Genomic DNA, 115343 nt, shown 5'->3' on the forward strand with positions numbered 1-115343 from the left:
GCTGGTCGCCGCAGCCGAGGTCGAGCACCACGGGCTCGCGCCCGCCGACCCGCACCCGGTCCCACACGGCGTGCACCCCGGCGAGCCTCCCGATCACCTCGCGCACCCGGGCCAGGTCGGCGCCGTCGTCGACGTCGCCGGTGAGGTGGACGACGCCGCCGTCGGCCTCGCCCTTCACCTCGATGCCCCGCAGGCGGTCGTCGTGGGTGAAGAGGTCCCCCACCGCCGCGGTGAGGTCCTCGTCGCAGAGCGCGCTGCGGCGCGCCGACATCGGCGCGGCCCCGATCCGCACGGCGGTCTCCCTTCGTCGGTCCCGAACCCGGCCCGTACCCGGCGATCGGGAGGAGAAACCGCTACTGAACGTAGTAGTGGTGACGGTGAGTAGTAGTAGCGGTGATCGTGTTTAGGTACGGGTGCTCCGGTGACCTCTCCACGGTGAGCATCAGCGCAGACCGCCCGGCCGTCCCGGCCGCCGTGCTGTTCGACCGGGACGGCACGCTCGTCGTGGACGTCCCCTACAACGGCGACCCCTCCCGGGTCCGCCCCGTGCCCTCCGCCGCTCCCGCCGTCGCCCTCCTGCGTGCCGCGGGGATACCCGTCGGCGTCGTCACCAACCAGTCCGGCATCGCCCGCGGGATCCTCACCGCCGCGCAGGCCGACGCCGTCAACCGGCGGGTCGACGACCTGCTCGGCCCGTTCGACGTGTGGGAGGTCTGCCCGCACGGCCCGGACGACGGCTGCGGGTGCCGCAAGCCCGCCCCCGGCATGGTCCTGTCGGCCGCGTCCCGCCTCGGCGTCGCGCCGGAGCGGGTGGCCGTGATCGGTGACATCGGCGCGGACGTGGGCGCCGCGGAGGCGGCCGGCGCCGTCGGCGTGCTGGTGCCGACGCCCGTGACGCGCCCCGAGGAGGTCCGCGCCGCCCGCCTGGTGCGCGCCGACCTCGTCGAGGCCGTCCGCACGCTGCTGGGCGAGGCCCCCGGTGTCCCCGATTCCCCTGGGGCCGCCGCGTGAGGCGGGTCCTGGTGGTCCGCCTCGACGGCGCGGGTGACGTCCTGCTCGCCGGGCCCGCGGTGCGCGCGATCGCCCGCGACGCGCAGGTGACGATGCTGTGCGGCCCGGCGGGCGCCCCTGCCGCGCGGCTGCTCCCCGGCGTCGGTGACGTGCTGGAGTTCGCCGCGCCCTGGGTGCTGGCCGACCCGCCGCCGGTGACGACCGCCGGCACGGCCGCGCTGATCGGCGCGCTCGCCGCGCGCCGCTTCGACGCCGCCGTCGTCCTCACCTCGTTCCACCAGTCGCCGCTGCCGATCGCGCTCGTGCTGCGCCTGGCCGGGGTGCCGTTCGTCGGTGGGGCGTCGGTCGACCACGCGGGCGCCCTGCTCGACGTCCGGCTGCGCCCGGGCGAGGACCTCGACGAGGACCTCCCCGAGTCCGAGCGCGCGCTGGCGATCGCGGCGGCGTCCGGGTTCCCCGCCGATCCCGCCGACGACGGGCGCCTCGCCCTCCGCACCACCTCGCCGCCCGCCGTCCTGCGCCTGGCCGCCGGCTGGACGGGCCCGCCCTACGTCGTCGTTCACCCCGGTGCCGCCGTCGGCGCCCGCCGCTGGCCCGCCGGGCACCACGCGGAGGCCGTCCGCCTGCTCGCCGCCGCCGGGTGGCGGGTCGTCGTGACCGGAGGGCCGGGGGAGTGCGACCTCACCGCGCAGGTCGCCGGCGACGACGCCCTCGACCTCGGTGGCCGCACCGACCTCGCCGGGCTCGCGGGCGTGCTCGCCGGCGCCGAGGCGCTGGTCGTCGGCAACACCGGCGCCGCCCACCTCGCCGCCGCCGTCGGGACGCCGGTCGTGTCGCTGTTCGCCCCCGTCGTCCCGGCCGTGCGCTGGCGCCCCCACGGGGTGCCGCACGTGCTGCTGGGCGACCAGCGTGCCGCCTGCCGCGACTCCCGCGCCCGCGACTGCCCCGTCGCCGGTCACCCCTGCCTGGCCGGCGTGACCCCCGCCGAGGTCGCCGCCGCCGTCGAGCGGCTCACCACCCGCAACCCCGACCCGCACCGCTTCGTCCCCGCCGACGAGGGAGGCATCCCCGCGTGAACATCCTCGTGTGGCACGTGCACGGCTCCTGGACGACGTCGTTCGTGCAGGGCCGCCACCGCTACCTCCTCCCGACGCTGCCCGAGCGCGGCCCGTGGGGCGGCGGCCGCCCCGCGGCGTGGGAGTGGCCCGCCGACGCCGTCGAGGTGCCGCCCGACCGGCTCGCCGACGAGCCCGTGGACCTCGTCGTGCTCCAGCGCCCCGAGGAGCTCGACCTCGCCGCCGCGTGGCTGCGCCGCACCCCCGGCCGCGACGTCGCCGCCGTGTACCTGGAGCACAACACGCCCAAGGGGCCCGCGGTCACGACGCGGCACCCGGTGGCCGACCGCCCCGAGCTGCCGCTCGTGCACGTCACGCACTTCAACGACCTGGTCTGGGACGCGGGCGACGCCCGCACGACCGTGATCGAGCACGGCATCGTCGACCCGGGCCGCCGCTACACCGGCGAGCTCGCCGCGGCCGCGGTCGTCGTCAACGAACCGCTGCGGCGCGGGCGCGTCACCGGCACCGACCTGCTGCCCGGGCTGTCGGAGACGGCCCCGCTCGACGTGTTCGGCATGGGCACCGACGGCCTGGGGGACGCGCTCGGCCGCCCGGCGACCATCCGGGGCATCGGTGACCTGCCGCAGGACCTGATGCACGCCGAGATGGCTCGCAGACGGGTGTACCTGCACCCCATCCGCTGGACGTCCCTGGGACTGGCGCTTGTCGAGGCCATGCACCTGGGTATGCCGGTGGTGGCCCTGGCCACCACGGAGGCGGTCGAGGCCGTCCCACCCGGCACCGGGTACTGCGGCACCGACCCGGCGCGGCTGGCCGGAGCGCTGCGCGAGCTCGTGGCGGAGCCGGAGCTGGCCCGCCGGCGCGGCGCCGCGGCCCGCGCCCACGCACTGCAGCGCTACGGCCTGGACCGCTTCCTGGCCGACTGGGACGTGGTGCTCGACCGCACGGTCGAACGACACCAGGAGCACGTGCGGGCCCGCGGGCCCGTGACGAGAGGAAGGACGTGAGGCACATGCGCATCGACATGGTCTCCGAGCACGCGAGCCCACTCGCGCGGCCCGGCGGTCCCGACTCGGGCGGTCAGAACGTCCACGTCGCCGAGCTGAGCCGCGCGCTGGGCGCGCAGGGCCACGAGGTGGTGGTCTGGACGCGGCGCGACGACCCCGCCGCGCCCGCCGCGGTCCCGTTCGCGCCCGGCGTGACGGTGCGGCACATGGACGCCGGGCCCGCCGCGCCCGTGCCGAAGGACCACCTGGTGCCGCACGTGCCGGCGATGGCCGCGGTGCTGGAGCGGGCGTGGGCGCAGGACCCGCCCGACGTCGCGCACGGGCACTTCTGGATGTCCGGGCTCGCCGTGGTCGCCGCGGCCGGGCGCGTCGGCGTGCCGGCGGTGCAGACCTTCCACGCCCTCGGGGTGGTGAAGCGGCGCCACCAGGGTCGCGGGGACACCAGTCCGGCAGGGCGGGTCGCGGCCGAGCAGGCCGTCGCCGCCCGCGTGGACCAGGTCGTCGCGACCTGCAGCGACGAGGCGTTCGAGCTCGTCCGGATGGGCGTGCGGCGCAACCGGATCTCGGTCGTGCCGTGCGGTGTCGACACCGAGCGCTTCCACCCCGACGGCCCGGCCGCCGAGTGCGACCCGGAGGTGCCGCGGCTGGTCTCGATCGGGCGGCTGGTGCGGCGCAAGGGCGTGGACGAGGCCGTGAAGGCGCTGAGCCGCGTGCCCGGCGCCGAGCTCGTGGTGGCCGGCGGGCCCGCCGCGGGCGAGCTGGACGACGACCCCGACATCCAGCGGTTGCGCGCGGTCGCCGAGCAGGTGGGCGTGACCGACCGCGTCCGGTTCGTCGGGGCCGTGGCCCGCGACGACGTGCCCGCGCTGATGCGCTCGGCCGACGTCGTCGTGTGCGTGCCCTGGTACGAGCCGTTCGGCATGGTGCCGCTGGAGGCGATGGCGTCGGGGCGGCCCGTGGTGGCCGCCGCCGTCGGCGGGCTCACCGACACCGTCGTCGACGGCGTGACGGGTGTGCACGTGCCGCCGAAGCGACCCGACAGGCTCGCCGTCGCCCTGCGCCGGATGCTCGCCCAGCCCGCCCTGCTCGAGGGCCTCGGCGTGGCCGGTCGCGACCGCGCCACGTCGTGCTACGGCTGGTCGCGCGTCGCCGAGTCGACCGCGCACGCCTACGAGCGCGCGATCGGGCAGCGCCGCCGGTCCGCCGTCGACGTCGCCGGCGGCGCCGACGACGTGGCCCACTGAGCCACACCCCACCCGCTCCCCCGACGGAAGGACACGCATGACCGCCGACACCCAGCCCGCCGACACCCAGCCCGCCGACACCCGGCCCGCCGACACCCGGCCCGCACCCGCCCCCGACACCCGCGGCGACGGCCCCGGCACCGTCCTGGTCACCGGCGCGGCGTCGGGCCTGGGCCGCGCGGTCGCCTCCGCCGTCGCCGCGGCGGGCGGACGGCCGCTGCTGCTCGACCGCGTCGACCCCCGCGTCGACGCCGGTGACGCGCACCCGGCACTGGGCGACGCGCCCACCGCGGTCGTCGACCTGTCCGACACCCGCGCCGCCGAGCAGGCCGTCGCCGAGCTCGCCGCCCGCGCCGGGACGCTCGACGCCGTCGTCACCGCGGCGGGCACCGACCGCTGCGGCACGCTGCAGGAGGTGCCGGGGGAGGAGTGGGACCGGGTCGTCATCGTCAACCTGCTCGGCACGGCCGCGGTGATCCGCGGCGCGCTGCCCCGCCTGCGGGAGAGCCACGGGCGGATCGTCACCGTCGCCTCCACCCTCGGGCTGCGCGCGCTGTCGGACGCGAGCGCGTACTGCGCGTCGAAGTTCGGGGTCATCGGGCTGAGCCGGGCGCTGGCCACGGAGCTCGCCGGCGAGGTCGGCCTCACGACGCTGATCCCCGGCGGCATGGACACCGCCTTCTTCGACGGCCGTCCCGAGCAGTACCGCCCCGGCCCGGACGCGAAGCTCAACGACCCCCGCAACGTCGCCGACGCCGTGCTGTTCGCGCTGACCCGCCCGCCCGGCTGCGAGGTCCGCGAGCTCGTGGTGTGCGCGGCCACCGAGCCGTCGTGGCCCTGAGCCCGCCCGAGGTCCCGGGTCACCACCCCGGGGCCGACCGCGGGCAGCCGCTCGACCCCGACGCCGTGCGGCGGGTGCTGGTGGTCCGCGCCGACAACGCGGGCGACGTCGTCATGGCGGGGCCGGTGGTGCGGGCGCTGCGGGCGTTCGCCCCGCACGCCGTGATCGACCTGCTCGCCTCGCCCGCCGGCACGCCGGTCGGGCCGCTGTTGCCCGGCGTCGACGAGGTGGTGACGGTGTCGCCCAGCTGGCAGCAGCTCACCCCACGCCGGGAACCGGCCCGCGAGGAGGCCGCTCGCGAGCGGCGCCTCGTGGAGGGCCTGCGGGCCCGCTGCTACGACACGATGATCGTGCTGACCTCGTTCTCCCAGTCGCCGTGGCCCGCCGCGCACGTCGGGCTGCTGGCCGGGATCCGCCGCCGGGTGGTGCACTCGCGCGAGTTCGGCGGGGCCGTCGCCACGCACTGGGTGACCCCACCCCCCGACACCACCCACCAGGTCGACCGCGGCCTGCACCTGCTCGGCGCGGTCGGGGTCCCGCCGCGGGGCGCCACCCCCGCACTGGCCCTGCCCCCGACCGCCGTGCGCACCGCGGGGGAGGTGCTCGACCGCCGCGGCGACGGCCCGTTCGCCGTGCTCGCCCCCGGGGCGTCGGCGCCGTCGCGGCGCTACCCCGCCGCCGCGTTCGGCCGGGTCGCCGCCCGGGTGGCCGCGTCGGGGCTGCCCGTGCTCGTCGCCGGCACCCCGGCCGAGGCCGCGCTGGTCGGCGACGTCGTCGACACCGCCGCGCACCCCGACGTCACCGCGCTGGACCCGGCCGGGCTGCCCGCCTTCGCCGCGGTGCTGGCCCGCGCGTCGGTCGCGATCACGAACAACTCCGGCGGCATGCACCTCGCCGCGGCGCTGGGCACACCGGTCGCGGTGGCCTATGCCGGCACCGAGCGGACCGGGGACATGCGCCCCCGGGGCGCGCCCTCGGCCCTGCTCGGCGCGCCCGTGCCGTGCTCACCGTGCCGGCTGCTGCGCTGCCCGTTCGACCGGCAGTGCCTCGACGTCGAACCCGACCGGCTCGCCGGGGCCGCCCTGCGCCTGGCCGGACGCGCCCGCACCCCCGCGCCCGCGGGCTGACCCCGTGCTCCCCGTCCGTGCCGCCGGCCGCGCCGACCCCGCCGGCCCCACCCCGACCCGTTCCGAGGAGGACCGGTGACCCCCACGACCACTCCCCGCACGACCTCCGGCGTCCCGGTCGTCGCGCCCGCCCCGGCGGGTCTCGTCGGCACCGTCCGCGACCGCGCGCCGCGCGTGCTCGTCCTGGGCGACGCCCTGCTCGACGGCTGGGTGTCCGGCCCGGTGCGCCGCATCGGCCGCGACGCCCCGGTGCCGGTGGTGGAGCCCGACTCGGCGAGCACCGCGCCCGGCGGCGCCGCGAACGTCGCGGCCAACCTGGCCGCGCTGGGCGCCGACGTCACGCTCGTCGCGGTCTTCGGCGACGACGCCGACGGCCGTTCCCTGCGCGCCGCGCTGCTCGACCTCGGCGTGGGCCTGGACCGCTCCGTCGTCGAGCTCGGGCGGGCCACCAGCGCCAAGCACCGCGTGCTCGCGGCGGGCCAGCCGGTGGCGCGCTACGACACCGGGCCGGACGGGCCGCCCCGCCGCTCCACCGACCTCGCCGTGGCCGACGCGCTGAGCGAGGCCGTCGCGGCGGGCGTCGACGCGGTCGTCGTGGCCGACTACGGGCTCGGCACGCCGGGCCCGCGCGCGCGGCGGCGCCTGGAGCGGCTGCGGTCGCGGCTGCCGCTGCTCGTCGTCGACGCCCACGACCCGGGCCGCTGGGCCTGCCTGCACCCCGACGTCGTGACGCCGAGCGCCGCCGAGGCCGCCGCCCTGCTCGGGGAGGCGCCGCCCACCGGCGATCGCGCGGCGTGGGGCGTCGAGCGGGCCGCGGCGCTGCACGCCGCCACCGGGGCCGCGGAGGTCCTGCTCACCCTCGACGTCGACGGGGCGGTGCGGCTGCCGGTCTCCGGCGAGCCGGGGCGCCGGCCCGCCGAGCGGCCCGCCGTCGAGTCGATGGCCTGCGGCGCGGGCGACACGTTCACCGCGGCGTGGACCGCCGTGCGCTGCGCCGGCGCCGGTGCGGACGCCGCGCTGGCCTGCGCGCAGTCGGCCGCGGACGTGGTCGTCGCCCGGCCGGGCACGGTCGTCTGCTCGGCCGACGCGCTCACCGCGCGCCTGGCCGCGGGCGACCGGGGCACGGTGCTCGAGCACCGCGACCTGCTCCGCGCGCTGGACGAGCACCGCCGGGCCGGGCACCGGATCGTGTTCACCAACGGCTGCTTCGACGTCCTGCACCGCGGCCACGTCGCCTACCTGCGCCAGGCCCGCGCGCTCGGCGACGTCCTGGTGGTGGCGCTCAACGCCGACGAGAGCGTCGCCCGGCTCAAGGGCCCCGAGCGCCCGGTCAACCCGCTGGTCGACCGCGCGGGGGTGGTGGGCGCCGTCGACGCCGTCGACCTCGTCACCGCCTTCGACGCCGACACCCCCGTCGACCTCATCGCACAGGTCCGGCCCGACGTCTACGCCAAGGGCGGCGACTACACCGCGCAGATGCTCCCGGAGACGCCGGTGGTGGAGCGCCTGGGCGGCGAGGTGCACGTGCTCAGCTACCTCTCCGACCACTCGACGACGGCGATCGTCGCGCGGATCCGGGCGGACACCGCGACCTGAGGACGGGCGGGCAGGCGGCGGTTGGCTGCGATCACCACGGGTAGCCGCTCCCCATGGCACCCCCCACGGCACCGGGCAGGCTCGTCGTCACCGGAGCGTCGGGCAACGTCGGCACCGGAGTGCTCCGCGCGCTCGCGGACCGGCTGCCCGACACCCACGTCGTGGGGGTGTGCCGGCGCCCGCCCCGGCTCGTCCCGCCCTACGACCGGGTGGAGTGGCACGTCGTGGACCTCGGCGGCCCCGACGCCGCCGACGCCCTGGAGCCCGCGGTGCGCGGCGCCGACGCGGTGGTCCACCTGGCCTGGGCGATCCAGCCGGTGCGCGCCGAGCAGGAGCTGCGCCGCACCAACGTCGGCGGGACGCGCGCGGTGCTGCGCGCCGCGACCGCGGCGGGCGTCGACCGGATCGTCTACGCGTCCTCGCTCGGGGTGTACGCACCGGGCGCGACGGAGCCCGTCGACGAGCGGTGGCCCGACTCGGGGCAGCGCACCTCGGCCTACAGCCGCCACAAGGTGGAGGTGGAGCGGCTGCTCGACCAGTACGAGCGGGAGAACCCCGGCGTCGCGGTCGCCCGGATCCGGCCGACGCTGGTGGTGCAGCGCGCCGCCGCCACCGAGGTCCGCTCGCTGTTCCTCGGGCCCCTGGTGACGCGCCCGGTGCTCGGGCTCCTGCGCGACCGGCGTCTGCCCGTGGTCCCGGTGCCACCGGGGCTCGCCCTGCAGTTCGTGCACGCGGACGACGTGGGCGACGCCGTCGTGCGGATCCTGCAGCGGCGCGCGTCCGGGGCCTACAACATCGCGGCCGACGCGCTGGAGGCCGACGCATTGGCCGGCGTGCTGGGGGCGCGGGCCGTGCCGGTGCCGCGGAGCGCGGTGCGCGCGGTCGTCGCGGGGCTGTACACGGCGCGGGCGGTGCCCGTCTCGCCGGGCTGGTTCGACGTCGCGCTGAACACCCCGGTCATGGACACCACGCGCGCCCGGACCGACCTGGACTGGACGCCGTCGCGCTCCTCGGTCGAGGGCGCCCGCGAGCTGCTCGACGGCCTCGCCGAGGGCGCGGTCGGCGCCAGCCCCGCGCTGGGCGGCCCCGGATCGGCGGGCTGACGCCGTGCCGGGCACCCTCGACCGTGTCCACGACGCCAGCCTCGCGGCGTGGTCGGCGCTGGCGCTCGCCCGGGCGCTGGGGCGGGGCCGCGCCGGCGTCCCCGACGCGCTCGCCGTGGCCGTCAACCTGGCCAGCGGCACGCCCGCGGCGCTGGCCCGGCTGCGCGCCCGGCGCCGCGACGCGGTCGCGCTGCTCGCCCCGCCCGCGGTCGCCGCCGCCGTCCTGGTCACCGCGACGGCCGCCGGGACCTGGCGCCCGGTGGCCGCCACGGCCGTCCTGCAGGTGCTGACCGCCCTCGAGCGCCGCCCGGGCCGGTGGTTGCCCCCGGCCCGGGCGGGTACGCCGCGATCATGACGACAACCGGAGTACCGCTGACCGCGCTCGTCCTCAACTGCACGCTCAAGCCCTCCCCGGAGGAGTCGAGCACCGACCTGCTCGCGGGCCAGGTGCTCGACGCGCTGGGGAAGCACGGCGTCACCGGCGAGACCATCCGGCTCGTGGACCGGGACGTGAAGCCGGGTGTGCTCGCCGACATGGGCGAGGGCGACGAGTGGCCGCAGGTCCGCGAGCGGATCCTGGCCGCCGACATCCTCGTCGTGGCCACCCCGACCTGGGTCGGATCGATGAGCTCGGTGGCCAACCGCGCCCTGGAGCGCCTCGACGCGGAGCTCTCCTACACCGACGACGAGGGCCGGCTGGAGACGTTCGGCAAGGTGGCCGTCGCGGTCGTCGTCGGGAACGAGGACGGCGCGCACAAGATCACCGGCGACCTGTTCCAGGCGCTGGACGACATCGGCTTCACGGTGCCGGCGAACGGCGCCGTCTACTGGAACGGCGAGGCCATGAGCGGCACCGACTACAAGGACCTCGAGGAGACCCCGGAGGCCGTCGCGTCGACGACGGCGACGCTGGCGGCCAACGCCGCGCACCTGGCGTCGGTGCTGCGCGGGAGCCCCTACCCGCCGGCCTGACGGTCGGCGACCTCCCGCACCATCGCCCCGCGCGTGCGGGAGGGCGCGTCGACCTCGGGTTGCTCCCCGCCGAGGACCCCGGCCGCGATCTCCCCGACGGTGCGGCGGCTGCTGCGGGCGGCCCGGCGCAGGACGTCGAAGGCGCCGACCGCGTCGATGTCGCGCTGCGCCATGAGGAACCCGATGGCCCGCTCCACGACGACGCGCTTGTCCAGCGCGTGCTGGAGCTGGCGGGTCAGGGCATCGCTGCGCCGCGCCCACACCAGCGCACCGAACGCGCTGCCCAGCACCCGGGCGAAGGCGCGCAGCGCGTGGATCTCGTCGTCGGGCCAGTCGTGGGGGCGGTCCTGGTAGACGTTGAGCGTGCCGACCGCGATACCGGCGACCTCCACCGGCACGCCGAGCACGGCCCGCACGCCCAGCGGGCCGACGATCGCGCCGACGGAGCGGTAGCGCCCGTCGGTGGTGAGGTCTCGGGTGTGGACGACCTCGCGCAGCACCAGGCTGTCCAGGCAGGGTCCCTCGCCGAGCTGCTCCTGGGCGCTCTCCAGCGCGCGGATGGCGTCGTCGGAGGCGGCGACGTAGCGCAGGGCGTCGTCCTCGTCGAGAAACATCAGCCCGACGCCCGACAGCGCGAAGAGCGCGTCGGCCGACGCCACGACGGTGTCGACGAAACCCGCGGGGTCGGGCACCCCGGTGGGGGAGCCGTCGCCCGTGATCTCGGTGGCGCGTTCCAGCCGGGCGATGCTGGCGGCCAGAGCGGCCGGGTCGATCGCCACGGGGGGCCTCCCGGGTGCCGGATGCGGAGCCCTCACCCTAGGGGCGACGCGGCGCGGACGCCGATCGTGCGGGTGGGCAGGATCTCCATGCCCGGGTCGTCGTCCTCGCCGGGCACGTCACCCGCGAGGGGCCACGGCCGCCACGGCACGTGCAGCAGCCGGACGAGCGTGCTGACCGCCGGCGGGCAGTGCACCACCACGAACCGCCCGCCGCGGGCCGCGGTGTGGGCGGCCGCCTCGACGAGCACGTGCATGCCGCGGGCCCCGCAGAACAGGACGCCGCCGAGGTCGACGACCGTGAGCGGGACGTCGACGAGCGCGGCCAGCGCGGCCCGCAGATCGGTGGCGGTCGCGATGTCGAGGTCGCCCGTCAGCTCGATCCTGCCGACGTCCCCGTCCACCTGCGCGACCGATTGCAACCCCTGCGCCACGAGACCCCCACGAACGCGCTGCTGGAGCCGCCCGCGGGGTCAGGGGGAGCGACGGAAGGTCCGACAGTAGCACCGTGTGCACGGCGCGGCCCCCCGAGCGGGCGCGCCCCGGGAACCGGAGTCAGTCGCGCAGTGCGGACAGGGCGTCGCGGCACGCGCGGGCGGCGGCCTCGCGGTCGGGCAGGCACGGCGCGACCGAGGACAGGCCGCAGATCCGCAGGATGGTGCGCACCCCGGGACCGGTCACGACGGTCATCGGGCGGTCGGGCAGGTGGTCGGCGCAGGCGTCGAACAGCGCGCGGATGCCGGCGGAGGCGAAGAAGTGGACGAGGCTCAGGTCGACGACCACGGCGCGCCCGCGCGCGAACGCGTCGGCGAGACCGGTGTGCAGCTCGGCGACGTTGCTGACGTCGATCTCGCCGCGGACCTCGCACACGACCACGTCATCGGCGTCCGGGTCGCCGACCCGGACGGTGTGCAGTGGAACGGTGGAGGGGTCCAAGCGCTCCGCATCCCCTTCGGAGCCGACGGTGCGGACCGCCCCACCGTACGCCCGCTCGCGGGCGGGTCAAGTGCGGACACCGGGTCGGCCTCCCGTGTCGGTCGGACGGGTGAACCGGGTCATCCGCAGGACCTCACCGGACGGCGTACCGCCCGGCGCGACGACGAGCGGCGGCACCGGGAATCCGGTGGTCTCGTGCAGCAGGCGCACCCCGGCGCTGGACAGGACGGTGGCGGCGGTGAGGTCCACGACCACCGGGCGCGTGCCTCCCGCCGACACCCGCAGCACGGCCGCGCGCAGCTGGGCGACGGTCGCGGTGTCGACCGGGCCGGTCACCACCACGGCCGGCGGTGTGCCGGGCCGGTCGTGCAACGTGAGCGGGTCACCGACGATCCGCAGGGCCGGCACGGCGCCGCGGCTGACGACGGCGGGGCGGCGCGCCGCGCAGACCGCCGTGACCCGCGTGCCGGACGGCCCGGTGTCGATGGCGACGGTGCGGGCGAGCTCGTGCACGACGACGAGGCCCAGCCCGCCCGCGTGCCGGTCGGGGTCGGGGCCCGGGTCGGGGCGCCAGTGCCCGTCGTCCTCGACGACCACGCGGACGTCGCCGGTGCGGTCGAGCACGACGCTCACCCTGACCTCACCGGGCGCATCGGCGCCGGCGTAGGCGTGCTCCACCGCGTTGCTGGCCAGCTCGGTGACGACGAGCGGGAGCGCGGTGAGCGTCTCGACGGCGACGTCCAGGGAGTCGAGCCACGCGCTGAGCCGCTCGCGCAGGTCGCCCAGCAGACCGACGTCGGCGGGCAGTGCCAGCCGGATGTCCTCGACGGGTGCCTGGCGGCGGTGCGCGGCGAGCAGGGCGACGTCCCCGTCGAGCGGGCGGGCCAGCATCGCGCCCAGCAGGGCGTCGGACACGGCGTCGGCCGGGCCCGCCGAACGCAGGCCGTGCGCGCCGGGGGCGGGCACGGGCAGGGCGGCGGGCAGCGCGCCCGCCCGTGCGAGGAGGCCGCGGGTGTGCAGCAGGAGCGTCTCCCCGGGCTCCAGCCGGTCGTGGGCGACGAGGGGCGCCGCGGCGCCGAGGCCCAGCGGCGGGGTGCCCCCGTCGTCGAGCAGGCGCAGGGCGCCGCCGGGGGAGCGCACGGCCGGGACCGGGTGCCCGCAGCGCGCGTGGGTGAACGCGCCGGTGTCCGGGTCGAGCACGACGACGCAGACGGCGGCGCCGCGACCGTCGACGTCCCGGGCGGCGGCGCGGTCGAGCAGGGCCAGTGCGGCGGAGAGCTCCGCGCCCTCGGCGAGCGCGGTGCGCAGGACCGCGCGCAGCGACGCCATCGCGGCGGCCGCGGCCGGGCCGTCGCCCACGACGTCGCCGGTGTGCAGCACGACGTCGCCGCCGTCGGTCACGACCACGTCGAACCAGTCGCCGCCGGTCGCCACGGCGCCGGGGACGTAGCGGCCCGCCAGCTCGAAGCCGGGCAGGACGGGGAGGGTCCCGGGCAGCAGCGCCTGCTGCGCGGTGCGGGTGGCCGCGCGGTCGGAGCCCGGGCCGTCGACCTCCCGGGCCTGCACCAGGACGCCGGGCCCGTGCGGGCCCGGACGGTCGACCCGCACCAGATCGGCCTCCAGCACCGCGCGGCGCCCGTCGAGGTCGATCGCCCAGACCACGCGCTCGGGTGCCCCGCCCGCGCGCACGGCCGCGACGCGGGCGAGCGCGTCGGCGTCGAGGCCGGGCAGCGCCCGGTGCAGCGGACGCCCCAGCGGGGTGGGGCCGCCCACGAGCCCGCGGGCGGCGCGGTTGGCCGCGCGGACCCGGTGGTCGGGACCCGCGGTCTCCCAGACCGGGGTCGGCAGGTCCTCGAACACGGCCGCGCCGGACGGGTCGGGCGCGGGTGCCGCGGAGGACACCGGGGGTCGGGTCACCGCCGCCGTCCTCGCACGGGTCGACCGTACGGGCTCGGCGGTGCGCCCGCGCACCCCGGTCGGTCCCGTCGGGACCTTCCTCCTCGAGGACTCGGCCCCGCCCGAGGACTCAGCGCATCCCGCTGACGACCACGAGCTCCTCGAACCGCTCGCCCTCGGCGATCAGGCCCCGCTGCTCCAGCATCGCCGCGCGGCCCTGCATGACCGGACCGAACGGGATGGTGACGCGCGAGAGGACCGACGGCACGAAGCCGGCGTCGCCCAGCGCGTCGACGGTCGCCTGTGTTCCGCACAGCGCGGAGTGCACGAGCAGGATCTGCCCGTCGGGGGTGAGCACGTCGGCCGCGCCCGCGCAGATCCGGTCGATCAACGTGCGGCCGTCGACGCCGGCGTCCCAGCAGCGGGCCCGGGTGTGGCGGGGGAGGCGGTCGGTGGCGGCGGGCACGTAGGGCGGGTTGCTCACCACGAGGTCGAAGCGCCGCCCGGTCAGGGGCGCGAACAGGTCGCCGCGCCGGATGTCGATGTCGAGCCCGGCGAGGCGGGCGTTGAGGCGCGCGGCGGCGACGGACCGGGCGGACAGGTCCACGGCCGTCACCGACGCGGCCCCGGCCCTGGCGGCCGCGAGGGCGATGGCACCGGACCCGGTGCCGACGTCGAGCACGTGGCGTCCTTCGGCGTAGCCGCCGCGCTGCATCACGTCGATGAGGACCTCGGTGTCGCTCTGGGCCCGGTACACGCCGGGGGCCCGATTCAGCATCATGACCTTCAGATGCCCCGTGGGCGACAGATCAAACTCCTGCTGCTGGTCCTGCTCCCGCCGCGCCGGACGGCTCAGCGGCCCCGGATGTCGCGGTTCGGCGTCTGACCGGCGACGCCGTGGCGCAGCGGCTGGTTGTTCACCTGCGCCCCCGCCCCGCTCACCTCCGAGCCGCCGTCCGGTGCCGGCGCCTGCTCGGGGCGCGCCGCGGCGGGGTCGCCGGCCGAGAGCGGGGCGCCGTCCTCGACGTCGGCGAGCCGGGCGCGCAGCACCTCCAGCACCGGCAGGCGGTTGCCGTGCGCCTCCTCGTGCGCGATCAGCTCGCGCAGCGGCGCGGCGGGCAGCGTGCGCACCCGGCCGGCGAGGTCGCCGGTGGTGAGGTGGTCGTAGTCGGGCAGGGGCAGGTCGGTGCGCTCGGACACGGCGCTCCTCTCGGGTCGGCGAGTGTCGGACGTGCGCGTCACCGCGACGCGGGGTCGTCGTCGGGCTGCTCCTCGCGGCCCACGCCCTGGGCCGCGCGCTCGGCGGGCGTCGCGCGGCTGACATGGGCCTCGCGGCGGTAGCGCTCGACCAGGTGCGGGTAGTGCAGCTCGAAGGCGGGACGCTCGGAGCGGATGCGCGGGAGCTCGTGGAAGTTGTGCCGCGGCGGCGGGCTCGACGTCGCCCACTCCAGGGAGTTGCCGAAGCCCCAGGGGTCGTCGGCGGTGGTGCGGCGGCCGTGGCGGTAGCTGCGGGCGACGTTCCACAGGAACGGCAGCGTCGAGATCCCCAGCAGGAACGCCCCGACCGAGGAGATCGTGTTGAGCACCGTGAAGCCGTCCTGGGGCTGGTAGTCGACGTAGCGGCGCGGCATGCCCTGCGGACCCAGCCAGTGGTGCACCAGGAACGTCATGTGGAAGCCGATGAACATCGTCCAGAAGTGCACCCGGCCCAGCCGCTCGTCCATGAACCGGCCGGTCATCTTCGGGAACCAGAAGTAGATGCCGGCGAAGACGGAGAACACGATCGTGCCGAACAGCACGTAGTGGAAGTGCCCGACGACGAAGTACGTGTCGTTGAGGTGGAAGTCCAGCGGGGGCGAGCCGAGGAGGACACCGGTGAGCCCGCCGAAGAGGAACGTCACCAGGAACCCGACGGCGAACAGCATCGGGGTCTCGAAGGTGATCTTCCCCTTCCACATCGTGCCGATCCAGTTGACGAACTTGATGCCGGTCGGGATCGCGATGAGGAAGGTCGTGAAGGAGAAGAACGCCAGCAGCACCGCGCCGGTGGCGAACATGTGGTGCGCCCACACGGCCACGGACAGGACCGTGATCGCGATCGTCGCGAACACCATCGTCTTGTAGCCGAACAGCGGCTTGCGGCTGAACACCGGGATGATCTCGGTGATGATCCCGAAGAACGGCAGCGCCACGATGTAGACCTCGGGATGGCCGAAGAACCAGAACATGTGCTGCCACAGCACCGCGCCGCCGTGCTCGGGGTCGAAGACGTGGGCGCCGAGGTGGTGGTCGGCGAGCTGGCCGAACAGGGCCGCGGTGAGGATCGGGAACGCGACCAGGATGAGGATCGAGGTGACCAGGATGTTCCAGCAGAAGATCGGCATCCGGAACATCGTCATGCCGGGCGCGCGCAGGCAGACCACCGTCGTCACCATGTTGACCGCGCCCAGGATCGTGCCGAGCCCCGACACGATCAGGCCGGAGAACCACAGCGTCGCCCCGGGGCCGGGGGAGTAGGTCGGCCCGGACAGCGGGGCGTAGGCGTACCAGCCGAAGTCGGCGGCGCCGCCCGGGGTGAGGAACCCCGCGAGCACGATCAGCGAACCGAACAGGAACAGCCAGTAGGAGAAGGCGTTCAGCCGCGGGAAGGCGACGTCCGGCGCCCCGATCTGCAGCGGCAGGATGTAGTTCGCGAAGCCGAACAGGATCGGCGTCGCGTAGAGCAGCAGCATGACCGTGCCGTGCATCGTGACGAGCTGGTTGTACTGCTCGCCGGAGAGGAACTGCTGCCCCGGCACGGCCAGCTCCCCGCGCATCAGCAGCGCCATCGCGCCGCCGACGAGGAAGAACGTGAACGCGGTGACCAGGTAGAGCACCCCGATGTCCTTGGGATCGGTGGTGCGCAGCAGGTGGGTGATCCGCGAGCCGCGCCCCGGGCGGACCGGGGCGGTCACCGGTTCCGGCCGGACGGGGGTGGTGGTCATGACCGCCCGCGTACCCCGCCACGAGCGGCTCACACGCCGGCGGCGGCAACGGATGAGCGGACGGTGGGCGGGTAGCCCTTGTCCATGGCCGCCCCCGCGACGACGTCCACCCCCGCCGGCCTCCAGGTGCTCGACGCCTGGTGGCGGGCCGCCAACTACCTCTCCGTCGGGCAGATCTACCTGATGGACAACCCGCTGCTGCGCGAGCCGCTCGCCCCCGAGCACGTCAAGCCGCGGCTGCTCGGGCACTGGGGCACCACCCCGGGCCTGACGTTCCTGTGGGCCCACCTCAACCGCGTGATCGGCCGCGACGGGTGGAACGACGGGAAGGGCGACGCGCTGTTCGTCACCGGCCCCGGGCACGGCGGCCCCGCCGTCGTCGCGACGGCGTGGCTGGAGGGCACCTACTCCGAGCGCTACTCTCACGTGCCGCGCGACGCGGAGGGGATGAAGGCGCTGTTCGGGCAGTTCTCCTTCCCCGGAGGCATCCCGTCGCACGCGGCGCCGGAGACGCCGGGATCGATCCACGAGGGCGGCGAGCTGGGCTACGCGCTGGCGCACGCCTACGGCGCCGCGTTCGACAACCCCGACCTCCTCGTCGCCTGCGTCATCGGCGACGGCGAGTTCGAGACCGGTGCCCTGGCCGGGAGCTGGCAGGCCAACAAGTTCGCGCACCCCGTCCACGACGGCACGGTGCTACCGATCCTGCACCTCAACGGCTACAAGATCGCCAACTCGACGGTCGCCGCGCGGATCCCGGAGTCCGAGCTGCTCGACCAGCTCCGCGGCCACGGCCACCGCCCGTACGTGCTGGAGGGGGGTTTCGACGGAGAAGACCCCGCCGCGGTCCACGTGCGGATGGCCGGCGTGATGGACGAGATCGTCGACGAGATCGTGCGGCTGCGGGCGCGGGCGGCCGAGCAGCTCGCCGCGGGGGAGGAGGTCGAGCGCCCGGCGTGGCCGGTGCTGGTGCTGCGCACGCCGAAGGGCTGGACGGGGCCGAGGGAGGTCGACGGCAAGCAGGTCGAGGGCAGCTTCCGCGCCCACCAGGTGCCGCTGGCCGAGACCCGCACGAACGACGGGCACCGCGCCCAGCTGGAGCAGTGGATGCGCTCCTACCGGCCCGAGGAGCTGTTCGACGAGGACGGCGGGCTGCGCCCGGAGATCGCCGAGTTCGCGCCGCGCGGCACGAAGCGGATGAGTGCGACCCCGCACGCCAACGGCGGCGAGCTGCTGCGCGACCTGCGCCTGCCCGATTTCACCGCGTTCGGCGTCGACGTCCCCGAGCCCGGCTCCGGGCCGGTCGGCGCCACCGCGGTGCTCGGCCGCTGGCTCGCCGAGGTCGTGCGCCGCAACCCGCACGACTTCCGGATCATGGGCCCGGACGAGACCGCGTCCAACCGGCTCCAGGACGTCTTCGACGCCACCGACCGGCAGTTCACCGGCGAGATCCGCGAGGGTGACGAGCACACCGCGCGCGCCGGGCGCGTGCTCGAGGTCCTCAACGAGCAGCTGTGCCAGGGCTGGCTGGAGGGCTACCTGCTCACCGGCCGCCACGGGCTGTTCAACTGCTACGAGGCGTTCATCCACATCGTCGACTCGATGTTCAACCAGCACGCCAAGTGGCTCGCCGCGTGCCGCCACATCCCGTGGCGCCGGCCGATCGCGTCGCTGAACTACCTGCTCACCAGCCACGTCTGGCGCCAGGACCACAACGGGTTCTCCCACCAGGACCCCGGCTTCGTCGACCACGTGCTCAACAAGAAGCCCGAGATCGTGCGCGTCTACCTGCCGCCGGACGCCAACACCCTGCTCTCCACCTACGACCACTGCCTGCGCACCCGCGACTACGTCAACGTCGTCGTCGCGGGCAAGAACCCCGGCCCGCAGTGGCTGACGATGGACGAGGCCGTGGCGCACTGCACGCGCGGCATCGGGATCTGGCCGTGGGCGTCGAACGCCGACGGGGAGGAACCCGACGTCGTGCTGGGCTGCGCGGGCGACGTGCCGACGCTGGAGGCCGTCGCCGCGGTCTCGCTGCTGCGCGAGCACCTGCCCGAGCTGAAGGTGCGGCTGGTCAACGTCGTCGACCTCATGCGGCTGCAGGACGAGCGCGAGCACCCGCACGGGCTGTCCGACCGCGAGTTCGACGGCCTGTTCACCACCGACCGGCCCGTCGTCTTCGCCTACCACGGCTACCCGTGGCTGATCCACCGCCTGACCTACCGGCGCACCAACCACCGCAACATCCATGTGCGCGGCTACAAGGAGGAGGGCACCACGACGACGCCCTTCGACATGGTGATGCTCAACGACCTCGACCGCTTCCACCTCGTCGTCGACGTCATCGACCGCGTGCCCGGGCTCGCCGTGCGCCACAGCGCGCTGCGCCAGTTCATGCTCGACGAGCGGCTGCGCTGCCGGCGCCACACCCGCCTGCACGGCGAGGACGCGCCCGACGTGCGCGGCTGGGTCTGGCCGGAACCGAGCGGCCCCCGCCCGTGACGCGGGTCCTGGTCGTCAACGCCGGGTCGTCGTCGGTGAAGCTGTCGCTGGTCGACGGCGACCGGACCGTGTGGAGCGAGTCGGTCGACCCCGCCGACGCCGGGGACGCCGTGGAGCGCCGGGCCGCGGAGGGCGGTGCCGAGTGGGGTGGTGCCGAGGGGGGTGGCATCGACGCCGTCGGGCACCGCATCGTGCACGGTGGCACCCGCTTCACCGGGCCCGCGCTCGTCGACGACGCCGTGCTCGACGCGATCGCGGCGCTCGCCGACCTCGCGCCGCTGCACCAGGGCCCCGCCGTCGACGCCCTGCGCCGCACCCGGGCCGCGCTGCCGGGCGTCGCGCAGGTGGCGTGCTTCGACACCGCCTTCCACCGCAGCCTGCCCGCCGCCGCGCACACCTACGCCGTGCCCGACCGCTGGCGCCACGGCCTCGGGGTGCGCCGCTACGGCTTCCACGGCCTCGCCCACGAGTGGTCGGCGCGCCGGGCCGCGGAGATCGTCGGACGGCCGGTGGGGGAGCTTCGGACCGTCACCGCGCACCTGGGCTCGGGCGCGTCGCTGTGCGCGGTGGACCGCGGCCGGTCGGTCGACACGACGATGGGCTTCACCCCGACCGCCGGGCTGGTGATGGGGACCCGCTGCGGTGACCTCGACCCGTCGGTGCCCCCGTACCTGCAGCGCCGCGGCGTGCCGGCCGACGAGGTGGGCCGGGCGCTGGACCGCGAGAGCGGGCTGCTCGCGTTGGCCGGGAGCTCCGACGTGCGCGACGTCGTCGGCCTGGCCGCCACCGGGGACGACGACGCGCTCATCGCGCTCGACGTCTGGGCCCACCGCGCCCGCGCCCTGGTCGCGGCCATGACCGCCGCGCTGGGCGGGATCGACGTGCTGGCCTTCAGCGGCGGGGTGGGGGAGCACCAGCCCGTCCTGCGGGCCCGGGTCGTCGACGGGCTCGGCTTCCTCGGCCTCGCGCTGGACCCTGCGGCCAACGAGGCGGCCGGCGGCGACGCCGACGTCACGGCCCCCGGCGCACCGGCCCGGGCGGTGGTGGTGACCGCCCGGGAGGACCTGGTGGTGGCGGAGCAGGTGCGGGCGCTCGTGCCGGCCGCGCGGACCTGATCACGCGGACCTGATCACGCGGACCTGATCACGCGGACCTGATCACGCGGGGCTGATCACGCGGGGCCGATCACGCTTCCCGCTGCGCCGACCGCTCCGTCCCGCGCTTCCGCAGCCGCTCGGCCCCGTACAGCAGCACGCCGAGCCCGAGCAGCAGGGCGGCGCGGAGCCAGACCGCGCCGGACTGCTGGGCCATCAGCGCCACGCAGGACAGGGCGCCGAGGATCGGGAGCACCAGCGGCACGCGGAAGTGGTCGGCCTCGCCGTCGTCGCGGCGGCGCAGGACGAGCACGGCGATGTTGGTGCTGAGGAAGCTCACCAGCAGGAGCAGGACGACGGTGTCGGCGAGCTCGGCCAGGTCGCCGGTGAGCGCCAGGGCCAGGGCCAGCGCGGTCGTCGCGACGATCGCGACCCACGGCGTGCGGCGCCCGGGCAGGACTCGCGCGAGCACCGGGGGCAGCAGCCCGTCCTCGGCCATCCCGTAGGCGAGGCGGCTGCTGAAGATGCCGGTGAGCAGGGCCGTGTTGGTCACCGCGACCAGCGCGATCACCGAGAACAGCCACAGCGGGACGCCGACGTCGGCGATCCGGACGACCTCCAGCAGCGGTCCGGTGGATCCGGCGAGCTGGTCGAGGGGGACGGTCAGCGTCACCGTGAGCCCGACCAGGACGTAGAGCGCCCCGGCGAGCAGCAGCCCGCCGAACAGCGCGCGCGGGAACGTGCGGCGCGGGTCGACCGTCTCCTCGACCATGTTGGCCGAGGTCTCGAACCCGACGAAGGAGTAGAACGCCAGTGCCGCCGCGGCGACGACGGCCGCGGCCACCCCGCCCGCGCCCTCGCCGGGCACCTGCGACAGCTGCGCCGGGTCGGCCTGCCCGCGGCCCACGAGTACCGCCCCGAGCACGACGACCAGCACCAGCCCGGCCGACTCCAGCAGCGTCATCACGACGTTGGCGCGCATCGACTCGGTGATGCCACGCGCGTTGAGCAGGGCGAGCACCACCAGGAACCCGACGGCGACGGGCACGGGCGGCAGCGCGACCAGCGCGGCGAGGTACTCCCCGCCGAACGCGACCGCCAGCGCCCCGACGCTGGTGACCCCCGCCGCGATCCCGCAGAAGCCGACGAGGAACGCGACGCCCTCGCTGCGGAAGGCCCGGCGCGCGAACACCGCGGCGCCGCCCGCCCGCGGGAAGCGCGTGACGAGCTCGGCGTAGGACGCGGCCGTGAGCAGCGCGAGGCCGAGGGCCACGGCCAGCGCGAGCCACAGCGCCCCGCCCGCGCGGCCCGCGGCCTCGCCGACGAGGGTGTAGATGCCGGCGCCGAGGACGTCGCCGACGACGAACAGCGTCAGCAGGCGGCCGTCGAGGGCGCGGCGCAGCGGCGCGTCGTCCTGGGTGCGGGAGACCATGGCGGCGGATTCCCCCGTCCCCGGCGGTACATGCGGGCCGGTTTCGGCGCCCTCCCGGCGGGCACCCGGCCCCGATGACCGGACCCGACGACCCGCCCGGCTCCCTGACCTTCGGCGGGACCGCCACGACGCTGCTGCGCCTGGGCGGGTTCACGCTGCTCACCGACCCGAACTTCCTGCACCGGGGCCGGCGGGTGCACCTGGGCTACGGCCTGACCTCGCGGCGCCGCACCGAGCCCGCGCTGGGCCCCGAGGACCTGCCGCTGCTCGACGGCGTGCTGCTCTCGCACCTGCACGGCGACCACTTCGACCGGATCGCCCGCGACCGCCTCGCCCCCGACCTGCCCGTCGTCACCACCCCGCACGCCGCCCGGCGCCTGCGCCGCTGGGGCTTCGAGGCGGCGACGGGCCTGCAGACGTGGGAGAGCCGGGAGATCCACCGCGACGGGGAGACGCTGCGGGTCACCGCGGTGCCCGGGCAGCACGGCCCGGCGGTCGTGCACCGCGCCCTGCCGCCGGTGATGGGCAGCGTCGTCGACCTCGAGCGCGGCGGGCGGCGGGTGCTGCGCGTCTACGTCACCGGGGACACGCTGCGGCGGCCCTGGCTGCGCTCGGTGCGCGAGCGTTTCCCCGACATCGACGTGATGGTCGCCCACCTCGGCGGCACGCGCGTGCTCGGCGTGCTCGTCACCATGGACGGCGAGCAGGGCGCCGACCTCGCGTCGTTGATCGACCCCGGCACGACGGTGCCCGTGCACTTCGACGATTACCCGGTGTTCCGTTCGCCGCGCTCGGACTTCGTGGCCCGCATGGCGGCCCGGGGGACGGGCTCGCGGGTGCTGCTCGTGGACCGCGGCGGAACCGTCCCGCTCACGGCCCGCTGAGTGCGTATGCCGCGGGGCGGAAGGGGTATCTGGGCACCGTGGACGACGCGATGCCCGAGGGGCTCGTACGCAGTGACCCCTCCGGTCCCGGTTTCTCCCGGCGCCGCCGCGGGCGCGGGTTCGGCTACGTCGACGCCTCGGGCGCGACGCTGACCGATCCCGAGCACCTGGCGCGGGCCAAGGGGCTGGTGATCCCGCCGGCGTGGCAGGACGTGTGGATCAGCCCGGACCCGGCCGGGCACATCCAGGCCGTCGGCACAGACGCGGCCGGGCGCCGCCAGTACCGCTACCACGACGTCTGGAACCAGGCCCGCGCCGCGGTGAAGTACGACCGCGTCCTGACGCTGGGCAAGCGGATGCCGACGGTGCGGGAGGAGATCGCCGTGCGGCTGTCCCGCACCGGGCTCGACCGCGACCGCGTGCTGGCCGGCGCGGTGCGGATGCTCGACGTCGGCGTGTTCCGCGCGGGCGGCGAGGAGTACGCACCGGGGGAGGACGACGACGAGGAGGGCACGTTCGGCCTCGCCACCCTGCGCCGCGACCACGTCCGGCTGCGGCGCGGCGCCGTCGAGGTGCGCTACCTCGCGAAGGGCGGCATCGAGCGGACGGTCGCCCTGCGCGACCCGCTGCTGCACCGCTTCGTGGGCGGGCTGCTGCGCCGCCGCGGCGGCGGCGAGGACCTGCTGGCCCACCGCGTCGGGCGCGGCTGGCACGACGTGCGGGCCGAGGACCTCAACGCCGGGGTCAAGGAGCTCGTCGGCGGCGTCTACACCTGCAAGGACCTCCGCACCTGGAACGCCACCGTGCTCGCCGCCGCCACCCTGGCCGCAGCCGCGCCCGACGGCCCGCCCACCGCGGAGCGGACCCGCAAGCGGCTGCTGAAGGCCGCGGTCACCGAGGTGGCCGAGCACCTGGGCAACACCCCGACCGTCGCCCGCGCGTCCTACGTGGACCCCCGGGTGATCCAGCGGTTCGAGGAGGGCGTCACGATCGCCTCGGCCCTGCGCCGCGCCGGCGCCCCCGCCCCCTCCGACGACGCCGGACGTGCGGTGCTGGAGCGTGCGGTGGTGCGGCTGATCGAGGACTAGCGCCGCCTCCGGCCCCGGGCCCCGCCCCCTCCGCGCCGCGCGGGCGCGGAGGAGGGTGGTCAGCGGTGCAGGTCGTCGAGGGCGTCGGACAGGGTCATCACGCACGCGGCCCGTACGTGCGACGCCACGTCCTCCACCCGCTCGCGCGGCCGCTCGCCGGTTCCGGCGCCCGTCCCGCCGCCCGACCCGCCGCCCTGCTCGTCCACCGATGGATCCGGGGCCCGCAGGGCGTCGACGGAGTCCGCCAGGCGCTCCACCAGGTCGGCCAGCGCGCCGTCGGGCGGGTGCTCGGGGCCGTCGGCGGGGTCGGCGAGCAGCACGGCCACCTGCACCGCGCGCTCGGCGACGCGGTCCAGGCGCAGCACGGTCTCCGGGGCGGCGAGCGGGGAGTCCACCTTCCCGATGCGGCGGCGCCGCGGGTTCCAGCGCATGCTGTCCCGCCCCTCCCACGCGGCGTCGTGGGCCTGGCGGACGGTGACGCGGGTGGCGCGGGCGCGCCCGACCCAGCGCTCCGCCTCGGCGGTGTCGCGTCCGTCGCGCACGCCCGCGGCCATCTCCCGCAGCAGCCCGCCGATCTCGCCGGCCAGGGCGTCGACCGCGGCCCGGGCGTCCTGCAGGTGCACCGGCGGCAGGACGAGCGTGTTGACGGTGGCGCCCAGCACCGAGCCGGCCGCACTGAACAGCACCCAGGCCACGAGCCCGTCGGGCTGCTCGGCGCTGCCGTTGACCAGCAGCAGCAGCGCGGTGACCGCGACCCAGTACCCGTCCTCGCCGAAGTGGCGCCAGCGCCCGGCGAGCAGCCCGGCGAGCACGACCAGCGGCACCGCGACCACCTGCTCCGGCACCAGCCGCCCGACGACGCCCGCGAGCAGCACCCCGACCAGCACCATCCCCGCCTGCCTCGCCGCCCCCGACCACGACCGCCGCACGGTGGTCGTGACGGCCAGGACCGCGGCGTAGGGGGCGAGGAAGGCCTGGGCGCGGCCGGCCTCGCCGGTCCACCGCAGCAGCAGCAGTGCCAGCGCTGCGGCCGCGGCGGCCTTGGCCGCCTGCACGAGCCCTTCGCGCTCCCGCCCGCGGCGCCGCAGCACCCTGGTGACGGCCTCGGGCAGGCCCGCCACCACCCGCCGGCCCACTAGCCGCCCGCGACGGCCGCCGCGTCGCGCCGGGCCCCCACCGTGAACGGGTGCAGGCGCCCGGCGGCGGCGACCGAGGCGGTGGCCGGCGCATCACCCACCGTCGGCCACCGTATCCGCGGCCTGCGCGCGCCGCTCGCCCATCGGCACCGGCTCCCCGCGCGTGGTGTCGCGGCGGGTCTGGCGCTCGGACTCGGCGTTGATCTCGGCACCGAGCAGCACGATGTAGCTGGTGAGGTAGAGCCACAGCATCAGCACGACGACGCCGGCCAGTGCGCCGTAGGTGGCGTTGTACTTGCCGAAGTTGTTGACGTACAGGCTGAACGCCACGCTCCCGAGCACCCACAGCAGCGTCGCGACGACCGCGCCGGGGCTCGTCCAGCGGAACTTCGGGGCGTCGCGATCGGGCGCCACGCGGTACACCACGGCCAGCGCGACGACGACGACCCCGACCAGCAGCACCCAGCGCACCACCTGCGCCACCACGGTGCCGACGACGCCGAGCTGCAGCGCGTCGAGCACCGGCGGCACGACGGCGACGAGGGTCAGGGCGACCAGCACGAACACGATCGCGCCGAGGGTCAGCGCGAGAGCGGTCCCGCGCAGGCGCAGGAACCCGCGGGTCTCGTCCTCGTCGTAGGCGAGGTTGATCGCCGACATGAGGTTGCTCGTGCCGCCCGACGCGCTCCACAGCGCGGCGAGGACCGACACGACCAGCCCGATCCCCAGTGCGCTGCCGCCCGGGGCGGTGAGGGACTGCAGCTGCCCCGCCACCAGCGGTTGGGTGTCCTGGGGCAGACCTGCGGCGAGGTCCTGCACCTGCCGGGCCACGGTCTCCGGGTCGGCGACCAGCCCGTACAGGGTGAGCGCGGCGATCAGGGCGGGGAACAGGGCGAGGAAGGCGAAGAAGGCGACGCCCCCGGCCAGTATCGAGACGTTGTCGGCCTTGCCCTCGGCGAAGGCACGGCGCACCACCTGCCACCACCCCTTCGGCGGGATGGCGGCCGGGGTCTCGGCCCGCGATCCGGGCGGGGCGTGCTGCGAGCCGGCGTCACCGCGGCCGGCGTCACCGCGGCCGGCGTCCCCTCGGTGGGCGGTCGTGCTCATGTCGGGTCTCCTCGTCGTGCGCTCATCCGGGCAGGGATCCCCGCACCACGGGCTCTCACACCCGCCGGACGGCCGATCCCGGCTCGTGGTTCGAGCGTCCGGACCGGGGTACCCGCCGCTCCGACCGGCCGACCCGGCCGCAACCGCCCCCGGAGAGGAGCACCGTGCACCTGCTTCCGCGCGTACTCGGCGCGATCACCGCCGCCTACAGCATCGTGATCACCGTCCGGCCCGAGGTGCTCGCCCGGCCCTGCGGGCTCACGGGCCCGACGGGGGAGGCGTCGGCCGCTGTCCGCACCCTGATCGGCGGCATCGGCGCGCGGGACACCGCGATCGGCGCAGCCATGGTGCTCGCGCCCTACGGCCCGGCGCTGCGTGCGGCCGTCGCCGCCCGGGTCTTCTCCGACGCCGCCGACGTCGTGGTGTTCGGCCTGCAGCTCCCCGACGTGTCGCGGCGCCCGCGGATCGCCGGGTTCGCGCTGTTCTGGGCGGCGCTGTGCGCGTGGAGCGGGCGGTGGGCGTCGGGCCCGGGCACTCCGGGAGCCGCCGGACCCCTGCCGACGGCGGTGGCCCGGTGACCGGCGTGCTCGACACGGGAACCGTCACCGGCACGGCCGGTGCGGAGGGCCGCGCGCTCGCCGAGCGCGAGCTGCAGGACCACGTGCGCCGCCTCGACGAGGCGCTGCCGGTGCTGCGCGCCGCCGTGCCGCGGTTGGCCCGCTGGGGCGAGGTGCTGGCCGAGCGCCTCGGCGGGGGCGCACGGTTGCTCGTCGGCGGCAACGGCGGCAGCGCCGCCGAGGCCCAGCACCTCACCGCCGAGCTCGTCGGGCGCTTCGACCGCGAGCGCAGCCCGGTGTCGGCGCTGGCCCTGCACGCCGAGACCTCGACGCTCACCGCCGTCGGCAACGACTACGGCTACACCGAGGTCTACGCCCGCCAGGTCCGCGCCCACGCCCGCGAGGGCGACGTCGTGCTTCTGCTGTCCACCAGCGGCGCCAGCGAGAACCTGCTGGCCGCCGCGCGCGCCGGGCACGACCGCGGCGCCGACGTGTGGGCGCTCACCGGCCCCCGCCCCAACCCGCTGGCCCGTCTCAGCCACGACGCCGTGTGCTTGGCGGGGGACACCGCGACCGTGCAGGAGGGCCACCTCGTGGCCCTGCACATGGTGTGCCGGGCGTTCGAGGCGGCGTTCGCGCGGCGGTAGGCCGGGTTCCCCCTGTCCGGTGCCTCACCGCAGGTGTGTCGCGGCGGTCGGCCGGGTAGCCGGGTCCCATGACCGCTGACACCACGAACGACCCCCGGGCGCAGGCCGCGCCACCGGGTCCCTCCGACCTCTCGACCGGTGATCTGGTCACCCGCCTCGCCGGACAGGTGAGCGAGCTCGTGCGCGGCGAGCTGGAGCTCGCCCGGACCGAGCTGGCGAACAAGGGCAAGCGCGCCGGAGCGGGCGCGGGCCTCGCCGGTGCGGGCGGTGTGGTCGCGCTCTACGGCGGTGGCGCGCTCGTCGCGGCTGCCGTCGCCGGCGTGGCGACCGTGCTCGACGTGTGGCTCGCCGCGCTCGTCGTCGGCATCGTGCTGCTCGTCGTCGCCGGCGTGCTGGCGCTGCTGGGCCGCAGCCAGATCCGCAAGGCGCTGCCCCCGGTGCCGGAGAAGGCCGTCGACAACGTCGGCCGCGACGTCGACGCCGTGAAGCAGGCGGTGCACCGATGAGCCACGCCGCCGGTGGGACCGCCGGGGACACACCGGTCGACCCGAAGCGCCCCGTCGTCGACGGCCGCGCCGAGGAGCGCTCCACCCCCGAGCTCCGCGCCGACCTCGACGAGCTGCGCGCCGACCTCGGCGAGACCGTCGAGGAGCTGGCCCACCGCGTCGACGTCCCGGCACGGGTGAAGGAGCGTCGCGACGAGACCGTCGCCGTGGTCAGGGAGCGCGCCGGGCAGGCGCGGGCGGTCGTCGACGACAAGGCGCCCGCGGTGGGCGCGCTGATCCGCGACCGCCCGGCCGTCGCGGCCGGCGGCGCCGCGGCGTTCCTCGTCGTGCTGCTGCTGATCCTGCGCTCCGGCCGGCGGAACCGGTGAGCCGTGCGTCGCGCCCGCGCCGGATCGTGCTCGGCGCCGTGGCCGCCGCCGCGCTCGTGCTCACCGGCGCCGGCTCGTGCGACGGCGGCCCGGGGGTCCCCGAGCAGGGCGAGCAGGGCGACGGCTTCGGCAACGGCGGCGACGCCGGCGACGAGACCGCGCCCGGCGAGGGTGGCGCGGGCGACGAGGTCGGCGGGGGCGGCTGACGCCGCACCCCGGACAGGCGGGCGCGGAACACGGCCCCCGTGCACCTCGGGTGCACGGGGGCCGTGTGTTCCACGGTATCCCCGCCGGTGGACGACCGGGTCAGGCCGCGGGGGCCTCGGGCATCCCGGGCAGCGGCACGCGCAGCGCGCCGTGTCCGGCGGTCCAGCTCTCCAGGAGGAGCTCGTCGGTGCGGTCGGCGAGCAGGCACGACGCCCGGATGCCGAACACGACGTCGGCGGCGAGCTCCGGCTCCGCCGCCACCATCGGGGCGACGACCCCGCGCCGCACGAGCTGCTCGTGCACCGCGTCGGCCTCCACGTGCTCGGAGTAGAACTCGACGGCGGCGTCGGGCAGGCCGAGGCGGCGCATGGCGCGCACCAGGCGGTCCGAACCCGGCGACGACGTCAGCTCGACGGTCGCGAACTGCCCGACCAGCGCACCGCGCAGCCGCCGGTGCAGCCCGCACAGCGACATGAGGTTGACCTCGGCCAGCACCGGCGCCGGAACGGCGTCGAGGTAGGCGCCGTAGCGGTCGTCGAGCCCGAGCGAGGCCATCATGTCGGCGAACAGCCGGGCGTGCATGCGCACCGGGTCGCCCGCGCCGTACTCGTCGTGCTCGACGGTCACCAGCGCCGCCTTGACCTCGCCGTCCAGCCGCGGGATCACCCACGCCTGCGGGTCGGCCTCCTTCAGGTGGTAGAGCGAGCGGTGCACGACGTACTCGCGCACCTGCCACTCCTCGCCGTCGCGGCGCAGGTGGTGCGAGACGCCGTGGGCCGTCACCGGCTCCACGAGCAGGCCGGCGAGGACCTCGTCGAGGTCGCTGCCGTCCGACGCCGGGACCGCGGCGCGCAGCGCGTCGAGGAACACCCGCTCCATCGCGCGGCGCAGGCCGAGCACGGAGGGGTCCCACTCGAGATCGTCGGCGGCAGGGTCGTCGGACACGCCGTCGAAGCCGCGGTAGTGCAGCTCGTAGGCGCAGTACAGGGCCAGCTGGAGGTCCTCGCCGAACGGGTCGGCGCCGTCGACGACGGCGGGGTCCAGCGTGGACGGTCCGGCGCCGCCGCGCAGCACCGCGAGCAGGGCGTCGCCGATCGGGCCGCGGGAGGAGGGCAGCTCAGGCACGCCCGGCCTCCCCCTCGTCGCGGACCCTCTCGTCGCGGACCTTGCGCCGGTGACTGGTGTCGCAGAACGGGGGGCGCCGGGTGCGCCGGCACAGGCACAGCGCGGAGACGGGGCGTTCGGACCGCACGCGCCGCCCGTCGGGCATCTCCACGACGACGGGGCCGCGCACCAGCAGCGGCCCCTCGTCGACGAAGACGATGTCGGGCGGGTCGGACACGGTCTCGCGCACCGGCCGCCCGGTCCTGTCGTCCTCCACCCGGCCGATCCCGGGTACATCGGTTGCAGTCACCCCTTCGTCATGCCCGTTCCGGCCGTTCCGAAACCCTCCGCGAGCCCGGTTGGACCGGCCCCCAGGGGGTAGCCGCCGACCTGACCGGACAGCAACTGGAGGAGTGGCGATGACGCAGCAGACGAGTGCCTCACCGCAGGGGCCGCCCGCGCAGCAGGGGCAGGGGACCGGGCAGGCCGCCCGGGAGGGCGCGGCCGAGGTCGGCCGCACGACCGCCGACGCCGGGCGCCAGGTGGCGTCGACGGCGACCGACCAGGCCGGGCAGGTGGCGCGCGAGACGCGGCGCCAGGCCCACGACCTGGTCGGCGAGGCCCGGGGCCAGGCCACCGAGCAGGCCCGGGCCGGGCAGCAGAAGGCCGCCGAGGGCCTGAGGTCGCTGGCCCGGGAGCTGCACGGCATGTCCGACGGCGGCGACGGAGGCCCCGCGGCCGACCTCGCGGCGCAGGCCGCCGGACGCATCGACGACGTCGCCGGCTGGCTCGACCACCACGAGCCGGGCGACGTGCTCGAGGAGGTGCGCTCCTTCGCGCGCCGCCGTCCCGGCGCCTTCCTGCTGGGTGCGGCACTGGCCGGCGTGGTCGCCGGGCGGCTGACCCGCGGGGCGGTCGACGCCCAGCACGACGACGGGCCGTCGCGGCCGGGCGGCGCCCAGGGCGGACCGGGCGACGGCTACTCGACGGGGCACCTCCCGCCGGGACCCGGCGCTCCCGTCCACCCCGTGCCCGGGCCCGCCGGCCCGGGTTACCCGGGTGCGGGTCCCGGCGGACCCGGGCCCGTCGGACCGGGACCCGCCGGGCCGGGGACGGCCGGGCCGGGCCGGATGCCCCCCGTCGAGCCGGGCACCCCGCCCGGCGCCGTGCCGCCGGGTGCGGTGCCCCCCGGCGCCGTACCCCCGGGAGCGGGCCCGGGCTCCGTGCCGCCGCCACCGCCGCGGCACGCCGGTACCGGCCCCGGTGCCGGACCGGTCGTCCCGCCGCCCCCGCCCGCACCGGGCCCGACGCACGCGCCCCGGCCGGGCGCGACGACGGTCGGCGAGTACGTCGAGGAGCTCGGCGCCGACGGGCCGCAGCGGCGGGACCCGCGATGACCGGCCCCGTGAACCCCGGCCCCGGACCGTCCGGGTCGCACGCCGGGGGTCCGACCGGTCCGGGCGGCGGGTACGGACCCGATCCCCGCACCGCGCAGCAGTACCCGGCCGGCGGCTACGCCGACCAGTACGCGCCGGACCGGTACGAGGCCCAGCGGCACGGCGGCCCGACCTACGGCGACAACCACCCGGGGACGGCGGTCCCCGCGGAGCGCGCCGCCGGTCCGGGCCCGGTCGCGGACCCGGCCGGGCACGACCCGGGGCACGGTGACCGGGACAGCCGCTCGGTCGGCGAGCTGCTCGGCACCGTGAGCCGCGACCTCTCGACGCTGGTGCGCCAGGAGATCGCGCTCGCCAAGGCCGAGGTGACGCAGGAGGCCACCCGCACCGGCAAGGCGGCGGGCGCGCTGGCGGGGGCCGGGGTCGCCGGCCACTTCGTCCTGCTGTTCCTGTCCATCGCGCTGTGGGCGGCCCTGAGCGGTCTGATCGGCTCGGGATGGTCCGGGCTGGTCGTCGCCCTGGTGTGGGCGATCATCGCCGCCGTCCTGTTCGTGACCGGCCGCTCGAACCTGCGGCGCGTGCACCCCCGTCCCGACCGCACGGTCGAGACGCTGTCCACCGTTCCGGACGCCCTCAAGGGCAACCGAGGAGACACCCGATGACCAGCAGCGAGGACCCGGACCGGATCCGGGCGGAGATCGAGAACACGCAGGCGACGCTCAGCCGCGACGTCGACGCCCTGACCGACAAGGTGAGCCCCGGGCGCATCGTCGAGCGGCGCGTCGACCGGGTGCGCGGCGCGTTCGGTCGCGCGAAGGAGGCAGTGATGGGATCGCACGACACCCCGGGCACCCCCGGCACCATCGGCTACGCGACCGGGCGCAGCGGCGGCCACAGCACCGGGCACGGCACCGGGCACGACCTGGCCGGAGCCGCGTCGCACACGGCGTCGTCGGTGTCGTCCTCGGCGTCCTCGGCCGCCTCGTCGGTCGCCGACGCCGCCCAGCAGGCCCCGCAGGCGGTCCGCCGCCAGGCCCGCGGCAACCCGCTGGCCGCCGGGCTGGTGGCGTTCGGCGCGGGGCTGCTCGTGTCGTCGCTGCTGCCGGCGAGCCGCCGGGAGCAGGAGCTCGCGAGCCAGGCCCGTGACCGCGCCCAGGAGCTGTCGGGGCCGGTCACCGACGCCGCGAAGCAGGTGGCGAACGAGGTGAAGGAGAACCTGCAGGAGCCTGCGCAGCAGGCCGTCGAGGCGGTCCGCGGCACGGCCACCGAGGCGGGCCGCACGGTCGCCGACGACGGCCGCTCGGCCGCCCAGGACGTGCAGGGCCAGGCGAAGGACACCGCGCAGTCGGTGCGCGGGAGCTGACGCCGCCGGGCCCGCGACCTCCGGTCGCGGGCCCCCGGTCCGTCGCATGACCGGCCCGCCGGCGGGTAGCCGGGAGCATGAGCGACAGCACCGCCCTCGTCGACGGGCACCCGTGGTCCGGGCCGTTCCCCGGCATCTCCGTCGGCGCCGTGCTGCGCCGACTGCGCAGCGCCGCCGGCGGCGTCCTCGACCCGGGGCCGGGCGAGCCCCCGCCGCGGTGGCGCGGCCGCGGGTCCCTGGTCCTCGTCGGCGGGCTGTGCACCACCGAGCTGACGCTGGCGCCGCTGGGCGAGTGGCTGGGCCGGCTGGGCTACACGGTCACCACCTACACCGCGGGCGCCGGGATGGGGTGCGGCGCGCAGACCGTCGAGCGGCTGCGCGAGGTGATCCGCCACGCCGACGACGGCGACGGCGTCCGGCTCGTCGGCTACAGCCGCGGCGGGCAGTTCGCCCGCGTCGCGCTGCAGGACCCCGACCTCCCGGTGCGCTCGCTCACCACGCTGGGCACCCCGTTCGACCTCTACGGTGTCAGCCGCCCGCTGCTGGTGCAGGCCGCCGCGATCGCGGTGGCCGGGACGCTGGGCGTGCCGGGGCTCGCGCGGCTGTCGTGCGTGCTGGGGGAGTGCTGCGCGGAGTTCCGCGAGATGCTGCGCGCCCCGGTGCGGGTGCCGTTCACCGCGCTCTACAGCCGGGACGACCGGCTGGTGCGCTGGCAGGCCTGCGTCGACCCCGGCGCCCGGCTCGTCGAGGTGCCGGGCAGCCACCTCGACCTGGTGAGCGCGGGCGCCCCGTTGCGGGCCGTGGCCCGCGAGCTCAGCGAGCCGGTGCCGGCGCTCGCCTGCTGACCCCGGGCCCGACCAGGCGTCCGGTCACGACGCCTGGTCGGGCCCGTCGGCCGCGTCCGCCTGCGCGCCGTCCTGCTCCATCATCAGGACGATCCCCGGCGTGGGGTCGGTGGGCCCACCGAGCGGGCTGCTCAGCACGCGGACGCCGATGGTGCGGCCGCGCCGGTTGACCGCCGCCACGCCCAGCTCCTGCGACCCGGCGCGTGCGCTGAGCGCCTCCCGGATCATCGGCTGCAGCAGGTCGAGCGGCAGCCCGATGTCGAGGGTCAGGAAGTGCTGTCCCACGACCTCCTCGCGGCGCAGGCCCCACAGCTCCTGCGCCTGCCGGTTCCACTCGCGCACGGTGAGGTCGCGCCCGAGGACGACCACCCCGGAGCGCAGACCCCCCAGCACGGACTCCAGGAAGCCGTTGGCCTCGTCGAGCTGCGCGGTGCGGTCCTGGAGCTCGTCGTTGATGGACTGCAGCTCGTCGTTGGTCGAGTGCAGCTCCTCGTTCATCGTCTCCAGCTCCTCGTTCGTGGACTGGAGCTCCTCGTTGGTCGTCTCCAGCTCCTCCACCGTGGACTGGAGCTCCTCGTTGGTCGTCTCCAGTTCCTCGTTGGTCGACTGGAGCTCCTCGTAGGCCGTCTCGAGCTGCAGGTGCGCGCGGCGCAGGTCGTCCTGCAGCTGGCGGGCGGCGGTGACGTCGTGGAAGGTGACCGTGGCACCCAGCACGGCGCCGTCGGGGTCGTAGAGCGGGCTGACGGCGGTCTCGAGGGTGACGGTGTCGCCGTCGCGCCGGGACAGGCGCACGTCGTCGAGGGTGACGGTGCGGCGCTCGGCCTGCGCCTGCTCGATGTAGCGGCGCAGCTCGACCGGCCGGTAGGACAGCTCCAGGTCGCGGAAGGGCCGGCCGCGGTCCTGCACCGACACCCCGAGCAGCGCCTCCGCCGCCCGGTTGACGAGCGAGACCGTGCCGTCGACGGTGACCACGATCTGCGCCACGGGGCCGGAGAGCAGCATCTCCTCGTAGGTGCGGCCGGTGATGGGGTCGCCGGCCACCGACGGCGGCGCGAACCCTACGGGCGCCACCGGGCCGGCCGGCAGCACGCGCGCGACCTTGGTGAACACGCGGCGGCGCAGGTCGAGCGGCACGAACAGTGCGCCGTGGCTGAGCAGCATCTCGGCCTTGCCCAGGAACAGCACGCCCGTGGAGCCCAGCGCGAAGTGGAAGCGGCCGAGGATGCGCGACTGCGTCTCGGCCGTCAGGTACATCAGCGTGTTGCGGCACACCAGCAGGTCGATCCGCGAGATCGGGGCGTCCTGCACGAGGTCGTTGCGCCCGAAGATCACCGACCGCCGCAGGTCGGGCCGGAACTGGTAGCGCGGGCCGACGCGCTCGAAGTAGCGCTCCCGCCACTCGTCGGGGACGTTGCGGACCTGCTGCTCGTCGTAGACGGCCTGGCGGGCGTGGCCCAGCGCCTCCTCGTCGACGTCGGTGGCGTAGATCTTGACCCGCGCCCGGAACTCCTCGGGGCCGAGCAGCTCGGCCAGCACGATCGCGAGTGTGTACGCCTCCTCGCCGGACGCGCAGCCCGCGCTCCAGACCCGCAGCTGCTCACCGGGCCGCTTGGTGGCCAGCAGGCCGGGCAGGATCTCCTTCCGCAGGTGGTCCCACGAGTCCGGGTCCCGGAAGAACGCCGTGACGTTGATCAGGATCGTGTTGAACAGCGCCGTGAACTCCGCGGCGTGCATCTCGAGGTGGTCGATGTACTCGCCGTGGTCGGTGATCCCGACCTCCTGCATGCGGCGGGCCACCCGGCGCGACAGGCTCGAGCGCTTGTAGCCGGTGAAGTCGAAGCCGCGGGTGTCGCGCAGGTGCGCGAGCAGCGCCTCCAGGCCCGCGTCGACGTCCGGTGCGCCCGCGTCCGTGTCCGGCAACGCCGTCCCCCCTCCCTGGAGCCCCTCTCCGCCCCACCGCTTACCGGTGCACGACCGTCCGGGCGGTGCGCGGGTCGATGTCCGGCCAGATCCGCAGGGTAGCCCAGGCCACCTTGCCGTCCGGGACCGCGCGGACCCCCCAGCCGGTGCTCAGGCCGTCGACGATGCGCAGGCCGAAGCCCTCGCCCAGCACGGGCTGGTCGGTGCCGGCGTCGCGCACCGCGAGGTGCAGGAGGGAGGGCCGACGGGTGACGAGCAGGGTGCCGCCGGCGCTGGTGTGCTGGACGGCGTTGGTGACGAGCTCGTTGACGACCTGGGCCGCGCGCTGGGACAGCGCGTCGTTCAGTGACCACAGCCGGCAGGTGTGACGGACGCGGTCGCGGGCGGCTCCGGCGGCGTCCTCGACAGGGGCGAAGTCCAGCCGCACGCGGGTCGGCGCCGGCCGGGTGGCCGCGGCGGCGAGCGCGGCGGCCCGGGTGGGGTGCACCGGGACGTGCACGCCCAGGCGCCGCAGCTCGGCGAGCACGCTCGGCGACGGGGCCGCCAGCAGCAGCGCCGCCTCGGCGCGGTGGGCCGCGTGCTGCTCGATCAGCGGCAGGACCGTCGCGGCGGCGGGGTCGGCGACCTCCAGCCCGGCGAGGTCGAGCACCAGGGCGGAGGGCCGGTCGGCGAGGACCTTGAGCACCGCCGCGCGCAGGACCGGGGCGCTGTCCATCCGCAGGACGCCCGTGACGACGACCAGCCCGACGGGGTAGCGCAGCGGGACCTCGCACCGCAGCGGGGCCCGCATCAGCCCGAGCTCAGCTCGCCGGTCGTGGGCTCCCCGGGCTGCAGCAGGGCGCGGACCTGCGCGGCCTGCCCCTCGGCGTGGCGCGCGCGGGCGCGGTACTCCTCCGCGCTGAGGTGGTGCCCGTGGGCGTGGGCCTCGTCGGCCAGTCGCCGCACCAGCGACGCCTTCTCCTCCAGCGCGCGCAGCGCGACCCACAGCGCGTTCTCCACGCCGGTGGCCTGGTCGGCCTCCAGGCTCTCGGGCGACCAGGCGTGCCCGACGCGGCAGCGGAAGCGCGGGCGCGGCGGCCCGGGCACCTCGAACAGCACGCCGTGGCAGTGCGGGCAGGAGTAGGGCGAGGGCACCGCGCCCGCGATGTCCTCGGTGCTGGGCCGGTCGGTGGCCGCCACCGAGACCTCCGCGCGCAGCGGCGTGACCGAGGCGTGCGCCGGGGGCCGGGGGCCGACCGGGCGCCGCACCAGCTCCGCGATAGCCGCGCCGAGGTCGTCGGCGGTGCGCACGAGCGCGTCGGGCACCTGCTCCAGCGCGTTGCCGGGCATGGCCGCGTACATCGCGTCGTCGAGGTCCTGGACGACGGCGGCGCCGCCCTGCTCGGCGAGGACGGCCAGGCCGGCCGCCCCGTCGTCGCGGGTGCCGGACAGGACGACCCCGACCGCGCGCGGCCCGTGCGAGGCCGCGGCGGAGCGGAACAGCGGGTCGATCGCCGGCCGGTGGCCGTTCTCCATGGGCCCGGTGGACAGCAGCAGCCGCCCGTCCTCGACGAGGACGTGGTGGTCGGGCGGGGCGACGTGGACGACGCCGCGGCGCAGCGGCGCGCGGTGCCGGGCGGCCTCCGCGGGCAGCGGGCCGGCTCGGTCGAGGATGTTGGGCAGCGCGCCGGGGGAGGTGCGGGGGATGTGCAGCACCACGACGACGGCGGCGTCCAGGTCGGGCGGGAAGCCGGCCACCAGCTTGCGCAGGGCCTCGACCCCGCCCGCGGACGCACCGACGACGACGACGTGACCGCCGGGGCGGGTGCTGCGGTTCTCCTGCGGTACCGGCACGCGGTGGGCCCTCCTCCTCTCGTTCACGGGTGGTTCACGACGGGTACCCCGCTCGACGCGGTCGACCCGTGCTGCTCTGCTGCGGTGCTCTCAGGACACCAGCAGCTGCGGAGCGGAGGTCCGCAGCCGGGCCAGGGCCCAGCGGACCTGATGCAGCGTACGCGCCCGGCGGTCGTCGCTGAGGAACCGCGGCGTACGGGCGCGCTCGCCCCACGGGTCGGCGATGCGCGCGGGGGGCTCCGCGCGGCCGCTCCCGGTCCGGGTGCTGTCGATCGTCACGTCCGGGCCGTACCCGGTGCCCCCGTCCCTACGCGTCCGCCTCCTGCGCCTCCGCTTCCTGCGGCGCGCCCCGTCCGGTGCGCAGCGCGACGCGGTGCACGGCGGTCGGCCCGTCCGGCCCGTGCCGCCCCGGCGCGTGGTGGTCGGTGACCCGCAGGTGCAGGTAACGGCCGTCGTGCTCGATCACCAGGTCGCAGCCGTGCTCGGAGGCCCGTCCCACGAGCTGGGCGGAGCCGGCCGCCGCGAGCGTCGCGTCGAGCGGGTCGAGACCCCACGGCGCCACGGTGTCGGTGACGAGGTCACCGACGACCCCCGCCGTCGGGCATCCCGGCAGGCAGAAGCGGGCCCGGACGTTCCGCGGGCGGCCGCGCAGGGCCAGGTCGGGGGCGGCCGAGCGGTCGAGGACGAGGCCGGAGAGGTCGATGAGCACCGCCGCGCCGGTGGCGAGCTGCGTGGTGAGGGCGAGGTGCAGGCGGGCGGAGGCGTCGGACGTCAGCCGGCCGGTGACGTGCAGCAGCACGCTGCCCGGCCCGTGCTCCGGGGTGATCCGCACAGGCTCCCCGACCGTCGACGCTGCGTTCCTCGGTGTCCTGGGGGCGCACCCTACGACCGGCCGGAAGATCCGTCCACGGTGCATCGCACAGCGGGCGCCCGCCTCGCGGCGACGTCGTCGAGCCGGCGCGCCACGGACACGGCCTGGTCGGCGAAGCGCTCGACGAACCGGGTGAGCAGGGCGACGTCGACGCCGGTGCGCACCCCGTAGCCGGCGCCGGGGCGCCGCACGGCCGTCAGCAGGTCGCGGTGCAGCGCGTCGACCCGGTCGTCGTCGCGCTCGCGCTCGGCCCACTGCTCCTGCAGCGGGGCCGCGCAGCCGTCGCCGACCCGGCGCGCGAGCCCGACGGCGAGCGCGCCCATCTCGGCGAACGGCGCGGCCAGCTCCGCGGGCAGGACGGGGTCGGGGTGGCGGCGCCGGGCGAGACCCGCCACGTGGGAGGCGAGCCCGCCCATCCGCCCGATCCGCTCGCCCGCCTGCAGCGCGGTGACGACGCGGCGCAGGTCGCGCGCCACCGGCGCCTGCAGCGTGAGCAGCCGGTGGGCGCGCTCGGCGCCGTCGTCACGCAGGCGGTCCAGCCGGGCCTGCCCGCCGATCACGGCCTCGGCCAGCGGCAGGTCGGCGCGCAGCACGGCCCGGACGGCCCGCTCCATCGAGGACCCGGCCTCGTCGCACATCCGGGCCAGGTGCGCCCCGAGACCGTCGAGCTCGCGCCGCAGCTCCTCACGCACCGGCGCTCCTAGGCACCGCCGGCGGCCGCGCGGGCCGGCTGGGCGTGCTCCTGCCGGATGCGGCCGGCGAGCTCGTCGCGGTAGAAGTCGAGGAACCCGTCGGGGTCGGGGCCCGCGTTCATCAGCACGAGCCGCTCGAACCCGGCGTCGAGGTAGGACGACACCTGCTCCAGGTGCCGCTCCGGGTCGGGCCCGCACCCGAACTTCTCGATCATGTCCTCCGCGCGCACGGTCGTCGTCGCGGCGTCGAAGTTGACGGGGTTGGGCAGCTCGCTCATCACCTTCCAGCCCGTGACGCCCCACCGGTTCGTCGCGAGGGCCGCCTGCGCCGCGGTGTCGACATCGGGCGCCCAGGCCAGCGGCACCTCCGCGTACCCGCCGCCGCGCCCGCCCGCGTCGCGGTAGTGCGCCACGAGGTCGGGGTCGGCGTCGGTGGCGAACAGGTCGTCGCCCAGCTCGGCGGCGATCCGGGCCGACGACGGGCCGCTCGCGGCCACCGCGATCTCCGGGAGCCGCTCGGGCAGGTCGAACACGCGGGCGTCCTCGAGCTGCAGGTAGGCGCCCCGGTAGGAGCGGTACCCGCCCTTCCACAGCAGCCGGATGATCTCCAGGGACTCGCGGAACATCGCGTGGCGCGGCCCGACCGCAGGGAACCCGCGGCCCACGACGTGCTCGTTGAGCCGCTCGCCCGCGCCGACGCCGAGGGTGAACCGGTCGTCGGACACCAGCGCCATCGTCGCCGCGGCCTGCGCGATGACCGCCGGGTGGTAGCGGATCATCGGGCACGTGACGCCGGTGACCAGCCGGATCGTCGAGGTGCGGGCCGCGATCGCGCCCAGCACGCTCCAGGTGAACGAGCTGTGCCCCTGGACGTCGAGCCACGGGTGGAAGTGGTCGCTCATCTCGACGAAGTCGAAACCGACCTCCTCCGCCCGCACGGCCTGGCGGATGATCTCCTGCGGGCCGAAGGCCTCGCTGGCGAGCTTGTAGCCGATCTCCATGCGCTGCGGCGTACCCGTGGGGGTGCAGCGGAAACGGCCCCGCGCGGCCTCAGCCGCGGCCCACCCGCCGCGCGCGGCGACGCGGCCGGGGGAGCGCGCGACCGCCCGCGGCGTCGAGCAGCAGGTCGGCCAGGTGCACCGCGCGGACGCGGCTGCGGCGGCGCCGCAGCCCCTGGTCGAGCTGGCGCAGGCACCCGGGGTTGACCGCCACGACGAAGTCGACGCCCGCGGCCTCCACGGCGTCGAGCTTGGGGTTCAGGATGCGGCGGCTGTCGCGCGGGCGCAGCAGCGAGTAGGTGCCGGCGGCGCCGCAGCAGGTCGCCTCGCCGGGCACGGCCACGAGGTCGGCGACCGCGGCGATCAGCGCGCGCGGCTGCGCGGAGACGCCGAGCCCGTTGCGCAGGTGGCAGGAGTCCTGCAGCGCCACCCGCGCGCGGCGCCCGCCGACCCGGACCTCGCCGACCGGGGTCGTGCCGGTGGCGACCAGGTGCTCGCTCAGCTCCTGCACGCGGTCGCGGCCCAGCACGCTCGCCAGGTGCGCGGCGCATCCGCCCGAGGTCGTGACGACGACGCCGGGCAGCTGCTCCCCGAGCCGGTGGGCGAGCGCCTCGCCGCGCGCGGAGTCGCCGTTGTGGGCGTGCAGCGCGCCGCAGCAGCCCTGCGCGGGCGGCACGGCGATGCCGGGCAGCAGCCGGCGGACCGCGCGGCTGACGCCGGGGAACAGACCGCGCTCGGCGCACCCGAGCATCAGCGACCGGTCGGGCGGCCCCGCGCCCCGGGCCGGGCGGCGGACCAGGCCCACCAGCCGCAGCAGTGGCGTCACCGCCGTGAGGGTGGTGAGCAGCCGGGCGACGAGCGGGCGGTCGCGGCCGGACCACTCCAGGTCGCGCCAGGTCTCCAGCAGCTGCCCGTACTGCACCCCCGCGGGGCAGACCGGCTCGCACGCCCGGCAGCCCAGGCAGAACGACGCCTCCTCGCGCACCCGCGGGTCGTCGACGTCGAGGATCCCGGTGTCGAGCGCGCGCATGAGGTTGATCCGGCCCCGGGGGGAGGAACCCTCGTCGCCGGTGAGGGCGTAGGTCGGGCAGGCGGGCAGGCAGAACCCGCAGGAGATGCAGCGGTCCAGCAGCTCGGGCTCGAAGAGGTTCACGATCCGAGCTTCCCGGGGTTGAGGATGCCGGCCGGGTCGAACGCCGCCTTGATCCGGCGCAGCAGCGCCACCTGGTCGGCGCCGAGGCGGTCCTGCAGGTAGGGCAGCTTCGCCGCGCCGACGCCGTGCTCGCCGGTGATCGTGCCGTCCATCGCGATCGCGGCGGCGAACACGTCGCCGAAGGCCTTGTGCGCCCGCTGGGCCGCGTCCTCGTCGTGCCGGTCGACCACGCACGTCGGGTGCAGGTTGCCGTCGCCGGCGTGGCCGAAGGTCGCGATGTCGACGTCGTGGCGCGCGGCGATCTCGTCGATCCGGTCGACCATCTCGGCGAGCCGGGGGCGGGGGACCGTCGCGTCCTCCAGGATCGTCAGCGTCCCCAGGCGCGAGAGCGCGGGCAGCGCGCACCGCCGGGCGGCGAGCAGGGCCTCGGAGCGGGCGACGTCCTCGGCGAGGGTCACCTCCAGCGCGGCGTGCCGGGTGCTGAGCTCGCCGATGCGGTCGAGCGTGCGGGCGACGACGTCGTCGGTGCCGTCGTCGCCGAACAGCAGCAGCGCCCCGGCGTCGCGGCGCAGGCCCAGGTGCGCGTAGTCCTCGACGGCGCCGATGCACTTGGCGTCGAGGAACTCCAGGGTGGCGGGCACGATCCCGGCCCCGATGACGGCGGTGACGGCGCGCCCGGCGTCGGCGAGCGTGGGGAAGTAGGCCACGCCGGTGCCGGCGGTGGCGGGCATCGGCAGCAGGGCGACGGTGATCTCGGTGAGCACGCCGAGCGTGCCCTCGGAGCCGGTGAGCAGGCGGGTGAGGTCGTAGCCCGCGACGTCCTTCCACAGCCGCCCGCCGGTGCGGATGATCTCGCCGGTCGGGAGCACGGCCGTGGTGCCCAGGACGTAGTTGCGGGTGACGCCGTACTTGAGGCCGCGCAGCCCGCCCGCGCAGGTGGCGACGTTGCCGCCGACCGTGGAGACGGTGCGGCTACCCGGGTCGGGGGCGTAGAGCAGGCCCTTCGCGGCGGCGGCCTCGGCGAGCGCGGCGGTGGTGACGCCGGCCTCGACGCGCGCCAGCAGCTCGTCGGCGTCGACCTCCAGGATCGAGGTCATCCGGGTGAGCACGAGGACGATGCCGCCGCGGTCGGCCAGCGTGCCCGCCGACAGGTTCGAACCGGCGCCGCGCGGCACCACCGGCACGCCGTGGCGGGTGGCCAGGCGCAGCACGGCCGCGACCTCCTCGGCGGTGCGCGGCCACACGACCGCGTCGGGGACGCCGCGGAACATCGGTGTGGCGTCGCGGCTGTAGGGCTCGAGGTCGCCGCGGCCGGTGCGCACGTGCTCCGCGCCGACGACGGCCTCCAGCTCGGCGACCAGACCCGGCCCCAGACCCATGCGCGCACCCCTCGTCCGTGGGGCCCCACCCTGCCCGATGCGACGTCGCCGTGGTGTCTCACATGTGCACCGGTCCCGTGCATCAGTGGCGGATCGCGCCCCGCGCCCACCCGTGCCGCGGCGGCCCGGTCCCGGGCGGGCGCCGGGTCAGACGGCCAGCAGCGCCGGCCGGGTGAGCGCCCCGTAGAGCTCCGGGCGGCGGTCGCGCAGGTTGCCCATGCCGGAGCGGTGGGCGTCGATGTCGGCGACGAGGTCGAAGTCGGCCGTCACCATCGACGCCGTCTGCCCCGTGGCGGCGACGATCTCCCCGCCCGGGTCGACGATCTTGGCGTTCGCCGCGAACGTCATCGAGCCGAACGAGCCGTACTGGTTGGCCGCGACCCACACGACCTGGTTCTCCAGGGCGCGGGCGCGGTCGTAGAGGTCGAAGCGGCGGGTCCAGCGGTCCTGCGCGGGGTCGGGGTGCGGGTCGGTGGCGCTCACCGGCCACGCCGACATCGACACGATCACCCGCGCGCCGTCGAGCGCCAGCGTGCGCGCCACCTCGGGGAACGCCTTGTCGTAGCAGATCTGCATGCCGATCCGGCCGATCGGCGTGTCGAAGGCGCCGACGGTGCTGCCGGCCGCGTAGGTGGCGCCCTCCAGCAGCGGCTGGTGGGTCTTGCGGTAGCTGCCGAGCACGCCGTCGCCGTTCACGCAGACCGCCGAGTTGTACAGGCCGTCGTCGGCGTCCTCGCAGAACCCGGCGGTGACGACGACGTCGCCGGCCAGGCGCGCCAGCCGGGCGATCACCGGTCCGTCGAGCGCGAACGCCGGGGGCGGGGCGGCGGACCCGCCCAGGTCGGAGACGTAGCCGCCGAGCGCCGCCTCGGGCAGGGCGAGCAGCGCGGCGCCGGCGTCGCGGGCCTGGGCGACCAGGGCGGCGATGCGGGTGAACCCGGCCTCGAGGTCGCGGTCGAAGGGGGCGGAGACGGTGGCGATCCGGGTCGTGGGCACGGCGTCCTCCAGGACGGTGGGCGGGTCGGGGGACGGTCAGCTCGCGCTGCGCGGGGCGACCCAGTCCTCGTCGCGGGGGAACGTGCTCGACGGCGTGCCGGCCAGCCAGTGCAGGCCGTCGGCGACCTGGCTCAGGCGGGTGTCGACGATCCGGCGCACGACGTGCTCGGCGTCGGCGGCGACGCCCGCGAACCGGCCCGAGCCCCAGGTGTACTGCCAGGGCAGGCCGACGAAGTACAGGCCCGGCTGGCTGGAGACGCCGCGGTCGTGGGTGGGGTAGCCGCGGCCGTCGAAGACGGGGAGCTCGATCCAGCGGTCGTCGCGGCCGTAGCCGGTCGACCAGATCACCGTCGTGATACCGGCCGCGGCCAGGTCGATGTGCTCGGGGTCCTCGGAGATGGGGGTCCACACCGGCCCGGGCCGCTCCTCGAGCGGCGCGTCGATGCCGTGCGCGGCGATGTGGGCGTCGATGGAGTCCTTGATGCCCTCGCACACGGCGTCGGCGCCGTCGAGGTTCGCGCGCAGCGACCCGTCGAAGTGCAGGACGCCGTCGGCGATGCGGGTGAGGCGCCCGTGCAGGGCCATGCCCTCCAGGGCGAACCTCCGAAGGTCGATGTCGCGGCCGCCGTCGCGCCCGGTGACGTAGTGGTTGGTGCGGTGGCGCACCGACTCGGCGTCGGCGAACTGGTCGATGCCCTTGGTGTAGGTGCCCATCTCCGAGAGCCAGGCGACGCAGTCGCGGCCGCGGTAGAACCGGGCGACCCGGGGCGCGGTGCCGGTGGCCAGGTGCACGGTGCGCCCGGCGAGGTGCAGGTCCTCGGCGATCTGGCAGCCCGACTGACCGGTGCCGACGACCAGTACCGCACCCTCGGGCAGCTGCCCGGGGTTGCGGTACTGCGAGGAGTGCAGCTGCAGCACGTCGTCGGGCAGGCGCTCGGCCATCCGCGGCGTGCGCGGCACCTGGTAGGGCCCGGTCGCGACGACGACCTGGTCGGCCGACAGCGTGCCCCGGTCGGTGCGGATCTCGAAGGCGCCGTCCTTGCGCGCCCGCAGCGCCGTGGCCCGCACGCCCTCGACCAGCGGCGGGTCGAACGACGCCACGAACTCCTCCAGGTACGCCCCGATCTCCTCGCGGACCATGAACCCGTCGGGGTCGGGCCCGTCGTAGGGGAAGCCGGGCAGCGCGCACTGCCAGTTGGGGGTGACGAGGCAGAAGGAGTCCCAGCGGCGGTCGGCCCACTCGTGCCCGGCCGTCGACGACTCGAGCACGACGTGGTCGATCCCGCGCTGCGCGAGCCACCAGCTCGCGGACAGCCCGGCCTGGCCCCCGCCCACGACGACGACCGAGCGGTGGGTCCCGTCGATCCCGGCGCGGACGGAGTCGGGGACGACGTGCAGGTGGGAAGGCGCGGTGGTGCACTGCGCGGGCATCGGTGATCAGCTCCTGGGGGCTCGCGGTGGCCACCAGCGGCGGTGATGTGTGGTCAGGAGCCATTACAGGGCCGGTCCGTTGCCGGACGGTTGCCTCGGGAGTGCCGTGAGGTTTCCGTCCGCGCCGGAGTTTGCGGCGGGGTTGCGGGAGGCTCACGGCCCCTGCTCCTCGATGGTGTCGCGTTCCGCGGAACGCCGTCGGGCGTGGTTCGGGGGCGCGGTGGTGATCGCTGTTGCCCGCACCTCACGGTCGTGCCGGTGACCGTGGGGTGCGGTGTGCGGCGATCAACCGGTGTGCGGGTGGCGGAAACCGGCGCGCGCAGCCGGGAGTGGTGGGCGAGGAGGCCGGCGCGCGGTGGGGTGGGACCCCGCCGGGCCGGCGTCGACCCCGCCTCGCCGCCCGCCCCGCGCCATGGATCGGGTGGTGGTCGTCGTGGGTCGCACACCGCGGTCCTCGGGACGACCGCCACGTGCGACCGGCGGGGTCAGTCCGACGCGTCCGACCGGTGGACGGGGAGGCGCTGGGGCGTCTCCACCACCACGTTCGTCGACTTCACCACCGCGACGGCCAGCACCCCGGGCCGCAGGTCGAGCTCGCGCACCGCCTCGCTGCTCATCAGCGACACGACCCGGTGCGGGCCGCACTGGATCTCCACCTGCGCCATCACCGTGTCCTGCACGACGTGGGTCACGAGGCCGACGAAGCGGTTGCGGGCGGAGCGGTGCACGTCGGAGGGGTCGGGGACGGCGCGGGCGTGCTCGCGGGTGAACGCGGCGAGCGCCTCGCCGTCGACGACGCGCCGGTTGGACTCGTCGCGCCTCACCGGCAGCGTCCCCTGGTCCACCATGCGGCGGACGGTGTCGTCACTGACACCGAGCAGGCGGGCGACCTCGGAGATCCTGAACTGCGGCATCGCGCGAGCATAGAGCGGGCGCCGCGGCGGGGTCGGGCGTGCCGCGCGGCGATGGGGCAGCGGCTGAGGCAGCGGCGGGTTCGGCGGCCGGTCAGCGGTCGGCGTCGGAGGCGCGGTGGCGCCCGCGCTCCAGGCCCTGCTGGTAGACGGCGAGGCGCTCGCGGACCCGCTCGGGCTCGCGGTCGCGCGACCCGTTGGGCGGGGCGGGCGTGCCGCCCCGCGGCGGGGCCACCATCTGCGTGCCCGGGCGGCGGCGGGGGAGCCCGGCCGGGGTGGACGCCTCCGGCTGGCCGGGTCGGGAGGCGCGCTCGGAGGCGGCGCGCCACTCGGCGTCGCTGGGGGTGTTCCAGTCCTGGGGCGGGGCGCCCGCGGCCCGGCCGGCGGCCTCGGTCTCGCTGTCGACGAACCACGCCGACGCCACGGCCTCGTAGATCGGGGTGGGCGCCATCTCGCGCATGCGGTCGCGCAGGGAGCTGGTGAGTGGGCCGAACAGCTCGGCGTCGCCGCTGCCGCTGGTGAGCGGGGCGTCGTCGTCGTCCCAGAGGGTGTCCGGCGCCATCGGGTCCGGGCGGACCGGCGGCTCGACCGGCCGCACGGCGCCACCGGGCCGGAAGGGGTCCTCGGGGCGGCGCGGCTCGTCGCGCCACAGGGGTTCGGACCGGTGCTCGGGACTCCGGACCCCGGGACTCCGGACCTCGGACCGCTGGAGGTCGGACCGCTGGAGGTCGGACCGCTGGGGATCGGACCGCTGGGGATCGGACCGCTGGGGATCGGGGCGCTGCACGTCGGACCGGTACGGGTCCGGCCGGTGCACGTCCGGGCCGTCGAGGGGCCGGGCGGTGAGCGGCGATCCACCGAACGGCGCGCCGCCCGGCGCAGCGGCGCCGAAGGGCGTGCCCCCGAACGGCTGGACCTCGGACGACCGGGCTCCGGACGACCGGGCTCCGGACGACCGGTCACCGGACGCCGGGCCCTCGGCGCGCGCGGGCTCGCCGCGGCGAGGGAGTCCGGGGACATCCCGGCGCGGCAGGTCGGAACCCGTCCGGTGCGGCGGGGGATCGGCCGACCCCGAACGCGAGGGCGCGGAGAACGGCGCCGGCTCCACCCGCGGCGCATCGCGGCGCTGCGGTTCCCGGCGCGGCAGGTCGGGCCGGGACCGGTCGGTGGCGCCGGACTCGAACGCGCCGGACTCGAAGGCGCCGGCCCCGGGCCGGCCGGTGCCGAGCGGGTCGCGGCGGTCCGGCTCCGGGCGGAGCGGGTCGCCCAGTCCGAGATCGTCCAGGCCGAGGTCGTCGCGTCCGCGGTCGTTGCGCCCCAGGTCGCCCCGGGCCGCGTCGACGCGGCCGGCCTCGCCGTGCACCGATCCGTTGCGGCCCGGCTCGCCGCGGCTCGGACCTGCGCCGTTCCAGCCCTGGTCGTCCCGCGCCCGGTCGCCGTACCCCGGCCCGCCGCCGGCGCGACCGAGGACGTCGGCACCCGGGCCGCCGGCCCCGGTACCGAGAGGATCGCGATCGCCGCCACCGGACCCGTTCGGCCCCGTACCCGGGTCGCCGAACGGCTCCTCGGAACGCTCCACAGGCCGGGCCTGGTCCAGCCGCGGCCCGTCGGACGCCGGAACGTCCGGGCGCGGAGCGTCGAACCCCGTCGGCTCCACCTTCTCCCGCCGCACGAACCCGGGCAGCGGATCCGACAGGGGATCGGGGCGCCGGACCGGCTGCGACGGGGGCCCACCGTACGACCCGGACCCGCCGTACGACCCGGACCCGCCGAAGGACCCGGGACGACCGTTGCTCCCGTTGGCCGGGTGACCGTTCCCGTTCCCGTTCCCGTTCCCGTTCCCGTTCCCGTTCCCGTTCCCGTTGCCGTTGCCGTTGCCCCGCCCGTTCGCCGGGTGCCCGTTCCCCGGACGCCCGGCGGGCTCCCGGTTCCAGGCGCGCGGGGCGTCGGGGGCCGCGAAGGCGACGGCGTCGAGCAGGTCGGGCGGGCAGTGCACCACGACGACGAACCCGGACCCGGCGAGCGGACCCCGCCGGTGCTGCACCCGCAGCCCGGCGCCGCAGCGCCGGGCGAGCCGGGCCGCGACGAACAGGCCGACGCGGTTGGAGACGATGTCGTCGATGATCGGACGGTTGCCGAGGCGGCGGTTGAGCTCGTCGAGCTCACCGGCCGACGCCGACGGCCCGTCGACGACGACCTCGACGACCACGCCGCCGTCCTCCGACCGCGCGCTCGCGACGTCGACCCGGGTGAGCGGGGCGGCGACCGCGAGCCCGTGCGCGAGGAGCTCGGTGAACAGCGCGACCAGCCCGGACACGGCGCGCGGGGCGATGCTGGTGTCGGGCGCGGGCCCGAGGCCGACGCGGGTGACGTCGTCGACGCCGGCGCGGGCGTCGGCCAGCACCTCGGCGACCGACCGGGGGCCGCGGGAGCGCGGGCCCTGCTGCGCACCGGCCAGGGCCAGCAGGTTCTCGCTGCCGCGCAGCGAGCGCTGCAGCGACGTGCGCAGCTCGGCGAGGTCGGCCAGCGACTCGTCGCCGCCGTGCACCTGGAGGCGCTCCACGAGGGTGAGCTGCCGCTCGAGCTGGCCCTGCAGGCGCTGCGCCATGCACACCAGGACCTCGTCGGTCTCCCTGTTCTCGCGCACCACCCGGGCCCTCTCGACGGTTTATGCGACCCGGGCGAGGGTACTGGCCGAGATTCCGGGATCCAGTGGGGTTGCCTGGCCTGCGCCGGTCGGCCCCGTGTGCGCGACGGGCGGGGTCGGCCCGCGGTCGGGCGTCCCGCAGGCGCGCGACGAGGCGGGCGGGCTGACGAGCGGTCAGATCGGGCAGGTAGGCGCGCCCCACGGCCACCCCGACCGCGGGCAGCGCGACCGGGTCGGGTGAGGAACAGCGGTTCGTGGCGCGGCTGGAACCCACCGCGACCGGCCCGACCCCCACGGTCGGCACGACCAGGGGCGGGACCGGGTCGGGAAGAGCTGCCAGCGCACGTCGACGACGAGCACCGCGGCGCCGGTGAGCACGGCCGCGGCGAGGAGCACCGCCCGTCCCCACCACCGGCGCCCGCGGGGAGCAGGAGCGCGACCAGCGCCGCCCCGCCCGCCTCGAGCAGCCCCCGGGGGAGCGGACCGTCGAGCAGCGACCGGTCGAGCATGGCGCGATCACGCTCCCGCCCCCGACAAACCGTGCGCCGGTCCCGGTGCCGCGGGCACCTCGCACACCGGGTGCGCACCTCGCACACCGCCGACGGTGTGCGAGGTCACCACCGGGTGTGCGAGGTCATTTATGTACAGTTGTACACATGGTCTTCGGGTTGCTCGTCCTCGCCGTCGTGTCCGGGGTGGTGGGGTCGACCTCGCTGAAGCTGTCGCGGGGCTTCCGGCGGTTCTGGCCGGTGGTCGGGACGGCGCTGGGCTACGGCGTGGCGACCGTCGCGCTGGGGCTGCTCATGGAGCACCTGCCGGTCGGCGTCATCCACGCCGTGTGGGGCGGGGGAGCGGCGGTGCTGCTCACCGTCGTCGGGCGGACGGTGTTCGGCGAGCGGATCACCGCGGCCCGCCTCGCAGGCGTGGGCCTGATCGTCGGCGGCGTGGTGCTGCTCAACCTGACCGGGACCCTCTGATGGCCACGGCGGCCGGCCCGATCGGCGCACCCACCACGGCTCGAAGGTCCCGCATCCCGTGGTGGCCGATGGCCGGCGCGATAGCGGCCGAGATCTGCTCGACGCTGCTGCTCAAGGCCTCCGACGGCTTCGCGCACCCGTTCGTCGGGGCGGCGGCGCTGCTGGGCTTCACCCTGACGCTGTTCCTGCTCTCGCGCGCCCTGCTGACGCTCCCGCTCGGCGTCGCCTACGCCGTGTGGGTGGGCGTCGGCAGCGTCGTGGTGACGCTCGGGGGCGTGCTGCTGTTCGGCGACCGGCTCTCCGCAGGGGGGATCGCCGGGATCGCGCTGGTCGCGCTCGGGGTCGTGGTGGTCAATCTATGACCAGGGGCCCCAACGACCCCGGCCGCCGCGAGCGCATCGTGGTCGCCGCCGTCGAGCTCATGGGCCGCGACGGGCTGCACGCGATCACCCACCGCGCCGTCGCCGCCCGCGCCGGGGTGCCGCTGGGCTCGACCACCTACTACTTCCGCGACCTCGACGACCTGCTGCTCGCCGCCGTCGACCTCGCCCTGGAGCAGTCCCGCGCGCGGATCGCGGCCTGGGACGCCGCGCTGGCGCCGGACGCGGGCGCGCCGGAGGTCTGCCGGTCGCTGGCGGCGATGACGGTCGGGTTCGTGACCGAGCACGCCGCCCGCACGGTGCTCGACTACGAGCTCTACGCCGCGGGCCTGCGCCGCCGCGCGCTGCGGGCGCGCAGCGCGGAGTGGATCGGGCTGCTGCGCACCGCCCTGCGCGGCCGGTTCGACGACCTCACCGCCGACGCCCTCACCGCCGCCGTCGACGGCTTCACCCTGCAGGCGCTGCTGGCGCCCGAGCCCCCGACCGCCGACGCGTGCGAGGCGCTCCTGCGCCGGGTCGTGGCAGGGTGACGGGCGTGAGCCTCGACGTCGCCTCGGTCAGAGAACACTTCCCGTCGCTGAAGGCGGGTTACGCGCACTTCGACGGGCCCGGCGGCTCGCAGGTGCCCGACGTCGTCGCGCAGGCGGTGGCGACGACGATGACCTCGCCGCTGGCCAACCGCGGCACCGTCACGGCCGCGGAGCGCGCCGCCGACGCGATCGTGCTCGCCGCCCGCGCCGCGATGGCCGACCTGCTCGCCGCCGACCCGGGCGGCATCGTCTTCGGCCGCAGCATGACCGCGCTGACCTTCGACCTCGCCCGCACGCTCGCCGCCGGCTGGGGCCCGGGCGACGAGGTCGTCGTCACCCGCCTGGACCACGACGCCAACATCCGGCCCTGGGTGATCGCCGCGGAGGCCGTCGGCGCGACCGTGCGGTGGCTCGACTTCGACCCCGCCACCGGTGAGCTCGACGACGTGGCGACCGTGCTGTCGGACCGCACCCGGCTGGTGGCGGTCACCGGCGCGTCGAACCTGATCGGCACGCGACCCCCGGTCCGCGCGATCGCCGACCGGGCGCACGAGGTGGGCGCGCTCGTGCACGTCGACGGGGTGCACCTCACCGCGCACGCGGTCGTCGACGTCACCGAGCTGGGCGCCGACCTCTACGCCTGCTCGCCCTACAAGTTCCTCGGCCCGCACTGCGGCGTGCTCGCCGCGGCGCCCGCGCTGCTGGAGACGCTGCGCCCGGCCAAGCTGCTGCCGTCCTCCGACGCCGTGCCGGAGCGCTTCGAGCTGGGCACGCTGCCCTACGAGCTGCTGGCCGGCACGACCGCGGCCGTCGACTTCCTGGCCGGGCTCGTGCCCGGCGAGGGCTCGCGGCGCGAGCGGCTCGTCGTGTCGATGACGGCGGTGCAGGCCCACGAGGACCGCCTGCGCCGGCGCATCGAGGAGGGCCTGGCCGCGCTGCCGGGCGTCACGGTCCACTCCCGGGCCGCCCGCCGCACCCCGACCCTGCTGGTCGGCTTCGAGGGCCGCGACCCCGCCGACGCCTACCGCTTCCTCGCCGAGCACGACGTCAACGCCCCGGCGAGCTCGTTCTACGCGCTCGAGGCGTCCCGCCGCCTGGGTCTGGGCGACGCCGGGTCGCTGCGGATCGGGCTCGCGCCCTACAGCGACGACGCCGACGTCGACCGGCTGCTCGGCTCGCTGGGCGTCTTCACGAACGGCTCCTCGCGGAACAGCGGCGGCAGGTAGCGCAGCATCAGCGTCGACCAGGTCAGGTGCGTGAGCAGCGGCGCCTGGATGCCGCCCGACGAGCGGCGCTGCAGCCCGAACAGCGCGCCCATCACCCCGGAGGCGAGGACGAGCGCGGGGTTGCGGGTGGCGACGGTGGCCAGCATGTAGACCCCCGTCGACGCCACGACCGGCCGCTTCTCACCGACCGCCGCGTAGAGCGCGCCGCGGAAGAAGACCTCCTCGGCCGCGCCGTTGGCCAGCGTGGTGAGCACGACGAGCCCGTCGCTGCCCTGGTCGGCGTACTGCAGCACCGACGAGATCGCGCGGTCGAGCACAGGGACGCGCTTGGCGACCAGCGCGGCGGCGTAGAAGGCCCCGAAGGCGCCGACGCCGGTGAGGACCGGGGTGACCAGCGGGCGGCGCAGGTTCTCGCCGTACTGCATCCAGCCCAGGTGCAGCTTGCCCGAGGCCAGGCCGCCGATCACCCAGGTGGCCGCGGTGCCCAGCGTGATGCCGTAGAAGGCGGGGGAGTCCGGCCTGGTCGAGAGCCCGGCGCCGAGCATCCCGGCCCCGGCCAGCGACGTCGCGGCGACGACCCGGCGACGGCGGCGGAAGCGGGCGTCGGTCTCCCGGTGGTCGCGCGGCACCTTCTCGGTCAGCCAGCGGGGGAGCCAGGTCGTGACCTTCACCGGCGGGCCGCCCGCGCGCGGTCGCCCAGGGCCGCGAGCACGGCGGCGTCGTAGTCCATGGGTTCGAACGGTACGAGGTCGCGGATCGCGGCGTCGCGCACGACCACCTCGTTCGACATCGAATCGACGAGGTTGCGCCCGGTCTGCACGTCGACGTCGGTGACCAGCGACAGCCAGCGGCTCGAGAGCTGCGGCGACAGGAACGGCACCGGGACGACGATCATCGTGCGGCCCTCGATGACGGCGACGCGGCGCAGCATCTCGACGTACGCGAGCACCTCGGTGCCGCCGATGTCGAACGTGCGGCCCTCGGTGGCCGGCACCTCCAGCACGCCGACGAGGTAGCGGACCACGTCGTCGACGCCGATCGGCTGCGTCCGCGTGCGCACCCAGCGCGGGGTGATCATGGCCGGGAGGTGCTCGACGAGCTGGCGCGTCATCTCCCAGGAGATGCCGCCGTGCCCGACGATGATCCCGGCGCGCAGCACGGTGAGCGGCACGGCGGACCCGCCCAGGATCCGCTCGACCTCGCGGCGGCTGCGCAGGTGCGCGGACAGGTCGTCGGAGTCGTCGCCGAGCCCGCCGAGGTAGACGATCCGCGACACCCGGGCGTCGGCAGCGGCCTTCCCGAACGTGCGGGCGGCCTCGGCGTCGCGCTCGGCGAAGCGGGGGTCGTCGAGGGAGTGCACGAGGTAGTACGCCGCGTCCTGCCCCTGCAGGGCCTCGGCCAGCGAGGCGGCGTCGTGGACGTCGCCGCGGACGGGCGTGCCCGCCCCATCGTAGGAGTCGGGGCGGCGGGTCATCGCCCGCACGTCGTGCCCCGCCTCGACCAACGCAGGGCACAGCCGCCCGCCCACGAACCCGGACGCTCCGGTCACCAGCACACGCATGGCGACACCTTCTCCCGTCCGGCCCACCGGCGCGACCCGGGGACCGGGCGGGCGTCGGCGTCCGCGCGCGCCGCCGTGCTCGTACAGTGCGCGCGTGTCCGCCTCCGGGGCGACCTGGGTGGTCGTCGTCCTCCTCGCTGTGCTCCTCTTCGGTGTGGTGTTGACTCTCGCCATGCGCAACACCCGCTCCCGTCCCGGCACCGAGCTGCACGCCGAGGACCCCGACGACCGGCCGCTGGCCGCCGTCGTCGCGAACCCCACCAAGATCGACCCCGGGACGCACGATTCGATCGCGGCGCTGTGCGTCGAGCTGGGGTGGGCGGAGCCGCTGTGGCTCGAGACCACCGTGGAGGACCCGGGCACCGGCCAGGCGCAGAAGGCCGTCGAGCAGGGCGTCGACGTCGTCATGGCCTGCGGCGGCGACGGCACCGTCCGCTCGGTCGCCCAGGCGCTCGCCGGCACCGGCGTGGCGATGGGGCTGCTGCCCGCCGGCACCGGCAACCTGCTGGCCCGCACGCTGGGCACGCCGCTGGAGATGGACGCGGCCACCCGCGTCGCGCTCACCGGCGACGACCGCACGATCGACATCGGCCGCGTCCGCGTCGACGGCGCCGAGGAGGAGCGGGCGTTCCTCGTCATGGCCGGCACCGGCTTCGACGCCGAGGTGATGGGCAACACGCCCGAAGCGCTCAAGGCGCGCGTCGGGCCGCTGGCCTACGTGGTGTCCGGGCTGCGGGCGATCCGCGGGCGCCGCACCCGCGTGACGATCCGCCTGGACGACGGTCCGGAGATGCGCCGCCGCACCCGCACCGTGCTCGTCGGCAACAGCGGCACGCTGCTCGGCGGGCTCGTGCTCATGCCCGAGGCCGAGGTCGACGACGGGCTGTTCGACATCGTCAACCTCGCGCCCAAGGGCATCCCCGGGTGGGTCGCCGTGGCCGCGCGGGTGATCAGCCGCCGCCGCCGCGGGCACCCGCGCGTCGAGCACTGGACGGCCGAGCGCGTCGTCATCACCGCCGAGGACCCGCAGGCCAGCCAGATCGACGGCGACCCGATCGGCGACGTCACCGAGATGGCCGTGCGCGTCGACCCGGGCGCGCTGGTCGTGCGCGTGCCGGAGGGCAGCCCGGCCGCGGAGATCCTGCCCGAGTCGTAGAGCCCGCGGGCCTCAGTACCCGGCAGCGCTCAGAACTCCGCGCGCACCCCCAGCAGCCGCACGGCCCGCCGGCTCGGGAAGCGCTCCAGCACCTCCAGGGCGGCCGCGGCCAGCGCGTCGGGGTCGGTGGTCGGGCCGGGCAGGGTGGCGCTGCGGGTCCGGGTCGTGAACGGGACGAACCGCACGGTGACGCCGACGCGCCGCGCGGGCCGTCCCGCCCCGCTGATCCCTCCGGCGCCGGTACCCCCGGCGGCGATCTCCCCGGCCACGCGCCGGGCCAGCGCCGCGACCTCGCCGCGGACCGCGTCCCAGTCGCCGAGGTCGGTCTGGAAGGTCGTCTCGCGGCCGTGCGAGCGCGGCACCCACGGGGTGGGGTCGACGTGCTCGCGGCCGATCCCGCGCCCGAGCTGCACGAAATGGGGCCCCATCGCCGGGCCGAGGTCGGCGGCGAGCGCGGCCGGGTCGGCGGCGGCGAGGTCGGCGACGGTGCGCAGCCCGCGCTCGGCCAACGTCCGCTCGGTACGGACGCCGATGCCCCACAGCGCGCGGGTCGGCCGGTGCCCCATGACCTCCATCCAGTTCTGCGCGGTCAGCACGAACACCCCCCGCGGCTTCCCGAAACCCGTCGCGATCTTGGCGCGCAGCAGGTTGTCGCCGATCCCGACGGTGCTGCGCAGCCCGGTCGCCGCGTGCACGGCCTCCTGCACGTGCCGGGCGAACGCCGCGACGTCGTCGGTCTGCACCCCGAGGAACGCCTCGTCCCACCCCATGACCTCGACGACGACGCCGTCGAGCCCGCGCAGCACGTCCATGACCTGCGCGGACACGGCCTCGTAGGCGGGGTTGTCGGCGGGCAGGAACACCACGTCGGGGCAGCGCTTCGCCGCGGTCCGCAGCGGCATCCCCGACCGGATCCCGTGCTCGCGCGCGGCGTAGGACGCGGTGGCGACGACGGCGCGCTCGGTGGGGTCGCCGCGCCCCCCGACGACGACCGGGCGCCCGGCCAGCTCGGGGTGGCGCAGAACCTCCACCGCGGCGAGGAACTCGTCGAGGTCGACGTGCAGGACCCACCGGCCCGACACGGGGCTATCCGCCCTGCCGCGGGGGCGGGCCGAGCAGCGGGGTCACCGCGGCCGCCATCCGGAGCGAGCCGACGCCCGTGGGGTGGAACGGGAAGGGGTCGGTGAGGCCCTGCAGGTCCGGGCCCAGACCGGTTCGCTCGGCGCCGCACAGGGGACGCAGGGCGGGGCGGGCCACGTCGAAACCGTACGCCTGCGCCCCGTTCACCAGGACGTCGTTGACGGCGTCGTTGCGTTCGCCGAGCAGCGCGATCTTCTCCTCGTCCAGGCCCGGGTACTCCGCGGGCCCGCGGCTGTCGGGGCAGGACGCGTCCGGTGGGAACGGCTCGTAGGAGGTTACGACGATGATCTGCGGGCGCCCGGGCAGGTCGTTGAGGTCGGCGAGCAGCTCGCCGAAGGCGCGGTCGAACGCGGCGAGGCGGTAGTCGAACTCGCCCTGGGTGAGGTTGTCGGCGCAGTCCGGCACGCCGTAGCAGTAGAGCAGGAAGTCGATCCAGCCCACGTCGTTCGGGCCGACCGCCACGGCCACCCAGTCCAGGCCCTGCACCTGCTTGAGCAGCCCGACCTGCGGAGGGAGCACGCGCCCGCCCTCCGCCTGCGACCCGCGCAGCCCGGAGGCGATCGTGGCCGACGGGCAGGCGAGGTTGAGCACGCGGTCGCCGCGCAGCGCGGAGATCTGCTGGGCGAGGGAGTCGGTGCTGCGCTGGCACGCGACGTCGTCGGGCGTGCCGTCCGGGAGCGGCGGTCCGCCGAGGCGGGCCACCCGCGAGTCGCCGATGACGGCCCCGTCGAACCCGCCCACCGGTGGGCCGACCGGTCCGGGTGAGAGCTGCCGCGCCCCGACCAGCTGCGCGAGCGAGCCGACGTTGCGCAACCCGTTCACGGCGCCCGCGTAGGCCAGCGCCCCGGCCGCCGCCCACGCCAGCACGGAGGCGACGACGGCGGCCGCGGCCATCCGGCGGGCGCCGCGCACGCAGTCCGACCAGATCTCGGGCAGCGGGCGGTGGCCACCGGGAAGACGGCTCTCCGCGCGCAGCACCAGCAGCGTGCGCAGGCCCGCCGCCCCGGCCGAAGCGGCGAGGGTGAACCCGACGAGCAGCACCGCGCCCCACAGGTACCAGGACAGGAAGGCGCCGGTCACGGCCCCGACGGCCTCGTCGCGCAGCCGCGGACCGGCGTCGGGGTCGAGCACGGCCTGCGCGGCGGCGTTGCGCTGCACCGGGCCGAGGGTGATCTGCGGGCGCAGCGGGCCGTAGACGCGCAGCCGGTCGACGTCGAGCGCGGTGTTGCCGACCTGCACGACCTGCGCCGGCCCGGCGACGCTCAGGTCTGGGGCGCGCGCGCCGACGGTGACCTGCTGCCCGAACGCGACGAGGTCCTGGCCCGGCGTCAGCGCCACCGTGACCGGGACGCCGACGGCGAGGCAGAACAGGACCAGCAGGACCGACGGCCAGGACCGCACGCCGATCGACCGGGTCCTGGGCGACCGGACCTGTGGGGGCCGGGGTGCGGTGGACAGTTCTCCTCCTCGGGTCGGGCGCGCGCTCCAGGGTGCATGCTCGGGTGCGTGCGGGGACGGGTCCGGGCGGTGAGACGTGCCACCCGGGCCGGGGGTCAGGCGGGCAGGGCCCGCACCGCCAGCAGGGCGATGTCGTCGTCGCGGGGGCGGTCGGAGAAGCGCTCGACGGCCGCGCGCACCGCCTCCACCACCTGCGCGGCGGGCTGCCCGGCCGCCGCGGACGCCGCGGCGAGCAGGCGCTCGGACCCGAACTGCTCGCGTCCGCGCCGCCGCTCGGTGACCCCGTCGGTGTAGACGAGCAGGGTGTCGCCGGGGCCGAGGTGGTGCCGGGTGGCCGTCAGCGACACCGTGGGGACCAGCCCGACGGCCGTGCCGAACGCCCCGACGAGCCCGGCGGTGCCGTCGCGGCGGACCAGGACCGGCTGCAGGTGCCCGGCCAGCACCAGGTCGACGCCGAACCCCGGCGGCTCGCCCGGCCCGGGCCTGCTCACCTGCGCGGCGGCCAGCGTGCAGAACTGCAGCGGGTCGTCGGCGTCCATCATCACGTCGTTGAGCAGCTCCACCGCGCGGGGCAGCGTGCGGCCGTCGCGGACGAGCACACGCAGCACGTCGCGCACCAGGCCGGTGCGGGCCGCGGCGCGCGCACCCTTGCCGCAGACGTCGCCGATCGAGACCAGCCAGTGCGCGGGGTCGATGGTGAGGACGTCGTAGAAGTCGCCGCCGACCTCGGTGCCCGCGGTGGCCGGGAGGTACTGCGCGGCGAGGTCCAGGCCGGGGGCGACGGGCAGCGCGCGGGGCAGCAGTGCCTGCTGCAGCGCCTGGGAGACGTCGACGTGGGCCGCGGTGCTCTGCGCGTTGTGGATGGCGAGCCCGGCGCGGCGCGCGATGTCGCCGACCAGCACGACGTCCTCGGGGGAGTGCGGACGCCCGGCGGGGCGCCCGACGACCAGCGTGCCCAGCGTGCGCCCGCGCGCCCGCAGAGCCACCGCGACGCCGTCGGTGGGCAGGGCGAACCGCGCGGTGGCCCCCGCACCGTCGTCGCGGAGCAGGTCGGCGAGGCGGTCGCGCAGCTCCGCGGGCGGGCCCGGGCGCCCGGCCGGGTCGAGCACGGCCCGCAGCTCGGGCAGCGCGTCCTCGTCGGCGTGGGTGAGCGCGGCCAGGCGCAGGCGCCCGAGCGGGTCGGCGAGGTGCACCGCGCACCACTGGCCCAACCGCGGCACCACGACCTGCGGCACGACGGCCACGGCCAGCTCGACGTCGAGGGACTGGGAGAGCAGCTCGCTGGTCTCGGCCAGGTAGGTCATCCAGGCGCGGCGGCGCTGGTCGACCCCGCGCAGCCACGCCGACTCCACCGCCATCGCGATGCGGTGCGCCACGAGCTCGGCCAGCTCGGCGGACTCGCGCGGCCACTCACCCCCGTCACCGGTGACGCGCAGCAGCCCGCGCAGCGGCGCGGTGGTCGGGAGCACGACCTCCAGCACGCCGGCCGGGCCGGGCTCCCCGGTGCGGGCCAGCTCGTGCAGGCCGGTGCCGTCGCCGTCGTCGACCTCCACGCTGACCGACCCGGCGTCGAGCACCTCGTGCAGCCGGCGAACCAGCTCGGCCACCAGCTCCGCGGGCTCCAGGCTCTGCACCAGCCCGGCTGGCAGGTGCAGCAGCCAGCGGGTGCGCTCCGAGCCGGCCGGGACCGGGCCGCCGGCCGCGGGCGGTGCGGGCGCGGGCTCCGCCGCCGGTGGGTCCCCGGTGCGCAGCAGCGTGAACCAGGTGCGGTGGGTGCCGTCGGCCTCGTGGCGGGTGCCCCACGCCGCGGCGAGGCGCTGCAGCATCGTCAGCCCGCGCCCGTGGCTCGCGGCCCGGCCGTAGCGGCGCCGGGGCTGGGCCAGGTGGACCTCCAGCGGGCCCGCCCCGTGGTCGCTGACGGTGACCGTCAGCTCGGTGTCGGTGACGCAGAGCTCGACCTCGTACTCGGTGCCGGCGTGCAGCACGGCGTTCTCGCACAGCTCGCTGGTGAGCAGCACCGCGGTGTCGACGAGGGCGTCGAGCTCCGGGGCGTCGAGCGCGTCCAGGACCATCCGGCGCGCCTGACCCGGGCTCCGGGCATCGGGCGGCAGCCGCATCCGCCGCTCGGTCTGAACGGGCACCGGTGCAGTCTGCCCGTCGGCGGACGGGGGTGCACCGGACGGGGGCACCGTCGGCCGGTGGGTCGCCCGGAACGGCTGCACTAGGCTCCCCGGACGGTGGCGGCGGCATCGGGAGGATTCGTGACGGCGGAGACGACCCGGCCCGGCGATGCCGGAACCGACGAGGCGGGGCTCCTGCGGGAGTTGGCCGACGCGCTGCACGCGGTGCGCCGCGGCCGGTTCGACGTGCGGCTGCCCCAGCGCGACGGGCTCCCCGGGGAGGTCGCCGACCACTTCAACGCGGTCGTCGCGATCGCCGGGCGGCGCAACCGCGACCTGCTGCGGATCAGCCGCGTGGTCGGCCGGGAGGGCCGCACGTCCGACCGCCTCGACGAGGAGTCCTACGACGGCGACTGGGCCACGGGCGTGCAAGCCGTCAACGCCCTGATCGACGACCTCGCCGCGCCGACCGCCGAGATCGCGCGCGTCATCGAGGCCGTCGCCGACGGCGACCTGTCCCAGCACATGGCCCTGGAGATCGAGGGCCGCCCGCTGCGCGGCGACTTCCGGCGCATCGGCCGCACCGTGAACACGATGGTCGACCAGCTCTCCTCGTTCGCCGACGAGGTCACGCGCGTCGCCCGCGAGGTGGGCACCGACGGGCGGCTGGGCGGGCAGGCCGACGTCCGCGGCGTCGCGGGCACCTGGCGCGCGCTCACCGACTCGGTGAACACGATGGCCAGCAACCTCACCAACCAGGTGCGCTCGATCTCCAGCGCCGCCACCGCCATCGCGCAGGGCGACCTCTCGCGCACGATCACCGTCGCCGCGCGCGGCGAGGTCGCCGAGCTGGCCGAGACGATCAACTCGCTGACCGGCACGCTGGCGCTGTTCGCCGACGAGGTCACGCGCATGGCGCGCGAGGTCGGGACGGAGGGCAAGCTCGGCGGGCAGGCCGAGGTCGCGGGCGTCGCGGGGACGTGGAAGAACCTCACCGACGCCGTCAACCTGATGGCGACCAACCTGACCGACCAGGTCCGCGGGATCGCCCAGGTCGCCACCGCGGTGGCGCAGGGCGACCTGTCGCAGAAGATCACCGTCGACGCCCGGGGCGAGATCCTGGAGCTCAAGACCACGGTCAACCTCATGGTCGACCAGCTGTCGTCGTTCGCCGCGGAGGTCACGCGCGTGGCGCGTGAGGTGGGCACCGAGGGCAAGCTCGGCGGCCAGGCGGCGGTGCCGAACGTGTCGGGCACCTGGCGCGACCTCACCGAGAACGTCAACCAGCTCGCCTCGAACCTCACCGGGCAGGTCCGCAACATCGCGCAGGTGACCACGGCGGTGGCCCGCGGCGACCTGTCGCAGAAGATCACCGTCGACGCCCGGGGCGAGATCCTGGAGCTCAAGTCGACGGTCAACACGATGGTCGACCAGCTCTCGTCGTTCGCCGCGGAGGTCACCCGGGTGGCCCGCGAGGTCGGCACGGAGGGGCGCCTGGGCGGGCAGGCCGAGGTGCGCGGCGTCGCCGGCACGTGGCGCGACCTCACCGACAACGTCAACTACATGGCCTCCAACCTTACCGGCCAGGTCCGCAACATCGCCCAGGTGACCACCGCGGTGGCGGGCGGCGACCTCTCCCAGAAGATCACCGTCGATGCGCGCGGGGAGATCCTGGAGCTCAAGTCGACGGTCAACACGATGGTCGACCAGCTCTCCTCGTTCGCCGACGAGGTGACGCGCGTGGCGCGCGAGGTCGGCACCGAGGGCAAGCTCGGCGGCCAGGCCGAGGTCAAGGGCGTCGCGGGGACGTGGCGCGACCTCACCGAGAACGTGAACGAGCTCGCCTCGAACCTCACCCGCCAGGTCCGCAACATCGCCCAGGTCACCACGGCGGTGGCGCAGGGCGACCTGTCGCAGAAGATCACCGTCGACGCCCGGGGCGAGATCCTCGAGCTCAAGTCGACGGTCAACACGATGGTCGACCAGCTGTCCTCGTTCGCCGACGAGGTGACGCGGGTGGCGCGCGAGGTCGGCATCGAGGGCAAGCTCGGCGGCCAGGCGGAGGTCGAGGGCGTCGCGGGGACGTGGCGCGACCTCACCGAGAACGTCAACGAGCTCGCGTCCAACCTGACCGGGCAGGTCCGCAACATCGCGCAGGTGACCACGGCGGTGGCCCGCGGCGACCTGTCGCAGAAGATCACCGTCGACGCGCGCGGGGAGATCCTGGAGCTCAAGTCGACGGTCAACACGATGGTCGACCAGCTGCAGGGCTTCGCCGACGAGGTCACGCGCGTGGCCCGCGAGGTCGGCACGGAGGGCAAGCTCGGCGGGCAGGCGCAGGTCCGCGGCGTCTCGGGCACCTGGCGCGACCTCACCGAGAACGTCAACCAGCTCGCCTCCACGCTCACCACGCAGCTGCGCGCGATCTCCGCGGTGTCCACGGCGGTCGCCAGCGGCGACCTCACCCAGCAGATCCGCGTCGCGGCGCTGGGGGAGGTGGCGGAGCTCAAGGACACGATCAACACGATGATCGGCGCCCTGCGCGAGACCACCACGAAGAACGCCGAGCAGGGCTGGCTCGACTCCAACCTCGCCCGCATCGGCGGGTTGCTGCAGGGCCAGCGCGACCTCGGCGCGGTCTGTCAGATGATCATGAACGAGGTGGCGCCGCTGGTCGGGGCGCAGGTGGGGGCGTTCTTCCTGGCCCCCGGGCGCAGCGAGCGCGGCGTCGACGCCACCGCGGCCGACCGGCGCTGGATCCTCACCGGCGGCTACGCCATGGCCGTCGACGACCCGCCGGTGGCGGTGCGCTCGGGCCAGGGACTCGTCGGCCAGGCGGCGGCCACCGGCGAGACGATCCTGCTCACCGACGTCCCCGACAACTACCTGCCGATCAGCTCGGGCACCGGCTCGGCGTCGCCGCGCGCGGTCGTCGTGCTGCCGGTGCCGTTCGAGGGGGAGTCGCTCGGCGTCATCGAGTTCGGGTCGGTCACGCCGTTCTCGCCGCTGCACCTGGCGTTCCTGGAGCGCCTGGTCGCGACGATCGGTGTCGCGCTGGCCACGATCCAGGCCAACCGCCGCACCGAGGAGCTGCTCGCGCAGAGCCAGGGCCTGGCCACGGAGCTGCAGGACCAGTCGGCCGAGCTGCAGCGTGCCAACGCCGAGCTGGAGGAGAAGGCCGAGCAGCTCTCCGAGCAGAACCGCAACGTCGAGATCAAGAACATGGAGATCGACGCGGCGCGCCGCGGCGTCGAGGAGAAGGCGCAGCAGCTCGCGCTGGCCAACCAGTTCAAGTCCGAGTTCCTGGCGAACATGAGCCACGAGCTGCGTACGCCGCTCAACTCGCTGCTGCTGCTGTCGCGCCTGCTGGCCGACAACGCCGACGACAACCTCACCGCCCGCCAGATCGAGTTCGCCAGCACCATCCACGGCGCCGGTTCCGACCTGCTGCTGCTGATCGACGACATCCTGGACCTGTCCAAGATCGAGGCCGGCCGCGTCGACGTGCACTCGACCGTCGTCGACCTGGCCGAGGTGCGTGACTACGTCACCCACGCCTTCGGGCCGCAGGCCGAGGAGAAGGGCCTGGAGCTGCGGGTACAGGGCGCGGCGGACCTGCCCGCCACGATCACCACCGACGCGCAGCGGCTGCAGCAGATCCTGCGCAACCTGCTCTCCAACGCCGTGAAGTTCACCGACGCCGGGTCGGTGACGCTCGGGATGCGGCCCGCCCCGTCCGGGACGCTCTACGGCGTGCCCGCGCTCGACGGCGCCCGCCAGGTGGTGGCGTTCTCGGTGCGCGACACCGGCATCGGCATCCCCGAGGACAAGTTCGCGATGATCTTCGAGGCGTTCCAGCAGGCCGACGGCACCACGAGCCGCAAGTACGGCGGCACGGGTCTGGGCCTGTCGATCAGCAAGGAGTTGGCGCGGCTGCTCGGCGGGCGGATCGACGTGTCCTCCAGCGTCGGCGGCGGCTCGGAGTTCACGCTGTTCCTGCCCGACGAGCTGCCGGCGGTCACCTCGACGGCCCGGATCGCGCCGCGGGGCTCGCAGGCCGTACCCGACCCGCTACCGTCCGGCGACGTGGCGCGCCCGGAGCGCAGCTCACCGATCCTGCGGGCGGCCCGGGGCCTGCCGCACCCGCCCGGCGCGGGCGCGCCGAGCGTCCCGGGGCTCGACGGCGTCACCGTCCTGATCATCGACGACGACGTGCGCAACGTGTTCGCCCTGACCAGCGCGCTGGAGCTGCACGGGCTGACGGTGCTCTACGCCGAGAACGGCCACGACGGCATCGCGATGCTGACCGAGCACCCCGGTGTCGACATCGTGCTGATGGACGCGATGATGCCCGACATCGACGGCAACGAGACCACCCGACGCATCCGCGCCCTGCCCCACGGCAGCGGCCTCCCGGTCGTGTTCCTGACGGCCAAGGCCATGCCGGGCGACCGCGAGTCCAGCCTGGCCGCCGGCGCCACCGACTACGTCACCAAGCCGGTCGACCTCGACGAGCTGCTGGCGCTGATGGGCGCCTGCGTGGCGGGGAGGGTCGTGTCGTGAGCATCGCCCGGGTGCTGGCCGTCGACGACCGGCGCGAGAACCTGCTGGCCCTGCAGGCGATCCTGGAGGGCCTGCCGATCGAGATCGAGTCGGTCACCAGCGGTGAGGACGCGCTCAAGCGCCTGCTCACCGGCGACTACGCGGTGATCCTGCTCGACGCCCACATGCCCGGCATGGACGGCTTCGAGACCGCCGGGCACGTCAAGCAGCGCGAGCGCACCCGCCACATCCCGATCCTGTTCCTCACCGCCGTCGACTACGACCCGCACCTGGCGTTCCGCGGCTACCAGGCCGGCGCGGTCGACTACATCACCAAGCCGTTCGACCCGTGGGTGCTGCGCTCGAAGGTGGCGGTGTTCGTCGACCTGTGGTCGATGCACACCGAGCTCGCGCTGCGCGCGGCCGAGGTGGGGCGGCTGCGCCGGGCCGTCGACGAGGCGGTGGCGCTGCTCGACGGCGCCGGGCGCGACCGCACGCCCGACCCGGCCGCGGCCCGGGCGCGGCTGGACGCGGTGCGCGAGCTGCCCTAGAGGTTCTGCTGGTACAGGCCGTCGTTGTAGGAGGGGCTCTCGTAGTAGGCCTGCACCTCCTCGAGCGGGTCGGACGTCCGCTCGAGCGCCTGCACGATCTTCGCCCGCGACGGCAGCGCGTCGGGCCGCCACTCCTCGGGCTTCCACAGGTGGGAGCGCAGGAACGACTTCGCGCAGTGGTAGAAGATCTCCTCGACCGTGACCTCGGCGGCCAGCAGCGGGCGGTGCCCCTTGACCACCATGTCGTCGAAGTACGGGGCGTCGCGCAGCACCCGCACCCGCCCGTTGACGCGCAGCGTGTCGGAGCGCCCGGGAACCAGGAACAGGATCCCGATGTGCGGGTTGGTGATCATGTTCCGGTACCCGTCGATGCGCCGGTTGCCCGGGCGCTCGGGGATCGCGAGCGTGCGGTCGTCGAGCACGCGGACGAAGCCGGCCGGGTCGCCCTTGGGGGAGACGTCGCAGGTGCCGTCGGCGGCGCTCGTGGCGACCAGGCAGAACGGCGAGTGCGCGATCCACTCGACGTCGATGGCGTCGAGGCGGTCGCGGGCCTTGTCGGCGATCCACGGCATCGGGACGCCGATCAGGTCGTCGAGCTCGGCCAGGGTGGTGACCTCGGCGCTGCCGGTGGCACCGGCGCTCACGACAGGACCAGGCAGAAGGGGTGGCCCACCGGGTCGAGGTAGACGCGGAAGGTCTTCCCGGGCTGGAACTCGTGCTTGCGGGCGCCGATCCCGAGCAGGCGCTCCTCGGCGGCGTCGAGGTCGGGCACGTCGAAGTCGATGTGGGCCTGCTGCGGGTGCTCGGCGCCGGGCCACTCCGGCGCGCGGTAGTCCTCCACCTGCTGGAACGCGATGGTGGCGCCGCCGCCCGGGGCGCGCAGCTGCACCCAGTCGGACTGCTCCCCGTCCTCGTCCTCCAGCGGCGGGCCGTCCGGCGGCTCCCGGTCGATCTCCCACCCGGTGACGGCGGAGTAGAAGCGGGCCAGGGCCGCGGGGTCGGGGCAGTCGAGCGCGACGAGGGCGAAGGTGGCGATCGCGGTCATGCGGGGACGGTAACCCGGAGGACCGACAGGCACACAGGGAAAGAAGGCGCGCCGCGCGAAGGCGGGCGACGCCTCGCGGGTGGGGTGCTCCGGACGCGCGCGGGAGGGCGATCGGTGCGCGGGAGCCGGTGGGCCCGCCGATACGCGAAAGAGCCCCGGCCGTCGGCCGGGGCTCCCCGCTGCGGTCGGGCTCAGCTCTTGAAGGCGTCCTTGACCTTCTCGCCGGCCTGCTTGAGGCTGCTCTTGGCCTGGTCGTTGCGCCCCTGGGCCTCGAGGTTCTCGTCGTCCGTCGCGCGGCCGACGCCCTCCTTCGCCTTGCCCTTGAGCTCCTCGGTCTTGTTCTCGACCTTGTCGTCGGTACCCATCGGGACCTCCTGCGCTCGTCGGATGCTTCCGGCAGGGGCTACCCCCACCGCCCGCGGTTCACACCCTCCGCGGTCGCAGGACGTACGCGGTGTAGCCGTAGTCACCGCCGTGGGCGTCGCGGACGCCGATCTCCGCGCCGATCCCGTCGAGCACCTCGTCGTGGCCCGGGTGCTCGCGGCGCAGGTCGGCGAGGCGCTCGGTCAGCGGGCCGTAGTAGGCGGCCCAGTCGGCGTCGGGGAGGAGGTAGGTGGCGGCGACGGTCCAGCCGGCGTCCTGCGCGGCCGTCACGTTCGCGCCGGTCGTGCGCATGCCGGGGTAGCCCGGATCCCAGAACGCGCGGGCGCCGGGCGCCGGGCGCGGCGTCGTCCACTCGGCCTCGGTGAGGACGAGGACGCCGCCGGGCGCGAGCAGCCGGCGCCACGATCGCAGGGCGGCGTCGAACCCCATGACGTAGGCCGACCCCTCGGCCCACACCAGGTCGGCGCAGCCGTCGGGGAGCGGGAGGTCGTCCATCGACGCCTCCAGGGTGCGGACGTCGAGGCCCGCGGCGTCGGCGGCCAGGCGCTCGAGGAACGGGCGATGGGTGTCGACGGCGACGACCGGCCCGCCGGTCTCGCGGGCCAGCAGCAGCGTGGCCGGCCCCGTGCCGCACCCGATGTCGACGATCCGCGGCCGGGCGGGCAGCGGACCGGCCAGCCCGAGCAGCAGCCGCGTCGTGGCTGGGGAGCCCGGCGCCTCGCGGGGGAGGCCGGTGTGGGCGGCCCGGAACAGTTCCTCGGGGGTCACACGACGATCATGCCGCGTCAGGTCCCCCGCCGGCCCACGAGCCGCGCGACCGCCGGGGCCACCAGGAGCATGAGGACCACCCGCAGCACCTGCACGGCCACCACGAACGTCACGTCGCCGCCGGCCGAGATCGCGGTGGCCAGCACGGCGTAGACCCCGCCCGGGGTGGTGGCGAGGTAGCCCTCCAGCGGCGTGACGCCGGTGAGCCGCGAGAGGAGCAGCCCGAGACCCGCGCACAGCGCCACGACCGCGGCGATGAGCGCCGTGGCCAGCGGCAGCGCGCCCAGCACCGTGCGCAGCGAGGCGCGGGTGAACCGGACGCCGGCCTGCCAGCCGATCACCGCGTAGGCGATCTCGACGAGCAGCACCGGCGACTCCGCCCCGAACGACAGCCCCCCGAGGCTCAGCGCGAGCGCCACCGCCATCGGGCCGAGCAGCCCGCCCGCGGGCACGCGCACCAGGCGGGCGAGCAGCAGCCCCGCCCCGACGCAGACGGCGAGGAACCCCAGGTCGACGGGCCACGGGGCGCCCGGGCCCGGGCCGTCGCCGGTGCCGCCGGTGACGGTCGCGCCGAACGCCAGCGCGGCGACGACCGGCATCGTCGCGGTGACGATCCCGACCCGCAGGTACTGCACCACGGCGACCAGCCGCTCGTCGCCGCCCAGCTCCCGGGTGACGGCGACGAGCCCCGACGCGCCGCCGGCGGTCAGCGCGAGCATGCCGGTCAGCGGCGAGACGTCGCGGCGCACGCCCATCAGCAGCCCCGCGCCCATGCTCACGGCCAGCGTCCCGACCGCCACGAGCAGCACCGGCACCCAGTTCTGCGCCACCGCCCCGAGCGTCCCGGGCTGGGCGAGCAGCCCGATGACGACGCCGATGACGGCCTGGGCCGTAGTGGTCGCCCCGTCCGGGACGTGCTCGGGGGCGCGCCCGGCCAGCGCGAGGACGGTCGCGACGAGCAGACCGCCGAACAGCGCGGGGGACGGGACGCCGAACGCGGCGATCACCAGGGTGACCGCGGCCGTCAGCGCGAGGAGGACGGCCCAGCGCGTCCACCCGTCCCCGGTCATCCCCGCGATCCTCGATCATGTCGGGGCCGGGGTGCACACTGGGCCCGACGACGAGGAGGCCCACGTGACCACCACCACGCCACCCGCAGGCGCCGCCACCACCGGCGCCGACGGGCGCGGCCTGCGCATGGCCCGCCCGCAGGAGTTCGCCACCGTCGAGGAGGAGCGCACCCACCGCAAGGCGAAGCTGGCCGCCGCGTTCCGGATGTTCAGCCGCGCCGGGCTCGACGAGGGCGTCGCCGGGCACGTCACGGTGCGCGACCCGGCGGAGCCCGACGCGTTCTGGGTCAACCCGTTCGGCATGCACTTCTCGATGATCCGCAGCAGCGACCTGGTGCGCGTCGACGAGGACGGGCAGGTCGTCGAGGGCGACCGCGCGGTCAACGGCGCGGCCGTGGCCATCCACTGCGCCGTGCACGCGGCCCGGCCCGACGTCCTCGCGGCCGCGCACGCCCACGGCCCGGCGGGCAAGACGCTGTCGAGCCTCGAGATGGGCATCGAGCCGCTCACCCAGGACGCGTGCGCGTTCTACGACGACGTGGGCGTGTTCGACGACTTCACCGGCGTCGTGCTCGACCGCGAGGAGGGCCGGCGCATCGGGGTCGCCCTCGGGTCGCACAAGGCCGTGATCCTGCGCAACCACGGCATGCTCACGGTCGGCACGAGCGTCGACAGCGCGGCCTGGTGGTTCCTCACCCTGGAGCGCACGGCCCGCTGCCAGCTCGACGCGTACGCCGCGGCCGCGGGGCTCGGCCGCCCGCCGCGCCGCATCGGGCACGAGGAGGCCGAGCTCACCCGCGGCCAGGTCGGCTACGAGTTCGCCGGCTGGTTCCAGTTCCAGCCGATCTGGGAGCGGATCAGCAGCGAGCAGCCGGAGCTGTTCGACTGACGCTCACGCCCGGCCGGCCTCCGCCAGGGCGGCCTCCGGGCGGTGGGCGGCCCACGGCAGGGCGCGCTCCAGGTCGCCCGCCAGGGCCAGCAGCGTCGACTCCGCCGCGTAGGCGCCCATCAGCTGCACCCCGACGGGCCATCCGTGCGCGGTGCGGCCCAGGGGCAGCGAGATCGCCGGGTTGCCGGTGATGTTGGCCAGGGCGGTGAAACCGGCGACGGCGAAGATGCGGTCGTACCAGCCGCGGGCGTCGAGCGAGTCGTCGTCGGCGTGCAGGTGCCCCAGCTCGGTGTTGGGCACGTTCATCGTCGGGGTCAGCACCACGTCGTGGCGCTGGTGGAACGCGGCGACGGCGCGGCGCGCGGTGTTGAACGTCCGCTCGGCGGCGTAGAGGTCCGAGGCCTTCAGCTCCCGGCCGTGGTTCGCGCAGGCCAGCGTCGTGGCCTCCAGGGTGTCGCGGCCCGGCGTCACGCCGAGCAGGGCGGCGAGGCCGTCGACGCCGTCGGCCAGGAAGCTCGTCCAGGCCACGAGGTTGGCCTCGTCGACCGCGTCGGCGTCGAGCTCGGGGGAGGCCTCCTCGACGACGTGCCCGAGCGCCTCCAGCGCCCGCGCCGCGACCAGGGTGGCCGCGACGCAGTCGGGGTCGACGGCGCCCCCGCCGGAGAACGGCGTCGTGCACAGCGCGATCCGCAGCGGTGCGGCGCCCGCGCCGACCTCGTCGAGGAAGGGCCGGCCGGGGGCGGGCAGCAGGTGCCGGTCGCCGGGTTCGGAGCCGTGCACGGCGTCGAGCAGGCCCGCGCAGTCGCGCACGGTGCGGGTCACGGCGAACTCGACGCCCAGCCCGAGCAGCGGGTCGGCGTAGTCGGGTCCGGGGGAGACGCGGCCCAGGCTCGGCTTGAGCCCGACCAGTCCGCAGGCCGCGGCCGGGATGCGGATCGAGCCGCCACCGTCGTTGGCGTGGGCCACCGGTAGCGCGCGGGCGGCCACGAGCGCGGCCGAGCCGCCGCTGGAGCCACCGGGGCTGCGGGTCGTGTCCCACGGGTTGTGCACCGCACCGGTCGCCACCGGCTCGGTGCTGGCGTTGAAGCCGAACTCCGGCGTGGCCGTCACTCCCGTCGCGGCCAGCCCGGCGCGGCGGAAGCGCGTCATGAGCGCGGAGTCGGCCGGCATCGGCACGCCGTCGCCGAGCATCCGCGTCCCGGCCCGCTGCGGCACGCCCTCCGCGTGCAGGATCAGGTCCTTGATCGCGAACGGGACGCCGCCGAACGGGCCCGCGGCGTCGTGCGCGAGCGGGTCGGCGAACCGGGGCTGCACCAGCGCGTTCAGCGTCGGGTTCACCGCGTCGATAACCTCGGCCGCGGCGGCGTGGACCTCGCCCGCCGACACCTCGCCGTCGCGGATCAGGGCGGCCAGCGCCGTCGCGTCGTGGTCGGCGTACTCGTCGGCGCGCATGTGGTGCTCCTCGTCCGGGGGTGTGGCGGCGACGCTAGGGCGCGCGGCGCCGCGGCGGATCGGTCATCCGACCGATGGCCCCGCGGCGTCCGGTCCCTTCCCGCGGGCGTCCGGCCTGCGTACGGTCGCCGGGATGAGCGCGCCGACCGCAGCCCGCGAGCTGCGCTCCGTGCTGCGCCGGACGGGAGCCCGCACCCCGGCCGCGGCGGCCGCCGTTCTCGAGGGCCTGCGCCGCGTCGTGCCCGCCGACTGCGCGGCGATCTCCCGCTGGGACCCGGCCGGGCGCCGCCACGTCACGCTCGCCGCGTCCTACCCCGCGGCCACCACGGCCTTCCTCGACGCCCGGATGCACGCCGACCCGCTGTTCGGCGTCGTGCGGGCCGGACGCGTCCCGGTCCGGGTGCGCGACCTCGCCCCGGCCCGGCGCCGCGGCGAGATCTTCGAGTCGGTGATCGGCCCGCTGGGCTTCCGCGACGGCCTCACGCAGTGCCTGTTCGCCGCCGACGGGCGCTACGTCGGCATGCTCAACGCCAGCACGCTCGACCCCGGCCACCCCGACGACGACGTGGTCGCGCTGCTCGACCTGCTCGCCGACGACCTCGGTGCCGCGCTCGACCCGGTGCCCCCGCCCGTCCGCGGCGGCGCGCCGGGGGAGGGCGGCGTCGACGGGATGCTGGTGTCGCCGGGCGGTGCCGTCACCCCGCTGTCGGCGGCGGCGCGGCCCGGGCTCGTGGCCGACGGGTCGCCGCTGCGCACGCGGATCGCCGCGGTGCTGGCCGGGCGTCCGGCGCCCCCGGGCACGCTGCACGTGCTGCGCGACGGCGGGGTGCTGGCGGTGCGCCTGTCGGGCGGGCCGGGCGGGGTCGTCGTCCTGCACGAGGACGTCGCCGCGCCGTTCGGGCTGACGCCGCGCGAGCTGCAGGTCCTCGACGCGCTGTCGCGCGGCCGGACCAACCCCGAGATCGCCCGCGACCTCGCGGTCGGGGTGCGGACGGTCGCCACGCACGTCGAGCACGTGCTGGCCAAGACCGGCTGTCCCAACCGCGTCGCGGCGGCGCGGCTCGCCACGCGGCTGGGACTGCTGGCGCGCTGAGCGTCTCCGCCCCGCCCCGTCCCGCCCCGCCCCGTCAGCGCTGCTCGTCGACCCGGTCGAGCAGGCGGTCGGCCCCGCTGAGGACGAGCGCGCGCCCGACCACCCCGGCAGGTGTCACGGCGAGCCGGATCCGGCGGTCGGCCGACCGCGCCGCGTCCGCGACCTCCACGAGCAGCGCGATCCCGGCGCTCGACAGGTAGGTCGTGGCGCGCAGGTCGAGCACCAGCCCGGGGCCGACGGTGCGGGCCGCGGCGAGCAGGGCCGGGCGCACCGACGCGGCGCCGACGGGGTCGAGGTCGCCGAGCACGGCGATGCGGTCGGCCTCCGGGGTGCGCAGCGTCCGCAGGCGCGTCGGGCCCTGCGACTCCGTCGACGGCACCGTCGACGCCACCGTCGACGGCACCTGCGCCGGCACGTCGACGGGCCGACGCGGCACGGCGGGCACGGTGAAGTGGATCTCGGTGCCGCCGCCGGTGCGGTCCAGGCGCACGTCGTCGCCGATCTCGCGGATGAGCTCCAGGCCCCGCCCGCGGTGGCCGCGGTCCTCGGGCGGCGGGCGCCAGCGGCCGTCGTCACACACCGACACGGCGATCCGGGTGGCGCCGTCGCGGGCCAGTCCGATCCGCATGCGACCCCCGGTGGTGTCGGCGTAGGCGTGCTCGGCGACGTTCGCGGCGGCCTCGCCGAGCGCGAGCTGCAGGTCGTAGGACTCGTCGGGGTCGATGCCGACCTCGTTCATCCACCGCTCGACGGCCTTGCGCATCGTGCGCAGCTCCGTGCCCAGCGCGGGCAGGTCGAGCAGCAGCGGCACCGGCATGAGGCGGGCGACGATGAGCGCGACGTCGTCGGTGGGGCCGTCGTCGAGACCGGAGGCGAGCAGCGCCTCGGCCAGCTCGGCGGGCGGGAACGGGTGTTCCGTGCGCCCTGCGGTGCACAGCCGCTCCAGCCCGTCGTCGACGACCTCGCCGCGCCGCTCCACCAGCCCGTCGGTGTAGAGCACGATGCTGTCCCCGGGCCGCAGGCGCGCGGTCCCGGCGACGTAGGGCGGGCGGCCGCGGACCGCGAGCACCGTGCCGGTGGCGTCCTCGAGCAGGCGCGGACCGTCGGGGCCGAGCACCAGCGGCGGCGGGTGGCCGGCGCGGGCCCAGGTCAGCGAGCCGTCGACGGGGTCGAGGACGAAGCAGGTCACCGTGCTGCCCGCGGCCCCGGGTACGCGGTGGGCGAAGCGGTCGAGGTGGCCGAGCGCGGACACCGGGTCGTGGCCCTCCAGCAGGTAGGCCGACAGCGCGCTGCGCAGCTGCCCCATGACGGCGGCGGCCGGCGCGCCCTGCCCGACGACGTCGCCGACCGCGACCGCGACGCGCCCGTCGTCGAGCGGCAGGACGTCGTACCAGTCGCCGCCGGCCCGGGTGCCCTGCGCGCCAGGCAGGTAGCGCGCGGCCAGGGACAGCAGCTCCAGCTCGGGCAGGGTCGGCGGCAGCAGGCTGGTCTGCAGGGTCTCGGCGATGACGCGGCGCTCGTCGGCCGCGGCGGCCCGCTCCAGCGCGGGCGCCGCCTGCGCGGCCAGGGCCAGGACGAACGCGCGCTCGTCGGGCGGGAACGTCCGCGGGGTCGCGAAGCTCAGGCCCACCGCGCCGACGACGCCGCCGCCCGAGAGCAGCGGTAGCGCGGCCGCGGCGTGCCGGCCGCTGTGAGCGGCCACCTCCGCCAGGTGCGGGTAGTCGCGCTCCCACTCGGAGCGGTCGTGGATCCAGACCGGGGTCGCGGTGCGGGCGACGTGGGCGAGCGGCACGCCGTCGACGAGGCGGACGGTGTCGTAGCGCTCCAGCAGCCCTTCGGCGTACCCGAGGGCGTGCACCACCCGCAGCACGCCCTGCTCGGGGTCGACGCGGTACATGCTGACGGCCTGGGCGCCGAGGATGTCGCGCAGCCGGTCGACCATGCGCCTGCCGGCCTCGTCGACGGTGTCGGCCGTCGCCAGGTCGGCCGTGAGGCGCTGCAGCTGCTGCTCCCGGGTGCGGCGGCGCTCGGACTCCAGCACCAGCGACGTCCGGCGGCCCAGCTCGGCGGCCAGCACCAGGTCGGCGCGGTCGTGGTGGCGTGCCGCACCCAACTCCAGGAACGACAGGAGTCCGGCGAAGCGGTCCTCGATGCGCAGCGGCACCGTCAGCGCGGGGTGGGCCTCGGGTCCCTCCCCGGGGCGCAGCACGACCGGCGTGCCCGCCTCGAGCAGTGCCATCGCGCGCGGGTCGAGCGCGGTGGGGGGCATCCGCAGCAGGGCGCGCTCGGCGTCGGGGTCGTCGTGGTGGGCGACGGCGGCGCGGCGCAGCAGGCCGTCGGGCCCGCACAGCGACACCGCCGCGGCCTCACCGAAGTCGTGCGCCACGAGCCGGACCAGCGCGTCGAGCTTCTGCTCCAGCGGCGCCGCCTCGGCCATCATGCGTCCGGTCTCGGCGAGGACCTCCGACGAGCGCTCGGCGCGGCGCTGCTCGGTGACGTCGACGGTGAGCCCCTGTGCGCGCGGCACGCCCGCGGCGTCACGGGCGACGTGCACGACCTGGTGGAGCCACACCGTGCGCCCGTCGGCGGCGTGCGCGCGGTAGGTGAGGTCGTGGTCGAACCCGCCCGCGGTGCGGCGCGTCGTGTAGGCGAGGGCCGTCTCGCGGTCCTCGGCGTGGATGAGCCCGGGCCAGAACCCGGGGTCCTCGATCCAGCGGCGCGCCGGGTGCCCGAGCAGCTCCTCGGCCCGGTCGGAGACGAACGTGAACCGCAGTGCGCGCGTGTCCGCGTCCCACTCGGCCTCCCACACGATCGCGGTCAGGCCGCCGACCATCGCCCGCAGCCGCGCCGCCGCCGCGTCCGCGACCCGGCGCGCGGCCTGCTGGCCCGCGGCCTCGCGGCGCTCGCGCTCGGCGGCGCGCTGGTCGGTGACGTCGGTGGTCGTGCCGAGGAACCCGGTGACGGTGCCGGTCGCCTCGTGCAGCGGGCGGGCCGTCGAGGTGACGGTGCGGACGGCGCCGCCCGGGCCGAGGATCCGGTACTCCTGGCGCCACGGCCGCCCCAGCCGCACGGCCTCGGACCACTCCCGCCCGACGGCGTCGCGGTCGTCGGGGTGGACGTGTCCGACACCGTCCACCCCCGTCGCGTCGGCCCCGTAGATCTCGGTCATGTGGTCGTTGACGAACGTGGTCGTGCCGGTGCGGTCGGCGACCCAGATGCCGACGGGGGCCTGGGCGACGAGGAGCCGGTAGCGCTCGCGCTCGGCCTGCAGCGCGGGCTCGCCGCCGCGGCGCTCGCGCAGGTCCTGGGCCACGGCGGTGTAGAAGGCGATCCGGCCCCGGGGGTCGCGGTGGGCGGCCGCGGCCAGCCAGACGGGGATCATGATCCCGGCGGTGTCGACCAGGCGCATCGGCCCTGACCACGTCCCGGTGTGATCGACCTCGGCCAGCACCGAGCCGAACCGCTTGCGGTCGGCCGGGGCGACCGTGTCGACCATCGTCATGCGGTCGAGGTCGCGGGCGGCGGGGAAGCCGAGCATCTCCCGGCCCGCCGGGTTGAGGTAGAGGATCACGCCCTCGGCGTCGGCGGTGCCGATGAGGTCGGCGGCCCGGTCGGCGAGGCCCCGGAACCGGCTCAGCTCGTCCTGCGCGAGCAGCTGGTCGGTGACGTCACGCTTCGACGTGTGCACCTCGACCGCGCCGGTGCGGGCGTCGCGGACCCGCCGCGCGTGCAGGTCGAACCAGCGGTGCGTGCCGTCGGCGCAGCGCAGGCGCAGCGTCAGCTCGGCCGGGACGTCGTCGGTGAGGCCGGCCAGCGCGGCGTCGAGGGCGTCGGCGTCGTCGGGATGCACGACGTCGCGCGGGTGGCGGCCGACGACGTCCTCGGGGCGGTACCCGGCGACCCGCTCGACCGAGGGCGACACCCACAGCCACGTCCCGTCGGCGGAGTGGCGGCCGATGACGTCGTCGGCGTGCTCGGTGAGGAGGCGGAACGCGGCCGCGGCGTCGTCGTGGGCCTCGACGTCCGCGTCGCGCCCGGTGCCGCGACCGGCCTGCGGGAGCACGACCCCGGCCCACCGGCCGTCGGCGGCGACGGCGTGCTCCCGGACCGGGTGCGCGGTGCCGTCGGCGTGGCGGAGGCGGTAGACCAGGGTCCACCCGCGCCCCGCCGCGCGGGCGGCGGCGGTGCGCTCCAGGTACTCCGGGAGGTCGGCGGCATGAACCCGGCGGCGCCACCCGCCGCCCAGGTCGGAGGCCGGATCGGCGCCGGTCCGGGCGCGCCAGGCGGAGGAGAGGACCGTCCGCGCGCCGGTCGCGTCGCTGACCCACGTGATCGCGTCGGCGTCTCCGGTCGGCACGCGTCGAGTCTAGGAGCGCGGCGCCGACCCCGCTCCGGCTGGCACGTCCGTCAGCGGGCCCGCCGCTTCCAGTTGGAGAACCCGGCGGCCTCGGCGTCGGCGGTGCTGGTGAACCACACCCCGGCCTTCGTGCGGCCGTAGTAGGGGGAGTCGACGGTGTGGTAGAGCATCGAGTCGGCGTTGCCCTTCACCGTGTGCGACGGCGACGGCGACGCGCCGCCCTCGAGCGGCAGGGCCGAGCCGGGGAAGCGACCCGGCCTGACGGCGTCGCTCTGCGGCGCGGTCGGCGTCCCGCCCTGCGGTGCCGCCGACGTCCCGCTCCCGGATGCCGCCGGCGTCCCGAGCAGCCCCTGCGGGGTCGCGGGGACCTGCGGGGTGTGCGGGATGCGACCGCGGGTGTTCCACGCGACGAACCCGGCCTGCTCGGCGTCCTGCGCGGTGCGGAACCACACCCCGGCCAGCGTCCGCTCGAAGTACGGGGAGGACGAGGTGTGGTAGCGGGAGGTGTCGGTGTTGCCCTTGATGCCGAAGGCCGGGTCGGGGGAGGTGCCGTCGGCGGCCGGGCGGAGGGAGCCGGGGCCGTAGGGGGCGTCCTGCTCGTCGGTGCCGCGCGTACCGGAGGTGGCCGTGACCGCTCCGGCTCCCGGGCCGGCGGCGGCGAGCGCCGCGCCGGAGGTGGAGCCGCCGGCGGTGTCCGGACCTGGGTCCGAGCCGGTGTCCGGGGTGGTGACGGCCGGGGTGACCGGCGCGCCCGATGCGGTGTCCGCCTCATCGGGCGAGGTCCCGGCACCGGTCGGGGACGCGGTGCCGGCTGCGGGCTCCGCCTCGGCCGGGGTTCCGGCGTCGGCGGGGGCCGGAGTTCCGGCCGTGGATCCGCCGCCTGCGGTGTCGCCGGTCGTCGGCTCCTCGGCGCCGGCGCCGGTGTCGGTCGGGGCGTCGGCGGTCGCGGTGGTGTCGGCCGTGGTCGGGTGGACCTCGGTGGTGTCCGGCGAGGTGTCGTCGCTGCGCGAGGCACCGGCGGCGAGGGCTCCGGCGCCGAGGCCGGCCGCGCCGACGGCGGCTGCGGTGCCGACACCGGCACCGGTGTCCGGGGACGAGCCGGTGCCGGAGGGGGTCGGGTCGGCGGGTGCCGTCGCGTCGGACTGCGGGGTGGTCACGGCCGTCTCGCTGGACGCCGTCTCGCTGGACGCCGTCTCGCTGGACGCTGCGTCGCCCGCCGCCACGTCCGCGGTGGCGAGGCCGGCGTCGGTGGTGCCCGCTGCCGGGGTGGTGTCGGTCGCGTTCGTCGTGGCGCTGTTCGCGGAGGCGCTGTTCGCGGAGGCACTGTTCGCGGAGGCACTGTTCGCGGAGGCGTCGTCGGTCGGGGCGTCGTCGGTGGGCGCGTCCGCCGCGACCGCGTCCGTGGTGGTCGGGTGGACCTCAGTGGTGTCCGGCGAGGTGTCGTCGCTGCGCGCGGCACCGGCGGCGAGGGCTCCCGCGCCCAGACCGGCCGCGCCGACCGCGGCCGCGGTGCCCACCCCGGGACCGGTGTCGGTGTCGGTGTCGGTGTCGGTGGCGGGGTCAGCGGTGTCCGCCCCGGCCGGCTCCGTCGTCGCGCCGGCCGGGCCGTCCGCGGTCGGGAGGACCGTCGTGGCGTCGGCGTCCGCGCTCGCGGCGTCACGGGCCGGTCGCTTGATCAGCGACGTCGTCCCCGTGCCGCTCTCGTCCGGCGGCGGCACGATCGGGATGTCCGTGGTGGCCTCGGTGCCCGACAGGTCGATCTCGCGGGTCTCGTCGTCGGCCCCGACGCGCGGGATCTCCCGCGTGGTCTCGGTGTCGTCGCCCCGTGCCGCCGCCGCGGCGGCGAGGCCGGCCACTCCCAGACCTGCCGCTCCCAGACCTGCCGCCCCCAGCCCGGCGGCGCTCGCGGGCGCCTCGGGGCGGGATCGCGAGGTGTCGAGCATCGCCAGCGCCGGGTCGACGGGTGCGAACTGCTCGGTCACGGCGTCGTCCACGTGCGGGGCGGGCTCGTCGCGGACCGGCGCCGCGGCCGCCGCGGCGGGCGCCGCGTCCTCCCGCTCCGCACCCCGTGCGGCCGGGCGCCCGCGCTCCAGCGACCGCAGGCGCCGCGCCGCCGGCAGCACCAGGAGCAGCCACGCCAGCAGCACCCCGATCAGGAACGCCAGCAGGTACCAGAGCCAGGTCTGCCCGTAGAGCCAGGACACGGAGTTCCTCCAGGGAGTGCGGAGCGGTGGGCGGGCGGTCAGGCGGCGGCGCGGGCGGGCGGCGCCTGCCCGTGGGTGGCCTCGAGCTCGGCGACGCGGCGGCGCAGCGGGCGGGCCCAGAACAGCCACCCGGCGAGCACCCCGAGCGCCAGCGCGACGATCAGCCAGACCCAGATCTGGGCGAACAACCAGAGCACGACGGCTCCTCCTCGGGATTCAGATGACGGTGATCTGCACGCGGCGCCCGGCGGCCTGCGCGACGGGCGAGTCGCCCTCGCCGAGCCCGCGGGCGACGATGTTCTCCGCGGGCACCCCGCCGGCCTCGAGCGCGTCGCGGACGGTGGCGGCGCGCTGGTCGGACAGCTCCTGCGCGGTGAGCCGGCCGTCGCCCGGGCCGGTGGCGACGAAGCCGTCGACCTGCAGCCGCGCGCCGGGGACCAGCGCCACCAGCTGCACGACGGCGTCGACGGTCGCGGCGCCGGTGGCCGTCAGCACCGGGCTGTTCGGCTCGAACGTGACCGGTGCGGCGCCGGTGAGGGAGTCCAGCGCGGTCTGCAGCTCGCGCCTGCCGGCGTCGTCGAGCTCGCCGGACGGGGCGGTGCCGCCGCCGTCGACGGTGAGCTGGTTGTCGACCGCGGAGCCGGGCAGCACCGCCGACAGCGCCTGGCCGGCGGCCTGCGCGGACGCCGAGTCGGGCGCGGTGCCGGTGAGCGTGAGCGTGTCGCCGTCGATCGACGCGGCGACGCCGTCGGTGGTGGCGCCGAGCAGCGCGGCGATCGTGCCGACGCTCGACGCCGTGACGCCGGGCCGGGGGAGCGCGCCGGGGGTGACGGTGAGCTCGTCGACGACGGTGAGCCCGCCCGCCTGCTCCGTGGCCGCGGCGACGAGCGCGGTGCGCTCCTCCTCCGACCCCACGACGCCGGTCAGCACGATGTCCTCACCGCGCCGCGCGATGCCGAAGGGGCCGGTGGCCGCGGCACCGGGGCCGGCACCCGGACCCTCGCCACCCGGACCCTCGCCACCCGGACCCTCGCCGCTCGGACCCTGACCGCCGGGACCCCCGCCGCCCGGGTTCTCGGGGGCGCCGGGCACGGGGGCCGTCGCCACCCGCACGCCCGGGACGCCCCGGACGACGTCGACGGCGCGCTGCGCCTCGGGGCCCGACACGCCGGTGAGGAGGGCGTCGCGACCGCTGAACGTCACGCCGGCCCCGGTGATGCCCGCGGCGGCGAGCGACTCGGTGGCCGTGCGCGTCAGCCCGTCCTCGATCTGGGGGCGGGGCCACAGCAGCGTCAGACCGGCCAGGACGGTCGGCACGACCAGCGCGGCGGCGGCCAGCGGCAGCCAGGCGGGGCGATGACGGGATCGATCGGCAGAGGTCGCGTAGCCCACTGGCCCTCGCATTCCGGTTGCAGCGGTCACTCACGGGCGTCATCGGGGAGGGCGGCAGGCGGCGCCCCCGACCCCGGCGGATGATCGACCATGATGATCACGGAACGGTGACGGGGGCGACACGGCTCGTCACCCCGTCGGGGCTGAGCGGCCAGCGGTCGGTGGGCGGAGACCGGCGGCGCCGCCCTGGCCCGGACGGTCGCCGCCGGGCCCGGCGTCCGGTGCATCCGGCGCCTTCCCTGAGCCCGGCCCCCGGATGCGAGGATCGGGGCGACAAGACCCGGCGACGAGGAGTGCTCACATGACGGACGACCAGCGGGTGGCCATCGTGACCGGCGGCGCGCGCGGCCTGGGTGCCGCCACCGCCCTGCGCCTGGCGCGCGACGGCATGGCGGTCGGGGTGCTGGACCTGGAGGAGTCGGCCGCGAAGAGCGCCATCGACGCCATCGAGGCCGAGGGCGGCCGGGCGCTGGCCGTCGGCGCCGACGTGGCCGACGCCGCCGCCGTCGAGGCCGCCGTCGCGCGGGTCGAGGCCGAGCTGGGCGCGCCGACCGTGCTGGTCAACAACGCCGGGATCACGCGCGACAACCTGCTGTTCAAGATGACCGAGGTCGACTGGGACTCCGTGATGGGCGTCCACCTGCGCGGCGCGTTCCTCATGTCGAAGGCCGTGCAGAAGCACATGGTGGCCGCGAAGTGGGGCCGCATCGTGAACCTGTCGTCGACGTCCGCGCTGGGCAACCGCGGCCAGGCCAACTACGCCACCGCGAAGGCCGGCCTGCAGGGCTTCACCAAGACGCTCGCGATCGAGCTGGGCAAGTTCGGCGTCACCGCCAACTGCATCGCGCCCGGATTCATCGTCAGCGACATGACCCGCGCGACGGCCGAGCGCATCGGCGAGGACTGGGAGACCTACGTCTCGGCACGCGCCGCGCAGATCCCCGTGGCCCGCGCCGGGGTGCCCGAGGACATCGCGCACACCGTCTCGTTCCTGGTCAGCGAGGGTGCCGGGTTCGTGTCGGGGCAGGTCATCTACGTCGCCGGCGGACCCAAGGCCTGACGGACCTCCGGTGCGCTTCATCTTCCGGCCCCCCGCCGCGCACGCGGCGGGGCTGCTGACACTGCCGTGGAGCACCCCGCTCGAGGAGTGGGACGACGAGCACCTGCTCGAGGTGGCGCAGCGCGGCATCTCGCGCCACGTCGTGCGGTTCGTCGAGGCCGACGGGATGGTCTACGCGCTCAAGGAGATCGACGAGCGACTCGCCCGGCGGGAGTACCGGCTGCTGGGCGAGCTCGAGTCGATGGGCATGCCGGCCGTGTCGGTGCTCGGCATCTGCGTCGAGCGGGGCGACGACCAGGACGCCATCCTCGTCACCCGCTTCCTCGAGTACTCCATGTCCTACCGCTACGTCTTCTCCCACGGCCACACGCACCAGCCGACCGACCAGTTGATCGACGCGATGGTCGAGCTGCTCGCCCGCCTGCACCTGGCCGGGCTGTTCTGGGGTGACTGCTCGCTGTCGAACACCCTGTTCCGCCCGGACGCGGGGAGCGTCGCGGCCTACCTGGTCGACGCCGAGACCGCCGAGCTGCACCCCTCGCTCACCGACGGCCAGCGCGGGTTCGACATCGACTACGCCGTCGAGCGCGTCGGCGGCGAGCTGCTCGACCTGCAGGCCGGCGGGCTGCTGCCCCCGGACGTCGACCCCATCACCGTGGCCGCCGAGCTCCCGCTGCGCTACCACGCTCTGTGGGACGAGCTCACCCGCGAGGAGCTGCTGCAGCCCGAGGAGCAGCGCTACCGCGTGGCCGAGCGGATCGACCGCCTCAACGAGCTCGGCTTCGACGTCGACGAGATCGAGCTGGTCACGACCGACGAGGGCGCGCGGCTCAAGGTCCACACGCGCGTCGCGGAGTCGGGCCGCCACCGGCACCGGCTCTTCACGCTCACCGGCCTGCAGGTCACCGAGAACCAGGCCCGCCGCCTGCTCAACGACGTCGTCAGCCACCGCGCCTACCTGGAGCAGAAGGAGGGGCGCTCGCTGCCGGAGTCGGTGGCGGCCCACCGCTGGCGCTCGGAGGTCTACGACAAGGTGATGGCGATGGTCCCCGCCGACCTCTCCGACCGCCTCGCCCCCGCCGAGGTGTTCCACGAGATCCTGGAGCACCGGTGGTTCCTGTCGGAGGCGGCGGGGCGCGACGTGGGGACCACGGCGGCGGCGAGGTCGTACGTGCAGAAGATCCTGCCGTCGACGCCGAAGACCCTGACGGTGCTTCCCGAGGGGCCCGGCAGCCCCAGCTGATCGTTTGGGGCCGTGACGGCACGGTCCTGCTGATGGCCGTGGTGGTGCGGTCGGCGGCGATCAAGGGCTGATGGTGGCGGCATGATCGGCGCCCACCGCACCTCACGGTGGCGGCGGCAGCGGTGAGGTGCGGTCGGCGGCGATCACCGCGCCCGCGGCCCCGGTGATCGTCGGGAATGTCACGCCACGGTCGGGCGGGGGACCGTGGTGGTGCGGTCCGGTGATCAGGTCGGGGTGATCAGCAGGAGTGTGACCTCACGGTCCTCTCGACGACCGCAGCGGTGCGGTTCCGGTGATCAAGGGCGGTGAGCCGCACCATCTGCCCTTGATCGGCGTCGGCCACACCTCACGGTGGTGCTGGCAGCGGTGAGGTGCGATCGGCGGCGATCACCGCCCCCGCGGCCCCGGTGATCGTCGGGAGTGCGCCGCCACGGTCGCGCGGGGGACCGTGGCGGCGCGGATCCGGTGATCAGGCCGTGGTGATCAGCAGGAGTGTGACCTCACGGTCCTCCCGAGGACCGTGGCGGTGCGGTTCCGGTGATCAAGGGCGGTGGGTCGCACCCTCTGCCCTTGATCGGTGTCAGCCGCACCTCACGGTGGTGCTTGCAGCAGTGAGGTGCGGTCGGCGACGATCACCCCGCCTGACCCACCCAGCTCCACCACCTCGTCCAACTCGTCCAGTCCGGCGGGATCGTGGGTGATCAGGACGACCGTCCGGCCGCGGGTGGCGTCCAGGACGTCGGCCAGCACCGCGTCGCGGGTCTCGGGGTCGAGGTGGGCGGCGGGTTCGTCGAGCACCAGGACCCGGGGGTCGGCGAGCAGGGCGCGGGCCAGGGCGAGGCGGGTGCGCATGCCGCCGGAGAGCCGGTCGCCGTGCGGGCCGGTCTCGGCGTCGAGCCCGCCGGCCGGGGCGAGGGCGCCGGTGAGCCGGACGCGGTCCAGCACCGCCACCAGCTCGGCGTCCGTGGCACCGGGCCGGGCCAGGCGCAGGTTCTCGCGGACGGTCGAGTCGAACACGTGCGGGTCGGCGGGAACGCCGCCGATCGCGGTGCGCACGTCGTCGGCGTCCTGCGTGGTGACGTCGACGCCGTCGAGGTGCACGGTGCCGCCGTCGGGGTCGCGGAACCGGAACAGCACCGACGCCAGCGTCGACTTGCCCACTCCGCTCGGCCCGACGACGGCGACGCGCCGCCCGGGCGGGAGGTCGAGGTCGAGCCCGTCGAGCACCCACGGCTCGTCGGGGCCGTAGCGCACGCGCAGTTCGCGGATCCGCAGGCCGGGGAAGGCGAGCACGGGCGCGGTGGCACGGCGGGTCAGCGCCGGCGGCGTGTCGAGCACGTCGAACAGCCGGGCCCCGGCGGCCCGCAGGCCCCCGAGCCGGGCGGCGACCGCGGGCAGCGGTGCCACGATCTCGAACGCGGCCAGCGCCGTCAGCACCAGCACCGCCAGCCCGACGGTGCCCAGCTCGTCGACGGCGGCGACGCCCAGCAGCAGCGTGCCCCACAGCGTCAGCCCCGCCACCAGCGCCGACGCCCCGGCGCCGAGCCCGAGCAGCGTCGCATCGCGACGGGCGACGCGGGTCAGTGCGGCGTCGGCGGCCTCGACGCGCGCGACGGCGGCGTCCATCGCGCCGAACGCCTGCAGGTCGGGGGCGCCGTGCACGGCGTCGACGAGCGCCGTCGACAGCTCCGCCCGCGCCGCCGCCGCCCGCCGCCCCGGGCCGCGCCCGGCCGCCGCGGCGAGCAGCGGCACGGCCAGCCCGCCGAGCAGCAGGCCCGCGGCCAGCAGGACGCCGCCGGGCACCAGCACCGCCGTCGACAGCGCCACCACCCCGGCCCCGGTGACCAGCGCCGCCGCGGGCGGGGTGAGCCCGCGGACCAGCAGGTCCTGGGTGGCGTCGGTGTCGCCGACGAGCCGGGTCACGAGGTCGCCGGAGCGGAAGCGGCGCACGGGCTCGGTCGCGGCGAGCCGCTCGTAGACGCGCACGCGCACGTCGGCCAGGGTCCGCAGCGCGGCGTCGTGGGTGACGAGCCGCTCGAGGTAGCGCGCCACCCCACGCGTGACGCCGAGCGCCCGCGTCGCGACGACGGCGACGCTCAGCGCGGTGAGCGGGGGCTGTGCGGCGGCCGTCGCGATCAACCAGGCCGCGACGGCGAGCAGCGCCACCGCCGACGCCGTCGCGACCGCCCCGGCCAGCACGCCGAGCGCGAAGCGCGCCCCGCGCGGGCGGGCGAGGGCGATCATCCGGAGCAGCGGGTCGCTCATGCCGGCACCAGCGCGTCGAGCCGCACGACCTCGTCGGCCAGGTCGGCCCAGCCCTCGTCGTGCGCGACGACCACGGCCGTCCGGCCCCGGACCAGCTCGCGCACCGCCACGCGCACGTCGGCGGCCGTCGCCGCGTCCAGGTGGGCGGTCGGCTCGTCGAGCAGCACGAGCGGCGCGTCGCGCAGGAACGCCCGCGCCAGCGCCACCCGCTGCCGCTGCCCCGACGACAGCCGCGTGCCGCGCTCGCCGAGCCGGGTGTCGTACCCGTCGGGCAGCCCGGCGACCACGTCGGCCAGCCCCGCGCGCTCGGCCGCCCGCACCACCTCGGCGAGCGGGGCCTCGGGCGAGCCCAGCCGGATGTTGTCGGCCAGTGTCGCGTCGAACAGGTGCGGGCGCTGCGGGACCCAGGCGACGTTCCGGCGCCACTGCGCGGTCGACAGGCCGGCGAGGTCGCGGCCGTCGACCGTGATCCGCCCGGCGTCCGGCTCGGCGAACCGCAGCAGCAGCGACAGCAGCGTCGACTTGCCCGCCCCGCTGCGCCCGGTCACCAGGGTGGTCGTGCCGGCCGTGAGCGCGAGGTCGAGCCCGCGCAGCACGGGGAGCGAGCCGTAGGACAGCGACACGTCCTCGAACCGGACGACCGACGGCGCCGGCACCGCCGGCCCCTCGACGACGGCGGGCACCGGCCGCTCCAGCACCGCGAACACGCGCTCGGCCGCCGCGACCCCCTCCGTCGACGCGTGGAACCGCGCCCCCACCTCGCGCAGCGGCAGGTACGCCTCGGGCGCGAGGATCAGCACGAGCAGCGCGGTCTCCAGGTCGAGCTGCCCGTGGAGCAGGCGCAGCCCGACCTCGACGGCCACCAGCGCGACGGCGAGCGTCGCCAGCAGCTCCAGCACGAACGCCGACAGGAACGCGATGCGCAGCGTGCCCAGCGTGGCGTCGCGGTGGGCGTCGGTGGCCGCGCGGATGCGCGCGGCCTCGGCCTTCGAGCGGCGGAACAGGGCGAGCGTGGGCAGGCCCTCGACGACGTCGAGGAAGTGCCCGCCCAGGCGCTCCAGCAGCCGCCACTGCCGCCGCGTCCGGGCCTGCGTGTGCCAGCCCACGAGCGCCATGAACACCGGGATGAGCGGCAGCGTCAGGCCGATGACCAGCGCCGAGATCCAGTCCGCCTGCGCGACGACCACCAGCACCGTGGCCGGGACGAGCACCGCCAGCACGAGCTGGGGCAGGAAGCGGGCGACGTAGTCGTCGAGCGCGTCGAGCCCGCGCGTGGCCAGCGTGACGACCTCGCCCGCGTCCTGCGGCGCCCGTCCGACGTGGTGGACCAGCCGCCGCCGCAGCGCCGACTTCACCGACGCCGCACTGCGCAGCGCCAGCGCCTCCCCGCCGTACGCGAGGGCGACGCGGGCGAGCACGAACGCCCCCAGCGCGGCGACGGAGACGGCGAGCTCCGCCGTCGCGATCGTCCGGGCGAGGACCCCGGCCTGCACCAGGATGAGCGCGGTCGTCGCCACCCCGCAGGCGACGGTGACGGCCAGGTGCACCCGCACCGCGCCGACGCTGCGGACCAGCCGGGGGTCAAGAGGCCTCAACGCGCACCCGCTTCCGGAACACCCAGTAGCTCCACGCCTGGTACCCGACGACGAGCGGCAGGAACACCGCCCCGATGACGCTGAGCACGCCGAGCGTGTACGGCCCCGACGACGCGTTCGCGACCGTGAGGTCGAACGCGGGGGAGACCGTCGACCGCATCAGCGCGGGGTGCAGCCCGTCGAACACCACCACGGCCAGCGCGACGATCGACGCCGCCGTGGCCGCGAACGCCCACCCCTCGCGCCACCGGGCCGCCGCGGCGACGGCCGCGAGCAGCAGGCCCACCGCGAGCAGCGCCGCGACCGCGCCCGAACCCTGGTCGCGGACCGTCCATGCCAGGAACCCGCCGACAACGGGCACCGCGGCGAACGCCGACGTCCGGGCGGTGAGCCGGGCGCGGTGGCGCACCGGACCGTCGGTCTTGAGGCCGAGGAACAGCGCGCCGTGCAGCACGAACAGCGTGGTCGTCGCGAGGCCGCCGAGCAGCGCGTAGGGGGAGAGGAGGTCGAGCAGGCCCGAGCGGACCACGCCGTCGGCGCCGATCTCGACCCCGCGCAGCAGGTTCGCGAACACGAGGCCCCAGCCGAACGCGGGCACCAGGCTGCCGCCGAGGATCGCGGCGTCCCAGCGCTTGCGCCACACCACGGAGTCGATCTTGCCGCGGTACTCGAAGGCGACCCCGCGGAACACCAGCGCCACCACGATCAGCAGCACCGGCAGGTAGAAGCCCGACAGCGTCGCGGCGTACCAGGCGGGGAAGGCGGCGAACATCGCGCCGATCGCGGTGATCAGCCAGACCTCGTTGCCGTCCCAGACCGGGCCGATCGCGTTGATCATCGTGCGGCGCCCGGCCTCGTCGCGGCCGACGGCGGGCAGCAGCATCCCGACGCCGAAGTCGAAGCCCTCCAGCACCAGGTAGCCCGTCCACAGCAGGGCGATGGCGAGGAACCAGAGCGTGGGGAGGTCCATGACCCGCTCCTAGTAGGTGAAGGCCGGGACGGGAGCGCCCGGGGCGACGGTGGGCGTGACGTGCGCGGGCCCGGCCTTCACGTAGCGCCAGAGCAGCCGCGCCTCGACCACGGCGAGCGCGCCGTAGAGCAGCGTGAACACGCTGAGCGAGAACGCGACCTCCCCGAGGGACACGCCGGGCGAGACGCTGGCGGCCGTCATCAGCTCGCCGACGACCGTCCACGGCTGGCGCCCGATCTCGGTGAGCACCCAGCCCGCGATGTTGGCGGCGAGCGCGGCGGGCAGCGCCAGCACCGCCACGCCGTACATCCAGCCCTGCTCGGGGAGCCGGCCGCGCCGGGTCAGCCACAACCCTGCGACGCCGACGGCGATGCCCGCCCCGCCCAGCCCCATCATCAGCCGGAAGGCCCAGTAGAGGACCGGCACGTTCGGGACGTAGTCGGCCGGGCCGAACTGCTGCTCGAAGCGCTCCTGCAGATCGACGATGCCCTCGACCTCGCCGGTGAACGACCCGGTCGCGAGGAACGACAGCACGTAGGGGACCTGCACGTTCACGACGTTGCGCGAGCCCTCGACGTCACCGACGGCGAACAGCGAGAACCCGGTGGGCGCCTCGGTGCGCCACAGCGCCTCGGCCGAGGCCAGCTTCATCGGCTCGTACTGCGCCATGAGCTTGGCCTGGTGGTCGCCCGACAGCGCCACCACCGCACCGGCGACGACCGTGGTGACCAGCCCGGCGCGCAGGGTCTTCCGGAACATCTCGAGGTCCGCGTCGCGATGCTTCCGGAGCCGGTACGCGCTCACGGCCACGACGAACAGCCCGGCCACGACGAACGACGCCCCGAGCACGTGCACGTAGGTCGACCACGCCTGCGGGTTGGTCAGCACCGCGCCGATGTCGGTGAGGCGCGCGCGGCCCGTGGCCTCGTCGACCGTGAAGCCGACGGGGTGCCGCATCCAGGCGTTCGCGGCGAGGATGAAGTAGGCCGAGAGGTTCGAGCCGAGCGCGGCGGCCCAGATCGTCGCGAGGTGGACGCGCTTCGGGAGCTTGTCCCAGCCGAAGATCCACAGGCCGATGAACGTCGACTCCAGGAAGAACGCGAGCAGCGCCTCCAGGGCCAGCGGGGCGCCGAAGACGTCGCCGACGAACGTCGAGTAGGTCGACCAGTTCATTCCGAACTGGAACTCCTGCACGATGCCGGTCACGACGCCCATCGCGAAGTTGATGAGGAAGAGCTTCCCGAAGAACCGCGTGGCGCGCAGGTACTCCTCGCGGCCGGTGCGGTGCCACGCGGTCTGCAGCGCGGCGACGACGACGGAGAGCCCGATCGTCAGCGGCACGAACAGGAAGTGGTAGATCGTCGTGATCCCGAACTGCCAGCGGGCGAGGTCCAGGGCGTCCACGCGGTGCCTCCCGACTCGAACTTCTACGTCTTGTAGTAGTTCTACACCACGTAGAACATCGGGTGCGGGGAGTGTGTTCCGCGGCTCCCGGGATCGTCAGACGGGCAGGGTGATGAGGTCGGTTCCGCCCTCGTCGCGGATCGCGACGGCCAGGACGTCCTCGGGATCGATGATCGTCGAGCCCTGCACCGTGCCGCCCTCGACCTCCCAGGTGGGGGAGACCAGCCAGCTCCCGGCGACGTTCTCGGTGCCGTCGCGCCCGACCACGATGATCGTGCAGCGCTTCCCGGCCGGGATGCCGCGCACCGTCGTGGCCACGCGCACCCACCCGGCCGCGGGGGTCACCGTGGCCGACGCGACGATCGGACCGGCCGTGCCGTCGACGGTCCGGGCGCCCGCCGCGACGGTCGTGGCGCCGGGCGCGAGCGCCTGCCCGAGCAGCGCGCCGCCGCCGACCAGCGCCACCGCGACGGCCACCGCGGCCGCCACCAGTGCGAGCCGCCGGCGCCGCCGGGCCCCGCCGCGCTCGGCCCGCACCGCGCGGACGGTGCGCGCCAGCAGCAGGTCGGAGTCGGGCGGGCCGTCGAGGAAGACCTCCGGGGGCACGTCGCGCAGCGCGAGCGCGGTGTGGCTCAGCGAGGCGAACTCGCGCCGGCAGTCGGCGCAGGTCGCGAGGTGGGCGTCCACCGCCCGTGCCTCGTGGTCGTCGAGCAGGCCCAGGGCGTGGGCGCCGAGGTCGCCGCGGTCGTGCAGCGTCATCGGGCCTCCATCACCGAGCGCAGGGCGCGCAGCGCGTAGAACGACCGTGACTTCACCGTGCCCTTCGGCACCCCGAGCGCCACGGCGGCCTCGTCGAGGTTGCGCCCGTGCAGGTAGACCTGCTCCAGCACCGCGCGGTGCTCGTCGGACAGCGTCCCCAGGGCCGCGTGGACGGTGACCGACGCGGCCACCGCGTCGGCGTGGTCGCGCGCCACGGGGGGCCGCTCGGGCTCCTCGGCCACCTCGCGCGGGCGGGAGTCGCGCGCCCGGACGCGGTCGATGACGATGTTCCGCACCACGGTGAGCAACCACCCGCGCACCGATCCGCGCCCGTTCGTGAGCACGTCGGGGTGGCGCCACGCCCGGAGCAGGGCCTCCTGGACCACGTCCTCCGCTGCGGCGCGGTCGTCGAGCAGTCGTGTCGCGTACACCAGCATCGCCCGTCCGTGTTCGGAGTAGACGGCGTGGACCAGCGCCTCGTCGCCGGTACTGGTGCGGTCCACGGGCGAGGACCCTACTCACGGTCACCCACCTGCCCCCCACACGGACGGACCCGGCGGACGGTTCAGCTGAACCCGGGCCGCCACCCGTCCGTGTACCGGTCATGACGCGCACCGCTCCCCTGATGACGCTGCTGGCCGTCGCCGCCCTCGGCGGCGGCCTCTTCGCCACGAACCACCTGAGCACCCCCGCCCCGACGGCCGTGCCGGTCGCCGCGAACGCGCCCGTCCCCGCCCCCGCTCCCGCCGCGGCCGCACCGGTCACCGGCACGGTCCCGGAACCCGCGGCCCCCGCCCCGGAGCCGCAGGTCGGGGCGGCGGAGGAGGCGGCGGAGGCCGCGGAGGACGCCGCCGTGGACGAGGCCGCGGAGGTCGCCGCCGCACCCGGCGAGGCCGCCTACGCCGGCCGGACGCAGGGCCGCGACATGACCGTCGCCGTCGTCGTCACCGGTGACGACGCCGTCGCCTACGTCTGCGACACCAGCGACGAGGTCTGGCTGCGCGGCACCGTCACCGACGGCGAGCTGACGATGGAGAACGCCGACGGCACCGCGACCCTCACCGGCACCGTCGACGCCGACGGCGCCGCGGGCACCGTCACGGTCGGCGACGACGAGTACGCGTTCACCGCCGGTGCCACCGACGTCGACGAGGCCGTCGCGGGCGGGCGCGAGGACGTCGCCGACGTCGCCGACCGCGCCGGGATGGCGTACTGATGAGCGCCCCGGCCGCCGGCGCACCCCGCGTCGCCGAGGACGAGCGCTACACCGAGGAGGGCCCGGCGCACTCGGCCGCCCCGAGGGTGCGCACCGGGCCGCTGCTGGTGGCCGTCGCGCTCGGGACGCTCGTCTCCGTCGGCCTCGGCGTCTACGGCCGCCTGCACGAGCCGACGTTCTTCGCGGTCAGCGTCACCGGCTTCTCCAGCGGCACCGCCGTGAAGAGCTGGCTCGGCACGGCCGCGTTCGTGCTCGTGCTGGTCCAGGTCGTGTCGGCCCGGCTCATGTACCGCGGCGGCGGCCGGTTCGGCGCGGCGCTGCACCGCTGGTCCGGGCGCGCGGCGGTGCTGCTGACGGTGCCCGTCGCCGTCCACTGCCTCTACGCCCTGGGCTACCAGGACTCCACCCCGCGCGTGCTCGTGCATTCCCTCGCGGGCTGCGCGGTCTACGGCGCCTTCGTCGCGAAGATGCTTCTGCTGGGCCGGCCGGGCGGCCCGCGCTGGGCGGTGCCGGTGCTGGGCGCGCTGCTGTTCGTCGCGCTCACCGCGCTGTGGCTCACCTCGTCGCTGTGGTTCTTCACCACCTCCGGCCTGACGTTCTGACCCGATGTCCTGAGAGGCACCCGATGACGACCCGACGCTCCCTGCTCGCCGCGGCCTGCGGCACCTGCGCCGTCGCGCTGACCGGCTGCGCCGGCTACGGCCCGGGCCGCAGCGCGGCGACGGCGCCGCTGCCGCCCCCGTCCACCGCCGCGGTGCCCGACCCCGCGGCCGCCCCCACCTCCACCTCGGTCCCCGTCGCCGACGCCCTCGCCGCCGCCGCGGCGGTCCCGGTCGGCGGCGGGCTCGTGCTCGCCGACCTCGACCTCGTCGTCACCCAGCCCGTGGCGGGCGAGTTCGCGGCGTTCTCGGCCACCTGCACGCACCAGGGCTGCGTGGTCACCGAGGTCGTCGACGGCCGGATCGTCTGCCCCTGCCACGGCAGCACCTTCTCGATCACCGACGGCGCGCCGACCGCGGGCCCGGCCGAGCAGCCGCTGCCGCCGCGGGCCGTCAGCCTGCAGGGTGGCCGGATCGTGCTGGCCTGAACGGTCCTGGCCTGATCTTCTCTGGGCCGAACGCGCCACCGGACGTGAGCGGAGCCACCACCGTCGGTGGAGCGACGACCGGCGCAGGGTCACTACGATCCGGGGATGCCCGAGGCAGAGTCGTCCGAGGTGTCCGTGTTGCCGCTGGCCGCCGAGTTCCCCGCCGCCACGGAGGCGGAGTGGACCGCGCTGGTCGACGCCGTGCTGCGCAAGGCCAAGCGCATCGGTGAGGACGCCCCGGAGGGCGCCGGCGTCGAGAAGCTGGTGCGCACGAGCCCCGACGGGATCGCCGTCCGCCCGCTCTACACCGAGGTGCCCGACGCCCCGGTCGGCGTGCCCGGCGCCGCGCCGTTCGTCCGTGGCGCCACCATCGACGGCCCCGTGCCCGACGGCTGGGACGTGCGGCAGCGCCACACCGGCACCGACGCCGACGATCTGCGCGCCGCCGTGCTGGCCGACCTCGAGAACGGGGTCACCTCGGTCTGGCTCGACGGCGTCGCACCCGCCGACCTCCCGCACGTGCTGGGCGACGTCCTGCTCGACCTCGCCCCCGTCGTCCTCGACGCCGGCGCGGGCGACCAGGCCGCGCTCGCCGAGGCGTTCCTCGCCCTCGCCGCCGAGCGCGGCACCGGGGAGGCGCTGCTCGGCACGCTGGGCCTCGACCCGGTCGGGCTGCGCGCCCGCACCGGTGACGGCCCCGCGGTCGACTCGGTCGTCGCCCTGGCCGAGCGGGTCGCGGCCGACCACCCGCTCGTGCGCGCCGTCGTCGTCGACGCCCTCCCGGTCCACACCGCGGGCGGCTCCGACGCCCAGGAGCTCGGCTTCGCGCTCGCCGCGGGCCTGGAGTACTTGCGCGTCCTGGAGCCCCTGGGCGTGCCGACGGCGTCGCGGCTGCTGGAGTTCCGCCTCGCCGCCTCCGCCGAGCAGTTCCCGACGATCGCCAAGCTGCGCGCGGCCCGGCGGCTCTGGGCGCGGGTCACCGAGGCCTGCGGATCACCCGAGCCGATGGCCACGCACGCCGTCGCCTCGCCGACGATGTACACCCGCCGCGATCCCTACGTGAACCTGCTGCGCGGCACCCTCGCCGGGTTCTCCGCGGGCGTCGGCGGGGCCGACGCGGTCACCGTCGCCCCCTTCGACGCCGCACTGGGCGCGGCGCAGCCGTTCTCCCGGCGGATCGCGCGCAACACCCAGGCACTGCTGGTCGAGGAGTCGCACCTGGCCCGCGTCATCGACCCCGCGGGCGGCTCGTTCTACGTCGAGTCGCTCACCGACGGGCTCGCCCGCGCCGCCTGGGCGTTCTTCCAGGAGATCGAGGCGGCCGGCGGGGCGGTCGCCGCACTCGACTCCGGGTTCGTCGCCGAGCGCACCGCCGAGGTCCGCGCCCGCCGCGAGCGCGACGCGGCCACCCGCAAGCGCCCGCTCACCGGCGTCAGCGAGTTCCCCGACCTCGACGAGAAGCCGGTCGAACGGGAACCGCTGCCCGAGCGCCCCGGCGGCGGCCTGCCGGTCTACCGCCCGGCCGGCGCGTACGAGGAGTTCCGCGACCGCTCCGACGCCGTTCTCGCCGAGACGGGGTCGCGCCCGCGCGCGTTCCTGGCCACGCTCGGCCCGCTCGCGGCCTACACCGCCCGCGCCGGGTTCACCCGCAACCTGCTGCAGGCGGGCGGCATCGAGCCCGTCGAGGCCGGGCCGACCGAGACGGCCGCCGACGTCAGCGCGGCCTTCACCGGGGCCGGCACGCCCGTCGCCGTCCTCTGCTCCACCGACCGGATCTACGCCGAGCGAGCCGCCGAGACCGTCGCGGCGCTCCGCGACGCCGGCGCCACGCACGTGCTGCTGGCCGGGAAGAGCGACCTGGAGGGCCTCGACGGCACGCTGCACGCCGGCTGCGACGCCCTCGCCGTGATCGACGCCGTCTTCGAGAACGCCGGCCACCAGGAGGGTGCGCGATGATCCCCGACTTCACCCGGGTACCGCTCGACGCCGAGCGCGTCGCCGGCGAGTGGGCGGGCGCCGGCACGCCCTGGGAGTCGCCCGAGGGCATCCCGGTGTCGCCGCTCTACACCGCGTCCGACCTCGGCGGCCTCGACTTCCTGCACACCTACCCCGGCATCGCGCCCTACCTGCGCGGCCCGTACCCGGCGATGTACGCGACGCAGCCGTGGACGATCCGCCAGTACGCGGGCTTCTCGACGGCCACGGAGTCCAACGCGTTCTACCGGCGCAACCTCGCCGCCGGGCAGAAGGGCCTGTCGATCGCGTTCGACCTGGCCACCCACCGCGGCTACGACTCCGACCACCCGCGCGTCGGCGGCGACGTCGGCATGGCGGGCGTCGCGATCGACTCGATCTACGACATGCGCCAGCTCTTCGACGGCATCCCGCTCGACGAGATGTCGGTGTCGATGACGATGAACGGCGCCGTGCTGCCCGTCCTCGCGCTCTACATCGTGGCGGCCGAGGAGCAGGGGGTGGAGCACGCGCAGCTGACCGGGACCATCCAGAACGACATCCTCAAGGAGTTCATGGTCCGCAACACCTACATCTACCCGCCGCAGCCGTCGATGCAGATCATCTCCGACATCTTCGGCTACACCTCGCGGGAGATGCCGAAGTTCAACTCGATCTCGATCTCCGGGTACCACATCCAGGAGGCCGGGGCCACGAACGACCTCGAGCTGGCCTACACCCTCGCCGACGGCGTGGAGTACCTGCGGGCCGGGATCGACGCGGGCCTCGACATCGACAAGTTCGCCCCGCGCCTGAGCTTCTTCTGGGCGATCGGCATGAACTTCTTCATGGAGGTCGCGAAGCTGCGCGCGGCCCGGCTGCTGTGGAGCAAGCTCGTCAACCAGTTCGACCCGAAGAACGCGAAGTCGCTGTCGCTGCGGACGCACTCGCAGACCTCGGGCTGGTCGCTGACCGCGCAGGACGTCTACAACAACGTCATCCGCACCTGCATCGAGGCGATGGCCGCCACCCAGGGCCACACGCAGAGCCTGCACACCAACGCCCTCGACGAGGCGCTCGCGCTGCCCACCGACTTCTCCGCGCGCATCGCGCGCAACACCCAGCTGCTGCTGCAGCAGGAGTCGGGCACCACCGACGTCATCGACCCCTGGGGCGGCAGCTACTACGTCGAGAAGCTCACCCACGACCTCGCCCGCCGCGCCTGGGGGCACATCGAGGAGGTCGAGAAGGCCGGCGGGATGGCGCAGGCCATCGACGCCGGCATCCCCAAGCTGCGCGTCGAGGAGGCCGCGGCGCGCACGCAGGCCCGCATCGACTCCGGCCGCCAGCCCGTCATCGGCGTCAACAAGTACGTGGTGGCGCAGGACGAGCAGCTCGACGTCCGCAAGGTCGACAACGCCGGCGTCCGCGCCGAGCAGCTCGACAAGCTGCGCCGGCTGCGCGAGGAGCGCGACTCCCGCGAGGTCGACGCCGCGCTGGAGGCACTGACGGATGCCGCGGGGAAGGACCGCCGCTCCGACGACGAGAACCTGCTGCACCTCGCCGTCGTCGCGGCGCGGGCGAAGGCCACCGTCGGGGAGATCTCCGACGCGCTGGAGAAGGTGTACTCGCGCCACGCGGGCCAGATCCGGATCATCTCCGGGGTGTACTCGGAGGAGACGGGGAAGAACCCGACGTTCGACCACGCCCGCGAGCTGGTCGACGCGTTCGCCGCGGAGGAGGGGCGCCAGCCGCGCATCCTCGTCGCGAAGATGGGCCAGGACGGGCACGACCGCGGCCAGAAGGTGATCGCCACGGCGTTCGCCGACCTCGGCTTCGACGTCGACGTGGGCCCGCTGTTCCAGACGCCGGGCGAGGTCGCGCGGCAGGCGGTGGAGGCCGACGTGCACGTCGTCGGCGTCAACTCCCTGGCCGCGGGCCACCTCACCCTGGTGCCCGAGCTGCGCGAGGAGCTGGCCAAGCTCGACCGCTCCGACATCATGGTCGTGGTCGGCGGCGTGATCCCGCCCGCCGACGTCCCGACGCTGCTGGAGATGGGCGCGGCGGCGGTCTTCGGGCCGGGCACCGTGATCGCCGAGGCGGCGGTGGACCTGCTGACGAAGCTGGGGGAGAGCTGACCCCCCTGTGCGCGCGAACCGTGCCCCTGGGCACGGTTCGCGCGCACGAGGGCCGGAGGCCCCGTGGGTGAGCGGCAGCGGCGCCCCGTCGACGTCGCGGCGCTCGCGACGGGCGTGCGCGGGGGGTCGCGGTCGCTGCTCGCCCGGGCGATCACGCTGGTCGAGTCGCACCGCCCCGACCACCGCGCCGCCGCGCAGGAGCTGCTGCTCGAGCTGCTGCCGCACGCCGGGGGAGCGGTGCGCGTCGGGATCAGCGGGGTGCCGGGGGTCGGGAAGTCGACGTTCATCGAGGCGCTGGGCACCCGCCTCACCGGCGACGGCCACCGCGTCGCCGTGCTCGCCGTCGACCCGTCGTCGACCCGCACCCGCGGCTCGATCCTGGGCGACAAGACGCGGATGGCGAAGCTCTCCGTCGACGAGAACGCGTTCGTCCGGCCCTCGCCGAGCGCCGGCACGCTCGGCGGCGTCGCCCGCGCCACCCGCGAGACGATCCTGCTGATGGAGGCCGCCGGGTACGACGCGGTGCTCGTCGAGACGGTCGGCGTGGGGCAGTCCGAGGTGACGGTCGCGGGGATGGTGGACACGTTCCTGCTGCTCACCATCGCGCGCACCGGCGACCAGCTGCAGGGGATCAAGAAGGGCATCCTGGAGCTCGCCGACGTCGTCGCGGTCAACAAGGCCGACGGCGACCACGAGCGCGCCGCGAGGGTCGCCGCCCGCGAGCTGTCGGGCGCGCTGCGGCTGATGACGCCCACCCACGAGTCCTGGCGCCCCCCGGTGCTCCCGTGCAGCGCGCAGACGGGGATGGGACTCGACGAGGTGTGGTCGGCCGTCCGCGAGCACCGCAGCACCCTGGAGTCCGACGGCTCGCTGGGCCGGCGCCGGGCCGACCAGCAGGTGGAGTGGATGTGGGCGATGGTCCGCGACCAGCTCATGGACCGCCTGCACGCGACGGCGAAGGACACGATCGGCGAGCTGGAGGACGGCGTGCGCAGCGGCGACGAGACCCCGACGCGCGCCGCGGCCCGCCTGCTGGACGCCCTGGGGCTGCCCGACCAGCGCTGACGGGGTCTGCGGCGAGCGGACGGCGCGCCTCACCGCCGTCGCGCGGGCGGTTGCGTAGCGTCACCACGTGCTCGGGGTCAGTCATGCCACGTCCGGTGCCGTACTCGGGTTGGCGGTGGCCGGGTACGCCCCGCTCGCCCTCGGCATCGAGCCCTCCGCGGGGTCGGTGCTCACGTTCGCCGCGGTCTGCGCGGGCGCCGCGCTGCTGCCCGACCTCGACCACCCGTCGTCGACGGCGACGAAGCACTTCACCGCGGCCTCGTTCCTGGCCTCGCAGGTGGTGCGGCCGCTGTCGGGCCTGGTCTACCGGCTCACCCGCGCGCGCCGCGACACCGGCAAGGGCACCCACCGCGGCCTGACCCACACCGTCCTCGGCGCGGTGCTGCTCGGGCTGGGCGTCAACCTCGCCTCCTCGGCGTGGGGCGCGCCGGTGCTGCTCGGCACGCTGTTCGTCTGCCTGGCGCTGGCGATCAAGGGGCTCGACGCGATCGTGCCCGGGCCGCCGTCGCTGGTGGTCGCGGCGGCGCTGACGTTCGCCGTCGAGGCCTACGTGCCGGGCGGGACCGCCGGGACGGCCGGATGGCTGGGTACCGCGGTGACGCTCGGGATGGTCGTGCACTCCGTCGGCGACGCCGTCACCGAGTCCGGTGCCCCGCTGTTCTGGCCGGTGCCGATCCGTCAGCGCCGCTGGTACCCGGTCGGCAGCCCGCGGCCGCTGCGCTTCCGCACGGGCGGGAAGGTCGAGGCGTGGCTCGTCGCGCCCGGCCTCACCGTGGCGGTGTTCGTGCTGGCCGCGCTCGTCGTCCCCGGGGTGGCGCCGGTGCTGCTCGATCTGCGCGACCGGGTCGAGCAGCTGATCGCGGGTGCGGCCATGATGGCGCCATGAGTGCGCCCCCGACGCCGACGCTGCCCCCCCGCCCGGTGATCGGGATCCTGCACCCCGGTGTGATGGGGGCGGCGATCGGCTCGTCGCTCAAGCCGGTGGCGGGGGCCGTCGTCTGGGCGGCGGCCGGGCGGAGCGTGCCGACGTCCAAGCGCGCCGAGACCGCCGACCTGATCGGCGTCCCGGACCTTCCCGAGCTGGCCCGGCGCTCGCACGTGATCATCTCGATCTGCCCGCCGCACGCAGCGCTCGACGTCGCGGGGCAGGTGGCCGACGCGCTCGGCGACCGCCCGGAGCGCCCGCTCTACGTCGACGCCAACGCCGTCTCGCCGGCCACCGTCACGGCCGTCGCGGAGCGGCTGGGGGCCGAGCACGTCGTCGACGGGGCGGTGATCGGGCCGCCCGCGTGGGAGCGGGGGAGCACGGTGCTGTGGCTGTCGGGGGTCCGCGCGGCGGAGGTGGCGGCGCTGTTCGACCACTCCCCGTTCGACGCCCGCGTCCTGGGCGACGACCTCGGCGCCGCCAGCGCGCTCAAGGCCTGCTTCGGGCTGCAGAGCAAGGTGGTGCCCGCGCTGTGGCTGACGATGGCCCAGGCCGCGCGCGCCCACGGCGTCGAGGACGCGCTGCGCGAGGAGCTCGCCCGCGACGACATCGACTACCCCGCGCTGATCAGCCGGGCCGCGGGGCGCGCGGCCGCGAAGGGGTGGCGCTGGGCGGGGGAGATGGAGGAGGCCGCCGACGCGATCGCGGCCCTCGGGCTGCCCGACGGCTTCTCGCGCGCGGCGGCCGAGGTGTACCGGGCGGCGGGGAACCCCGAGGGGCGCCGGAGCTGACTCGACCCTGCCGGGCCTACTCCGCGGAGCGCTCGGCGAACTCGTCGGCGGTGCCGGCCGGCGTCGACCACCCGCGGTTCGACGGCGCGTCCGCCGCGAACGCCACCGCGGCACCGCCGACGGCGAGCGCCGCCGCGAGCGCGGCGGCCAGGACGAACCGGGTGAGCTGCATGGCGTCAGCCTGCCGACAGCGCCCGCCGGCGTCAGGTCGCGCGCCGGGATCGTCCCCGAAGGTGTGACGGCCCTTTAGCCCGTTCGGGCGAGCGATCACGGGGAGGAGCGGCGGAACCCGCCCTCCGCGTCGACGACCTGCCCGGTGATCGAGGCGGCGTCGGGAGAGAGCAGGAGCGCGACGACGGCGGCGGCCTCGTCGGCGGTGTTCCAGCGTCCGCGCGGCATGTGGCGGGCGACGTGGTCGTCGAGGCCGGGCGTGGCCCAGCCGGTGTCGGTGGGGCCGGGGTTGACGCAGTTGACGGTGATGTCGCGGTCGGCGAGCGCGTCGGCCAGCGTCGGGGTGATCACGGCGAGCGTGGCCTTCGTGGCCGCGTAGGGGATCTCGCCCGGCATCGGCCCCCGGTGCGCGCCGGAGGTGAAGAGCACGACCCGGCCGCCGGTGCCGGAGAACTGCTCGGCGAAGGCCTGCACGAGCAGCAGCGACGCCCGGACGTTGACCGCCCACACGGCGTCGAGCATCGCGGCGTCCAGGCCGGCCAGCGTCGCGTCCTGCGAGCGGGCGTGGTTGACGACCAGCGTGTCGAGCGGGCCGTGCACCGCGACGGCGCCGCCGACGAGCGCGGCGGGTGCGGACGGGTCGGCGAGGTCGACCGCGGCGTGTCCCAGCCGGCCGTCGTGGGGCCCGAGCGCGGCGAGCACGCCCTCGACGCCCGCGGCGTCGGCACCCCACGGCTCGGTGGCGTCGTAGGGGCTCCAGGAGTGGGCGAAGACGCGGTGGCCGTCGTCGAGCAGGCGCCGGGCGATGGCGAAGCCGATGCCGCGGCGCCTGCTGACGCCCGTGACGAGCGCCGTGCGGGTCATGCGGCCAGGGTGGCGTACCGGCCGTGCTGCGCGACCAGCGCGTCGTGCGTGCCGGACTCCACGATGCGGCCGTGGTCGACGACCGCGATCCGGTCGGCGTCGCGAACGGTGGAGAGGCGGTGCGCGATGGTGATCGTCGTGCGGCCCCGCGACAGCGCGTCGAAAGCGGCCTGCACGGCCTTCTCTGTGGAGGTGTCGAGCGCCGAGGTGGCCTCGTCGAGCACCAGCACGCGCGGGTCGCGCAGCAGGGTGCGGGCGATGGCCAGGCGCTGCTTCTCGCCTCCGGAGAACCGGTGGCCGCGCGAGCCGACCATGGTGTCGTAGCCGTCGGGCAGGCCGGTGATGAGGTCGTGGACCTGCGCGGCGCGCGCGGCGGCCTCGATCTCGGCGTCGGTGGCGTCGGGCTTGGCGTAGCGCAGGTTCTCGCGGACGGTCGTGTGCAGCAGGTAGGTCTCCTGGCTGACGACGCCGACGACGGCCGCGAGGTCGGTGAGGCGCATGTCGCGCAGGTCGACGCCGTCGATCGTCACGCGTCCGGCGTCGGGGTCGTGGAGGCGGGCGACGAGTGCGGCGAGCGTGCTCTTGCCGGAGCCGGTGGCACCGACCAGGGCCAGCGTGCTGCCGGCCGGGACGTCGAGGGTGACCCCGGCGACGGCTGCGGTGTCGGCGCCGGCGTAGGCGAACGTGACGTCCTCGATGCGGACGTGGCCGGACATCGCGGACGGGTCGACGTCGACGGGGTCGGCCGGGTCGTCGACCTCCACGGGCAGGTCCAGGTACTCGAAGATGCGCGCGAACAGGGCGAGCGAGCTGACCAGCGAGACGCCCACGCTCATCAGGCCCAGCAGCGGCCGGAACAGGCCCGCCTGCAGCGTGGTGAACGCGATCAGCGTGCCGATCGACAGGGTCCTGGTGAAGCCGGCGCCGAGGTAGATCACGGCGGGCACGGCGGCGAACACGACGCCGGTCGCGGCCATCCGCCAGCGTCCCGCGAGCTGGCTGCGCAGCTCCAGGTCGACCAGGCGCTCGGAGGAGCCGGTGAAGCGCTCGACGAGCGCGGGGCCCGCGCCCATTGTCCGGGAGAGCTGGATGCCGCTGATCGACAGGCCCTCCTCGACGGTGACGTTGAGGTCGGCGAGCTCGCGCTGCTGCTGCGCGGTGATCGCGCGGCGCATCCGGGCCACGCGGCGCGTCAGGTAGACCGCGGGCGGCAGGACGACGAGCGAGACCAGCGAGAGCTGCCAGGACAGCACGGCCATGGCGACGGCCGTGGCGACCGCGGTGGTCAGGTTGGACGCGACGGACGTGGCCGTCGAGGTGACGACGGTCTGCATGCCGCCGATGTCGTTGGTGATCCGCGACTGCACCTCACCGGTTCGGGTGCGGGTGAAGAACGCGATCGACTGGCGCTGCAGGTGGGCGAACACGTCGGTGCGCAGCCGGTGCATGACCTGCTGGCCGACGGAGGTGGCGATCCAGGTCTGGACGACGCCGAGCGCGGCGGTGACCGCGGCGACCACGACCATCGCACCGGTGAGCCAGGCGAGCAGGACGATGTCGCGCTCCGGGAGCGCGGTGTCGATCACTGCGCGCAGCAGGAACGGAGAGGCCAGGGCGACGACGGACGACGCCCCGATGATGAGGGTGACCGCGACCAGAGAGCCGCGGTGGGGGGTGAAGAGCCGGCCGATGCGGCGCAGGGAGACCTCGCGGGCCTGCGCCTTCTCGGCGGCGCTGACGGTGTCGCGGCCGGCGCGACGGGACATCTTCTCGGTGTCGGCTTCCAAGTGGGATCCTTCCGTTCAAGTTGCTGAGGTAACCTCACTATGAGGGTGCAACACGGGCGCTGTCTAGTCTGTTCCCGTGGACGACTCCCTCTCCGACGGATTCCGCGCGGTCGCGCGGCGGATGCGCGAGGCCGCGCGCGAGGCGCTGGCCCCCTGGGACGTCACGCCCGCTCAGGCCAGGGCGCTGGGCACGCTGCTGCGTTCGGGGCCCCTGCGCCTGGGGGACCTGGCCGACGCGCTGCGGATCGCGCCCCGGTCCGCGACCGAGGTCGTCGACGCGCTGGAGGGCCGCGGCCTCGTCGAGCGCGGCCCGGACCCGGCCGACCGCCGCGCCACCCTCGTCGCCCCCACCGAGCGCGGGCGGGAGGTGGGCGAGGCGATCCGCGCGGCGCGTGCGGCGGAGGCGGAGAGCGTGTTCCGCCCGCTGTCCGACGACGACCGCGCCAGCCTCGCCCGCATCCTCCGCGCCCTGACCCCGCCGCCCTGACCCCCGCCACCCCACTGCGATCGGGCGGGGGCGCGGGGCCGGGCGACGGGCCGGGGCGGCGGGCCGGGGCGGCGGGGCGCCCGCGATCGTCAGCCGGAGGGGCCGAAGCGCTCCGTGCGGATCGACTCCACCGGTACCCCGGCCTCCACCAGCAGGTCGGTGACGGCGTCGCAGAAGCCGGGGGAGCCGCACACGAACACGTCCTCGCCCCCGCGGACGAGCGGCGCGAGGTCGTCGACGGTGAGCCGACCGCGCCCGGTCCGCGTCAGCACGACAGTGGTCTCCGGGCCGGGCAGCTCGTCGGCGTAGTACAGGTCGGCCGCGGTGCGGGCGGAGACGACGACGCGCAACAGGTCGCCCGCGCCCGCCCGCCGGGCCTGGCGCAGCATCGCCATGAGCGGCACGACGCCGGACCCGCCGCCGACGAGCAGCGCCGGCGTGGCGCCCGCCCACGCGAAGTACCCGCCGATTGGGCCGCGCACCTCCAGCTCGTCGCCGGGCTCGACCACGCCGTGCAGGTAGCCCGACACCTCGCCGTCCTCGAGCTCCTCGACGGTCAGCTCGATCTCCCCCGTGTCGTCCGGGGCGGACGCCACCGAGTACGAGCGTTGGGCGGTGTACCCGTCGGGCGCGGTGAGCCGGACGACGTAGTGCTGCCCCGCGACGTGCCGGCGCGGCTCGGGCAGGGCCAGGCGCAGCGTCCGCGCGCGGGGTGTCTCGTCCCGCAGGGAGAGCACCCGCGCGACCTGCCAGCGCAGGGTCCGGCGGTGGGTGGTGCCGCCGGGCGTCGGAGTCATCAGTCGCCCTGGTAGCGCTGCTCGGTCCAGGGATCGCCGCGGTCGTGGTAGCCGTTGCGCTCCCAGAAGCCCTGTTCGTCGTGGTCGAGCAGGCGCAGTCCGGAGACCCACTTGGCGCTCTTCCAGAAGTACAGGTGCGGCACGAGCAGCCGGGCGGGGCCGCCGTGCTCGCGGGTGAGCGGCTGCCCGTCGACGTCCCAGACCACCCAGGCCTTCCCGCCGGTGACGTCGGCCAGCGGCAGGTTGGTGGTGTAGCCGGTGTGGGCGACCCCGATCACGTGGGTGGCGGTGGGAAGTACGCCGGCCGCGTCGAGCAGCGTGTCGACGGAGACGCCGTCGAACCGCATGCCGAACTTCGACCACGTCGTGACGCAGTGGATGTCGCCCTCGTACCGCGACGGCGGCAGCGTGTGGATCTCGTCCCAGGTCCACGTCAGCTCCCGCTCGACGAGACCCTCCACGGTGAACGTCCACCGGTCGGTGGTGAGTCGCGGGGTGGCCTCGGCGTTGAGCACCGGCCACTCGTCCCGCGCGTCGTACTGGCCCGGGGGGAGCCGGGGATCGCGCTCGCGTCGTCGTCCGAGGAAACCTCGCGTGGTGCCCGCCATACCGCTCCCAAGCCCGTCCCGGCGGGATTCATTCCGACCGGTCGTGCCGATGCTCCCGCGCCGCGCGCAGTCCGTCCAGATCGCCGTCGGCCAGCGCCCGCCAGAACCGCAGGGCGGCGTGCTCCATCTCCAGCCCCAGCTCGAGGGTGATCATGCGCGGCTCCGCGGAGGGCTGGGTGCCGAAGCGCTCCACCATGCCCTCGTAGACGGCGATGCGCTCCCGGTGCTGCGCCATCTGCTCCGCGGCGAGGGCGGCGACGTTGCCCGGGTCGCCGACCTCGTTGAAGAACAGCTTCAGCTCGGCGATGTCGCGCATCTGGAAGTGCTCGTTCGTCGGCGCGGCGAGCCACGCGCGCACGGCGTCGCGGCCCGAGCCGGTCAGCGAGTAGGTCTTGCGCCGCCGCCCGCTGTCCTCCACCGACAGCTCCAGCAGGCCGAGGTCGGCGAGCCGGTCGGGCTCGGAGTAGAGCTGGGCGTGCGGGAAGTGCCAGAAGTAGCCGACGGAGTGGCCCACGGCGCGCTTGAGGTCGTACGGCGTGGAGGGGCCGCGCAGCGCGATCATCCCCAGCACCACGTAGGACGTGGTCGACAGCCGCACCTCGGACACGTCCCGGATGGTAGCGCCCGGACCGTCCGCCGAGGACGGTCCGGGGTTGTGTCATCACCGTCCTCCCAGTACCGTCCGATTCAGAGCGTTGACGATCGGAGAGCGGATGGACCTGTCCACGGCACTGAGCTGGGCCGCCGAGCGGTACCCGCACCGCCGCGCGGTCGGCGGGTCCGGGCGGCACCTGACCTACGCCGAGTGGGACGCCCGCACCAACCGCCTCGCCCGTGCCCTGGCCGCGGCCGGCGTCTCGGCGGGTGACCGCGTGGCCTTCGGGCTCAGCGGTGGTGAGCCGCTGGCCGGCCTGCACCTCGCGGCGCAGAAGCTCGGCGCGGTGTCGGTTCCGCTGTCCACCCGCTTCGGCGCCGAGGAGCTGCGGTACTGCGTGGACGACGCGTCCGCCGTGCTCGTCGTCGCCGACGAGGCCAACGCGGGCCGCTTCCCCGGCGCGACGCACGACGTCGCCGACCTCGACGCCCGCGCCGGGCAGGAGTCCGACGCCCCGCTCGGCCGGACACCCGACGAGGACGCCGTCAGCGTCATGCTCTACACCTCCGGCACGACGGGGAAGCCCAAGGGCGTACCGCGCACCCACCGCGCCGAGCACGCCGCGGCCGTGGCGCACGCGGTGCAGACCCAGCAGCGCGACGGCGAGGTCGTGCTCGGTGTCATGCCGATGTTCCACACGATGGGTCTGCGCACGCTGCTGGCCAGCATCGTCGTCGGCGGGACGTGGGTGGGCCAGCCCGCGTTCGACGCCGCGGAGTCGATGGAGCTGATCCGCCGCGAGGGCGTCACCTCGCTCTACCTGGTGCCGACCATCTACTGGTCGCTGCTGCGAGCCGGGCTCGGGCAGGTCCGCGGCACGCTCGACCACCTTGCGTACGCCGGTGCCGCGATGACGCCCGCGCTCGCCGAGGAGCTCGTGGACGCGTTGGCGCCCACGTCCTTCGTCAACCACTTCGGGAGCACCGAGATCTACACGTTCACGATCGGCCCCGACGTCGCCGCCAAGCCCGGATCGGCCGGCCGCGCGGGGATCTTCTCCCGCGTCCGGCTGGTGGCGCCCGAGGTGGGCGCGCCCGTCGACGCGATCGTGGCGCCGGGGGAGCAGGGGCAGGTGATCGTGTCGATGGACAGCCCCGAGGCTTTCGCCGGCTACTGGAACCGTCCGGACGCGGACGCGAAGGCGATCCGCGACGGCTGGTACTTCACCGGCGACCTCGCCACGGCCGACGCCGACGGCGACCTCCTGGTCTCCGGCCGGGTCGACGACATGATCAACTCGGGCGGAGAGAACATCTACCCCGACGAGATCGAGGCCGCGCTGATCCGCTGCCCCGAGGTCGACGACGTGTGCGTGGTGGGCCTGCCCGACGAGCGGTGGGGCCACGCCGTCACCGCGTTCGTGGTGCCGCCGACGGGGGCCGATCCGCAGGCCTGCGCCGAGCGGGCGATGGCGTTCGCCCGTGAGGTGCTGCCGTCGCTGAAGCGCCCGAAGCGGGTGATCGCGGTCGATGCCATCCCGCGCTCCGGCGTGGGCAAGACGCTGCGCCGCACGCTGGTGGCCGGCGAGTACGAGGCGCGCGCCGATGTCTGAGTGGACCCCCTCCCGGATCGAGGACCTACCGCTGGTCACCGGGCGGGGGCGGTTCCTCGACGACCAGGACCCGCTGCCCGGCACGTTGACCGCCGCCGTCGTGCGCTCGACCCGGCCGCACGCGCGGATCCGGTCGGTCGATCTCTCCCGTGCCCGCGCCCACCCCGGCGTCGCGGCGGTGATCGGCCCGGACGAGGTGCGCGCTGCATTGAAGCCGTTCCCGCTCTCGACGGGCGCGCCGATGCACTACTACCCGACCGCCACCGACGTCGTGCGCTTCGTCGGCGAGCCGATCGCCGTGGTCGTCGCGTCCGACCGGTACGTGGCCGAGGACGCCGCCGAGCTCGTCGACGTCGAGTACGAGCCGCTCGACGTGGTGGTCGGGGCCCGCGCCGCGCTGGCCGAGGGCGCGCCGCTGCTGCACGAGGCCGCGGGCACGAACGTCGCCACCGACCGCACGTTCTCCTTCGGGGAGGTCGAGCGGGCCTTCGCCGAGGCCGCCCACGTCGTCGAGGGCGAGTACGACTTCCCCCGCTACTCCTCGGTGCCGATGGAGTGCTACTCCGTCATCGCCGACCACCGCGGCGACGCGGTGGAGGCGTGGGCCAACTTCCACGGCCCGTTCACGATGGTGCCCGTCATGGCCGGTGCGCTGGGTCTGCCGACGTCGGCGGTGCGGCTGCACGTGCCCGCCGACATCGGCGGCAGCTTCGGCATCAAGGCCGGCATCTACCCCTACGTCGTGCTGATGGCGCTGGCGTCGCAGCACTCCGGGACGCCGGTGCGCTGGACCGAGGACCGCGTCGAGCACCTGCTCGCCTCCTCCTCGGGGGCCGACCGGGTCATGCGGTTCGCCGCCGCCGTCACCGCGGACGGCGAGGTCACCGCGCTGCGGACCGACCTCGTCGACAACGTCGGCGCCTACCTCCGCCCGCCCGAGCCGTCCACGCTCTACCGCTGCTTCGGCAACATCACCGGCCCGTACGCGATCGGGGCCGTCGAGATCCGGGCGCGCGCGGTCGTCACCAACGCCATGCCGACGGGGCTGAACCGCGGCTTCGGCGGCCAGCAGCTCTACTTCGGGTTGGAGCGCCTCATGGACGCCGTCGCGGCGGCCACCGGCCTGGACCCGATCGAGGTCCGCCGCCGCAACCTGATCGACGCCTTCCCGTACGAGACGCCCACCGGCGGCGTCTACGACTCGGGTGACTACGCCGCCGCCGTCGCTCTGGCGGTGGAGAACGCCGACCTCGACGAGCTGCGCGCCCGGCAGGTCGCGGCCCGCGCCGAGGGCGCCTACTACGGCATCGGCACGGCGCTCGTCGTCGACCCGTCGGGCACCAACATCGGCTACGTCGGCCTCGCCACCCCCTCCGAGCAGCGCAGGCCGGGCCGCGACAAGTCGGGCTCCACCGAGCACGTGCGGATGTCCGTCGACGTCCAGGGGGTCGTCACGGTGCTGCTCGGATCGGTGCCGCAGGGGCAGGGGCACGCCACCGTGGCCCGTCAGGTGGCCGCGGACCGGCTCGGGTTGCCGGTGGAGCAGGTGCGCGTCGTCGTCGACATGGACACCGCCACCACCCCGTGGACGGTCACGTCCGGGAGCTACTCCTCGCGCTTCGCCCCGCTCGTCACGAGCGCGGTGGTGCAGGCGGCCGACACGATCGCCGGCACCATCCGGGCCGCCGCGTCCGTCGCGCTGGAGGTGCCGGCCGACGAGCTCTCGCTCACCGACGGCGCGGTCGTGCACCCGTCCGGGGTCACCATGGCGTTCCGGCACGCCGCCGGGATCGTGCACTGGGACCCCACCTCGCTGCCCGCCGGCGTGCCCGCCCGGCTCTACGCCGAGGCCGAGTTCAGCCCCCGCGAGACGAGGGCCGCCACGTCGGACGACCGGATCAACTCCTCGCTCTGCTACGGGTTCGTCGCCGAGATCGTGGCCGTGCGTATCGACCCGGCGACGCTGGAGATCACGATCGACCGCGTGTCGTCGGTGCACGACGCCGGCACCGTGCTCAACCAGCAGCTCCTCGACGGCCAGGTCCACGGCGCGCTCGCCCACGCCCTCGGCGGGGCGATGTACGAGGAGTTCACCCACGCCCCGTCCGGGCAGCCGACCTCGGCGACGTTCCTCGACTACCTGTGCCCCACCAGCGCCGAGACCGGCTTCGACCTGCGCACCGACCACGTCGTCACGCCGTCGCCCCTCACCCCGCTCGGGGCCAAGGGCTGCGGGGAGGGCTCGTCGATGAGCTTCCCCGTGGCCTTCGCCAACGCCGTGGCCGACGCGCTGCCCGGCATCGCGATCACGAAGCTCCCGCTGCACGGCGAGGTGCTGCACCAGATGATGGAGGAGATCTAGCTATGGCACTCACCGGTGGCGACGTCCTGCTGGAGAAGAAGGGCCCGATCGCGCACCTCACGCTCTCGCACGGGAAGTACACCGTGGTGACGTGGGAGATGCGCCAGCTCGTGGCCGACCGGTTCGCCGACATCGACGCCGACCCGGACATCCGGGTGGTCGTCGTGAGGTCCGACGGGGAGCACTTCACGAGCGGCGGCGACATCGCCGGGTTCATGGAGGTCGATCCCATGGACTTCACCGACCTCGGCCACAACGTCACCGCCCCCGCGCGCAGCACCAAGCCGGTGATCGCCGCGATCGACGGCTACTGCTTCGGCGTCGGCTGCGAGATGGCGCTGTCCTGCGACATCCGGCTCGGCACCCCGCGCACGCAGTTCGCGCTGCCCGAGATGAACCTCGGCATGATCCCCGGCTCCGGCGGCACTCAGCGGCTCTCCCGGCTGATCGGGCTCTCGCGGGCGAAGTTCCACATCATGACGGCCACCCGCATCTCCTCGCAGCAGGCGCTGGACTGGGGGATCCTCGCCGAGGTCCACGACGACCGCGAGGCGCTGGACTCCGCTGCCGACGCGCTGGCCGAGAAGATGGCCGGCTTCTCCCCGATCGCCCAGCGCACCGCCAAGGAGGTGCTGGACAAGGGCATCGACGGGCCGCTGTACACGGGCATCGACCTGGAACGGAAGGCCTACGCCATGCTCCGCTCCACGCACGACTTCGCCGAGGGCGTCGCGGCGTTCGGGGAGAAGCGCAAGCCGGAGTTCACGGGCCGGTGAAGGCGGCTCCCTTCGCCTACGTCCGGCCCGGATCGCTGGACGACGTCCTCGCCGAGCTGGCCTCCGGCGACGGGAAGATCCTCGCCGGCGGGCAGTCGCTGGTGCCGGTGCTGGCCATGCGCCTGGGCCGGCCCGCGACGCTCGTCGACATCGGCGCGGTCGCGTCGCTCGGTGACCTGTCGGTGACGGGCGACGTGCTCCGTGTCGGAGCCACCGTCCGCCAGCGTCGCCTGGAGCGCTCCGCGGAGGCCCGTGCCGTCCCCCTGATCGGGATGGTGATGCCCTTCGTCGGGCACCGGGAGCTGCGCAGCCGCGGCACCGTCTGCGGCAGCATCGCCCACGCCGACCCGTCGGCCGAGCTGCCCGCCGTGGCGTCCTGCCTCGGCGCGACGATCGAGGTGGCCGGGACCGGTGGCCGCCGCCGCGTCCCCGCGGCGGAGTTCTTCGCCGGCGCGATGACGACCGCCGCCACCGCCGAGGAGGTCGTGACCGGTGTGGAGTTCCCCGTGGCACGGCCCGGCGAGGGCTACGGGTTCGGGGAGATCGCCCGCCGGCACGGCGACTTCGCGCTGGCCGGGGTGGTGACGCGCGTCCGCGTGGACGACGACGGGGCCCTGCTCGACGCCCGCCTGACCGGTTTCGGCATCTCCGACACCCCGGTCACCCGCGACGTGACCGCCCTGCTCGACGACGAGAGCGGGATCCGGGACCTGGCGGCGGACGTGGTCGACACCGGCGGCGACACCCACGGCTCGACGGGCTACCGCCGCCGCCTGTTCACGGTGCTGGCGTCGCGCGAGCTGGCCCGCGCCCTGCGCGATGCACGGAAGGAGCGCTCATGACCACCACCGAACGCACTCCGGAGCCGCAACGCACTCCGGAGGGGGGCCGTGCCAGCACCACGGCTCCGAAGTGCGCACCGGCACGTGAGCGGGTGGAGGCGCACGAGCTCGTGGACGTCGCGTTCTCCGTCAACGGGTCGCCCGTGTCGGTGTCCGTGCCGCCCCGGATGCACCTGGCCGACGCCCTGCGCGAGCAGCTGGGGCTCACCGGCACCCACCTCGGGTGCGAGCACGGGGTCTGCGGGATGTGCACGATCCTCGTCGACGGCGACGCGGCGCGGGCCTGTCTGCTGTTCGCCGTGCAGTGCGAGGGCGCCGAGATCGTCACCGTGGAGGGGCTCGGGTCGCCGGAGCAGCAGCACCCGCTGCAGGAGGCGTTCTCCCACCACCACGGCCTGCAGTGCGGCTTCTGCACGCCGGGCATGCTGATGAGCTCCTACGACCTGCTCACGAACTCGCCGGACCACGCGGGCGACGACGAGCTGCCCGAGCAGATGTCGGGCGTGCTGTGCCGCTGCACCGGCTACCGCGGGATCCTCGCCGCGGTGTCGGACGTGCACGGGACCCACCCCGACGGGGTGCCCGGGCCGCGCAACTGCGCCGCCCGCACGCTGGTGGGGCGGGGGAGCGGGCCGGCGTCGTCGGAGGCCGCGGCCGACGGTGCGCCGGCCGACGAGGTACCGGCCGCCGCCCCGGCCGAGGTGCGCATCCCCACGGGCGCTCCCTCGGCCACGGTGCTGGTCACCAGCGAGCTGCGCTCGCCGGTCGCGGCCGTCTGGGAGGTCATGTCCGACGTGTCCCGGCTCGTGGCCTGCCTCCCGGGCGCCGAGCTCACCGAGACGCTGCCCGGTGACCGCTACCGCGGTCGTGCCGGCGTCGCCCTCGGGCCGGTGAAGCTGTCGTTCGAGGGCCTCGCGCAGATCCTCGAGCGCGACGCCGACTCCCACCGCATCCGGCTCGTCGGCCAGGGGCGCGACACCGGCGGGAGCGCCACCCAGGCCGACATCCGGCTGCACGCGGAGCCCGGCCCGGACGGCGGCTCGGTGCTGCGCGCCGAGGCCGACCTGTTCCTCTCCGGCCGCATCGCCCAGTTCGGGCGGGCGCTGGCCGGCGACGTCAGCAGGCGGCTGTTCGAGCAGTTCGCCGCCGCGGTGGACGCGAGCGCCCGCACCGGTGCGGCGCCCGATGTGCGGGTGGCCCCGCCGAGCCCGGTGCGGATCGCAGCGGGCGCGGTGGCCGACGCCGTGCGCCGTCGGGTCCGCGCCCTGCGCGCGCGCCTGCGGCGCAGGTAGACCCGCGCACCCCCGGCCGGCCGCTGCAGCCGGGGGTTCAGCGGCGCCGCGCGCCCGCACCCCGAGCACCGACGCCCCCAGCGCGGCTCCGAGCCCGACCATCCCGGCGAGCGCGCCCCGACGACCTGCTCGGAGGCGGGCCGGTCGCGCACGGCGACGTCAGGCGGACGAGCCCGCGCCGAGCAGGGCGTCGAGCCGGTCGACGAACTCCACCTGCGCGGCGACCAGCTTCCGCCGCGCGGCGTCGAGCTCGAACCAGGCCACGCGGTCGATCTCCGGGAAGGCCTGGACCGTGCCCGACCTGGGCGGCCACTCCAGGTCGAACGTGCCCGGGTGCAGGAGGGCGGGGTCGAAGTCGCCCTCCCGCGCGAACACGGTGATCTGCTTGCGGCCCCCGCGCTGGGAGACCGTGCCCAGCTCGCGCGAGTCCCCGGGCGGCGGCCGGTGCCCGAGCTCCTCGGTGAACTCGCGCTCGGCGGCCGCGAACGGCTCCTCGTCGGGCTCGTGCTCGCCCTTGGGGATCGACCAGGCGGCGTCGTCCTTGCGCGCCCAGTAGGGCCCGCCCATGTGCCCGAGCAGCACCTCGACGCCGCCCGGCGCCTCCCGGTACAGCAACAGCCCTGCGCTCAGTACAGCCACGGCCTCAGCATCCCAGACCCGGGTCCCGGACCGGGACCCCCGGATCAGGAACGGGAGTCGCGCCAGGCGATCCACTCCTTGAGCAGGCCGAGGTCGTAGTCGGGCCCGCCTACGCCGACGGTGAACAGCGTGGCGCCCGCGTCGACCAGGGCGTCGGCGACCTCGCCGGGCGGCTTGCCGACCCCGATCGACCGCTCGATCTGCGACGGCTCGCGGCCCACGTCGGCGCAGTGGCCGTCGAGGATGCCGTTCTTGCGGACGAGCGTGTCGACGTCGCCGAAGCTGTGCCAGATCCGGGCGTGCTCGGCGGTGTAGCGCAGCGTCTTCCTCTCCCCGCCGCCGCCGATGAGGATCGGGATCTCGCGGGTGGGGGCCGGGTTGAGCTTGGCCCAGCGGGCGCGGATGCGCGGCAGCGCCTGCGCCAGGTCGGCCAGCCGCGATCCGGCGGTGCCGAAGTCGTAGCCGTACTCGTCGTAGTCGCGCTCGAACCAACCCGCGCCGATGCCCAGGATAAGCCGGCCGCCGGAGATGTGGTCGACGGTGCGGGCCATGTCGGCGAGCAGCTCGGGGTTGCGGTAGCTGTTGCAGGTGACCAGGGCGCCGATCTCGACGCGGGAGGTGGCCTCGGCCCAGGCGCCGAGCATCGTCCAGCACTCGAAGTGCTCGCCGTCGGGCTCGCCGTAGAGCGGGAAGAAGTGGTCCCAGTTGAACACGACGTCGACGCCGGCCTCCTCGGCCTCCGCGACGGCGGAACGGATCTGGCGGTACTCGGCGTGCTGCGGCTGCAGCTGGACACCGATCCGGATGGGGTACGTCATGCCCCGATCCTGGCACCGCCCGCGGCCCGCCGCCCGAGCAGACGGTCCAGGCCCAGCACCGCCGCGGCGAGCACCCCGAAGAGCACGGCGATGCCGACGCAGTTGAGCGCCACCTGCCCGTAGCCCAGCAGGGCGACGTCGACGAACGGGTAGGGGTACCAGTCGATGACCGCCCCTCGCGCGAGCGTGAACGCGAGCCAGGCGACGGGGTAGAGCACCGACAGCAGCACGACCCGGCGGTCGGTGGTGCCGCGCGGCCCGAACAGCACCCAGCCGACGATCGCGAGCGCGGGCGTCACGGAGTGGAACAGCTGGTCGGCGAGCTCCTCGGCGCCGCTCAGCTCGCGCAGCCCGGCGAGCAGCGTGTGGTGGACCGCCGCGGTCACGCCGATGCCGACCAGTGCGTCGAGGCGCAGCACGGCCAGCACCGTCGAGCGGCGCTCCGGGCGCAGCGCGACCGCCAGCGAGGTGCCCGCGACCAGCAGGTTCGTCAGGATCGTGAAGAACGTGAAGAGGTTGGCGACGCGCGCGCCCGGCGTGTCGAACGCCCCGTCCTGCGCGGCCGCGGTGATGGGGACCTGGATGACGAGCGCGACGACGACGACGGCGGCGGTCGCGGCGTGCCAGACACGGCCGGTGACGGACATGTCACGGACGCTACCGACCCGGCCACCGCACCGGGTGAATACTGCTCACCGGGAGGTGTCGTCATGGCCGTGGAACGGCAGCGCAACAGGCCGGTAACCCCGGGCGTCCAGGGTTCGGACATGCCCAGCTCCGCCGACGGCCCACCGGAGATCGGGCTCACGGGTGCGCGCTTCGGCGGTCCGTCGCGCAGGCGCCGGGCGCGGTCGGAGCGGAGCGGGGCCGAGCCGGCCCCCGTCCGGGACCCCGCGCCGCCCGCCGTCCCGCCGCTGCCCGAGCCGGGCGACGACGGCCCGTCCGTCGGACTCACCGGGGCCCGGTTCGGTGGCGGTTCCCGCCCGCGGCGGCGGACCGACCGGTCCGAGCCGGCCGCGCTGCGGCCCGCGCCGGTGCACGAGACGCCCGTCGAGCCCCCGCCGGCGCCCGCCGAGCAGACCCTCCCCGTCGAGCGCCTCCTCCCGGTGCCGGGCGACGACGGGCCGTCCCGCACGCTCGTGCGCCCCTACGTCCTCACCGGCGGCCGCACGCGCGCCAGGGTGTCGTTCGCGCTGGAGGCGCTCGTCACGGCCACCGGTCCCGCGCGGCCCGGGGAGCCGTTCGACCACGGCCGGATCCGCGAGCTGTGCCACGGCCCGCGCTCGGTGGCCGAGGTCGCCGCGCTGCTGGGGGTCCCGCTCGGCGTGGCGCAGATCCTGCTGGCCGACATGCTCGACGCGGGGGCCGTGCAGGTCCACCGCACGGCCGACGCCGGGGGTCCCGACCTGGTGCTGATGGAGCGGGTGCTCTCCGGGCTGCGCCGGCTCTGAGCCCCGTCGGGGCCGAACGGGGCGGCCCGCCCGTCCGGGTGGGACCGGTCACCCCGAGGTCGCGTCACCCGCTCCGGTGTGGCACAACAGGCGGGTGACCACCGTGGATCCGCTGCCGCCGCCCGTGCCCGTCGTCGCCCCGCCGTACCACACGCCCGAGCGCGAGGAGCTGCAGTCGCGGGCCCGGCGGTTCGCCACGGAGCGCGTGCTGCCGGTGGCCAACGAGCTCGACCCCGTGAAGGGCGAGATCCCGCGCCCGCTGCTGGACGAGATGGCCGACGAGGGCTGGTTCGGCATCACCGTCGACCGCGAGCACGGCGGCATGGGCCTGGGCGCGTTCGAGTACTGCATGGTCGCCGAGGAGCTCGCCCGCGCCTGGATGAGCGTCGGCAGCATCATCGCCCGCGCGCAGGGGGCCGGCACCGGTGTCGCCGACCCGACCCGCCGCGACGAGCTGCTGCGCCGCAGCGCGAAGGGCCAGTGGATCGGCGCGATCGCGCTGTCCGAGCCCGACGCGGGGTCCGACCTCGCCGGCGTCGCCACCCGCGCCGTCCGCGACGGGGACGAGTACGTCGTCACCGGCCGCAAGCGCTGGACCGGCAACGCGAAGGCCGCCGACTTCATCCAGGTCCTCGTCCGCACCGCCGACCCGGGCCCGGACGAGAAGCGTTCCGCCGGCCTCGCGACGCTGCTGGTGGAGAAGGAGCGCGACGGGTTCCCCGAGGGCATCACCGGCTCCCCGATCGACAAGATCGGCTACCACGGGTTCGTCACGTGGGACCTCGAGTTCGACGGCTTCCGCGTCCCGGTCGCCAACCGGATCGGCAAGGCGGGCTTCGCCGACGCCCAGAAGTGGCTCAACACCGCCCGCGTGCACACCGCGGCGCGGGCCGTCGGGCTGGCGCGCGCGGCCGTCGAGGACTGCATCGTCTACCTGCAGGACCGCGAGCAGTTCGAGCACCCGATCGGCGACTTTCAGGCCGTGCGGTTCACCCTCGCGAACATGGCGGCGCGCGTGGAGCAGGCGCGGGCGTTCTACCAGCACGTCGCGCACCTCATCGACCTCGGGCAGCCCTGCGAGCGCGAGGCCGCGATGGTGAAGCTGATGGCCACCGAGATGGCCGCGGAGGTCACCGGCGACGGCATCCAGCTCCACGGCGGCAACGGCTACACCACCGAGCACCAGGTCGAGCGGCACTGGCGCGACGCCCGGCTCACGACGATCTTCGAGGGCACCAGCGAGATCCAGCGCAAGATCATCGCCGATCGGCTGCTGCCGCGCAGCCCGCTGGGCTAGCGGGGACGCGCGTTCACAGCGACCGCGCCCCGACGGCGCCGCGGGCCAGCATCGCGGTGATCGCCGGGGCGTCGGTGGCCGGGGAGTAGTGCCAGCCCTGGCCGACGTCGCAGCCCAGCGCGTGCAGCAGCCGGCCCTGCTCGGCGGTCTCCACGTGCTCGGCGGTGACCGACAGCCCGAGCGTGTGCGCGAGCCGCACGAGGTGGGCCAGGACGTCGGCGTCGATCGCGTCGCCGGTGACGCCCGGGCCGGTGCCGCGCCCGGTCACGAACGACCCGGCCAGCTTGAGCACGTGCACCGGCAGCTCGCGCAGGTAGGCGAGGTTGGAGTAGCCGGTGCCGAAGTCGTCGATCGCGATGCGGACGCCGAGCGCGGCGAGGCGGCGCAGCACCACCAGCGGGGCGCCGGTCGTCGCCATCGCGGCGGTCTCGGTGAGCTCGAGCTGCAGGGCGGCGGGAGGCAGGCCGGTCTCGCGCAGCACGCGCGCCACGTCGTCGACCAGCCCGGGCTCGTGGACCTGGCGCACTGCGATGTTGACGCTGACGAAGACGTCCTCACCGCCCGGCTCGGCGCGCCAGCGCACGGCCTGCGCGCACGCCTGCTCCAGCACCCACCGACCCAGCGGCACGATGAGCCCGCTCTCCTCGGCGAGCGGCACGAACTCGTCGGGCCCCAGCGGCCGGTCGTGCCCGGGGCGCTCCCAGCGGACCAGTGCCTCGACGCCGACCAGCCGCGCGTCGGCCAGGCGCACCAGCGGCTGGTAGCAGACGAGGAACTCCTCGCGGGCCAGCGCGTCGGGCAGGCCGGCGGCGCGGGCGAAGCGCTCGATGTGGGCGCGGTGGCGGTCGGGGTCGAAGAAGGCGCAGCGGTCGCGGCCGTCGTCCTTGGCCCACATGAGGGTGGTGTCGGCGGCCTTGAGCAGCTCGGCGGCCGTGTCGCCGCCGTCGGAGCGCCGGACGACGCCGACGCTCGCCGTGACCGTCAGGTCGCGCCCGTCCAGGCGCAGCGGCCGGCGCACCGCGTCGAGGATCCGCCCGGGCACGCGCTCCAGCTCCGCCGCGCCGCCCTGCTCGACGAGCACCACGAACTCGTCGCCGCCCATCCGTGCGACGAGGTGTCCGTCGGGGACCAGGTCGGTGGTGAGGCGCTGCGCGACGGCCCGCAGGAGCTCGTCACCCACGGTGTGCCCGAGGGTGTCGTTGACGGCCTTGAACCCGTCGAGGTCGATGAAGCACACGCCGACCTCGCAGCCGCCCGTGCGCAGCGCGGCGTCGAGCCGCTCCAGGAACAGCGCGCGGTTGGGCAGGCGGGTGAGGGGGTCGTGCAGGGCCTGGTGGCGCAGGCGGTCCTCGAGGTCGCGGCGCTCGGTGATGTCGGCGACCATCCCGACGATGTACCGCGGCACCTCGTCCGGGTCGCGCAGCAGCGTCAGCACGACCTCCAGGCGCACCGGGCGGCCCTCGGTGTGCCAGACGGTCTTCTCCAGGCGCATGTGGTCGAGCGTCCCGGCGAGCATGGCGTCGAGGCGGGTCCAGATCTCCGGGTCGTCCTCGGGGTGCACGAACTCCTGCAGGCTGTGCTCGCGGAACTGCTCCGGGGTGAGCCCGAAGATCTCGCCCAGCGCGGCGTTGGACTCCAGCACCCGCCCGTCCAGCGCCGCGACCCCGATGCCCATGGGGGAGCCCGCGAACACCGCGGCGAAGCGGGCCTCGCTCGTGCGGCGGGCGCGGTCGGCGGCCGAGCGGGCGGCGAGCGCGGCTAGGCCCAGGCGCTGCTGCTCGGCGCGGACCCGCTGCTGCACCGCCGCGGCGTAGCCCACGGCCATGCGCGACACGATCGTCGCCAGACGCGCCGCCGCATCCGGCGCGGTGGCGGCGGGGGAGAGGTGCGTGGTGAGGTGGGCGAGGCTCGCGTCGAGCACACCGAGGTCGGCGAGGCCGGCCAGGACGAGCGAGCGCCCCGTGTCGGCGGCGGCGTCACCCGCGCGGGCGGGGTCCTCCTCGGTCCACGCCGCGAGCAGCCGGGCGGCCGGATCGCGCAGCAGCGCGGCGACCGGCGCCGGGTCCGCGACCTCACCGCTCAGGGCGCGCGCCCACGACGCGGCCAGGGCGTCGGCCGCCCCGTCCTGCTCGTCGTGGCCGCTCACGCCGGCTCCTGCCTGTCCGGTCTCGCCGCACGGACGCCGCGACGATAGCCGTTGACGATCACCCCGCGCACCGTTCACCGTGCGTGATCAGGCCTCCGGTGTCTGCTTGCGGCGCCCGCCGCGCTGCATGTCGCCGGTGGTCGTGCGGCGTCCGGGGTCGATCAGGCGCTTCCACTTGCCCTGCGCGGCCTGCCGGCTGTTGAGCTGCGCCTGCACGGCGTCGGCCACCTGCTGCCAGGTGAGGCCGTCGGAGCGGAGCTTGCGGATGAGGTCGCGCTCGTAGTAGTCGGCCAGGCGCCGCATCTCGCCGACCAGGGCGTACCAGGCGGCGGCCCCGTCGTGGGTGAGGACCCCGTTCCTGGCCCGATCCTTGAGCCCGTCGAGCTGCTG

At 75.8% G+C, this 115343-nt stretch carries 108 protein-coding genes (2 of these 108 running past the window's edge); 50 read left to right on the forward strand and 58 right to left on the reverse strand.

The features are described 5' to 3' along the window. Positions 1–292, reverse strand: partial view of a methyltransferase domain-containing protein gene (locus tag I4I82_RS30065; protein ID WP_226370328.1) — the 5' end (the start) only. Its footprint begins 425 nt before the window's first position; the window shows 292 of its 717 coding nt (coding positions 1–292); the start codon lies at positions 290–292; its stop codon lies beyond the left edge, outside the window. Positions 293–435: 143 nt separating this feature from the next. Between I4I82_RS30065 and I4I82_RS30070 the strand changes: the two genes are divergently transcribed. From I4I82_RS30070 to I4I82_RS30115, 10 genes are all read left to right on the forward strand, one after another. Continuing rightward, positions 436–1011, forward strand: coding sequence for a D-glycero-alpha-D-manno-heptose-1,7-bisphosphate 7-phosphatase (locus I4I82_RS30070; RefSeq protein WP_226370329.1), 576 nt, complete (start codon positions 436–438; stop codon positions 1009–1011). Next, on the forward strand, positions 1008–2087 hold the full coding sequence (locus I4I82_RS30075) for a glycosyltransferase family 9 protein (RefSeq protein WP_226370330.1): 1080 nt from the start codon (positions 1008–1010) through the stop codon (positions 2085–2087). Before I4I82_RS30070 ends, I4I82_RS30075 begins: the two co-directional genes overlap by 4 nt. Then, a complete protein-coding gene (locus tag I4I82_RS30080) occupies positions 2084–3097 on the forward strand; it encodes a glycosyltransferase (RefSeq protein ID WP_218593842.1) in 1014 nt (337 codons plus the stop codon). Before I4I82_RS30075 ends, I4I82_RS30080 begins: the two co-directional genes overlap by 4 nt. A gap of 5 nt (positions 3098–3102) precedes the next feature. Continuing rightward, positions 3103–4341 (forward strand): glycosyltransferase, encoded by a 1239-nt coding sequence (locus I4I82_RS30085; protein WP_218596281.1) that lies wholly within the window; start codon positions 3103–3105, stop codon positions 4339–4341. Between the two features lie 37 nt (positions 4342–4378). After that, on the forward strand, positions 4379–5182 hold the full coding sequence (locus I4I82_RS30090) for an SDR family oxidoreductase (RefSeq protein ID WP_218596282.1): 804 nt from the start codon (positions 4379–4381) through the stop codon (positions 5180–5182). Next, positions 5173–6309, forward strand: coding sequence for a glycosyltransferase family 9 protein (locus I4I82_RS30095; RefSeq protein WP_218596283.1), 1137 nt, complete (start codon positions 5173–5175; stop codon positions 6307–6309). The genes I4I82_RS30090 and I4I82_RS30095 overlap by 10 nt, the downstream gene beginning before the upstream one ends. Before the next feature lie 75 nt (positions 6310–6384). Then, positions 6385–7905 (forward strand): D-glycero-beta-D-manno-heptose 1-phosphate adenylyltransferase, encoded by a 1521-nt coding sequence (gene rfaE2 / locus I4I82_RS30100; protein WP_218596284.1) that lies wholly within the window; start codon positions 6385–6387, stop codon positions 7903–7905. Positions 7906–7958: 53 nt separating this feature from the next. Then, positions 7959–9008 carry an NAD-dependent epimerase/dehydratase family protein gene (locus I4I82_RS30105; RefSeq protein WP_218596285.1) on the forward strand — a complete coding sequence of 350 codons (1050 nt, stop codon included), beginning with the start codon at positions 7959–7961 and terminating at the stop codon, positions 9006–9008. Between the two features lie 4 nt (positions 9009–9012). Continuing rightward, positions 9013–9363, forward strand: a complete 351-nt coding sequence (locus I4I82_RS30110; RefSeq protein WP_218593546.1) for a hypothetical protein — start codon at positions 9013–9015, stop codon at positions 9361–9363. Beyond that, positions 9360–9980: a flavodoxin family protein gene (locus I4I82_RS30115; protein WP_218593547.1), complete on the forward strand. Its 621-nt coding sequence runs from the start codon at positions 9360–9362 to the stop codon at positions 9978–9980. Before I4I82_RS30110 ends, I4I82_RS30115 begins: the two co-directional genes overlap by 4 nt. Here I4I82_RS30115 and I4I82_RS30120 read toward each other — a convergent pair. The 7 genes from I4I82_RS30120 to ctaD all read right to left on the reverse strand — a co-directional run bounded on the left by I4I82_RS30120 (position 9965) and on the right by ctaD (position 16572). Further along, positions 9965–10759: a GAF and ANTAR domain-containing protein gene (locus tag I4I82_RS30120; protein ID WP_218593548.1), complete on the reverse strand. Its 795-nt coding sequence runs from the start codon at positions 10757–10759 to the stop codon at positions 9965–9967. The genes I4I82_RS30115 and I4I82_RS30120 overlap by 16 nt on opposite strands. 32 nt (positions 10760–10791) lie before the next feature. After that, a complete protein-coding gene (locus tag I4I82_RS30125; RefSeq protein ID WP_218593549.1) occupies positions 10792–11160 on the reverse strand; it encodes an STAS domain-containing protein in 369 nt (122 codons plus the stop codon). A 151-nt stretch (positions 11161–11311) separates the two neighbouring features. Continuing rightward, positions 11312–11692, reverse strand: coding sequence for an STAS domain-containing protein (locus tag I4I82_RS30130; RefSeq protein WP_218593550.1), 381 nt, complete (start codon positions 11690–11692; stop codon positions 11312–11314). 66 nt (positions 11693–11758) lie between these two features. After that, complete coding sequence (locus I4I82_RS30135) at positions 11759–13609, reverse strand: SpoIIE family protein phosphatase (RefSeq protein WP_218593551.1); 1851 nt, start codon at positions 13607–13609, stop codon at positions 11759–11761. A gap of 109 nt (positions 13610–13718) precedes the next feature. Further along, complete coding sequence (locus I4I82_RS30140; RefSeq protein WP_218596286.1) at positions 13719–14369, reverse strand: HemK2/MTQ2 family protein methyltransferase; 651 nt, start codon at positions 14367–14369, stop codon at positions 13719–13721. A gap of 71 nt (positions 14370–14440) precedes the next feature. Continuing rightward, the gene (locus I4I82_RS30145) at positions 14441–14788 is read right to left on the reverse strand and encodes a DUF8129 domain-containing protein (protein ID WP_218593486.1); all 348 of its coding nucleotides are present in this window, start codon (positions 14786–14788) and stop codon (positions 14441–14443) included. 38 nt (positions 14789–14826) lie between these two features. Then, a complete protein-coding gene (ctaD, locus tag I4I82_RS30150) occupies positions 14827–16572 on the reverse strand; it encodes an aa3-type cytochrome oxidase subunit I (protein ID WP_218593485.1) in 1746 nt (581 codons plus the stop codon). Between the two features lie 84 nt (positions 16573–16656). On the opposite strand from ctaD, the gene I4I82_RS30155 reads away from it, so the two are divergent. Next, positions 16657–19077, forward strand: coding sequence for a phosphoketolase family protein (locus I4I82_RS30155; RefSeq protein ID WP_218593484.1), 2421 nt, complete (start codon positions 16657–16659; stop codon positions 19075–19077). After that, the gene (locus I4I82_RS30160; protein WP_218593483.1) at positions 19074–20192 is read left to right on the forward strand and encodes an acetate/propionate family kinase; all 1119 of its coding nucleotides are present in this window, start codon (positions 19074–19076) and stop codon (positions 20190–20192) included. Before I4I82_RS30155 ends, I4I82_RS30160 begins: the two co-directional genes overlap by 4 nt. Before the next feature lie 70 nt (positions 20193–20262). On the opposite strand, the gene I4I82_RS30165 is transcribed toward I4I82_RS30160, so the two are convergent. Then, entirely contained in the window at positions 20263–21603 is a 1341-nt protein-coding gene (locus tag I4I82_RS30165) for an APC family permease (protein ID WP_218593482.1), read from the reverse strand. Between the two features lie 74 nt (positions 21604–21677). Here I4I82_RS30165 and I4I82_RS30170 point away from each other — a divergent pair, with 74 nt between their 5' ends. Together I4I82_RS30170 and I4I82_RS30175 are read left to right on the forward strand one after the other, a co-directional pair. Continuing rightward, positions 21678–22487, forward strand: a complete 810-nt coding sequence (locus I4I82_RS30170; protein WP_218596287.1) for an MBL fold metallo-hydrolase — start codon at positions 21678–21680, stop codon at positions 22485–22487. Positions 22488–22525: 38 nt separating this feature from the next. Further along, positions 22526–23575, forward strand: coding sequence for a DNA topoisomerase IB (locus tag I4I82_RS30175; protein ID WP_308112844.1), 1050 nt, complete (start codon positions 22526–22528; stop codon positions 23573–23575). Positions 23576–23634: 59 nt separating this feature from the next. Here the strand turns inward: I4I82_RS30175 and I4I82_RS30180 are convergent, their stop codons facing one another. Together I4I82_RS30180 and I4I82_RS30185 are read right to left on the reverse strand one after the other, a co-directional pair. After that, positions 23635–24699, reverse strand: a complete 1065-nt coding sequence (locus tag I4I82_RS30180; protein WP_218596288.1) for an FUSC family protein — start codon at positions 24697–24699, stop codon at positions 23635–23637. A gap of 105 nt (positions 24700–24804) precedes the next feature. Then, positions 24805–25818, reverse strand: coding sequence for a YihY/virulence factor BrkB family protein (locus I4I82_RS30185; RefSeq protein ID WP_218590827.1), 1014 nt, complete (start codon positions 25816–25818; stop codon positions 24805–24807). A gap of 164 nt (positions 25819–25982) precedes the next feature. Between I4I82_RS30185 and I4I82_RS30190 the strand changes: the two genes are divergently transcribed. The 5 genes from I4I82_RS30190 to I4I82_RS30210 all read left to right on the forward strand — a co-directional run bounded on the left by I4I82_RS30190 (position 25983) and on the right by I4I82_RS30210 (position 28102). Then, positions 25983–26396, forward strand: coding sequence for a hypothetical protein (locus I4I82_RS30190; protein WP_218590826.1), 414 nt, complete (start codon positions 25983–25985; stop codon positions 26394–26396). Positions 26397–26467: 71 nt separating this feature from the next. Then, entirely contained in the window at positions 26468–27022 is a 555-nt protein-coding gene (locus I4I82_RS30195) for a D-sedoheptulose-7-phosphate isomerase (protein ID WP_218590832.1), read from the forward strand. Between the two features lie 68 nt (positions 27023–27090). Next, positions 27091–27528, forward strand: coding sequence for a phage holin family protein (locus I4I82_RS30200; protein ID WP_218590825.1), 438 nt, complete (start codon positions 27091–27093; stop codon positions 27526–27528). Further along, positions 27525–27896 (forward strand): DUF3618 domain-containing protein, encoded by a 372-nt coding sequence (locus tag I4I82_RS30205; protein ID WP_218590824.1) that lies wholly within the window; start codon positions 27525–27527, stop codon positions 27894–27896. Before I4I82_RS30200 ends, I4I82_RS30205 begins: the two co-directional genes overlap by 4 nt. Continuing rightward, positions 27893–28102, forward strand: a complete 210-nt coding sequence (locus tag I4I82_RS30210; protein WP_218590823.1) for a hypothetical protein — start codon at positions 27893–27895, stop codon at positions 28100–28102. Before I4I82_RS30205 ends, I4I82_RS30210 begins: the two co-directional genes overlap by 4 nt. A gap of 100 nt (positions 28103–28202) precedes the next feature. Here I4I82_RS30210 and I4I82_RS30215 read toward each other — a convergent pair whose 3' ends face one another. Beyond that, entirely contained in the window at positions 28203–29228 is a 1026-nt protein-coding gene (locus I4I82_RS30215) for an iron-containing redox enzyme family protein (protein ID WP_218590822.1), read from the reverse strand. Beyond that, on the reverse strand, positions 29221–29457 hold the full coding sequence (locus tag I4I82_RS30220) for a CDGSH iron-sulfur domain-containing protein (protein ID WP_372453780.1): 237 nt from the start codon (positions 29455–29457) through the stop codon (positions 29221–29223). The genes I4I82_RS30215 and I4I82_RS30220 overlap by 8 nt, the downstream gene beginning before the upstream one ends. A gap of 169 nt (positions 29458–29626) precedes the next feature. On the opposite strand from I4I82_RS30220, the gene I4I82_RS34580 reads away from it, so the two are divergent. The 4 genes from I4I82_RS34580 to I4I82_RS30240 all read left to right on the forward strand — a co-directional run bounded on the left by I4I82_RS34580 (position 29627) and on the right by I4I82_RS30240 (position 32812). Continuing rightward, positions 29627–30604 (forward strand): hypothetical protein, encoded by a 978-nt coding sequence (locus I4I82_RS34580; RefSeq protein WP_267460967.1) that lies wholly within the window; start codon positions 29627–29629, stop codon positions 30602–30604. Continuing rightward, positions 30601–31266 carry a phage holin family protein gene (locus tag I4I82_RS30230; RefSeq protein ID WP_218590819.1) on the forward strand — a complete coding sequence of 222 codons (666 nt, stop codon included), beginning with the start codon at positions 30601–30603 and terminating at the stop codon, positions 31264–31266. The genes I4I82_RS34580 and I4I82_RS30230 overlap by 4 nt, the downstream gene beginning before the upstream one ends. Beyond that, positions 31263–31967 carry a DUF3618 domain-containing protein gene (locus I4I82_RS30235; RefSeq protein ID WP_218590818.1) on the forward strand — a complete coding sequence of 235 codons (705 nt, stop codon included), beginning with the start codon at positions 31263–31265 and terminating at the stop codon, positions 31965–31967. Before I4I82_RS30230 ends, I4I82_RS30235 begins: the two co-directional genes overlap by 4 nt. Before the next feature lie 77 nt (positions 31968–32044). Further along, positions 32045–32812: an alpha/beta hydrolase gene (locus tag I4I82_RS30240; RefSeq protein ID WP_218590817.1), complete on the forward strand. Its 768-nt coding sequence runs from the start codon at positions 32045–32047 to the stop codon at positions 32810–32812. Between the two features lie 24 nt (positions 32813–32836). On the opposite strand, the gene I4I82_RS30245 is transcribed toward I4I82_RS30240, so the two are convergent. From I4I82_RS30245 to I4I82_RS30305, 13 genes are all read right to left on the reverse strand, one after another. After that, positions 32837–34732 (reverse strand): CheR family methyltransferase, encoded by a 1896-nt coding sequence (locus I4I82_RS30245; protein WP_218590816.1) that lies wholly within the window; start codon positions 34730–34732, stop codon positions 32837–32839. 40 nt (positions 34733–34772) lie between these two features. After that, positions 34773–35522 carry an ATP-binding protein gene (locus tag I4I82_RS30250; RefSeq protein WP_218596289.1) on the reverse strand — a complete coding sequence of 250 codons (750 nt, stop codon included), beginning with the start codon at positions 35520–35522 and terminating at the stop codon, positions 34773–34775. Continuing rightward, positions 35522–36565: a chemotaxis protein CheB gene (locus tag I4I82_RS30255; RefSeq protein ID WP_218590814.1), complete on the reverse strand. Its 1044-nt coding sequence runs from the start codon at positions 36563–36565 to the stop codon at positions 35522–35524. Before I4I82_RS30255 ends, I4I82_RS30250 begins: the two co-directional genes overlap by 1 nt. Before the next feature lie 90 nt (positions 36566–36655). Next, on the reverse strand, positions 36656–36844 hold the full coding sequence (locus I4I82_RS30260) for a hypothetical protein (protein ID WP_218590813.1): 189 nt from the start codon (positions 36842–36844) through the stop codon (positions 36656–36658). Positions 36845–36872: 28 nt separating this feature from the next. Continuing rightward, positions 36873–37397, reverse strand: coding sequence for a hypothetical protein (locus I4I82_RS30265; protein WP_218590812.1), 525 nt, complete (start codon positions 37395–37397; stop codon positions 36873–36875). Positions 37398–37447: 50 nt separating this feature from the next. Beyond that, positions 37448–38128 carry a phosphate signaling complex PhoU family protein gene (locus I4I82_RS30270; RefSeq protein WP_226370331.1) on the reverse strand — a complete coding sequence of 227 codons (681 nt, stop codon included), beginning with the start codon at positions 38126–38128 and terminating at the stop codon, positions 37448–37450. Between the two features lie 8 nt (positions 38129–38136). Next, complete coding sequence (locus tag I4I82_RS30275; RefSeq protein ID WP_218590811.1) at positions 38137–39129, reverse strand: TIGR03557 family F420-dependent LLM class oxidoreductase; 993 nt, start codon at positions 39127–39129, stop codon at positions 38137–38139. Between the two features lie 49 nt (positions 39130–39178). After that, positions 39179–40279 (reverse strand): (Fe-S)-binding protein, encoded by a 1101-nt coding sequence (locus I4I82_RS30280; protein ID WP_226370332.1) that lies wholly within the window; start codon positions 40277–40279, stop codon positions 39179–39181. Further along, positions 40276–41658, reverse strand: coding sequence for an FAD-binding oxidoreductase (locus I4I82_RS30285; RefSeq protein ID WP_218590810.1), 1383 nt, complete (start codon positions 41656–41658; stop codon positions 40276–40278). The genes I4I82_RS30280 and I4I82_RS30285 overlap by 4 nt, the downstream gene beginning before the upstream one ends. 147 nt (positions 41659–41805) lie before the next feature. Next, positions 41806–42654, reverse strand: coding sequence for a carbon-nitrogen hydrolase family protein (locus tag I4I82_RS30290; protein WP_218590809.1), 849 nt, complete (start codon positions 42652–42654; stop codon positions 41806–41808). Between the two features lie 36 nt (positions 42655–42690). Beyond that, positions 42691–44085 carry an MSMEG_0569 family flavin-dependent oxidoreductase gene (locus tag I4I82_RS30295; protein WP_225920725.1) on the reverse strand — a complete coding sequence of 465 codons (1395 nt, stop codon included), beginning with the start codon at positions 44083–44085 and terminating at the stop codon, positions 42691–42693. A gap of 485 nt (positions 44086–44570) precedes the next feature. Then, positions 44571–44999, reverse strand: coding sequence for a TOBE domain-containing protein (locus I4I82_RS30300; RefSeq protein ID WP_218590808.1), 429 nt, complete (start codon positions 44997–44999; stop codon positions 44571–44573). A gap of 91 nt (positions 45000–45090) precedes the next feature. Continuing rightward, the gene (locus I4I82_RS30305) at positions 45091–47643 is read right to left on the reverse strand and encodes a hypothetical protein (RefSeq protein ID WP_218596290.1); all 2553 of its coding nucleotides are present in this window, start codon (positions 47641–47643) and stop codon (positions 45091–45093) included. Between the two features lie 656 nt (positions 47644–48299). Between I4I82_RS30305 and I4I82_RS30310 the strand changes: the two genes are divergently transcribed. The 4 genes from I4I82_RS30310 (at position 48300) to I4I82_RS30325 (ending at position 50756) form a co-directional block, all read left to right on the forward strand. After that, complete coding sequence (locus I4I82_RS30310; protein WP_218590688.1) at positions 48300–48620, forward strand: DMT family transporter; 321 nt, start codon at positions 48300–48302, stop codon at positions 48618–48620. A gap of 68 nt (positions 48621–48688) precedes the next feature. Continuing rightward, complete coding sequence (locus tag I4I82_RS30315; protein ID WP_218590689.1) at positions 48689–48982, forward strand: SMR family transporter; 294 nt, start codon at positions 48689–48691, stop codon at positions 48980–48982. Then, on the forward strand, positions 48979–49530 hold the full coding sequence (locus tag I4I82_RS30320; protein WP_218590690.1) for a TetR/AcrR family transcriptional regulator: 552 nt from the start codon (positions 48979–48981) through the stop codon (positions 49528–49530). Before I4I82_RS30315 ends, I4I82_RS30320 begins: the two co-directional genes overlap by 4 nt. A gap of 5 nt (positions 49531–49535) precedes the next feature. Further along, the gene (locus I4I82_RS30325) at positions 49536–50756 is read left to right on the forward strand and encodes a cysteine desulfurase-like protein (RefSeq protein ID WP_218590691.1); all 1221 of its coding nucleotides are present in this window, start codon (positions 49536–49538) and stop codon (positions 50754–50756) included. Here I4I82_RS30325 and I4I82_RS30330 read toward each other — a convergent pair. Both I4I82_RS30330 and I4I82_RS30335 read right to left on the reverse strand, forming a co-directional pair. Continuing rightward, entirely contained in the window at positions 50669–51427 is a 759-nt protein-coding gene (locus tag I4I82_RS30330) for a CPBP family intramembrane glutamic endopeptidase (RefSeq protein ID WP_226370333.1), read from the reverse strand. The genes I4I82_RS30325 and I4I82_RS30330 overlap by 88 nt on opposite strands. Next, on the reverse strand, positions 51424–52317 hold the full coding sequence (locus I4I82_RS30335) for an NAD(P)H-binding protein (RefSeq protein WP_218590692.1): 894 nt from the start codon (positions 52315–52317) through the stop codon (positions 51424–51426). Before I4I82_RS30335 ends, I4I82_RS30330 begins: the two co-directional genes overlap by 4 nt. 94 nt (positions 52318–52411) lie before the next feature. Here I4I82_RS30335 and I4I82_RS30340 point away from each other — a divergent pair, with 94 nt between their 5' ends. Beyond that, positions 52412–53473: a diacylglycerol/lipid kinase family protein gene (locus I4I82_RS30340; protein WP_218590693.1), complete on the forward strand. Its 1062-nt coding sequence runs from the start codon at positions 52412–52414 to the stop codon at positions 53471–53473. Between the two features lie 29 nt (positions 53474–53502). Here I4I82_RS30340 and I4I82_RS30345 read toward each other — a convergent pair whose 3' ends face one another. The 3 genes from I4I82_RS30345 to I4I82_RS30355 form a co-directional block, all read right to left on the reverse strand. Further along, positions 53503–54555, reverse strand: coding sequence for a DNA polymerase IV (locus I4I82_RS30345; protein ID WP_218590694.1), 1053 nt, complete (start codon positions 54553–54555; stop codon positions 53503–53505). A 4-nt stretch (positions 54556–54559) separates the two neighbouring features. Continuing rightward, positions 54560–56014, reverse strand: coding sequence for an SGNH/GDSL hydrolase family protein (locus I4I82_RS30350; protein ID WP_226370334.1), 1455 nt, complete (start codon positions 56012–56014; stop codon positions 54560–54562). 152 nt (positions 56015–56166) lie between these two features. After that, positions 56167–58212: a SpoIIE family protein phosphatase gene (locus I4I82_RS30355; protein WP_218590695.1), complete on the reverse strand. Its 2046-nt coding sequence runs from the start codon at positions 58210–58212 to the stop codon at positions 56167–56169. A 120-nt stretch (positions 58213–58332) separates the two neighbouring features. On the opposite strand from I4I82_RS30355, the gene I4I82_RS30360 reads away from it, so the two are divergent. Beyond that, positions 58333–62754 carry a HAMP domain-containing protein gene (locus tag I4I82_RS30360; RefSeq protein WP_372451474.1) on the forward strand — a complete coding sequence of 1474 codons (4422 nt, stop codon included), beginning with the start codon at positions 58333–58335 and terminating at the stop codon, positions 62752–62754. Beyond that, positions 62751–63284 (forward strand): response regulator, encoded by a 534-nt coding sequence (locus I4I82_RS30365; protein WP_218590696.1) that lies wholly within the window; start codon positions 62751–62753, stop codon positions 63282–63284. Before I4I82_RS30360 ends, I4I82_RS30365 begins: the two co-directional genes overlap by 4 nt. Here the strand turns inward: I4I82_RS30365 and I4I82_RS30370 are convergent. The 5 genes from I4I82_RS30370 to I4I82_RS30390 form a co-directional block, all read right to left on the reverse strand. Beyond that, positions 63281–63928 carry a pyridoxamine 5'-phosphate oxidase family protein gene (locus I4I82_RS30370; protein WP_226370335.1) on the reverse strand — a complete coding sequence of 216 codons (648 nt, stop codon included), beginning with the start codon at positions 63926–63928 and terminating at the stop codon, positions 63281–63283. The two genes, I4I82_RS30365 and I4I82_RS30370, sit on opposite strands and share 4 nt — an antisense overlap. Then, complete coding sequence (locus I4I82_RS30375) at positions 63925–64329, reverse strand: VOC family protein (RefSeq protein WP_218590697.1); 405 nt, start codon at positions 64327–64329, stop codon at positions 63925–63927. The genes I4I82_RS30370 and I4I82_RS30375 overlap by 4 nt, the downstream gene beginning before the upstream one ends. Before the next feature lie 191 nt (positions 64330–64520). Then, positions 64521–64694, reverse strand: coding sequence for a CsbD family protein (locus tag I4I82_RS30380; protein ID WP_218590698.1), 174 nt, complete (start codon positions 64692–64694; stop codon positions 64521–64523). Between the two features lie 58 nt (positions 64695–64752). Further along, complete coding sequence (locus I4I82_RS30385; RefSeq protein ID WP_218590699.1) at positions 64753–65481, reverse strand: class I SAM-dependent methyltransferase; 729 nt, start codon at positions 65479–65481, stop codon at positions 64753–64755. Between the two features lie 17 nt (positions 65482–65498). Then, entirely contained in the window at positions 65499–66551 is a 1053-nt protein-coding gene (locus tag I4I82_RS30390; protein WP_218590700.1) for an AbrB family transcriptional regulator, read from the reverse strand. A 64-nt stretch (positions 66552–66615) separates the two neighbouring features. Between I4I82_RS30390 and I4I82_RS30395 the strand changes: the two genes are divergently transcribed. After that, positions 66616–67440 carry a class II aldolase/adducin family protein gene (locus tag I4I82_RS30395; protein ID WP_226370336.1) on the forward strand — a complete coding sequence of 275 codons (825 nt, stop codon included), beginning with the start codon at positions 66616–66618 and terminating at the stop codon, positions 67438–67440. A 3-nt stretch (positions 67441–67443) separates the two neighbouring features. Here the strand turns inward: I4I82_RS30395 and I4I82_RS30400 are convergent, their stop codons facing one another. Further along, on the reverse strand, positions 67444–68892 hold the full coding sequence (locus tag I4I82_RS30400; protein ID WP_218590701.1) for an amidase: 1449 nt from the start codon (positions 68890–68892) through the stop codon (positions 67444–67446). Between the two features lie 133 nt (positions 68893–69025). Between I4I82_RS30400 and I4I82_RS30405 the strand changes: the two genes are divergently transcribed. Further along, on the forward strand, positions 69026–69985 hold the full coding sequence (locus I4I82_RS30405; RefSeq protein ID WP_218596291.1) for a helix-turn-helix transcriptional regulator: 960 nt from the start codon (positions 69026–69028) through the stop codon (positions 69983–69985). 34 nt (positions 69986–70019) lie between these two features. On the opposite strand, the gene I4I82_RS30410 is transcribed toward I4I82_RS30405, so the two are convergent. The 4 genes from I4I82_RS30410 to arfA are packed head-to-tail and all read right to left on the reverse strand — an operon-like array spanning position 70020 to position 77938. Further along, positions 70020–74342 (reverse strand): PAS domain-containing protein, encoded by a 4323-nt coding sequence (locus I4I82_RS30410; RefSeq protein ID WP_218596292.1) that lies wholly within the window; start codon positions 74340–74342, stop codon positions 70020–70022. 50 nt (positions 74343–74392) lie between these two features. Beyond that, complete coding sequence (locus I4I82_RS30415) at positions 74393–76546, reverse strand: sunset domain-containing protein (protein ID WP_218596293.1); 2154 nt, start codon at positions 76544–76546, stop codon at positions 74393–74395. A gap of 38 nt (positions 76547–76584) precedes the next feature. Next, positions 76585–76743, reverse strand: coding sequence for a hypothetical protein (locus I4I82_RS30420; protein ID WP_218596294.1), 159 nt, complete (start codon positions 76741–76743; stop codon positions 76585–76587). Positions 76744–76762: 19 nt separating this feature from the next. Next, positions 76763–77938, reverse strand: a complete 1176-nt coding sequence (arfA, locus tag I4I82_RS30425) for a channel-forming protein ArfA/OmpATb (protein ID WP_218593153.1) — start codon at positions 77936–77938, stop codon at positions 76763–76765. 301 nt (positions 77939–78239) lie between these two features. Here arfA and fabG point away from each other — a divergent pair, with 301 nt between their 5' ends. Both fabG and I4I82_RS30435 read left to right on the forward strand, forming a co-directional pair. After that, entirely contained in the window at positions 78240–78998 is a 759-nt protein-coding gene (gene fabG, locus I4I82_RS30430; protein WP_218593154.1) for a 3-oxoacyl-ACP reductase FabG, read from the forward strand. A 10-nt stretch (positions 78999–79008) separates the two neighbouring features. Next, complete coding sequence (locus I4I82_RS30435; RefSeq protein WP_218593155.1) at positions 79009–80241, forward strand: DUF4032 domain-containing protein; 1233 nt, start codon at positions 79009–79011, stop codon at positions 80239–80241. Between the two features lie 591 nt (positions 80242–80832). Here I4I82_RS30435 and cydC read toward each other — a convergent pair. From cydC to I4I82_RS30465, 6 genes are all read right to left on the reverse strand, one after another. Further along, positions 80833–82506, reverse strand: a complete 1674-nt coding sequence (gene cydC, locus I4I82_RS30440; protein ID WP_218593156.1) for a thiol reductant ABC exporter subunit CydC — start codon at positions 82504–82506, stop codon at positions 80833–80835. Continuing rightward, positions 82503–84101, reverse strand: coding sequence for a thiol reductant ABC exporter subunit CydD (gene cydD, locus I4I82_RS30445; protein ID WP_218593157.1), 1599 nt, complete (start codon positions 84099–84101; stop codon positions 82503–82505). Before cydD ends, cydC begins: the two co-directional genes overlap by 4 nt. Beyond that, positions 84088–85071 (reverse strand): cytochrome d ubiquinol oxidase subunit II, encoded by a 984-nt coding sequence (cydB, locus tag I4I82_RS30450; protein WP_218593158.1) that lies wholly within the window; start codon positions 85069–85071, stop codon positions 84088–84090. Before cydB ends, cydD begins: the two co-directional genes overlap by 14 nt. A 9-nt stretch (positions 85072–85080) precedes the next feature. Further along, positions 85081–86475 carry a cytochrome ubiquinol oxidase subunit I gene (locus I4I82_RS30455; RefSeq protein WP_218596295.1) on the reverse strand — a complete coding sequence of 465 codons (1395 nt, stop codon included), beginning with the start codon at positions 86473–86475 and terminating at the stop codon, positions 85081–85083. A gap of 96 nt (positions 86476–86571) precedes the next feature. Next, positions 86572–87234, reverse strand: coding sequence for an anti-sigma factor family protein (locus tag I4I82_RS30460; protein WP_218594505.1), 663 nt, complete (start codon positions 87232–87234; stop codon positions 86572–86574). After that, the gene (locus I4I82_RS30465) at positions 87231–87737 is read right to left on the reverse strand and encodes a sigma-70 family RNA polymerase sigma factor (protein ID WP_226370337.1); all 507 of its coding nucleotides are present in this window, start codon (positions 87735–87737) and stop codon (positions 87231–87233) included. Before I4I82_RS30465 ends, I4I82_RS30460 begins: the two co-directional genes overlap by 4 nt. Before the next feature lie 101 nt (positions 87738–87838). Here I4I82_RS30465 and I4I82_RS30470 point away from each other — a divergent pair, with 101 nt between their 5' ends. The 8 genes from I4I82_RS30470 (at position 87839) to I4I82_RS30505 (ending at position 96409) form a co-directional block, all read left to right on the forward strand. Further along, the gene (locus I4I82_RS30470) at positions 87839–88450 is read left to right on the forward strand and encodes a hypothetical protein (RefSeq protein WP_218596296.1); all 612 of its coding nucleotides are present in this window, start codon (positions 87839–87841) and stop codon (positions 88448–88450) included. Further along, positions 88450–89052 (forward strand): DUF6529 family protein, encoded by a 603-nt coding sequence (locus I4I82_RS30475; RefSeq protein ID WP_225920727.1) that lies wholly within the window; start codon positions 88450–88452, stop codon positions 89050–89052. Before I4I82_RS30470 ends, I4I82_RS30475 begins: the two co-directional genes overlap by 1 nt. Before the next feature lie 23 nt (positions 89053–89075). Beyond that, positions 89076–89537, forward strand: coding sequence for a Rieske (2Fe-2S) protein (locus tag I4I82_RS30480; RefSeq protein ID WP_218596297.1), 462 nt, complete (start codon positions 89076–89078; stop codon positions 89535–89537). Between the two features lie 105 nt (positions 89538–89642). Then, entirely contained in the window at positions 89643–91493 is a 1851-nt protein-coding gene (locus I4I82_RS30485) for a methylmalonyl-CoA mutase family protein (RefSeq protein ID WP_218593873.1), read from the forward strand. Further along, the gene (gene scpA / locus I4I82_RS30490; protein WP_218593872.1) at positions 91490–93628 is read left to right on the forward strand and encodes a methylmalonyl-CoA mutase; all 2139 of its coding nucleotides are present in this window, start codon (positions 91490–91492) and stop codon (positions 93626–93628) included. Before I4I82_RS30485 ends, scpA begins: the two co-directional genes overlap by 4 nt. A 63-nt stretch (positions 93629–93691) precedes the next feature. Further along, a complete protein-coding gene (gene meaB, locus I4I82_RS30495) occupies positions 93692–94693 on the forward strand; it encodes a methylmalonyl Co-A mutase-associated GTPase MeaB (protein ID WP_218596298.1) in 1002 nt (333 codons plus the stop codon). A gap of 67 nt (positions 94694–94760) precedes the next feature. Continuing rightward, positions 94761–95579, forward strand: a complete 819-nt coding sequence (locus tag I4I82_RS30500) for a metal-dependent hydrolase (RefSeq protein ID WP_218596299.1) — start codon at positions 94761–94763, stop codon at positions 95577–95579. Continuing rightward, complete coding sequence (locus I4I82_RS30505) at positions 95576–96409, forward strand: DUF1932 domain-containing protein (protein ID WP_218596300.1); 834 nt, start codon at positions 95576–95578, stop codon at positions 96407–96409. Before I4I82_RS30500 ends, I4I82_RS30505 begins: the two co-directional genes overlap by 4 nt. 16 nt (positions 96410–96425) lie before the next feature. Here I4I82_RS30505 and I4I82_RS30510 read toward each other — a convergent pair whose 3' ends face one another. The 3 genes from I4I82_RS30510 to I4I82_RS30520 all read right to left on the reverse strand — a co-directional run bounded on the left by I4I82_RS30510 (position 96426) and on the right by I4I82_RS30520 (position 99231). Then, on the reverse strand, positions 96426–96581 hold the full coding sequence (locus tag I4I82_RS30510) for a hypothetical protein (RefSeq protein ID WP_218594427.1): 156 nt from the start codon (positions 96579–96581) through the stop codon (positions 96426–96428). A gap of 95 nt (positions 96582–96676) precedes the next feature. After that, the gene (locus I4I82_RS30515; protein WP_218594428.1) at positions 96677–97444 is read right to left on the reverse strand and encodes an SDR family oxidoreductase; all 768 of its coding nucleotides are present in this window, start codon (positions 97442–97444) and stop codon (positions 96677–96679) included. Continuing rightward, positions 97441–99231, reverse strand: coding sequence for an ABC transporter ATP-binding protein (locus tag I4I82_RS30520; RefSeq protein WP_308112846.1), 1791 nt, complete (start codon positions 99229–99231; stop codon positions 97441–97443). The genes I4I82_RS30515 and I4I82_RS30520 overlap by 4 nt, the downstream gene beginning before the upstream one ends. A 76-nt stretch (positions 99232–99307) precedes the next feature. On the opposite strand from I4I82_RS30520, the gene I4I82_RS30525 reads away from it, so the two are divergent. Beyond that, positions 99308–99718 (forward strand): MarR family winged helix-turn-helix transcriptional regulator, encoded by a 411-nt coding sequence (locus I4I82_RS30525; RefSeq protein WP_226370338.1) that lies wholly within the window; start codon positions 99308–99310, stop codon positions 99716–99718. 89 nt (positions 99719–99807) lie between these two features. On the opposite strand, the gene I4I82_RS30530 is transcribed toward I4I82_RS30525, so the two are convergent. The 3 genes from I4I82_RS30530 to I4I82_RS30540 are packed head-to-tail and all read right to left on the reverse strand — an operon-like array spanning position 99808 to position 101730. After that, entirely contained in the window at positions 99808–100515 is a 708-nt protein-coding gene (locus tag I4I82_RS30530; protein WP_218596301.1) for a ferredoxin reductase, read from the reverse strand. Next, positions 100515–101123, reverse strand: coding sequence for a sulfite oxidase-like oxidoreductase (locus I4I82_RS30535; RefSeq protein WP_218591052.1), 609 nt, complete (start codon positions 101121–101123; stop codon positions 100515–100517). The genes I4I82_RS30530 and I4I82_RS30535 overlap by 1 nt, the downstream gene beginning before the upstream one ends. Positions 101124–101151: 28 nt before the next feature. Next, positions 101152–101730, reverse strand: coding sequence for a PadR family transcriptional regulator (locus I4I82_RS30540; RefSeq protein ID WP_308112847.1), 579 nt, complete (start codon positions 101728–101730; stop codon positions 101152–101154). A gap of 106 nt (positions 101731–101836) precedes the next feature. Between I4I82_RS30540 and I4I82_RS30545 the strand changes: the two genes are divergently transcribed. From I4I82_RS30545 to I4I82_RS30565, 5 genes are all read left to right on the forward strand, one after another. Then, complete coding sequence (locus tag I4I82_RS30545) at positions 101837–103330, forward strand: class I adenylate-forming enzyme family protein (RefSeq protein ID WP_218591054.1); 1494 nt, start codon at positions 101837–101839, stop codon at positions 103328–103330. Then, entirely contained in the window at positions 103323–105692 is a 2370-nt protein-coding gene (locus I4I82_RS30550; protein WP_218591051.1) for a xanthine dehydrogenase family protein molybdopterin-binding subunit, read from the forward strand. The genes I4I82_RS30545 and I4I82_RS30550 overlap by 8 nt, the downstream gene beginning before the upstream one ends. A 2-nt stretch (positions 105693–105694) precedes the next feature. After that, positions 105695–106468: an enoyl-CoA hydratase/isomerase family protein gene (locus tag I4I82_RS30555; protein WP_218591050.1), complete on the forward strand. Its 774-nt coding sequence runs from the start codon at positions 105695–105697 to the stop codon at positions 106466–106468. Then, positions 106465–107310 carry an FAD binding domain-containing protein gene (locus I4I82_RS30560; protein WP_218591049.1) on the forward strand — a complete coding sequence of 282 codons (846 nt, stop codon included), beginning with the start codon at positions 106465–106467 and terminating at the stop codon, positions 107308–107310. Before I4I82_RS30555 ends, I4I82_RS30560 begins: the two co-directional genes overlap by 4 nt. A gap of 92 nt (positions 107311–107402) precedes the next feature. Continuing rightward, positions 107403–108602, forward strand: coding sequence for a xanthine dehydrogenase family Fe-S subunit (locus I4I82_RS30565; protein ID WP_226370339.1), 1200 nt, complete (start codon positions 107403–107405; stop codon positions 108600–108602). A 159-nt stretch (positions 108603–108761) separates the two neighbouring features. Here the strand turns inward: I4I82_RS30565 and I4I82_RS30570 are convergent, their stop codons facing one another. The 3 genes from I4I82_RS30570 to I4I82_RS30580 are packed head-to-tail and all read right to left on the reverse strand — an operon-like array spanning position 108762 to position 110706. Further along, positions 108762–109241: an NUDIX hydrolase gene (locus I4I82_RS30570; RefSeq protein WP_218591047.1), complete on the reverse strand. Its 480-nt coding sequence runs from the start codon at positions 109239–109241 to the stop codon at positions 108762–108764. A gap of 44 nt (positions 109242–109285) precedes the next feature. After that, positions 109286–110059, reverse strand: coding sequence for an LLM class F420-dependent oxidoreductase (locus tag I4I82_RS30575; RefSeq protein WP_218591046.1), 774 nt, complete (start codon positions 110057–110059; stop codon positions 109286–109288). After that, positions 110056–110706 carry a Pr6Pr family membrane protein gene (locus I4I82_RS30580; protein ID WP_218591045.1) on the reverse strand — a complete coding sequence of 217 codons (651 nt, stop codon included), beginning with the start codon at positions 110704–110706 and terminating at the stop codon, positions 110056–110058. The genes I4I82_RS30575 and I4I82_RS30580 overlap by 4 nt, the downstream gene beginning before the upstream one ends. A gap of 120 nt (positions 110707–110826) precedes the next feature. Here I4I82_RS30580 and I4I82_RS30585 point away from each other — a divergent pair, with 120 nt between their 5' ends. Beyond that, a complete protein-coding gene (locus I4I82_RS30585; protein WP_218591044.1) occupies positions 110827–111510 on the forward strand; it encodes a DUF742 domain-containing protein in 684 nt (227 codons plus the stop codon). 94 nt (positions 111511–111604) lie between these two features. Beyond that, on the forward strand, positions 111605–112807 hold the full coding sequence (locus I4I82_RS30590; protein ID WP_218591043.1) for an acyl-CoA dehydrogenase family protein: 1203 nt from the start codon (positions 111605–111607) through the stop codon (positions 112805–112807). A gap of 13 nt (positions 112808–112820) precedes the next feature. Here I4I82_RS30590 and I4I82_RS30595 read toward each other — a convergent pair whose 3' ends face one another. Together I4I82_RS30595 and I4I82_RS30600 are read right to left on the reverse strand one after the other, a co-directional pair. Next, entirely contained in the window at positions 112821–114953 is a 2133-nt protein-coding gene (locus I4I82_RS30595) for a putative bifunctional diguanylate cyclase/phosphodiesterase (protein ID WP_218591042.1), read from the reverse strand. An 87-nt stretch (positions 114954–115040) separates the two neighbouring features. Then, positions 115041–115343, reverse strand: partial view of a hypothetical protein gene (locus tag I4I82_RS30600; RefSeq protein ID WP_218591041.1) — the 3' portion only. 75 nt of this gene lie beyond the right edge of the window; the window shows 303 of its 378 coding nt (coding positions 76–378); its start codon lies beyond the right edge, outside the window; its stop codon occupies positions 115041–115043.

Source organism: Pseudonocardia oceani (genome assembly GCF_019263585.2).
Lineage (GTDB): Bacteria > Actinomycetota > Actinomycetes > Mycobacteriales > Pseudonocardiaceae > Pseudonocardia > Pseudonocardia oceani.

Bases quoted from the DNA above. Each gene is read 5' to 3' on its own strand.
- I4I82_RS30085 (WP_218596281.1), top strand. From the start codon at position 3,103: ATGCGCATCGACATGGTCTCCGAGCACGCGAGCCCACTCGCGCGGCCC.
- I4I82_RS30090 (WP_218596282.1), top strand. From the start codon at position 4,379: ATGACCGCCGACACCCAGCCCGCCGACACCCAGCCCGCCGACACCCGG.
- I4I82_RS30105 (WP_218596285.1), top strand. From the start codon at position 7,959: ATGGCACCCCCCACGGCACCGGGCAGGCTCGTCGTCACCGGAGCGTCG.
- I4I82_RS30115 (WP_218593547.1), top strand. From the start codon at position 9,360: ATGACGACAACCGGAGTACCGCTGACCGCGCTCGTCCTCAACTGCACG.
- I4I82_RS30140 (WP_218596286.1), bottom strand. From the start codon at position 14,369: ATGATGCTGAATCGGGCCCCCGGCGTGTACCGGGCCCAGAGCGACACC.
- ctaD (WP_218593485.1), bottom strand. From the start codon at position 16,572: ATGACCACCACCCCCGTCCGGCCGGAACCGGTGACCGCCCCGGTCCGC.
- I4I82_RS30155 (WP_218593484.1), top strand. From the start codon at position 16,657: ATGGCCGCCCCCGCGACGACGTCCACCCCCGCCGGCCTCCAGGTGCTC.
- I4I82_RS30165 (WP_218593482.1), bottom strand. From the start codon at position 21,603: ATGGTCTCCCGCACCCAGGACGACGCGCCGCTGCGCCGCGCCCTCGAC.
- I4I82_RS30170 (WP_218596287.1), top strand. From the start codon at position 21,678: ATGACCGGACCCGACGACCCGCCCGGCTCCCTGACCTTCGGCGGGACC.
- I4I82_RS30185 (WP_218590827.1), bottom strand. From the start codon at position 25,818: ATGAGCACGACCGCCCACCGAGGGGACGCCGGCCGCGGTGACGCCGGC.
- I4I82_RS30200 (WP_218590825.1), top strand. From the start codon at position 27,091: ATGACCGCTGACACCACGAACGACCCCCGGGCGCAGGCCGCGCCACCG.
- I4I82_RS30205 (WP_218590824.1), top strand. From the start codon at position 27,525: ATGAGCCACGCCGCCGGTGGGACCGCCGGGGACACACCGGTCGACCCG.
- I4I82_RS34580 (WP_267460967.1), top strand. From the start codon at position 29,627: ATGACGCAGCAGACGAGTGCCTCACCGCAGGGGCCGCCCGCGCAGCAG.
- I4I82_RS30230 (WP_218590819.1), top strand. From the start codon at position 30,601: ATGACCGGCCCCGTGAACCCCGGCCCCGGACCGTCCGGGTCGCACGCC.
- I4I82_RS30235 (WP_218590818.1), top strand. From the start codon at position 31,263: ATGACCAGCAGCGAGGACCCGGACCGGATCCGGGCGGAGATCGAGAAC.
- I4I82_RS30240 (WP_218590817.1), top strand. From the start codon at position 32,045: ATGAGCGACAGCACCGCCCTCGTCGACGGGCACCCGTGGTCCGGGCCG.
- I4I82_RS30250 (WP_218596289.1), bottom strand. From the start codon at position 35,522: ATGCGGGCCCCGCTGCGGTGCGAGGTCCCGCTGCGCTACCCCGTCGGG.
- I4I82_RS30275 (WP_218590811.1), bottom strand. From the start codon at position 39,129: ATGGAGATCGGCTACAAGCTCGCCAGCGAGGCCTTCGGCCCGCAGGAG.
- I4I82_RS30285 (WP_218590810.1), bottom strand. From the start codon at position 41,658: ATGGGTCTGGGGCCGGGTCTGGTCGCCGAGCTGGAGGCCGTCGTCGGC.
- I4I82_RS30295 (WP_225920725.1), bottom strand. From the start codon at position 44,085: ATGCCCGCGCAGTGCACCACCGCGCCTTCCCACCTGCACGTCGTCCCC.
- I4I82_RS30300 (WP_218590808.1), bottom strand. From the start codon at position 44,999: ATGCCGCAGTTCAGGATCTCCGAGGTCGCCCGCCTGCTCGGTGTCAGT.
- I4I82_RS30310 (WP_218590688.1), top strand. From the start codon at position 48,300: ATGGTCTTCGGGTTGCTCGTCCTCGCCGTCGTGTCCGGGGTGGTGGGG.
- I4I82_RS30315 (WP_218590689.1), top strand. From the start codon at position 48,689: ATGGCCGGCGCGATAGCGGCCGAGATCTGCTCGACGCTGCTGCTCAAG.
- I4I82_RS30320 (WP_218590690.1), top strand. From the start codon at position 48,979: ATGACCAGGGGCCCCAACGACCCCGGCCGCCGCGAGCGCATCGTGGTC.
- I4I82_RS30335 (WP_218590692.1), bottom strand. From the start codon at position 52,317: ATGCGTGTGCTGGTGACCGGAGCGTCCGGGTTCGTGGGCGGGCGGCTG.
- I4I82_RS30375 (WP_218590697.1), bottom strand. From the start codon at position 64,329: ATGACCGCGATCGCCACCTTCGCCCTCGTCGCGCTCGACTGCCCCGAC.
- I4I82_RS30380 (WP_218590698.1), bottom strand. From the start codon at position 64,694: ATGGGTACCGACGACAAGGTCGAGAACAAGACCGAGGAGCTCAAGGGC.
- I4I82_RS30390 (WP_218590700.1), bottom strand. From the start codon at position 66,551: ATGACCGGGGACGGGTGGACGCGCTGGGCCGTCCTCCTCGCGCTGACG.
- I4I82_RS30400 (WP_218590701.1), bottom strand. From the start codon at position 68,892: ATGCGCGCCGACGAGTACGCCGACCACGACGCGACGGCGCTGGCCGCC.
- I4I82_RS30405 (WP_218596291.1), top strand. From the start codon at position 69,026: ATGAGCGCGCCGACCGCAGCCCGCGAGCTGCGCTCCGTGCTGCGCCGG.
- fabG (WP_218593154.1), top strand. From the start codon at position 78,240: ATGACGGACGACCAGCGGGTGGCCATCGTGACCGGCGGCGCGCGCGGC.
- cydC (WP_218593156.1), bottom strand. From the start codon at position 82,506: ATGAGCGACCCGCTGCTCCGGATGATCGCCCTCGCCCGCCCGCGCGGG.
- cydB (WP_218593158.1), bottom strand. From the start codon at position 85,071: ATGGACCTCCCCACGCTCTGGTTCCTCGCCATCGCCCTGCTGTGGACG.
- I4I82_RS30460 (WP_218594505.1), bottom strand. From the start codon at position 87,234: ATGACGCTGCACGACCGCGGCGACCTCGGCGCCCACGCCCTGGGCCTG.
- I4I82_RS30470 (WP_218596296.1), top strand. From the start codon at position 87,839: ATGACGCGCACCGCTCCCCTGATGACGCTGCTGGCCGTCGCCGCCCTC.
- I4I82_RS30475 (WP_225920727.1), top strand. From the start codon at position 88,450: ATGAGCGCCCCGGCCGCCGGCGCACCCCGCGTCGCCGAGGACGAGCGC.
- I4I82_RS30480 (WP_218596297.1), top strand. From the start codon at position 89,076: ATGACGACCCGACGCTCCCTGCTCGCCGCGGCCTGCGGCACCTGCGCC.
- I4I82_RS30485 (WP_218593873.1), top strand. From the start codon at position 89,643: ATGCCCGAGGCAGAGTCGTCCGAGGTGTCCGTGTTGCCGCTGGCCGCC.
- scpA (WP_218593872.1), top strand. From the start codon at position 91,490: ATGATCCCCGACTTCACCCGGGTACCGCTCGACGCCGAGCGCGTCGCC.
- I4I82_RS30505 (WP_218596300.1), top strand. From the start codon at position 95,576: ATGAGTGCGCCCCCGACGCCGACGCTGCCCCCCCGCCCGGTGATCGGG.
- I4I82_RS30510 (WP_218594427.1), bottom strand. From the start codon at position 96,581: ATGCAGCTCACCCGGTTCGTCCTGGCCGCCGCGCTCGCGGCGGCGCTC.
- I4I82_RS30515 (WP_218594428.1), bottom strand. From the start codon at position 97,444: ATGACCCGCACGGCGCTCGTCACGGGCGTCAGCAGGCGCCGCGGCATC.
- I4I82_RS30530 (WP_218596301.1), bottom strand. From the start codon at position 100,515: ATGACTCCGACGCCCGGCGGCACCACCCACCGCCGGACCCTGCGCTGG.
- I4I82_RS30535 (WP_218591052.1), bottom strand. From the start codon at position 101,123: ATGGCGGGCACCACGCGAGGTTTCCTCGGACGACGACGCGAGCGCGAT.
- I4I82_RS30545 (WP_218591054.1), top strand. From the start codon at position 101,837: ATGGACCTGTCCACGGCACTGAGCTGGGCCGCCGAGCGGTACCCGCAC.
- I4I82_RS30550 (WP_218591051.1), top strand. From the start codon at position 103,323: ATGTCTGAGTGGACCCCCTCCCGGATCGAGGACCTACCGCTGGTCACC.
- I4I82_RS30555 (WP_218591050.1), top strand. From the start codon at position 105,695: ATGGCACTCACCGGTGGCGACGTCCTGCTGGAGAAGAAGGGCCCGATC.
- I4I82_RS30575 (WP_218591046.1), bottom strand. From the start codon at position 110,059: ATGACGTACCCCATCCGGATCGGTGTCCAGCTGCAGCCGCAGCACGCC.
- I4I82_RS30580 (WP_218591045.1), bottom strand. From the start codon at position 110,706: ATGTCCGTCACCGGCCGTGTCTGGCACGCCGCGACCGCCGCCGTCGTC.
- I4I82_RS30585 (WP_218591044.1), top strand. From the start codon at position 110,827: ATGCCCAGCTCCGCCGACGGCCCACCGGAGATCGGGCTCACGGGTGCG.